Raw genomic sequence first — 115,343 nt, forward strand, 5'->3', positions numbered from 1 at the left:
TGCAAACACACGGGGTGTGTCCCAGCAACCAATCAACCAATTCAAAAAATTGGCATCAACAAACTTGGCACACTATTGAGTTCTCAAACAACAGGCACATGATGACTACTTACAAGGAATCCGGTAAGACCGGCGAAATCTTTGCTTTTCTCATCTGCGGCTTTTCAAGCTTAGTTCCTTGTTTCCTCCCCGTCAAATCGGCGTTTCCGGCGATTTTCTGGAGTGGAACCGAAGTCCCTCTGTGTTGTTTCCGGTTCTCAGTACCGCCGCTCTGCGACTGGCCGTTGCTCCGGAGCAACTTTTCTAGCTTAGACCCGTTCTCGTCTCGGTGTCAAATCCACCGAACCGGGCTTTTCCTCTGGACCGAAGTCCTTCCGAGTTGCCTGGATCATCACCAGCGGTTCCGCCTTGCGACATCCCCGGTGCCATGTGTGGTTTCCAACCCCGGATTTCCCGTGGATCTTCACCGTTTCGGTCTGGAAGAACTTGTCTTCCGCGCCTTGGCACAAGAGAAGACAATACACAGGTTCTGGGGCTTTGCATAATCGGCCGCCCCAGCCCGTCCGAGGCCGCATCCGAGCACCCCTCCGAGCCCGGACGAGAGGGATCAGCTGATCGGGCGAAGGTAGAGCGTCGCGAGTGGCGGAGCGGTGATCACTGCGGACGCCGGCTGTCCCTGCCACGCCTCCCCCGCTGCCTCAATCCGCCCGCCGTTGCCCAGATCGGATCCGCCGTAACTCGCCGCATCGGTGTTGAGGACTTCGCGCCACTGTCCCGCGAACGGCAGTCCCAAGCGGACCTCGTGGTGGGGGTTCCCGGACAGGTTCGTCACGCAGACCAGGGGACGTGCCTCACCGGCACCGGCCTCCGGAGTGGACCAGCGGATGAACGAGAAGAGGTTCCGGTCGCCGTCGTTCTGGTCGATCCACTGGAACCCGGCCGGATCATTGTCCTGGCTCCACAGCTCGGGGGCGTCGCGGTACAACAGGTTCATATCCCGCACGGCCTTCATGAGTCCCTTGTGGAGGGGGGTGTCCGTGAGCCACCAGTCCAGCCCGTGGGACTCCCTCCACTCGGACTCCTGGCCGAACTCGGAACCCATGAACAGCAGCTGCTTGCCCGGGTGTGCCCACATGTAGGCGTAGTACGCCCGCAAGGAGGCCAGTTGCTGCCACCGGTCGCCCGGCATCTTGCGCAGCAGCGACCCCTTGCCGTGGACCACCTCGTCATGCGAAAGCGGCAGCACGTAGTTCTCGCTCCAGGCATAGACCAGCGAGAACGTCATCTCGTGGTGATGCCACTTGCGGTTGACCGGGTCCTCGGACAGGTAGGAGAGCGAATCGTGCATCCAGCCCATGTTCCACTTCAGACCGAAGCCGAGCCCGTCGTGGCTGGTCGGCGCGGTGACCCCGGAGAATGCCGTGGACTCCTCGGCGATCATCACGATCCCCGGGTTGCGCCGGTAGGCCGTGGCCGTAGTCTCCTGCAGGAAGCTGATGGCCTCGAGGTTGTGGTTGCCACCGTGCACGTTCGGCACCCACTCCCCGTCCTCGCGGGAGTAGTCCAGGTACAGCATCGAGGCGACGGCGTCCACGCGCAGCCCGTCGATGTGGAACTCCTCCAGCCAGTACAGGGCGTTGGCCACCAGGAAGTTGCGGACCTCGGTGCGGCCGTAGTCGAACACGAGGGTGCCCCAGTCCGGGTGCTCGCCCTTGCGCGGGTCCGCGTACTCGTACAGGGGCTGCCCGTCGAACTTCGCCAGGGCCCAGTCGTCCTTGGGGAAGTGCGCGGGCACCCAGTCCAGGAGCACGCCGATGCCGGCCTGATGCAGGCGGTCCACCAGGTACTTGAAGTCATCCGGGGAGCCGAAGCGGGACGTGGGTGCGTAGTACCCGGTGACCTGATAGCCCCAGGACCCCCCGAAGGGGTGCTCCGCCACCGGCATGAACTCCACGTGGGTGAAGCCCTGCCACGAGACGTACTCGACCAGCTGGTCCGCCAGCTCGCGGTAGCTCAGGCCCGGCCGCCAGGAGCCGGCATGCACCTCATAGACACTCATGGCCGCATCGTGCGGGTTCGTCGCCGCCCGCTTCTCCATCCACGCCGCGTCCCCGAACGCGTACCGGGAGTCCTCCACCCGGGAACCGGAGGCCGGCGGCACCTCGGTCCAGCGGGCCATGGGATCGGCCTTGTCCCGCCAGTGCCCGTCCCGGCCGAGGATGGCGTACTTGTAGACGGTGCCCACCCCGATCGCCGGGACGAAGATCTCCCAGATCCCCGAGTCGCCCAGTGAGCGCAGGGCGTGCTGGCGGCCGTCCCAGCCGTTGAAGTCGCCCTTGACCCGCACGGCCGCCGCGTTGGGGGCCCAGACGGCGAAAGACGTGCCGGTGATGTCGCCCTGGGGCGAGGAATAGTGGCGCACCCGGGCGCCGAGGACCGTCCACAGCGTCTCGTGGCGGCCCTCGCGGAACAGGTGCTGGTCCAGCTCCCCCACCGTGGGCAGGTACCGGTACGGATCGTCCTGCTCGGCCTCGGCCACGCCGGGGTAGGTCACGCGGAGGCGGTAGCCCGGGACGTGGCCCGGCTCCGTGGCAGGGGCCGTCCCGACCCACACGCCCTCGTGTTCATGGCGCAGCGGGACGCGCGTGCCGTCGTCGAGCAGGACCGCCAGGTCCTCGGCCAAGGGCCGCAGCACCCGGAACGTCACGGTGCCGTTGTCCCCGAGGTGGGCGCCGAGCACCTCGTGCGGCTGGTGGTATCGGCCCTGCGCGACGGCGGTCAGCACCTCCGCGTGCACCTCCAGCGGCACGGTGGGGTCCTGCGCGGCCTGATCCGATTCCACGGCGTCCTCCTGGATGGTGCTCTGGCGTTCTGGGCCCACGGTAGCCGCCACGGCGGCCCGGCGCAGGAGTCCGCGGACGGCCGCCGCGGGGACCTCGACCCAGTCCGGGCGGTGACGTAGCTCGTAGGCGGTCTCGTAGAGCGCCTTGTCCAGCATCAGGGCGGTGAAGACGGTGGACCCGGTGTCCACCGCCGCCCCGACGGCCGACCCGTAGCCCTCGAGGAACGCCTGCTGGACCGGTTCCGTCCAGGCCGGGGCCCCGGACAGGGCACCGGCATAGTCGAAGGAGCGCAGCATCCCGACGACATCGCGCAGCGGGAGGTCCCACCCGGATCGCTCCGTCGCCTCCCGCAGTGGCTCGCCCTCGAAGTCGAGGACCGTCCAACGCCAGCCGTCCTGTCCCGCGGTAATCGCGGCCGCCGGTGAGGCCAGGACCTGTCCGAGGTGGTAGTCGGCGTGGATCCGCTGCAGCGGCGGTAGCCCGGCTCTGACCTCCGGGGACCGAAGTGAGTCGATCACCGCGCGCAGCCCGTTCCCGTGCTCCTCGCCCACGGCCGAGGCGGCCTCACGCCACCCCCACTCAAGGCGGTCCGCGAGCGCCGTGAGCACGGCCGGTGTTCCCCCGCCGCCGCCGGAGGCGGGCCTGGTGCCGAAGGCCTCGGCGAGGGCCAGGTGCAGTCGACCCGTGGCCGCACCGATCCCGGCAGCCTCGGTGGTGAAGTCATGACCGGCGGCGGCCGCATCCGTGGCCTCGCGCCAGGCGTCTCGGGAGTCCTCGATGAACTCACGCAGCACGCAGAGCTCACCCGTCTCCGCGCCAGCCGCCCCGGGTCGGGTCCACGCCGCCGTGGCCGAGCCATACGTCACGGGGACCTCGCTGGAACCGCCGGCGGAGAGCGCCAATCCGATCTCGACGTCGGGATGTGTGCCCGGGGCCAGGACCCGGAAGAACTTGAGGATGAGCCGCCCTCGATCCGATCCCACCACCACGGACGTGTTGGACTGCTCGCCCTGGAGCACGCGCAGCTGCAGGGTGTCGGGGTCGAAGGCGGGCCAATCGCGGAAGCCGGCGTAGGCATGGCCCGACCCTCCGCCAGCCCCGCCGCTCCCCGTCGGCGCCTCACGGCGCATCAGCTCCAGCCACGCGGCCACGAACGCCGGATCCTGGGTGCCGTCGTAGACCCACACGGTGCCCGACGGCGTGTCACCCCGGCCGATCAGCGCGGCTGAGGCGCCGGGGACTTCCTCCCGGCGCATCGTCAGGGGGACGGACACGACGACGGCACCCTCGTCTCCGTCGCTTCCCGCGGGGGCGGCCGTGAGGATCACGGACCGGAGCTGGACGTCACCGGCGTCGACGGCCCCCGGGGCCCATCGGAGTTCTCCGGACCGGCGCAGCGAGATGTCTCCCCGGAACGGGAACCACCGCTGGGCCGGGAGCCACCGGACCAGCAGGTCGTGGAGGTCCGGGTGGTCCGGGAAAGACTCGCTCATCGGTTCCTCCCCGCCGAGAGGTCCGGGGTGATGACCGGCATCGCCGTGGTGTAGGGGTTCGGCCGCCCGGCCAGGGCCGCCGCGTCGGCTCCGGGCATGGGCTCGGGGCCGGTGCGCAGCCGCAGCCAGTAGAAGCCGTGGCCGGGCAGGGTGACGGGCAGGCGGCCGTCCTCGTCGATGTCGAGGAAGGGCCGGCCGCCGAAGACGTCGCGCAGGCCCCGGCCCCCATAGCCCGGCACGCTCAGCCAGGTGGCCACCGGTTCCGGGGCGAGGTTGAAGATGCAGAGCACCGTCTCGGGGTACAGGTCCTCGTCCTCGGAGGCCGGCAGGTCCCGGACGAAGGCGAGGACCTGTTCGGCCTCGGCCTCCACCACCGAGAAGTCGCCCAGCCCGAACACGGGGTGCCGCTTGCGGACGGCGAGGGTCTCGCGGACCCAGTGCAGCAGGGAGCCGTTGGAGGCCAGCTGGGCCTCCACGTTGACGTGGTTGTAGTGGTAGACGAGCGACTGGATGACCGGGAGGTACAGCTTGCCGGGATCGGCCTCGGAGAATCCGGCGTTGCGGTCCGGGTTCCACTGCATGGGGGTGCGCGAGGCATCCCGGTCCGGCAGCCAGATGTTGTCCCCCATGCCGAGCTCGTCCCCGTAGTACAGGAACGGTGAGCCGGGCAAGGCCAGCAGCAGCGCGTGGATCAGCTCGAGCTCGGAGCGACTGTTGTCCAGCAGGGACGCGAGCCGGCGGCGGATGCCCACGTTGGCCCTCATGCGCGAGTCCGGGGCGTACCACCCGAGCATCGCCTGGCGTTCCTCGGGGGTGACCATCTCGAGGGTGAGCTCGTCATGGTTGCGCAGGAATGTGCCCCACTGGGTGCCGGCGGGGATCTGCGGGGTCTCGGCCAACGCCTCGAGGATCGCGGTGGCCTTGTGGTCGCGCAGGGCGTAGAAGATCTTCGGCATGATCGGGAAGTGGAAGCACATGTGGCATTCCGGCTCCTCCTCCGAGCCGAAGTAGTCCACCACGTCCGCCGGCGGCTGGTTGGCCTCCGCGATGATCACCCGGCCCGGGTACTCCGCGTCGACCATGGTCCGCAGTTGCTGCAGGAAGACGTGGGTGCGCGGGTCGTTCTCGCAGTCGGTGCCCTCCTCCTCGTAGAGATAGGGGATGGCGTCAGCACGGAAACCGTCCACGCCCATGTCCATCCAATAGCGGACCACGTCGAACAGCGCCTCGATCACGGCGGGGTTCTCGAAGTTCAGGTCCGGCTGGTGGGAGAAGAAGCGGTGCCAGAAGAACTGGCGGCGGACCGGGTCGAACGCCCAATTGGACTCCTCCGTGTCCACGAAGATGATGCGGGCGTCCTGATACTTCTCGTCCGTGTCGCTCCACACGTAGAAGTCCCCGTACGGGCCGTCCGGGTCGGACCGGGACTCCTGGAACCAGGCGTGCTGGTCCGAGGTGTGGTTCAGTGGCAGGTCGATGATGACCCGCAGCCCGCGCGCATGGGCCTCGGCCACGAGCCTCTTGAAGTCCGAGGCGGTGCCGAACTCGTCCAGCACCTCGTAGTAGTCCGCAATGTCATAGCCGCCGTCCCGCAGCGGTGAGCGGTAGAACGGGGGCACCCACAGGCAGTCGATGCCCAGCCACTGCAGGTAGTCCAGCTTGTTGATCAGACCCTCGAAGTCCCCGGACCCGTCCCCGTTGTCATCGTGGAAGGCCCGCACGAGCACCTCGTAGAACACGGCGGTCCGGAACCAGTCCGGATCGTGGGAGATCCCGTGGGTGTGCATCTGGAATGAATGGGCCATCAGCTGCTGCGCACCACCTTCAGGACGTGGGCCGGTTCCACGGCCGGGTCCAGCCGCACGTAGTTGGCCGCACCCCACCGCCAGCGGGCCCCGGTGACCAGGTCCTCGACCTCGAACCGGCCTTCGGAATCCAGGTCCCGCGGGTCCAGGTCGAGAGCCGCCACGTCGAGCGAGACGGTGGCCTCACGCGCCGCGTGCGGATCGCAGTTGAGCACCACGATGACTGTGTCCGCCGCACCCGGCAGGGACGCCGTCAGCGCGGCGGCGTCCGGAACACCGGGGAACACCGAACCCGCGACGCCGGCCGGCCCCCGGTACTGACCGTCCGGCAGGTGACGGCGAGACTTGGAGAAGACCAGGATCCCCTCGTTGTCCGCCGCGTGCAGGACGAGGTTCTGCAGGTCCTGGAACGCCGGGTGGGCCCGGCGGATCCGGTTCAGCCGGGTGATGTAGGGAGCGAGCGAGGCACCCCGGGCCTCGGCAGCGGCGAAGTCGCGGGGCCGGAACTCGTACTTCTCGTTGTCGAGGTACTCCTCCGCGCCCGGGCGGGCCACGTGCTCGAACAACTCGAAACCGGCGTACATGCCCCACATCGGGTTGGACAGGGCCGCCAGCACGGCCCGGATCTTGAAGGCCGCTGGCCCGCCGAACTGCAGGAATTCCGTCAGGATGTCCGGGGTGTTGACGAAGAAGTTCGGACGGTAGAACGCCGCAGTCTCGGCCGTGACCTCGTGCAGGTACTCGGCGATCTCATCCCGCGTGTTCCGCCAGGTGAAGTAGGAGTAGGACTGCTGGAACCCGGCCCGGCCCAGGGCGTGCATCATGGCCGGACGGGTGAAGGCCTCCGCCAGGAACACGACCTCCGGATGGCTGCGGTGCACCTTGGCGATCAGCCACTCCCAGAACCACAGGGGCTTGGTGTGCGGGTTGTCCACCCGGAAGATCTTCACCCCGCGGGCGATCCACAGCTCCACGACCCTCAGGACGGCCCGCCGCAATCCCCGGGGGTCGTTGTCGAAGTTCAGCGGGTAGATGTCCTGGTACTTCTTCGGCGGATTCTCCGCGTAGGCGATGGTCCCGTCCACGCGGGTGGTGAACCACTCGGGATGCTCGGTCACCCAGGGATGATCGGGGGAGCACTGCAGCGCCAGGTCGAGGGCGACCTCCAGCCCGAGCTCCGCGGCCCGGTCGACGAACCCGGCGAAGTCCTCGGCCGTGCCGAGATCCGGGTGGATCGCGTCATGACCGCCCTCCGGGGACCCGATGGCCCACGGTGATCCCGGGTCGTGAGGTCCGGCCTCCAGCGCGTTGTTCGGTCCCTTGCGGTGGGCCCGGCCGATCGGGTGGATCGGCGGGAGGTAGATGATATCGAAGCCCATCTCCGCGACCGCTGGGAGCCGGCCGGCCGCCGTCGTGAAGGTTCCGGAGGCCCAGGTTCCCGATCCCGGGTGGTAGACCGCCCCCTCGGAGCGGGGGAAGAACTCGTACCAGGCACCGCGGCCGGCCAGCGCGCGCTGCACGTCCAGCGGGTAGGCTGGCGAGGGGGAGACGAACTCGCGGATCGGACGCGCGGTGAGCACGTCGGCCAGGTCCGGGTCCTCGGCCGCCAGCAGGCGTTCCTGCGGGTCCCGCGTGGTGTCCTCGAGGCCCCGCACGGCGCGGGCCAGGACCGTCCGGTCCGCCTCGGAACGGCCAGGGTCCGCAGCGGCCCGCCGGAACAGGGCCCCGCCCTCGGCCAGCATCAGCTCGACATCCGCCCCCACCTCGATCTTGACGGTGGCGGCGTGGTGCCAGGTCGCGTAGGGATCGGACCAGCCCTCGACGGTGAAGGTGTGGGGGCCGACGACGGCCGGGCGCACCGTGGCCAGGAACTCGTCCAGCCCGGGGGCGCCCTCGGTCATCCGCGTCCGTTGGACTTCGGCACCGTCCGGGCCGTAGAGGACGGCGGTGGCCCCGAGCCGGTCATGCCCTTCGCGGAACACGGTGGCGCGGACCGCGACGTCCTCCCCGATCAGCGCCTTGGCCGGGATGGCGCCGCAATGGACCACCGGCTGGACACCGGTGACCGGAATGCGGCCCACCTTGACCTCGGTGCGGACCATCGGCATTCGGACAGAATCACTGGAATTCTTGGCAGCTCCCACGGTCCCGACGTTACCGGGGCGATCCGCCCGTGGCCACTGATCGGGTCGAAATCGCCGCCCGTGACGTGTGGTCCCCGGCTGGACGGGTCCTGTGCGCCGAGGATTCAGCCGGCGTCCAACCGCGCGTCGGCCGCGGTTCACCCGGTCGCTCCGCGGCGGGGCTGGGCCCGTGGATAATGGGCCGGGTGAAGGCTATCCGTCGGTTTACCGTCCGTACCCACTTGCCCGAGTCGATCGCGGGGCTGAGCCAGCTGGCGACCAACCTGCGCTGGTCCTGGCACCCCCAGACCAAGGAGCTGTTCCGGGACCTGGACCCCCAAGCCTGGTCGGAGTCGAACCAGGACCCGGTGGCCCTGCTGGGGTCCTTCGACCGGCACCGGCTGACCGAGCTCGCCGCCGATGCGTCGATCGTGGCCCGCGTCCAGGAGGCAACCGCCGACCTGGACCGCTACCTCACCGAGGACCGGTGGTTCCAGCAGGACTTCGTCGGGGCGTCGGGTGGCCCGGGCGCGAACCTCCCGTCACCGCGGCCCATCGCCTACTTCTCCCCCGAGTTCGGCATCACCGCCGTGCTCCCCCAGTACTCCGGCGGCCTGGGCATCCTGGCCGGCGACCACCTGAAGTCCGCCTCAGACCTCGGGGTGCCGATCATCGGCGTGGGCCTGCTCTACCAGTCCGGCTACTTCAAGCAGTCCCTGTCCCGGGACGCCTGGCAGATGGAGACCTACCCGGTCCTGGACCCGGACAACCTGCCGCTGACGCTCCTCAAGGAGGAGGACGGGTCCGCCGCGCTAGTCCGCCTGCCGCTGCCCTCGGGCCGGTCACTGCACGCCCAGGTCTGGCGCGCCGACGTCGGGCGGGTGCCCTTGCTGCTGCTGGACTCCAATGTCCCGGCGAACGACGACACCGCGCGCGCCATCACCGACCGCCTCTATGGCGGCGGTGGGGACCAGCGACTGCAGCAGGAGCTGCTGCTCGGCATGGGTGGGGTCAAGGCGCTGCGCCTGCACGCGCAGCTCACAGGTACGGATGTGCCGTCCGTCTACCACACGAACGAGGGCCATGCCGGCTTCCAGGGCATCGAGCGGATCGAGGAGCTCATGTCCGCCGGGCTGGACTGGGAGACCGCCCTGACCTCGGTGCGGGCCTCCACCGTGTTCACCACGCATACACCGGTGCCGGCCGGGATCGACCGTTTCGACCGCGCCCTGGTGGAGCAGTTCTTCCGGGCCGGGCTGGCCCCGAGCGTGCCGCTCGAGCACGTGCTGGCGCTGGGGGCCGAGGACTACGAGGGCGGCACCTCGGGCGTGCACAACATGGCCGTGATGGGTCTGCGCCTCGGCCAGCGCGCCAACGGCGTGGCCCGGCTGCACGGGGAGGTGTCCCGGGAGATGTTCCGGGGCCTGTGGCCGGGCTTCGACGCCGATGAGGTGCCGATCGGGTCCATCACGAACGGCGTGCACGCCCCCACCTGGGTCTCGGACACGGTGTCCGCGCGGGCGATCGAGCTGTTCGGGACGTCCGCCGTGGCCGGTCACGACTGGCAGCGCGTCTTCGACGTCCCCGACGCGGAGTTGTGGGAGCTGCGCCGGACCCTGCGGCGCGCCCTGATCGCGGACGTGCGGTCCCGGCTGCGGTCCTCCTGGCGCAAGCGGGGGGCCTCCGAGGCCGAGCTCGCCTGGACGGATTCCGTGCTGGACGAGAACGTCATGACCATCGGGTTCGCCCGGCGCGTGCCCACCTACAAGCGGCTGACGTTGATGCTGCGCGATCCCGAGCGGCTCAAGCGGCTCCTGACGGATCCGGAGCACCCCATCCAGCTGGTGGTGGCTGGCAAGTCCCACCCCGCCGATGAGCAGGGCAAGCTGATGATCCAGCAGATGGTGCGGTTCACGGACGACCCGGAGGTGCGCCACCGGATCGTGTTCCTGCCCAACTACGACATCCAGATGGCCTCCACCCTGATGCCCGGGTGCGATGTCTGGCTGAACAACCCCCTGCGCCCGCTGGAGGCGTGCGGCACCTCCGGCATGAAGGTCGCCATGAACGGCGGGCTGAACCTGTCCGTGCTGGACGGCTGGTGGGATGAGATGTACGACGGCGAGAACGGCTGGGCCATCCCGAGCGCCTCGTCCGCGGCCTCCACCGAGGAACGGGACGATGTTGAGGCGGCCGCGCTCTACGGCCTGCTGGAGAACGAGCTGGTGCCGCGCTTCTATGGAGTCGAGCCCTCGGACCAGGCCGGGGCCGCCGGCCCGTCGGACGCCTCCACGGACGGCATCCCGCACCAGTGGGTGGCCATGATCAAGCACACCATGGCCACCCTCGGACCGGCGACCTCGGCCGACCGCATGGTGCAGGACTACGTCCAGGAGCTCTACCTCCCGGCCGGGCGGGCGGGGCGGATCATGGACGCCGATGACTATGCCCGCGCCCGCGAACTGGCCGCCTGGAAGACCAGGGTCCGGGGTGGCTTCGGCGCGGTGACCGTGGAACACGTGGATTCGCTCGGCGTCTCCGAGAATCCTCAGGTCGGCGACGAGATGCAGGTCTCCGCCTATATCAGCCTGGGGCAGCTGTCCCCCGAGGACGTGCGGGTGGAGGCCGTGTACGGCCGGGTCACCACCAAGCCGTCCGGGGTGCTCGAAGAGGACACCCTTGCCGACACCGGCACCCTGGAGCTGACCCCGGCCCAGGACCTGGGAGACGGCCGCTGGCAGTTCACCGGCTCCCTGGTGATCGACCGCTCCGGGGCCTTCGGCTACTCGGTCCGGGTGCTGCCGCAGCACGAGCTGCTGGCCTCGACAGCCGAGATGGCGCTGGTGGTCAACGCCGGCTGAACAGAGGGAGCGGGGTCAGACGGAGTAGAGAGTGATCGAGGTGGCCTCGATCCTGTCCCGGTCCCCCGGGGCGAAGAGGGCACCACGACGGGGGTCGCCGTGGTGGGCGGTGGAGAGCTGCAGGGTGAAGGCCTGCAGGTCCTCCCCGTGCTCACCGGTGATGCCGCGCAGTTCCTCCGGCACCGGCAGCCGGAAGGGCACCGTCCCCAGTCCGCCGTTGAACACGATCAGTCCGGTGCTGCGGCCGCCGGGGACGCCGATCAGCAACTGCAGCAGCCGTTGCCCGGAATCCTTCCAGGCCTCCTCGGTCATCGGCTGTCCCTGCTCGTTGAACCACTTGAGGTAGCCGAGGTCCCGGGCCGGATAGGAATACGGCTGGCCCGCCAGGAACTCCTTGCGGACCGCGATCAGCCGGCGGGTGGTGGCGAGCATGCGCTCCTGCCGCTCATCGAGCTCCCAGTCCGTCCACGAGATGCCGTTGTTCTGACAGTAGGCGTTGTTGTTGCCGCCCTGGCTGCGCCCGATCTCGTCACCGGCGGTGATCAGGGGCACGCCCAGGGACAGCAGCAGGGTGGCCATCAGGTTGCGGGCCGTCGTGGCGCGGGCGTCGAGGACGTCCTCCTCCTCCGTCGGCCCCTCGGCCCCGTGGTTGTAGGACCGGTTGTGGGAGGTCCCGTCCCTGTTGTCCTCGCGATTGGCCTCATTGTGCTTCTCGTCGTAGGACACGAGGTCCTGCAGGGTGAAGCCGTCGTGGGCGGTCACGAGGTTGACGGAGGCCAGGGCGGAGCGGCCTGAGGACGCGAAGAGGTGGGCCGAGCCGGACAGGCAGTCGGCCAGCCGCGCGGTGGACCCTCCGTGGCCGCCGCGCTCCAGGGCACCGCGGTCCGCCACCCAGAAGTCCCGGACCACGTCCCGGAAGCGGTCGTTCCAGTCCGACCAGCCCAACGGGAAGTGACCGGTCTGCCAGCCGTCGGCACCGACATCCCACGGCTCGGAGATGAGCTTGGTTCCCGCCAGCACGGGATCGGCCTGGGCAGCCACGAGAAAGGGGTGGCGGGGGGTGAAGTGGTGGCTTCCGTCCCGGCACAGGGTGACGGCCAGGTCGAAGCGGAAGCCGTCGATCTGGAAGTCGGTCACCCAGCGGCGCAGCGAGTCCAGGGTCATCCGCACCACTTGCGGATCGTTGAAGTTCAGCGTGTTGCCGCAGCCCGTGGTGTCCAGGTACCGGCCGGCGGCATCATGCCGGTAGTAGTGCTCATCCCCCAGTCCACGCCAGCAGAAGGTCGGTCCGCCCGGACCCTCCTCCGCGGTGTGGTTGTAGACCACATCCAGCAGGACCTCGATCCCGGCCTCGTGCAGCAGCTTGACCATGCCCTTGAACTCGTTCTGGATGGCGAGGGGCCCGCCGGCCTGGGCGGCGGCGGTGGCGTAGCCGGGATGCGGCGCGAAGAAGCTGACGGTGTTGTATCCCCAGTAGTTCTCCAGCCCGGCCTGCCGCAGGTGGTCCTCGTCCCGGTGGTGGTGCACCGGCAACAGCTCGACAGCGGTGATGCCCAGGTGGCGCAGGTAGTCGACCATCACGGGGTGGGCCAGCCCAGCATAGGTTCCGCGCAGCTCGGCGGGGATCCCGGGATGCAGCCGGGTCTGGCCGATGACGTGGGCCTCGTAGACGATGGTGTCCCGCAGCGGGGTGTGGGGCCGGCCGGCCCCGTTCCAGTCGAACTCCCGGGGCACCCGGGTGGACCAGTACAGCCCGTGGCGCTCCACCACGGCATCGCCATAGGGATCGATCAGCAACTGGGGCAGGGGCTTCGGTGTGCCGGAGGCCCGGCGTCCGCTCCGGGACACCCCGGCCACCCGCCGGTCATGGGCCACCAGCGCGTAGAGGCTGCCGTAGCCCAAACCGGGGACAGTGCCGTGATGCACGTGGTCCGTGACGTCATCCAGTGCAACCCGGTGCAGGTCCGCGGCGGTCGGCACGGCGTCCACCGGGAACGCGGGGTCCGTGTAGACCACGTCCAGGGCGGTGATCCCGGGGGCGTAGACCGCCAGGTTCACCCTCCCCTCCGTCTCCGCGAGGCCCAGGGGGAAGGGCTGCGAACGGTGCCCGGGCACCGGCGAGGACGCCACCATCATCAGGACTGGCCTCCCGGCCCGCCTTCCACGCTCTCCCCGGGCCGGCTGCCGGCGCGCTGGATGGCGATCTCATACAGGGAGATGCCCACCGCCATCGAGGCGTTCAGCGACTCCATGTCCGAGGCGATCGGGATGGAGATGATCTGGTCGCAGTTCTCCCGGACCAGCCGGGACAGGCCCTTGCCCTCCGAGCCGACCACCAGGCACACCGGATCCGTGGCCAACGGCAACCCGGGCAGGGACCGGTCGCCGCCGCCGTCGAGTCCCAGCACGAAGATCCCGAGCTTCTTGAAGTCCTGCAGGAGGGTGTTCAGGTTGCCGGCCTGGGCCACGGGGACCCGCACGGCAGCACCGGCGGAGGTCTTCCAGGCGGTGGCGGTCACGCCGGCGGAGCGGCGCGCGGGCACCACCACGCCGTGCGCGGAGAAGGCGGAGGCCGAGCGGATGATGGCCCCGAGGTTGCGGGGGTCGGTGATGCTGTCCAGGGCGATGAACAGCGGCGGGGCCGTGAGGTAGCCCTTCTCCCACTTCTCCATGGTCTGACGGGCCAGGCTCAAGGCGTCGGCGTACTCGTAGGGCGGGACCTGCAGCACCAGGCCCTGGTGGACCGCGTCGTCCGTCATGCGGTCCAGCTCGGGCTTGGAGTTCTCCATCACCGGCACGCCGCGCTCGGCGGCCAGTTTCAGGGCCTCGCGGACCCGCTCGTCCATCTCGATCCGCGTGGCCACGTGCAGGGCCTTGGCGGGGATGGCGGCGCGCAGGGCCTCGACCACCGAGTTACGGCCGGCCACGGACTCGTCCGCGTGCCGTGAGCGGGTGTTGCGGCCACCCCCGCGGCCTGCGCCCTTGGCGCTGGAGCGCTCGGAGAGCTGCTTGGAGCGGTGGGCCTTGTGGTAGACGCGGTCCTCAGCCTTGGGCGTGGGACCCTTGCCCTCGAGCGCCTTCCGGCCGAGTCCACCGGTGCCCTTGAGGGGCCCCTTCTTTCCGCTGTTCCCGCGGGACGATCCGGAGCGTGGTGCTGCGGCCATGTGGATGGTGCCTTTCTGGCGACGGTCGAGACTGACCCCAGTCTACGGCCCGGCCCCCACCGTGACCGCCGCCTCCTACTGCAGGGACCAGCGGGCACCGTCGGCGGAATCCTCCACCACGACGCCGGCCGCGGCCAGGGTGTCCCGGATTCCGTCCGCGGTGGCCCAGTCCTTCGCCGCGCGGGCGGCGGCCCGCGCCTGAAGCTGGGCCCGGATCAGGGTGTCGAGGGCATGGTGGGCCGCCGGGTCCTGCGCGGACTCGGGCTCGGGGACGTCGTCCAGGCCGAGCACCTCCACCATCGACTGCACGTCGGAGTAGTGCTGCTCCACGGCGTCCTCATCCCCGGTGGCCAGGGCGCTGTTGCCGGCCCGGACCGCGTCGTGCAGCACCGCCAGGGCCTGCGGGACGTTGAGGTCGTCCTCCATCGCGGCACGGAAGGCCAGGGGGACACTGCTGAACTGGGCCACGTAGACGGCCTCGGGGGCCTCCTCGCCGGTGAGCGTGCCGGCGACGGCGGCCGCCTCCTCGCGCTTCAGCTGCAGGTCGGCGACCACGTCCGCCCCCCGGTCCAGGAAGGCCTCGATCCGCTCGACCGCGGCCTCGGCCTCCTGCAGCGAGGTGGGCCGGTAGTCCAGCTGGGAACGGTAGTGCGCCTGTCCGAGGAAGTAGCGGACCGCCTTCGGCCGGGCCTGCTCCAGCATCTGTTCCGGGGAGATGGTGTTGCCCACGGACTTGGACATCTTCTCGCCCGCGTAGGTCACCATCCCGTTGTGCAGCCAGAAGTTCGCGAAGCCGTCCCCGGCCGCAGCGGACTGCGCCAGTTCGTTCTCGTGGTGCGGGAAGCGCAGGTCGAGGCCGCCGCCATGGATGTCGAAGTGGCTGCCGAGGTACTTGGTGGACATCGCGGAGCACTCGAGGTGCCAGCCGGGCCGGCCACTCCCCCAGGGCGACTCCCAGGCGGCGGTGGCCGGATCGGTCGCCTTGGTCCCCTTCCACAGCGCGAAGTCGCGGGGATCGCGTTTGCCGCGCGGGTCGGCGTCGGGCGCGTCCTGCAGGTCCTCGACCCGCTGGCGGGTGAGCTCGCCGTAGGCGGGCCAGGAGTTCACCTCGAAGTAGACGTCCCCGGAACCGTCCGTGGCCGGGTAGGCGTGGCCGGCGTCGATGAGCCGCTGGATGAGCGCCACCATCTCCGGGATGTGGCCGGTGGCACGGGGCTCGTAGGTGGGCCGGCGTACCCCGAGGGCGGCGTAGGCGCGGGCGAACTCATGCTCGAACCGGTAGGCGAGGGCGAACCACGGCTCATCGGCCGGGTAGTTGTCGTCCTCCTCGAAGTCCTCGCGATAGGACGCGGCGGACTTCTCCAGGATCTTGTCATCGATGTCCGTGACGTTGCGGACGGAAGTGACCTGCAGGCCCGTGTACTCGAGCCAGCGGACCAGGAGGTCGAACGCGATGGCCGAGCGCACATGTCCCACGTGCGGCATGCCCTGCACCGTGGCACCGCAGTAGTAGAGCGAGACCTCGCCCTCGGTCAGGGGGACGAAGTCCCGCACCGTTGCGGTCTTGGTGTCATAAAAGCGCTGTGCCACGGAAATGAATACTAGTCCAGCGGGTAGACGAGGGCGGTGGCGACGGCGGCCAGCCCCTCGCCGCGGCCGGTGAACCCCAACGCGTCGGCGGTGGTCCCGGACACCGAGACGGGGGCGCCGGCCGCCGCGGAGAGCACACTCTCCGCCTCGGCGCGGCGCCGGCCGACCTGGGGGCGGTTGCCGATCAGCTGCACGGCGATGTTGCCGATCCCGAAGCCGGCCTGGCGGACCAGGCGGGCGGCCTCGGCCAGCAGGGCGGTGCCGGCGGCCCCGGACCACTCGGGGCGGGAGGTGCCGAAGTGCTGGCCCAGGTCACCGATCCCGGCGGCGGAGAACAGCGCATCGCAGGCGGCGTGGGCCACCACGTCCCCGTCCGAGTGTCCGGACAGCCCGGTCTCGTCCGGCCATTCCAGTCCGGCCACCCAGCACGCCCGCTCCTCGCCGGCGGCGGCGAAGGCGTGGACGTCCGTGCCAATGCCGGTGCGCGGCAGCCTTGGTGGGACGGAGGGGACCGGTGCTGTCATCAGTGGTGCTCCAGAGTCGTCGAGGCCAGCAGGGCGTTGGCCAACATCAGGTCCAGCTGGGTGGTGATCTTGAAGCCCAGCGGATCACCGGCCACCACGCCGACGCGGTGTCCCGCCGCCTCCATCGCCATCGCGTCGTCCGTCAGGGCCGCAGCGCCGCCACTCAGGCCGGCGTCCTGCTCCGCCCGGCGGTGGGCGGCCTCCAGGGACGTGAGGTCGAAACCCTGGGGCGTCTGGACGGCCCTCAACTGCGTCCGCTGGAGGGTCCCGGTCACCTCTTCCGGCGCCGCGCCGGCCTCAGCACTGAGCTCGGCACCGGCACGGGCCACGGACTTGATCGTGTCCACCACCTCGACGGCGGGGACGACGGCGACCGTCCCGGATCCGAGGGCCGTCACCACGGCGTCGAAGACCGCCGGCGGAACGAAGGGCCGCGCCGCATCGTGGATCAGGAGCGCGTGCCGCCCGAAGGGACCGCCGGCCGTCCCCGCCAGCGTCCGCACGGCGGCCAGTCCGGCTCGCACCGAGTCCGCCCGTTCCGCGCCTCCTGGGACGGTCTGCACCGTGACCGCGGTCCGGGCCGCGACGGCCTGGCAGACCGCTTCCAGGGAGGCGGCGGCGTCCGGGTCTGCCGGGACGACGACGGCGATGGCGTTGAGCTCGACGGCGCCCGCATCCCGGGCGGCCACCACGGAGTCGAGGCAGTGCTCGAGCATGGTGCGCCCGTCACCGAGCGTGACCAGGGCCTTGGGGACGCCGGCCTGGAGCCGGGATCCCGAGCCTGCGGCCACGATGAGGACCGTGGTGCGCATCAGGCGGCGAGAGTCTCGTCCAGCAGCAGGGCGGCGTCATCCTCCGAGGTCTTCTTGGCCAGGGCCAGCTCGGACACGAGCACCTGCCGGGCCTTGGCGAGCATGCGCTTCTCCCCGGCGGACAGGCCACGGTCCTGGTCCCGACGCCACAGGTCACGCACCACCTCGGCCACCTTGATGACGTCACCGGAGGCGAGCTTCTCCAGGTTCGCCTTGTAGCGACGTGACCAGTTGGTGGGCTCTTCCGTGAACTCGGCCTGCAGGACCCCGAAGACCCGTTCCAGGCCCTCCTGGTCCACGACGTCCCGCACGCCGACCAGGTCGACGTTCTCCGCCGGCACTTCGATCGTCAAGTCGCCCTGGGCCACTTTGAGCTTGAGGTACATCTTCTCTTCACCCTTGACCGTGCGCATCTTGATCTCTTCGATCTTCGCCGCACCGTGGTGGGGGTAGACGACTGTTTCTCCGACCTCAAAAACCATGTGAATGGTCCCCTTTCCCTCCGCAAGAGTTTACCACGTCACATTTTCGTGACCTGTGTCGTTACTTGAACCTGCGGCCGGAAACGACATAATGCACCTCCCCGCCCATCCTGCTCTCCCACTGCTCTCCCACTGCTCTCCCGCACGGCGTCGCAGGGGGCCTTCACGTAGGCGCATACGGTAGTCTCGAGTCAGCACCGCGCCGTGTGATCACCCGTGTCCGCACACCCGTTGATGCACAGCGCCTGACGTTCGCACCGAGGAGAACCCACCGTGAAGTTCGCCGCTTCCAAGGCCACCACCCGCAACGCCGCCGTGGCCGGCCTGGCCACCGTCGCCCTGCTGGGCGCCACCGGCTGCAGTGCCGTCAACATGCAGGCCACCACGCTGCAGTACGCGCCGTCCGACGGGATCGTGGCCAACGTGGGCGATGCCCAGCTGCGCAACATCGCACTGATCACCACAGACCCCGAAGCGGAGGCCCGCTACATCGGCACCCTGGCCTCGGCGTCCGGCGAGCCGCTCGAGGTCAGCATCACCGTGGACGGCACCCAGACCCGCTTCTCCGTACCGGGGGAAGACTCCCTGAAGCTGGAGGATCCCGCCAACGAGCAGATCATCCCCAGCGCCGGCCGTCCCGGCACCCTGGTGGACGCCACCGTCGAGGTCGACGGGGTCTCCGAGACCGTGGGCATCACGATTCTGGACGGCACCCTGGAGGAGTACCGGCCCTTCGTCCCGGGCGGTGCCGAGCCCTCCGTGGACGATCACCTGTACGTGACGCCGGCCGCCGAAGAGGGCGGCCACTGAGGCACCCCCACCACACCATCACGGCGAAGGGCCGGCACCCATGTCGGTGCCGGCCCTTCGTGCGTTCCGCCGGGTGACGGGCTGGCGGCCTACGGCTCGAACTTGTAGCCCAGGCCGCGGACGGTCACCAGGTAGCGCGGGTTGGAAGGGTCCGGTTCGATCTTGCCGCGCAGGCGCTTGACGTGGACGTCGAGTGTCTTGGTGTCCCCCACATAGTCCGAGCCCCACACACGGTCGATGAGCTGGCCACGGGTCAGCACCCGGCCGGAGTTGCGCAACAGCATCTCCAGCAGCTCGAACTCCTTGAGCGGCAGGGACACCTGCTCGCCGCCCACCGAGACCACATGGCGCTCGATGTCCATCCGCACCGGGCCGGCCTGGACGGTGGAGCTGATCAGCTCCTCCGGCTCTCCCTGACGCCGGAGCACGGCGCGGATGCGGGCCACGAGTTCCCGGGAGGAGTAGGGCTTGGTGACGTAGTCGTCCGCCCCGAGCTCCAGGCCCACCACCTTGTCGATCTCCGAGTCCTTGGCCGTGAGCATGATGACGGGAACGCTGGAACGCTGCCTCAGCTGCCGGCAGACCTCCGTGCCGGACTGGCCTGGCAGCTGCAGGTCGAGCAGCACCAGGTCGGCACCCGCCCGGTCGAACTCCACAATGGCGTCATTGCCGTCGGCCACGACCTCGACCTCGAACCCCTCCTTGCCCAGCAGGTAGGACAACGGGTCGCTGAACGACTCCTCGTCCTCCACGATCAGAATGCGGCTCATGATTGGGCTCCTTCCCCTGGTGATGCGTGCTGCCCGGCATCGGGCTCCATCTCCGGCAACCGGACCGTGAAGGTCGATCCGCGTCCCAGCTGGGACCAGACCGTCACTTCCCCGCCGTGGTTGGAGATGACGTGTTTGACGATGGAGAGACCCAGCCCGGTGCCGCCGGTCTGGCGGGAGCGGGCGGCGTCGATCCGGTAGAACCGCTCGAAGATCCGGTCCTGCTCCTCCTCGGGGATGCCCACCCCCTGGTCCGTGACGGACACCTGGGCCAGGCCGCGCACCGATCTCAGGCCCACGCCCACGGTGGTGCCGTCCGGCGAATAGCGCACCGCGTTGTCGATCAGGTTGCGCAGCGCCGTCATCAGCTGGTCGTGGTCACCGAACACGGTCGCGGAGACCTCCCCGGCTACCCGGATGTCGATGTCCCGGGCCTCGGCCTGCATGCGCGAACGGTCCACGGCCTCGTTGACGATCTTGTTCAGGTCCACCGGCTGACCGGCCCGGACCGTGTCCTTGCCCTGGAGCCGGGAGAGCTCGATGATGTCCTGCACCAGCGCGGCGAGCCGGGCGGACTCGATACTCATGCGCCCCGCGAATCGGCGGACGGCGTCCTCGTCGTCAGCGGCGTCGTCCAGCGCCTCGGCCAGCAGCGAGATCGCTCCGACCGGGGTCTTCAGCTCGTGGGAGACGTTCGCCACGAAGTCGTGCCGCATGGCCTCCGTCCGAGTGATCTCCGTGCGATCGTCCGCCAGCAGCAGGATGTACTCATCGGCCAGCGGGGCCACCCTCAACTGGACCACCAGGGTGCTCTGACCCAGGGGGCCGCGGGGCAGCTCGTACTTGCGGTCCACGATGATCCCGTCCGAGCGCACGCGGTCCGTCAGGTTCAGCAGGTCCTCATGGACGAGGTGGTGGCCGCGGACCAGGCCGAAGGCATAGGCGGAGGGGTTGGCCCGGACCACGCCGTTGACGGCGTCCACCAAGACATAGGCGCGTCCGATCACGGAGAGCACTTCGGCGGCGCCGTCCGGAACGGACGGCTCGCCCACGGTGAGGTGGACGGCACGGCTGCGCTCGGAGGCCCGGAACGCCAGCATGGCGAGCACCCCGAGGACCAAGCCGATGAGGCCGCACACCACGCCTACGACTACGGGATCCGTCACGCAGACCAGACTACCCATCGCGGTGCACGGCGTCGTCAGGTGTCGGAGGCCCGCGGAGTGAGACCACCGCCACCTCCGGCGCGGGATCCCCGGCGTGGTGCGGGCTTCCGGCCCACCGGGCGGACCTCGGGGCATAATGTGCACGGGAACGTTCCCGCGGTTCAGACCGTGTTCACCTTGGTCCGCCAGGATGATCGCGGATCCGTGCCTGAAGTGCAGGAACGACCCGTGGCCGCCCGCACCCGGCGGCCCCAACACCGACCTTCCGGATTGAGGACTCATCCATGCGAGAACTGTTCCATGCCGATCTGAAGTCGTTGGGCGAACAGCTCACCGAGATCGCCGGACTGGTGCGTGAGGCCATGGACAAGGCCCGCGTCTCCTTCGAGGAGGCCGACGTGGAGCTGGCCGAGACGGTCATCACCAACGACGCCCGCATCGACTACCTGCAGACCGCCCTCGACGAGAAGGCCATCGAGCTGCTCGCCCTGCAGGGGCCCGTGGCCGCTGACCTGCGCACCGTCGTCGCCGCCCTGCGGATGAGCTCCTCGCTGGAGCGCATGGGGGACCTGGCCCGCCACATCGCCCAGCTGGCGCGCCGCCGGTTCCCGGACCTCGTGGTCCCCGCCTCGTCCCGGGAGGACTTCCGCCAGATGGCGGAGTACGCCGTGGCAGTCGCCACCGAGGTGGAGCAGCTGCTGGCCACCCACGACCTCACGCATGCCTCCGCGATCGTGAAGCTCAACGCCACCATCAACGAGCTGCACGCCAAGAACTTCACCTCAGTCGCGGACCCGTCCTGGGATGCCTCCGCCGCCACCACCGCGGACGTCACCCTGGCCTCGCGCTTCCTCGAGCGGTTCGCCGACCACGGCGTCTCCGTGGCCCGCAAGGTCACCTACCTCGCCACCGGCGAGTGGGAGCCGATCATCGCGATCGACTGACCACCCCTGCTGAACGACGTCTGAACGACGCCGGGCCGTCACCTTCGCAGCGGAAGGTGACGGCCCGGCGTCGTGGTGGGTGCTGCGGGTCTACTTCTGGGTGGTGCCCTGGGCGGCCACCGCGGCGGCACCGGCGGCCGCGGCCTCCGGGTCCAGGTACCGGCCGTTCGCGGTGACCGGCTTCAAGTGCTCGTCCAGTTCGTAGTACAGCGGGATGCCGGTGGGGATGTTCACGCCGGCGATCGCCTCATCCGAGATGCCGTCCAGGTGCTTGACCAGGGCGCGCAGGGAGTTGCCGTGGGCGGCCACCAGCACGGTCTTGCCGGCCTTCAGGTCGGGGACGATCTCCGTCTCCCAGTACGGCAGCAGTCGCGTGACGACGTCCTGGAGGCATTCGGTGCGCGGCAGGCCCTCACCCAGACCGGCGTAACGGGGATCATCGGCCTGCGAGAACTCCGAGGAGTCGTCCAGCGCGGGCGGCGGTGTGTCATAGGAGCGGCGCCAGACCATGAATTGGTCCTCGCCGAACTCGTCCCGGATCTGAGCCTTGTCCTTGCCCTGCAGGGCGCCGTAGTGGCGCTCGTTCAGGCGCCAGTCCCGCTTGACCGGGATCCACTGCCGGTCAGCGGACTCGAGGGCCAGGTTGGCGGTGGTGATGGCCCGCTTCAGCACCGAGGTGTGCAGGACGTCCGGCAGCAGGCCCTCGGCGGCGAGCAGTTCACCGCCCCGGGCGGCCTCCTCGCGGCCCTTGGCGGTCAGCGGCACATCCACCCAACCGGTGAACAGGTTCTTCTCATTCCAGTCGCTCTGGCCGTGCCGCAGCAGGACGAGCTTGTAGGGTGTCTCAGCCATGGCCACATCCTAACGGGACGCTGCTGCCCGGCCCGCCGTGCGACGAGACCCGGTCAGTACCCGTAGGGGCGCGAGCCGCCGCTGCCGAAGAGCTTGAGCTCCCCGCGCGGCCCGGCCAGGTACACGGCGGCCACGCACAGGGCGGCGATCTGGAACAGGCTGAATCCGGCGCCCAGGCTGCCGATGGCCCCGGCCATGGACACCAGCCCCACGAACGCCGCCACCCCGGTGAGGAGCAGCCAGAAGGTCTTGGTCTTCTGCCCAGCCCGTTCGAACTGGTCCTTGCCACGGGTCAGGCAGTCGCCGAAGGCCCAGACGGCCAGCACGACCGCCACCAGGGACAGCGCGATGTAGAGCCAGTTCTCAACGGTCGTGACCAGAATCCACGGAAACATGGGCTCAGCCTACCGCCGCGGCCCGCATCCCGGCCCGCAGGTCCTCCCACAAATCGTCCACGTGTTCGATGCCCACACTCAGCCGCAGCAGCCCGGCCGGCACGGTGGCCGGTTCACCGTCGAAACGCCGGCGGCGTTCGACCAGCGACTCCACGCCGCCCAGGGACGTGGCGGGGACCCAGTGGCGCAGGTGCCGGACCACGGCATCGGCGGCCGCCGCCCCACCCTCCACCACGAGGGTCAGCACGGCCCCGAAGCCGCCCTGCATCTGGGCCGCGGCCAGGGCGTGCTGCGGGTGCTCCGGCAGGCCCGGGTACGTCACGGCGGCCAGCGGCAGGCTGCCCTCGCGCCGCGCCGCGTCGAGGCGCCGCGCCAGTTCGGCCGCATTGGCCTGCGAGCGCTCGAGGCGCAGGGCCAGGGTCCGCATGCCGCGCAGCGCCAGGAACGCCTCCATGGGACCGGCGATCGCCCCGTGCAGTGTGCGGTGGGCGTGCAGCTGGCGGTGCAGGCCGGCGTCGTCCGTCACGGCGGCACCCAGCACCACGTCCGAGTGCCCGGCCAGGTATTTGGTCACCGAATGGACCACGACGTCGGCGCCCAGCTCGAGCGGCCGCTGCACCAAGGGCGTGGCGAAGGTGTTGTCCACCACCACGAGGGTGCCGGCCGCGTGGGCGGCCTCGGTGAGTGCGGCGAGATCCGCCACCTCCAGCATGGGGTTGGTGGGGGATTCGAGCCAGAGGATGCTGGCGGGATCGCCCGTGGCACCCGGGGCGCCCGTGCCGCGCACGGCCCGGATCACGGCCTCGGCGTCCGTGATGTCCACCCGCTCCACGGCCAGCCGGCCGGTCTGGCGCAGCGAGTCCAGCAGGGTCAGGCCGCCCTGGTAGGCGTGCTGCGGGGCGACGACGCGGCCACCGTTCGGGGCCAGGTGCAGGGCGGCCGAGATGGCGGCCATGCCGGAGGAGAACAGCAGGGCGGGCCGATCGGCCGGGTCCACCACGCCCTCCAGGGCCGCCAACAGCGCCTCCGGACCGTCCCAGGTGGGATTGGACATGCGCCCGTAGAGCCGGCGAGGCCCCGCCGCGTCCGGCTCCCAGCCGACGAACGTGGAGGTGAAGTGCACCGGTTCGTTGACGGGGGCATCCACCTCCCGGGCGGGACGGGAGGCACTGACCAACAGGGTTTCGGGATGCATCCTGAAATCGTACGTCCGGAGCGGGCCCGGAACTGTGGATCGTTGCCCGTTGTGACGGCCCGGGCCGTTAGGCTGGACCGGTGATCGAGCAGCCCTCCCCCTCCCCCGGACCCGTCCCCTCCCGGACCGGTCCGCTGGGTCTCTTCATCGCCTTCGAGGGCGGGGACGGCTCCGGCAAGTCCACCCAGGCGAGGATGCTCGCCGAACGGCTGACGGCCCACGGTCACGACGTGCTGCTGACGCGCGAGCCGGGCGGGACCGACGTCGGCGAACGGCTGCGCTCCCTCGTGCTGGATCCGGTCCACTCCCCCATCGACCCGGTGACCGAGGCCCTGATCTTCGCCGCCGCCCGGTCCGCCCACGTCCGCCAGCTGATCCGCCCGGCCCTGGCCGCCGGACGCACCGTGGTGACCGACCGCTACGTGGACTCCTCCGTGGCCTACCAGGGGGCCGGCCGGGATCTCGGCACGGACACGGTGGCCGGGGTCAACGAGTGGGCCACCGGCGGCCTGCACCCGGACCTGACCGTCCTGCTGGACGTGGACACCGGCACCGCCGCCACCCGCCGTGCCGGCCGCGAGCAGGCCACCGGCAGCACCGGTCCAGACCGCCTGGAATCCGAGCCCGAGCCCTTCCACCAGCGCATCCGCACCGCCTTCACGGACCGTGCCGCTCAGGCCCCGGAGCGCTACCTGGTGCTCGACGCCGGCCGGTCCGCCCCGGAGATCGCCGCCGAGGTGTGGCGCCAGGTCGCCGGGTTGCTCGGCCACGGGGCCGGCCGATGAGCGCCGCACCCGACGTCCCGCCCGCCGTGGCACCCGCGTGGGGCGAGCTCGCGGGCCAGGAGGCCGCCGTCGGGCAATTGTCCCGGGCCGCGACCATGGACGCTCCCACGCATGCCTGGCTGTTCACCGGCCCGCCCGGCTCCGGACGGTCCAATGCCGCGCGGGCGTTCGCCCAGGCGCTCCAGTGCGAGGTGGCAGACCCGGCCCGGCGCGGCTGCGGGCACTGCCACGCCTGCCTGACGGTGCACGCGGGAACGCACGCGGACGTCAAGGTCATGGCCACCGAGAACGTCACGTACAAGATCGACGAGATCCGCGAGCTGATCTCCCTCGCCCAGGACCGTCCCTCCTCCGGGCGGTGGCGGATTTTCATCATCGAGGACGCGGACCGCATGACGGAGCGCGCCACCAACGTCCTGCTCAAGGCGATCGAGGAGCCGCCGGCCCGGACCATCTGGATGCTGTGTGCCCCCTCCCCCGCGGACGTGCTGGTGACCATCCGCTCCCGGTGCCGCCCGGTGGGGCTGCGCATTCCCTCGGTGCAGTCGGTCGCGGACCTGCTGGCGGACCGCGACGGCCTGGATCCGGCACTGGCGCTGTTCGCGGCCCGCGCCTCCCAGTCCCACGTGGGCATGGCCCGGCGGCTGGCCCGGGACGAGGGCGCCCGGCAGCGCCGTGAAGCCGTGGTCCACCTGCCGCTGCGGATCCAGGCGACCTCGGATGCGGTGGCCCTGGCCAAGGAGCTGGTGGAGGTCACCCAGGAGGAGGCGAAATCCTCGGCCGAGGTCCGCAACGCCGAGGAGAGGGCCGGCCTGCTGCGCGCGCTGGGCCTGGGTGAGGACGAGAAGGTCCCGCCCAAGCTGCGCCACCACGTCAAGCGCCTCGAGGACAGCCAGACGGCCCGCAACAAGCGCTCCGTGCATGACACCCTCGACCGCGCCATGATCGACCTGACCGGCCTGTTCCGGGACGTGCTGGCCCTGCAGCTGGGCACCGGCGCGGAGCTGGTCAACGAGCACTTGCGGGACGAGCTCGGTTCCTACGCCCACGGGGTCACCGCCGAGCGGACCGTGGCCCGGATCGACGCCGTGGCCACCGCCCGCCGGCGCCTGGCAGGCAACGTGCCCCCGCTGCTGGCGCTCGAGGCGATGACGATGAGCTTCTTGCCGGACCGCATCCTGGACCGCCGTCCGGGCGAGCTGGTCTGACCCCCTGATTCTGCCCACTGACGCTGTCCCGAAAGGACCCCGCGTGCGCTTGCACCCCTTCTCCTCCACCTCCGGCGCCCTGGTCGCCGTCGTCGCGACCGTCCTGGTCCTCACGGGGTGCACCTCGGGCGGAGGGCCGGACGGCGGGCAGGCCGAGGGGCAGGCCGGCGGGCCGGCCTCCGGAGCCGTAGAGCCGACGTCGGGCACCGCAGCCGTTCCGGAGGGACTGGAGGACCTCTACGCCCAGGACCCCGCCTGGCAGTCCTGCGAGCAGGATGCCGGCGATTTCGAGTGCGCCACCGTGGAGGCCCCGCTGGACTACGCGGATCCGCAGGGTGAGCGGATCGAGTTGGCCCTGGTCCGCACAGGAGGGGCCGAGGAGGGCGCCCCGCACCTGCTGCTGAACCCCGGCGGGCCGGGAGCGTCCGGGGTGGACATGGTGGTGGACTCCCTGGACTACGTGGTCTCCGGAGCGGTCCAGGACCACTACGCCGTGGTCGGCTTCGATCCCCGCGGCGTGTCCCGCTCGGCGCCGGTGGAGTGCCTGTCCGACGAGGAGATGGACGCGGCCCGCGAGGAGCACATCGACCCCTCCACCGACGAGGGCCTGGAACAGGTCCGGGAGTCCGCCCGGGAGTACGCGCAGGCCTGCGATGAGAACACCGGTGAGGTCCTCGGCCACGTGGACACCGACTCCGCGGCCCGGGACATGGACCTGATGCGGGCCGTGCTGGGCGATCAGCGGCTGAACTACCTCGGCTTCTCCTACGGCACCGCCCTGGGGGCCTCCTACGCCGAGCAGTTCCCGGCCAACGTGGGCCGGATGGTGCTGGACGGGGCCATGGATCCGTCGCTCGACGAGTTCGAGGTGAGCCTGGGCCAGGCCGAGGCCTTCGAGGAGGCCATCGCGGCCTGGGCTGAGTCCTGCCTCGCCGGCCCGGATTGCCCCCTGTCCGGCACGGCGGAGGACGGCGTGGCGCAGCTCCGCGAGCTGCTGGCGCAGGTGGAGCAGTCCCCGCTGACCTCCTCCGACGGGCGGCAGGTCCCGGCCGCCACCTTCGTCGCGGGGCTGATCACCCCGCTGTACGCGGACGAGAACTGGCCGATGCTCACCCAGGCCGTCGCCGACGCCATGAACGGCAACCCGGACGTGATGCTGTACCTCGCGGACCTGAACGCCGGCCGCGACGAGGACGGCGAGTACAGCTCCAACATCAACGACGCCTTCACGGCCATCAACTGCCTCGACTCCTCTTCGGCGTCCGACACCGAGACGCTCCGGAGCCAGGCGGAACAGCTGGACGAGGCCTCCCCGACCATTGGCCGGTTCCTGGCCTACGGTGGGGCGAACTGTGCCGAGTGGCCCGAGAAGCCGGTGGACGAGCCCGCTCCCGCCCGCGCTCCCGGGGCAGCGCCGATCGTGGTCATCGGCACCCAGGGTGATCCCGCCACCCCGTACGAGTGGGCCCCGGCGCTGGCCGAGCAGCTCGAGTCCGGGGTGCTCGTCTCCTGGAACGGCCAGGGGCATACCGCCTACGGCCGGGCCGGGGAGTGCATCGGGGCCGCCGTGGACGGGTACCTGATCGAGGGCACCGTGCCCGAGGACGGGTTGACCTGCGACTGATTAGTCTGCCCGGGAGTCTGCCAGCGGGGTCAGGGTCTCAGCAGCCTGCGCCGGTCACCAGGGCCGGGACGTCCCGGATGGAGGGCACGACGACGGCCGCCCCGGCACCGCTGAGCGCGGCTTCGTCGTGATAGCCGGTCAGCACCCCCACGGTCAGCCCGGCACCGGCCCGCTGGCCGGCCCGGATGTCCCCGGCCGTGTCCCCCACCGTCATGACGGAGCGGACGTCCTCGAGGTCCAGGGCCAGCAGCGCCGTGAGGATCATGTCCGGGTACGGCGCGCCACGGCCGGCGTCCGAGGGGCAGAGGCTGAGATCGGAGACGCCCATCCAGCCCAGTGACTCCAGGATCATGTTTTGGGTGTGCCGGGCGAAGCCGGTGGTCAGCACGATCTTCATCCCCGCCTCGCGGAGGGCGGCCACGGCCTCCGCGGCACCGTCCACGGGCCGGACGCCACGTTCGGCCAGCAGCCGGTCATAGGTGGACTCGAAGCAATCGTTGGCGCGACGGGCGGCCACGGGGTCCTCCGCGAAGATGGAGCGGAAGATCTCATGGCGCGAGGTGCCGCGGGCCTCACGGAAGTACCCCACCATCGCATCCGAGCGGGAGCCTCCCGGCTCGATGCCCTCCTGCAGGATCGCGGTGGTGAAGGCCTCGTCCTGGAGACCTCCCTCCTCCACGGTGGTGCCGGACATGTCCAGCACGGCCAGCTTCAGCGGACGCCGCGAACGGACGTCCCGGTGCGGTGGGGCGATGGCAGGCATCATCACAACTGTCCTCCCGTAGACAGACGGCCCGGCTGGTGCCGGGCCTGTCATCATGTTCGGACCACTCCACCGCGGCGACCTGTCCTGAGGTTGGACGTCAAGTGAACGTCGTCTGTGGGTTGTGAACACGGTGCGCCCTGTCTGCTTTTGCCGGGCGGGGCACCGGCCCGCTATCATCGATAGCCGTGGCACCCCCCGGGTGTCAGCGTCCGCCTCCTTAGCTCAGCTGGCCAGAGCAGCTCCCTCGTAAAGAGCAGGTCACCGGTTCGAATCCGGTAGGGGGCTCAGACAGACAACGCGCCGTTGAGGGAACTTCTCCCGCAGCGGCGCGTTCTCGTTTCCGGACTCTAGGTTCCAGGGCGGAGGCCGGCGGCCTCCTCTGCCTCTTGCACGGCAGCCACGACCTTCTCGGCCCGGCGTCCCACCGAATGCAGCGATGCCTGGCCCAGCCGGAACAACGCCGCGGCCTGGGCCGTGGTGGCCAGGTCGTTCGCGGCCCGAGACAGGATGCGGTGCACATCGCTGCCGGACGCGGGGACCTGCAGTCCGGTCTCGGGGTGGTGGCGGTGGGCCTCCACGCACAGGTGGCGTACCCGGGGCGCCAGTTCGGCCAGCACGTTGCCGGCGTTGACCAGCCCGTTCAACTCGTCCTCGGGGATCGTGCCCTCCGCGCGGGCCTCCTGGACCACCTGCCAGTACCGGTCCAGCGAGCGGATGAACCAGTCATGGCTCCGGCGCCAGAGATCGGTCCCGAGCTCCGTCTCGTCCCTCTTGGCCTGCCGGCGCCGCGCGAACGGTCCTGCCATCAGGGCCTCTCCCCCGTCCTCAGGAGGATCTTGCCTGTCCGGTCCGCCTCTTCGAAGCGGTCCTGGGCGGCCGCCACGTCTTCCAGGGCGAACACCGCATCCGTGGTGGTGCGGATGGCTCCGGAGGTCACCAGTGGCCAGACCTGTTCGGCCACCTCCCGCATGATCCCGGCCTTCTCCTCCGCCGGCCGTGGGCGCAGCATCGTCCCGGTGACCACGGCGTTTTTACCCATGACCGCGCCGATCGGCAGGGTTCCGGAGGCTCCGCCCTGCAGGCCGATCACCACCAGCCGACCGCCGCGCGCCAACGCCGCTACGTTCTTCTCCAGGTACTTCGCCCCCATCACGTCCAGGATCACGTCCGCGCCATGGCCACCGGTGATCTCCTTCATCCGGGCCACGAAGTCCTCCTCACGGTGGTTGATGGCCGCCTCAGCACCCAGCTCGAGACTCCGCTGCACCTTGTCCGCGCTCCCGGCGGTCGCCACGGGACGCGCGCCCAGCGCTTTCAGCAGTTGCAGGGCGAACGACCCGATGCCGCCGGTGCCACCGTGCACGAGCACCCAGTCGCCCCGGCCCACGCCGGCCTGCTGGACCAGATTGGACCAGCACGTGGCCGCGACCTCCGGGAGCCCGGCCGCATCGGTGAGGGAGACGCCGTCGGGCACGGAGACGACCTGTCCGGCGGGGACCACCACGTACTCGGCATAGCCGCCGCCCGCCAGCAGGGCGCAGACCGGCGTGCCGAAATCCCAATTCCCGACGCCCGCCCCGGTCTCCTCGATCGTTCCGGAGACCTCCAGCCCGGGCACCTCAGAGGCCCCCTCCGGGACGGGATAATTTCCCGCCCGCTGCAACAGGTCCGCGCGGTTGATGCCGGCAGCAGTGACCTTGATGAGGACTTCACCGGGCCCCGCCACCGGGAGGGTCTGGTCCTCCACGGAGAGAACCTCGCGACCACCGGCACCGGCATACGTCACGGCCCGCATGGTGTGGTGATGGAGCTGCTGGGACATGGCCCTCCCCTTCTCTGGTGGCTCGTCAACAACGTTCTCAGCGTTACTTCTAGGCTACTCGGGTGGCTTGGCTGCATGGTCGCGTGAGCTGTCTCCCAACGCAACGTTGACCTCGGCGCCATTCGCCGACTCCGTGGCGATGGTCTTGAGGGACGCATCGAGCCGGTTGGCGAACCGACTGGCACCTCGTTGGAGATGTTGTCCGGCAGGGTGGCGGTCACCGTGGTGTTCGGCAGGGTGGTGGAGCAGGCGATCACCCGTGACGGTCCACGCGCTCTCAGCGGTGGTTCCTTCAGTGCTGGTCCTGTCGATGCGGGTTCCGGTGGCGGGGTGAGGGGTCGGGGGCGATTGGTGTAGTCGTGGCCGGTGGGAGTGGTGACGCGCAGTTCCTCCGCGGTGGCATGGTGGGTCCAGCCGGGGTTCTCTTTGGTGTGGTTGCAGCGGACGCAGAGCCCGGAGGCGTTGTCCCAGGAGGTGGGTCCGCCCTCGCGGTGGGGAGTGGCGTGGTCGATGTGCCGGATCGGGGCATCGCAGTACGGGGTGCGGCAGATGCCGTCACGGAGGAGCACCATGTGGCGCAAGAGTCCGGAGAAGGCCCGGCGGTGGGAGTCCATCGCGACGAGCTGGCCGGTCGTGGGTGCGGTGTAGAGCCGGCGCAGGAAGACCTCGGCCTCGGTATCGGCGATCATCCGGCGTGCCACGGGCGCCGGGATCGGACCTTGACCGGGCAGCCACGCGGGGAGGCCGGCGGGGAGGTCGGCGTGATGTGCGCCGGCGCTCGTTTCGGTGCCTGCATCTGGGTCCTCCCCGACTGCTCCGCTGGCAATGCCGGCAGCGGTGAGGAGGCTCGTGTCGGTCATGATCAGTTGGATCTCGACGGGGACGGCGTCGGCGGTGGCCTGGCCGGTGAGTCGTTGGACGAAGAGGTCGGTGAGGACTTGCTGTGGGGTCCTCTCCGCAGCGTCGCCTTCGGCGATGGTGCTGGCTGCGGCCGTGGTCAGATTCTGAAAGCAGGCGGCACCCTGAGCGATGGGGAGCAGTGCGGTGAGGTAGGCCATGCCGGGATTGGTCTGGGCTGGTTTCAGACTCACGTGACGGTCTCGGCAGGCCTGTTCCTGGCGCTGGAGTGCGGAGGCCGGGTCTTGTCCGTGGGCCGCGGCTTGGGCTTCCTGGAGGAGGTCCCGGTGCCCGAGGAGTTCGAGCCGCTCGGCCAGGACGGCATCGACGGCCCGACGTTGGGGCGGGGTGAGCCAGTGGGTTTGCCGGTCGATGGTGGCAGCCTGGTCTTCGCTGATGCGTCCAGTGGTCAGAGAGTCCAGAGTGTGGGGCAGGTCCGCCACCAGGTTCAGGGCCAGGCGGAGGTGTTTGGAGCCCCGGGCCCCGGTACGCCGAGCCAGGCCGACCTCGGCGGGCAGACCGCGACCGCGACGATCCTCGGGGATGCCCTGGGCTGCTTCAGACTGCGTGCGGTGAACATGCAGGGCGGCGGTCTCGCGGGCCTGGGCGGCAGCGCAGGCTGACTTCAGTGCTTCCAGAGCCTGGATCCGGTCAATGGCCTCGGCTTCGGGCCCGTCCGGAGATGCAATGGCCTGCCGCGCGTCCAGTTCATCGGGGTTGAGGGCCGCGGCGGGGACCATCAGCGCCAAGGCCTGGCGCAGGCCGATGAGGTGGAGTGCGTTGACCGGCACCGCAGTCACCGGCACCCGCGCACCGTCAGATCCAGCGATGGTGGCATCCGGGGTATCCGTGCCGGGGATCGCAACCGGGACGCTGCTGGGGGCGGCGGCGGCAGCGCTGCCGTTGACGCCGCCGTCGGGCTGGGGCACGTCACCTTCGCTCCACTGACTCCGTTGCGCTTCGAACATGTGTACTACTCTACGGAGGTGGCTGGACACGATAAGCAACGACCACCCGAGATGTGGACGACGTCCGGAAAAGCAACACCTGTGCAGGACGGGGCGGCACAGGGGCACGCGCGGGACAGGCCCCGCCATGGAATGCCGCAACACCGGTAGGCTGATCGGGGCCTTTAGAATGGTCCCCCTGGATGGTTGTCCGAGCGGCCGAAGGAGCTGGTCTTGAAAACCAGTGTGCGGTAACCCCGTACCAAGAGTTCGAATCTCTTACCATCCGCGTGAATAAAGGGAAGCGGCCCCGCTGAGCGGGGCCGCTTCCGCGTTTCTGGGGGCCGTCTAGGTCCGATTTGTGGCCGGACTGTGGCCATTGGTCCCGGACGCCGCCCGGGGGATCATGCCTGCGCGCTGCTCCGCGACTGCCTCGCCCAACGCCCGGCGGGAGGACCTCGACTACCTGACCACCCGGGCGCAGAAGGGCAGTCCCAAACTCACTCTCAAGGACATGGTCCCCATGCCCTAGATCTGGCCTCGGTCGGGCGCCCGGTGTTCAATGAGCCATGGGATCGTCCGTGGCGCACGAGCGCTCCGGTAGCCGTCGCCTGCCGGAGCACCGTTCGCGGCGCAGGAGTCGGGTGCGCTTCTCTCTCGCCGCGCTGGCCCTCATGCTGGTCCTGGTCGTGGGTGGCCCGCAGCTCGCGCTGTGGTCGGGGGACCCGGTCGCTGCGAAGGACTGCGTCGTCAGCCCGGCGCCATTCCCGCCCACCCAGGAAGCGTCGCGCGCAACCGCCCAGTCGGATGCTGCTGCATACCCCGGTGGTCTCGCCCAGCACGGCGGCACGGTGTCCGACGCCAGCTGCCTGACCCGGACCCCGGTCTTCGGCGTCGTCCGGCCGGTCGACGAGGATGGGGTGCGTACCGCGCTCACGTTCGCCGAGGAGTATGACCTGGTCGTCGCCGTCGGGGGCACGCAGCACGCGATGGGCGGGCAGGCGACATACCCCGGTGGGTTGGTGGTGGACATGCGCGGACTCGACGCGATCACCGTGGACGAGCACGCGAGGACGGCCACGGTGCAGGCTGGCGCGACGTGGCACCAGGTGCTGGAGGCGGTGCACCCGGTCGGGCTGTCGGTCTCTACCATGCCCAGCGTCGACGTGCTCAGCGTCGGGGGCACGGTCTCGGTTAACGCGCACGGACTGGACTTCCGCGCAGGGAGCCTGTCGTCCACGATCCGCTCGCTGCGGGTGATGCTCGCCGACGGCACCGTGCACCGGGTCGGCCCGGACCAGGAGCCCGAGCTGTTCCAGGCCGTCGTGGGCGGCTACGGGCTCTTCGGCGTGGTGCTCGACGTGGAACTCGATCTGGTCACCAGCGAGATGTACCGGCTGCGCAGTACCGTCATCCCGCACCGCGATTTCCCGCAGGTCTTCGCCTCACAGGTGGCTGCCGTCGACGCGGTGCGGATGACCTACACACACCTGTCGACATCCCCGGGCAGCCTGCTGCAGGAGGCAATTGTCTACACCTACGAGCGGGTCGACACCGCCGAACCAGTCCCGCCGCTCAAGGAACGGGCCTCGGACCGGGCGAGCCGGCTGGTCTTCAACCTGGCCCGCACCGGTGATCTCGGGCAGCGCCTGAAGTGGACGGCACAACGCGAGCTGCTGCCGCGGGTGCGCGGTTGTCTGCAGTCTCGCAACGAGGCCCTGCGCGAGGCGGAGGCGTGCATGGTCGGGCGCAACCAGACGATGTACGAGAGCCTGGGCTTCCTGCAGAACCGGCTTCCGCAGTACACGGACGTCCTGCACGAGTACTTCCTGCCCCCCGACCAGATCGTCCCCTTCCTCGACGAGCTGCGAGCCCAGCTCGGCAATCACGACGCCCAGCTGCTCAGCGCCTCGATCCGTTCGGTACACGGCGAGGACATCGTCTTGGACTACGCGCAGGGTGAGAGGTTCTCGCTGGTGCTCTACCTCAGCCAGAAGGTCAGCGACGAGGGCAGCGAGGATATGGCTTCCCTGACGCGTGCTCTGGTCGAGTCCTCCCTGGACCTCGGCGGGACGTTCTACCTGCCATACCAGCAGCACTACACGAGAGAGCAGGTGGCGCAGGCGTACCCGCGGCTCGAGGCGTTCTTCGCGACCAAGCACCGCTACGACCCGGGGATGCGATTCCAGAACAGCTTCTCCGCGCGGTTCGGGTGAACGGTGCCACATGGCGTGTCGCCCACGACGCCGTAGCAACCTGACCGGTTGCCACGGCATCGTGGTCTTTTGGATCTGGTCTTCACCGGTCCTGCCCTGTACCGTTCCCTCCACCGTTACCGGAATTTCACCCGGCGGTGATCAGATGACGGAGCTGCCACGTCAGTGGAAGTCGACCAGCGCCGGTACATCCCCATCACCGGCGGGTTCGCACCGTCCAGGGGAATCAAAGAGGGAATCACATGTCGCTGCAGTCAAGGAAGTCCTTGCTGGCAGGTGTTCTGACCGCGGGGCTCGTTGCCGCTCCCGCCGTCGCACTGCCCGCGTCCGCCACCACCGAACCACCCGCGCCGGCCTCCACAGGGGCCGGCGCTACTGTGTCCACCGATGAGGCCGTGAAGACCGCCGCCGAGCCGGCGGCCGAGGGCACCGAGAAGATCTCGATCCTGAGCTTCAACGACTTCCACGGAGCGCTGTCCGAGGAGTACGGCGGCACCCTCTTCTCCCATACGGTGGAGGGCTACCGCACCGCGTTCGAGGCAGCCAACGGTGAGGGCTCCACCCTGCTGACCACCGCCGGCGACCTGATCGGCGCCTCGGCCTCCGTGTCGAACGTCCAGCAGGACGAGCCGACCCTCGAGATCATGAACCAGCTGGGCCTCGCCGTCGCCGCCGCCGGCAATCACGAATTCGACAAAGGCCTGGACGACCTCACCGGCCGTGTCATGGACATCGCCGACTTCGACTTCCTGGCCGCGAACTTCGTCGATCCGGAAACCCAGGAGCCGATCCTCACCGACCACGAAATCTTCGAGGTCGACGGTGTCGACGTCGCCGTGATCGGCGCCGTCCCGAACAACCTCTACGCCACCACCACCGGGTCCGGCCTGCAGGGCAACGAGGTCATCGACCTGGTCGACGCCGTCAACGGCGTGGCCCAGGAGATCGAGGCCGCCGGCACCGCGGACGTCATCGTGGCCTCCTATCATGACGGCGCCTCCGGCAACGGTGATCTGGCCAATGAGGTGGAGAACTCGGCAGTCTTCGACTCCATCGTCAACGGCACCGATGAGTCCGTGGATGTGATCTTCAACGGTCACACGCACCAGACCTACAACTACGAGACGACGGCCGGAGAGACCGAGCGTCCGGTGGTGCAGACTGGACAGTCCGGCAACCTGTTAGGTGCCGTGGAGCTGACCATCGACACCGAGACAAAAGAGGTCGTGGACTACGACTCCGAACTCATCGAGCGCACCCCCACCCCGATGACCGGTGAAGAGCCGAATGACGCATTCGACCCGGCAGCGATGGACGCCCTCGTGGCGGATTCCACCGAGACGGTCCAGGCCATCTACGAGACCGAGAAGGCCGCCGTCGCCGAGTTCGACGAATTGAAGGACACCGTGATCGGCGAGATGGATTCTTCCATCACCACCGACTACCAGACCCGCATCGAGGAGTCCGGCAGCTGGCGCGCCGGTGGCACCCGCCGCCAGGAGACCACCCTGGGCAACTGGGCTGCCAACGCCCTCAAGGACCGCATCTCCCTGAGCAACTCCGAGGTGGACCTCGGAGTCACCAACTCCGGTGGCCTGCGCGCCGAGTTGCTGTTCGACAAGCTCACCGGCGGCGGCGAATTCCCGAACAAGGCCGCCGACATGGTCGGCAAGGTGAGCCTCGGCGAGATCCTGGACTTCGCCCCGTTCGGCAACACGCTGACCTACTTCGACATTCCGGGCTCCTCCCTCAAGCAGGTACTTGAGGAGAACTGGCAGGACGGAAAGAAGGCCCTGCACCTGGGCTGGTCCGAGGAGTTGACCTGGACCTACGACGAGTCGCGGCCGCAGGACGACAAGGTCACCGGCATCTGGATCGCCGGCGAGCCCGTGGTCATGGACGAGATGTACACCATCGGCACCCTGTCCTTCCTCGCCGACGACTCCTGGGTGGGGACTGAGAACTCCGCCCCGGACGGCTACGAGGGTTTCGCCATCGGCCAGGAGAACAAGGTCGACCTGGGCATCATGGACAACCAGGCCTTCCAGGAGTACGTGCAGGCGCAGACCGCTGCCGCAGGTGACATCCGCCCGGACTTCGCCAAGAAGGCGGTGGAGGTCAAGGACGCCACCAGCACCGCCACCCCCGGGGCGAATCTCTCCCTGACGCTGGAGAACCTGGAGATGGATTCCGACGGTGCCGGCGATGCCACCTCGGTCTCCGTGGCCTTCCAACCGGCCGAGGGAGAGGCCGTGGAGGTTGGCACCGTGGAGGTGGCAGCAGACGGCGAGTCCGCGGACCTGTCCACCCTGCAGGCACCCGAGACCACCGGCGTGGGCGAACTGGTCATGACCGTGACCTACGACGACGCCTATGAGTCCACCACCGAGGTCCGCTCGGCCCTCACGATCGGCACGGACGTCGTGGAGGATTTCTCGGACAATCAGCCCGGTTCGGTGTACTACGCACCGGTGCGGTGGATGCAGGCCGCGGGGGTGACCACCGGCTACACCGATGGCACCTACCGCAAGGCCGCTGAGATCACCCGTGGTGAGTCCGTGGCCTTCCTGCAGCGCTACCTGGCCCCGGACTACACCGTGGACCCGGACGACGAGGACGCCCCGGTGTTCCCGGACGTGCCGGCCGGGGCCCCGCACTTCACCCCGATCGCCTGGGCCGCCGACAACTCCGACGGCGCCACCGCCGTGTCCGAGGGCTACGCCGACGGCACCTTCCGCCCCGGCCAGGACGTCACCCGCGCGGAGTTCGTCACCTTCCTCTACCGGGCCGCCGGTCCTGAGGGCTTCACCGCCCCCGAGATCTCCACATTCCCGGACGTGCCGTCCACCGGCTCGCACTACGAGGCCATCTCCTGGGCCGCCGCCGAAGGCCTCGTCAACGGCTACCACGACGGCGAATACCGCCCCTACGATCCGATCAGCCGCGGCGAGGTCGCCAAGGTCATGTACCAGCACGACCTCGTCAGCACCGACTGACCGACCCCGCCTCGCCTCTCAACACCCCAGCAGCACCACTCACCGTGACCCCGCCCCGTCCGCCGCAGCGACGGGGTGGGGTCACAGTGTGCCCCGCATCGTCACATCGCCACTCCCACCGAAAGACATCACCATGACGTTCTCTTCACGCCTGACAGCAGTCGGCGCCTCGATGGCGCTGCTGTCCGCCACCCTTGTGGTCCCGGCGCAGGCCGCCACGGCGGCTCCCTCCGGTGACGCGGTCATCATCAACGAGGCCTACACCAACGGCGGATCCGCCAACGCCGCCTTCACCCACAAGTTCGTGGAGCTCTACAATCCGAGCGATGCCGACGTCTCCCTGGACGGATGGTCCATCCAATACCGTTCTGCCACCGGTGAGGCTGCCCCGACCGGGGTCATCGAGCTCTCCGGCACCATCAAGGCCGGCGGCTACTACCTGGTCCAGGGCAACGCCAACGGCAACGAGCCGAACGGCGAGGCGCTGCCGGCCGCGGACGCCGGAATCGACACCACAGTGTCCTTCTCCGGAACCAACGGGACCCTCGTCCTCGCGAACCAGACCGAAAAGGTCTCCCTCCCGGTCGGTTCCGTGACCGCGGAGACCGAAGCGGCCGGCGTCGTGGATTTGCTGGGGTACGGCACCTCCAACACCTTCGAGACCACGGCCGCCACCGGCCCCTCGGCGAACAACGACCCGAAGTCCATGACCCGCACGGACTTCGTGGACACGGATGACAACTCCGCCGACTTCACGGCCACCGGCACGGTCACCCCCACCAACGCCGCGGGCGAGACCGCAGGCGGCGGCACCGGTGAGCCGGAGCCGGAGCCCGAGGTCCCCACGGAGATGACGCCGATCGCCGAGATCCAGGGGATCGGGACCGCCTCCGAGATGGTCGGCGAGAACGTCTTGACCCAGGGCGTGGTCACCGCGGTCTACTCCACCGGTGGCTTCAACGGGTACTACCTCCAGACCGCCGGTACCGGCGGCGATGACTCCACCCCCGGTGCCTCCGACGCCATTTTTGTCTACTCCGCGGACACCGTGGGTGCGGTCGCCCTGGGCGATCACGTGCAGGTCATCGGCGAGGTGTCCGAGTACTACGGCAGCACCCAGCTGACCGTCCGCGCCGGGGGCGTGGAACAGCTCGACGAGGCCGCCGAGGCCGTTAAGCCGACCGTCCTCGAGTTCCCTGCCGACGAGGCGACCAAGGAGGCCCACGAGGGCATGCTGCTCGACCCCTCCGGGATGGAGTGGACGATCACGGACAACTACGACGTGAACTCCTACGGTTCGCTCGGTCTCGCCCCCGGTACGGACCCACTGCCGAACCCGACGTCGGTCGCCAACCCGGGCGCCGAGGCCCAGGCCGTGATGGCCGAGAACGCCGAGAAGCTGATCGTCCTTGATGACGGCGCCACGACGAACTTCATGCGCTCCCCGGGCAACCAGAACAAGTTGCCCTACCTGGACCTCGACGATCCGGCCCGCATCGGTTCAGCCGTGGCCTTCACCGACCCGGTGATCCTCGACTACCGCTTCGATGCGTGGAACTTCCAGCCGACCCAGCACCTCACCCATGAGAACGCCGAGGAGGTCCAGCCCGCGACCTTCGAGAACACCCGCGAGGCGGAGGTTACCCCGGAGGACGTGGGCGGCAATGTGCAGCTGGCCTCCTACAACGTGCTGAACTACTTCACCACCCTGGGTGACGAGTTCGAGGACTGCGACGCCTACCTGGACCACGAGGGCAACCCGATCGCCACCGACTTCTGTGACCCGCGCGGCGCGTACAACGAGGAGAACTTCCTGCGCCAACAGGAGAAGATCGTCGCCGCCCTCAACGGGCTCGATGCCTCCGTGGTGGCCCTCGAGGAGATCGAGAACAGCGCCGCGTTCGGCAACGACCGCGATGAGTCCCTCGCCTCCCTGGTCGCAGTCCTGAACGAGGAGGCCGGCACCGAGAAGTGGGCCTTCGCCGAGTCTCCCGCGGAGCTCCCCGCCGACGAGGACGTCATCCGCAACGCCTTCATCTACCAGCCGGCCCTGGTGGAGGCCGTGGGCGAATCCACCATCCTGATCGGTGATCCCGCCTTCGGCAACGCCCGCGAGCCGCTGGCCCAGACCTTCCGCGCCGTTGGCGAGGACGGCGGGGTCGAGGGCACCGAGTTCGTGGCCATCACCAACCACTTCAAGTCCAAGGGCTCCGGGTCCGGTGCCGGCAACGAGGACAGCGGTGACGGGCAGGGCAACTCCAACGCGGACCGCGTGGCCCAGGCCGAGTCCCTGGTGGACTTCGCCGAGGACCAGAAGGACTCCGAAGACACGGATCGGGTGTTCCTCATGGGTGACTTCAATGCCTATGAGAAGGAGGACCCGATCACGGTCCTCGAAGCCGCGGGCTACGTCAGCCAGGGGGCCAAGGCCGAGGGTGAGTACTCCTACGCCTTCGACGCCGGCGTCGGCTCGCTGGACGGGATCTTCGCGTCCCCCGCAGCTGACAAGACCGTCACGGGCACTGACATCTGGATGATCAACGCCAATGAGTCCATCGCCCTGGAGTACTCCCGCTACAACTACACCCCGGAGCAGCTCTACGCCCCGGATCAGTGGCGCTCCTCCGACCACAACCCGGTCCTGGTCGGCGTCCAGCTGGGTGGCACGGACGTCCCGGAGGATTTCTCGGACAATCAGCCCGGTTCGGTGTACTACGCACCGGTGCGGTGGATGCAGGCCGCCGGGGTGACCACCGGCTACACCGATGGCACCTACCGCAAGGCCGCCGAGATCACCCGCGCCGAATCCGTGGCCTTCCTGCAGCGCTACCTGGACCCGGACTACACCGTGGACCCGGCCGACCCGACGGACCCTGACGCCCCGGTGTTCCCGGACGTGCCAGCCGGGGCCCCGCACTTCACCCCGATCGCCTGGGCCGCCGAGGATCCCGATGGCTCCGACGGCGCCACCGCCGTGTCCGAGGGCTACGCCGACGGCACCTTCCGCCCCGGCCAGGACGTCACCCGCGCGGAGTTCGTCACCTTCCTCTACCGGGCCGCCGGTCCTGAGGGCTTCACCGCCCCCGAGGTCTCCACGTTCCCGGACGTGCCGTCCACCGGCTCGCACTACGAGGCCATCTCCTGGGCCGCCGCCGAGGGCCTCGTCAACGGCTACCACGACGGCGAGTACCGGCCCTACGACCCGATCAGCCGCGGCGAGGTGGCCAAGGTCATGTACCAGCACGACCTCACCAGCACCGACTGACCCCGTCGGCCCGAACGCACCGATGGCCCCACCTCGTCACCTCGACGGGGTGGGGCCATCCGTGTATCCCGGGTCGGATCAGCGCGGAGTCAGCCGGTCGCGAGCGCCCACACCGCCCGGGCCGCGGCCTCCGCGTCCCCCAGGGTGCGGGCCCGGCCGTCCGGATCGCGGCCGGCCTCCGCGGCGATCGCCGTGCCCCACTGGACCGAGGCCAGCTGGAGCCCCAGGACGAAGACCCCTTCCTGGACGGCTCCCCCGGCCCCCTTCAACCGGTGGGGGCGCCCGGTCACGTCGAAGCCCCGGCCCGGCACCGGGTCACCCTCCTCATCCTCCACGGTGTAGGGCACCGCGGTGCCCTCGGCCAGCAGCGAGGACACCAGGTCCGAGGCGGCGAGCAGCACCCGGTTCGGCGGCATCATCGCCTCCATCATCCACGTCCCGCGGTGCACGTCCTGAGCTTCGTCCGCGCCGCCCACCTGCGGGGAGGACACCGTGAACCGGGACCGGCCGGCGTCGGGCTCGAACTGCGGATCCGGGCCCACGAACCGGACGAGTCCGGCTCGGGCCACGGCGAGCAGTTGTTCCACCCGCGCCAGTGGCGGACCGGACGCCAGGCCCTCCACGAGCGTCTCGAACCAGCCGGAGACGTCCCGCCGCCGGGAGGCATCGGTGAGCCGCTGCTCCGCCACCAGCTGCTTCACGAGCAACCGCGCGGCATGCAGGGTTCCGATGGCCACCATGAGCGGGGAGTCCTCCCCGGCCGCGGCCTCGGCGCTGATGCCCTCCAGGAAGCCGGTGACCTCCCGCTGATAGGCCTCGCCCGAGTCGAACACCCGGCCCTCGAAGGGGCGGGCCAGGGCCCGGATGTCGAGGAACGGCATCCCCGGCGCGTAGGCGTGGAGCAGCTCCTGCGCCTGGTGCGCCGTGACCGGCTCGCCGCGGCCGGCGGACTCCAGCAGTCCCACGAGCGCGGCCAGGAATTCGATGGCCGGACCCGAGCCGCCGAGGACCTCCGGCTGGTTGTGCACCAGGGCGTTGTAGTACGCGCGCACCACGTCACGGTGGATCAGCGGCCACAAGTGCCTCATGAAGTCGAGCGGGCCGTGCTCGGCCTGGAGCGCCTCCACGACCTCGGGCACCAGGTACTTCAGGGCCACCGCATGGGGGACGAATGCATCCAGCTCGGCCTTGGGCAGGTAGCAGACGCCCCGCCGTGAGGCCGGGTGCAGCACCGGCTCGGCCCCGGAGGGCTCGTAGCGCAGCGTCCGGCCCGGGCCCTGGCCGGTGCCCACGAACCGGCCGCCGCGGCCCAGGGTCAGTTGGGCGAGCGCGTCGAAGAAGTTCAGTCCCATGCCGCGCACCAGCACGTCGGCTCCGGCGGGCACGGCGTCCCAGTTGAGGTCAGCGGGAATGGACGGCCCGCGGTACTCCAGCCCCAGCTCCACCGCCGCAGTGGCCAAGCGGTGCTGCTCGCTCGTCAGGCGCGCCGGGACATGCCCCACGGCCAGCACGACGGCGTCCGCCGCCAGCGTGCTCCCGTCACCACAGGTGAGGATCGCTTTCCGGTGCGCCGCGCCGTGAGCCCCGTGCACGGGGGTCACCGTCCGCGCCGGCTCCAGATGCACCACCTCGGCCTGACGCCAGTCCAGGTTCCCGACGGCGGCCGAGGCGGCCAGCGCGTCCGTCACCTCGCGGTACATCTCGGCGAGGTAGCGGCCGTAGACCGCCCGCGGCGGGTAATCCGTGCGGTCCAGGACCTGGGCCCGGTCCGGGTTCGCCATCCGCCACTGATCGAAGGTCAAGGCCGCCGACGAGGGCCGCAGGCCAGGGGTGCCGGCGGCCGCCACGGTCGGGAAGAAGGACGGGGTGTTCATCAGGAACAGTTCTGACTGCCCGGTCCGCCACACGTGGCCCGGACCGGGCTCCTCCGGATCCAGCACCACGATGTCCACCACCGGTGCCTCGGGTTCGGATTCCTCCACCACCGCCAGCAACCGCTCCAGGAACGAGGTCCCCCGCGGTCCGGCTCCCACCACGGCGATCGTGAACCGGTCTCCTGGGACGGCTGGGGTCATGGCGGGGGTCCTCTCGCGGTACGGCGTGTTCGTGATCATCAGCCTACGGCCGGTGCGTGAACGTGTGCTTCGATGGGGGCATGCAGCAGAACCCGCGCACCGTTCCCACCGTCACGCCCACCGACCCCGCCGCGGCCATCGACACCGCCACCGAGCCCGAGGACGAGTTCCTCTGGCTCGAGGACATCCACGGCGAGCGCCCCCTGGACTGGGTCCGGGAGCAGGATGCCCGCACGGAGGCACTGCTGGCCTCCGACGGTTTCGAGGAGCTGCAGCGGGATCTCACCGCCATCCTCGACTCCCCAGACCGGATTCCCCACGTCACCAAGCGCGGCGACTGGTACTACAACTTCTGGCGTGACGGCGAGCACCCGCGCGGGCTGTGGCGCCGGACCCGCTGGGAGCCGTACCTGGCCGGGGACCCCCAGTGGGAGGTCCTCGTGGACGTGGACGCCCTGGCCGCCCGGGAGGGCACCGATTGGGTGTTCGCCGGCGCCCGGCTGCTGCGCCCGGACTGGGACCGCGCCCTGCTGCGGCTCTCCCCCGATGGCGGTGACGCCGTGGCCGTGCGCGAGTTCGACCTCGCCACCCGGGCCTTCGTGCCGGCGCCCGAGGGCTTCGACCTTCCGGTGGCCAAGACCCAGGCCTTCTGGATCGACCGCGACCGGCTGCTGGTCGGCACGGTGACGGACCCGGATCCCGACGCCGGCGACGCCACCCGGTCCTCCTACGCCCGGACCCTGCGGGTCCTGCGGCGCGGCGGGCCGGAGGGTGCCATCGCCGCGGCACCGACCGTGTTCGAGGTGGATCCCGGGCACGTGGCCGCGTTCGGCGGGCACGATTCCACGCCGGGCTGGGAGCGGACGGTCGCCATCGACGCCGTGGACTTCTACCGCTCCACCACGTGGCTGCGGGAGCCCGCGTCGCCGGAGGCGACGGACGGCCCCGGCGATCGTTCCGGTTGGCGACAGCTGGAGGTGCCCCTGGATGCCGAGGTGGACGTGCACCGGCAGTGGCTGACGGTGTTCCTGAAGTCCGAGTGGGAGCTGCCGACCGCCGTGCATCCGGCGGGCTCCCTGCTCGTCTGCACGGTGGACGGATTCCTGGACGGCTCCGAGGAGCCACGGGCGGCGTTCCTGCCCGCCCCGGACCGCACCCTGTCCGCGTGGACGTGGACCGCCGCGCACCTGGTGCTGACCGTGCTGCGGGACGTCGCCTCCACCGTGTACGCCCTGCCCCAGTCCGCGCTGGCGGCCCCGGATTCCCGGGGGACGCCTCAGACCTCGGCCGGACGGCCACCGGCACTCGGGGCCACCCGCCGGATCCGGCTGGAGCACCCGAATCCCGCGGATCCCTTCCTGACACTGGGCGTCAGCGCCGTGGATGACGAGGATCCGGACTGCGGCAACGACCTGTGGATCACCGCGACCGGCGCGCTCACCCCGCCCACCCTGTTGCGGGCCACGCTGCCGGCGGACTGGGCGGACCTGGAGGAGAACACCCGGCCGGACGACGTCGTTCCCGCTCTGGTGACCGTGCGCACCGGTCCGGAACACTTCGATGCCACCGGACTGGCGGTGCGCCAGCACTTCGCCGTGTCCGACGACGGCACCCGGGTCCCGTACTTCCAGATCGGTCCCGAGGACCTCGAGACCGACGGGGCCAACCCCGTGGTGATGGACGGCTACGGCGGGTTCCTCGCCTCCAAGCTGCCCGGCTACTCCGGCGTGTACGGCCGCGGCTGGCTGAGCCGCCGCAACGCCGCGGGCCGGCAGGGCATCCACGTGATCGCCAACATCCGCGGTGGCGGCGAGTACGGGCCCGACTGGCACCGGGCGGCCCTGCAGGAGAACCGGCACCGCGCCTACGAGGACTTCGCCGCCGTGGCGCGCGACCTCATCCGGCGCGGCGTGACCGACCGGTCCCACCTGGCCGCCACCGGCCGCTCCAACGGCGGCCTGCTGATGGGCAATATGGCCACCTCCTACCCCGAACTGTTCGGCGCCCTGAGCTGCGGGGTGCCGCTGCTGGACATGCGCCGGTACACGGTCCTGTCCGCCGGCCACAGCTGGATCGCCGAGTACGGTGACCCGGAGGATCCCGAGCAGTGGGAGTACCTCCGCACCTTCTCCCCCTACCACCTGCTGCTGGAGCGGCCGGTGCCCGGCGCCGAGGCCGGACGCGACGCCGAGGGCCCGGGCACGGGCCATCCGGACCTGCTGGTGTGGACGGCCACCTCGGACGACCGGGTCGGCCCCGTCCAGGCCCGCAAGATGGCGGCCCGGATGATGCGGCTGGGCGTGCCGAACGTCTGGTTCCACGAGGATCTCGAGGGCGGCCACGCCGGTGCCTCGGACAATCGTCAGGCCGCAGCCATGCACGCGCGGTCCCTGGAGTTCCTGTGGAGGAGCGTCGCAGAAGACTCGCTTTGAACTCCGGGGCCCCCGGCGGCTACCATGTCAGGGTTACCATCTCACCGATGGCAACAGTGGAGACGTGCCAGAGCGGCCGAATGGACTTCACTGCTAATGAAGGGTCCGGCGAAAGTCGGACCGGGGGTTCAAATCCCCCCGTCTCCGCAGTGGAAAAGCCCGGAATCATCACGATTCCGGGCTTTTCTGTTGCCGTGGGTGCTGTGAAACGGCTGCGTCAGTCGTCTTGTCCTTGCTCACGCTGGAGGATGTGCAGGAACTGCAGGGCCTCCTCGGCGGTGAGCACCGTGTGGGCGGAGAGCTCCAGGGCCGCGTCCTCCACTCGGCCGTCACGGACCAGCGCGGTCAGCTGGTCCCGCAGGTAGGGCGGCAGATCGTCCGAGGACACCCGGACGGTGGTCTCGTCCCGCACCACCTCGAGTTCGAACGGCCGGTCGGAGGGCAGGCTCTCCTCCAGCCAGTCCTCCGGGACCACGAGGTCGGTGGCATCGGCGATATCCTCCGGCGGCACCCGGGTGCCCGAGCTCACAGCGGCCGGCGAGGTGGCCGGCGTCGTGCCCTCGGCCGGCGGCTTGGTCCACATCTGCGGGTAGGTGGCCAGGGCCTGGATGTCCATCATGGCCTCGAAGGTGCCGAGGCCGGTGGAGCGGCGGTAGGCGGTGACGGCCTCGGCGGTGCGGCCGGCGGCGATCAGCCGATAGACCTCGCGGTGCGCGGCCTGGTCCATCCGGTTCGAGGCGACCTTGGCGTTCTCAGAGCTGATACGGCCGGCCAGGGATCCCCGGCGCGGGCGGCGACCCGGCGTTCCGGATGAGGTGGACCCGGCGGCGGAACGGCGCGACAGCACCCAGGCGCCGCCACCGACGAGGACGGCCACGACCACCAGGATCAACACCGGAACGAGGTACTCCATGGTCCCAGTCTAGGGCGAGACCCTCAGGGTGCGTCGACGGTCCAGACCCGGTGTCCCGGGGCTATCCTTCCGGGGTTCTGCGAGGTGAACAGGACCACACCGGGATAGGCCTCCAGCTCGGCGCGCAACAGGCGCAGGCCCTCCCCGTCCAGATCCGCATCAATGCCGTCCAGCACCAGCAGTGGAGGGTTGTCCAGCAAGGCGCGGCCCAGCTTGAGCCGGGCCACCTGAGAGCCCGTCAGCGGTTGTCCGCCGTTCTTGAGCCGCGTGTCCTCGCCACGGGGAAACTCCTCCAGGACGCGGTCCAAGCCCACCCGGGCGAGGGCCGCCCGGGTCTGCTCGTCCGTGGCCTTGGGGTTGCGGTAGGTGATGGCCCGGGACACGGTGCCCCGTTCGAGGGGCACGCGCACGGAGGCGTGGCCGAGCAGCTTACGCCGCTGGCGGCCCGGGGCCCGGGTGTAGTCATAGCCGTCCACGGCCATCTCAAGATCGGGGAGCGCACCGTCCGGCTCCGCGGCCGTGTTCTGACCGGCCAGGAGGTTCACCAGGAAGGGCTGGATCCGCCCCGGGTCATGGGACCTGATCTGGATGACGTCGCCGGCGCCGGCGTGGAGCAGGGGCACGCGTTGGCCCTGGACCACCATGCGGCGGATCCGCAGTCCGTTGCGGCCGGTATCCGAGCGCTCCCTCTCCACGTCCTTCCAGTTCTCCTCACGGTCCTTCTCGGCCTTCCGGAGCACTTCCGCCTGGGCCAGCAACGGCGCCTGGATGCGGCGGGCGGCCTTGTAATTCTGCCGGTACTCGACCACGCGGCCCAGGTCTCCCAGCGGGGTGGACATCACGCCCACCAGTGTCATGGCGGAGGCCACCCCGGCGGTGTCGATCAGGCCGAGGGTCCCGAGCACCACCACGGCGGCGGTGGCCAGGGAGGCCGCCGTGATGGCGGAGGCGCGGACCAGTCCGGTGATCCGGGCCCGGGACACCGCGGCGCTGACCACCTTGCCCGAGTCCCGGTCCAGGGCATTGAGTTCGCGGTTGATGCCGCCGGCCGCCTGGATGGACTCCCCGGCACGGACGGTGTCCGCGATCCGGGCTGACATCCGGCCACGACGCCGGCGCAGGTATCTCGCGCGGGTGAAGGTCGCCTTGGCCAGCGGTGGCACGGCCAGACCGAGCAGCACGATGGGAAGGCCGACGGCCAGGCCGACCTGCCAGTCAGAGATCGCCAGGACGCCGAGCACCACCACGATCAGCGGCAGCGAGGTCAACAGCGGCACCAGGCCTTGGGAGACCCAGTTGCGCACGGAGGTCAGGTCATTGGAGGCACGGGTGATGGTCACGCCCAGGGACGGATTGCCGGCGCCGCCCAGCGTCGTGCCGATCAGCTTGCGGCGCAGTTCATACACGTAGTCCTGGCCGAGGTCCTCCCCCACCACCCGCTCCCCCCAGCGGGCGCCGAAGATGGACAGCACGGTGAGGGCCAGGACGGACAGCTGCAGCCACGGCACGTAGGTGCCCGCCTCCGCCACCGCGGCCGGGTCCAGCGCGGTTCCGTCCGGGGCCGTCCCGGCCTGGAGCGCCGCATTGGCCTGGGCTGGAATCCCCAGCAGGGAGTCCACCGTGAAGGACATGACCAAGGCCATGATCGCCTGGAAGATGCCGAGCAGGAACAGGATCACCAGGAGGTAGCGGCGTCGTCCCGCCCAGACGGTCGGCATCCGCTCCGCCCGGCCGGTGGCCTCCGTCGTGCCCTCATCCTCCTGGTCCGTGGCGGCCCCGACGGCACCCTCGACGGGGTCCTCGCTGGGCCCGTCGGCCAGGGCCTCGGCGGTGGCGTCGGCCGACAGCCGGAACCGGCGCTGGGTGCCGGTCCGGCCGTCGTCGTGCTGCTGGTTCTGGGGGCGATCCGGGTTCAGGAGGTCCTCCAGTCCTGGGGCAGCAGGGCGGTCGAGACGGCTGCGCTCGTGAGTTCGTACGTGTCGATGACGGGGACCCCGAGGCAGGCCAGAACCTCGTTGGCCTCGGCGGTGGCCAGCGGCGAGGAGGTCAGGACCCCCGAGACCGCGGCCACGTCCAGGCCCGCCTCCTGCAGTTCCCGGACGCCGCCCACGGCGCCGAGGGCATCGCCGGCCGCGAAGACCACGCGGTCCACCACGGACTGGAAGAGCGGGTCGCGCAGCAGCCGGGCGGTCTCGCCCTGGTAGACGCCATCGGCGATCTCAACGATCACCACGTCGGTATCGGTCTCCGCCATGGCATCCACCAGGTTCACCGTCAGCGAGCGGACCTGCTCGAAGTCGAGCTTGAAGGTGGTGGGATACCCGAAGTCGGTGAAGTCCAGGACCTTGGCGGCACCTCCGTCCACGTAGATCATCGGGTCGTTGCCGGCACCGGTGCCGGTGGACTTCCCGGCGGAGACCCTCAGGCCGGCGTTGGTCAGGCCGTTGACGAGGGTGGCCATGGCGGTGGACTTGCCGGAGTTCATCGAGGTGCCGAGCACCGCGATCACGGTCGGGCGGCCCGGCAGCGCGGCCTCCAGCTCTGCGGCGGGGGCTCCGAGGGCCGGAACCGGGTTCAGCGAGTACGGGGCGAAGCGGGAGAGGTTGACGACCCCGGCCGCGTCCGCCAGCAGGCCCAGCGGCTCGATCCTCGTCGGATCGTCCATGTCGGCGTGCTGCACGGTGACCGTGCCGGCCACGCCGCCGGCGGCGACCAGGTGACAGGGTTCCAGGGAGTCCGGCACGTGGGCCAGGAACTGGTCCGCGGCGTAGCGGTGGCCGTAGGCCAGCATGATGATGGCCCCCGGGAACAGGATGGCCTTGCGGGACTCCGGGGTCTCCACGCGCTGGTGATTGAGGATCTCGGTCACGCGGGCCACCACCACGTCGCCGGCCTGCGGGGTGACGGTGGGACCACTGGCCAGGTGGAAGGCGGACCGGTCTGCCTCCAGGGCCTCACTCACGAAGCGGGTGGTGTAGGCGGCCTGGATGCGGGCCGGAAGCTCCGTCCGCTGGTAGGTGGCGCCGGCGGTCTCAACGATGGTCGGGGCGTTGGTCGGGTGGCTCATCTCGATGGTCATGGCGTAGGCCTCTCACTGTGTTCCGGTGACCGTTCGGGGTGTTCCGCCGGCCTTGAGAACCATGGAACCAACACCCCATGAGGGGTGCATGAGTCCGGAATGAGAGCGTTCTCATCTGCTGCGCACGAACCAGCCCAGGATCGCCGCCACCACCGCGAGGGCCGCCGTCATGAGCACGGTCCCGGTCCAGCCGGCCCCCGCCAGGAAGACCCCGCCGAGCCAGCCGAACAGGCTGGAGCCCGCGTAGTAGCCGAAGTTGTAGAGCGAGGCCGACTGCGCCCGGCCGGCCACCGCGGCCGCCCCCGCCCAGCCGGATGCCACCGCGTGGGCCGCGAAGAACCCGCCGGTGAAGACGACCGTGGCCGGCAGCACCACCCACAGGGAGGGGACCAGGGTGAGCAGCACCCCGGCGATCATGGCCGCCGTGGACACCAGCAGCACGGGCCGGCGCCCGTGGCGTCCGGCCAGTCGCCCGGCCAGTGGCGACGTCCAGGTCCCGGCCAGGTAGGCCACGAAGACCAGGGACACCACCGCGATGGGCAGGTTGAACGGGTCCCCGGCCAGGTGGAATCCGAGGTAGTTGTACATCGCCACGAATCCGCCCATCAGCAGGAACCCCTGTGCGTAGATGATCAGCAGGGCGGGGGACCGCAGGTTGCCGGCCAGCGCCCGGACCGCCTGCTGGAAGGTGGTGCGGTGCGGGATGAAGCCCCGGGCTGCCGGGGCCAGGAGCAGGAAGGCGATGGCGCAGGCCACGGACAGCACGGTGACGGCGAGCATGCCGAGCCGCCAGTCCGTCAGCTCTCCGATGGGCGCGGCCAGGAGGCGTCCTGCCAGCCCGCCGAGGGTCGTCCCGGAGATGTACGTCCCGGCCGCCAGCGCCGAGGAGGCGGCGCTGACCTCCTCGTTGAGATAGGCCAGGGCCAGCGCCGGGACGCCGCCCAAGGCGAAACCCTCGAGGAGGCGGAAGGCGAGGATGGCCTCGAGGTCCGGCACCGCGACCGCCGTCAGCGAGAAGGCACAGGCCGCCATGATGGCCCACCCCATGACCCGCTTGCGGCCGAAACGGTCACCGGCGTAAGACCACGGGATCACGCCGAGGGCCAGCCCCAGGGTGGCCAGGGAGACCAAGAGGGCGGCCTCGGAGGCGCTGATACCGAGGTCCCCGCTGATCAGCGGGAGCAGGCCCTGCGGGGAGTACAGCTGGGCGAAGGTCGCGACGCCGGCCAGGAACAGTCCCAGCAGCAGGCGGCGGTAACCGGGGGTCCCGGGGATATGTCCGGACCACGGTTCTGAGGTGCCTGTCTCCACGGGCCCGACTCTAGCGCCGTGACCGGGGCGGAGCTGCCGCGCTGGCCTAGGATTGACTGCCATGACGACTTCTGTGGATCTGAGCCAGTCCTTCAAGGCCTATGACGTGCGTGGCATCGTCGGGGATACGATCACTGAGGGATCGGTCCGGGCCGTGGGTGCGGCCTTCGTGGACGTGCTGGGCCTGGCTGGTTCGCGGGTGCTGGTCGGTGGGGATATGCGTCCGTCCTCTCCCGGGTTCGCCCGGGCCTTCGCGGAGGGGGCCACTTCCCGCGGGGCGGATGTGGTGATGCTGGGCCTGATCTCCACGGACATGCTGTACTACGCCTGTGGCGTGGAGCAGGCCGCCGGGGTCGTCTTCACCGCTTCCCACAATCCTGCCGCCTACAACGGCATGAAGATGGCCCAGGCCGGCGCCGTGCCGGTGTCCTCGGATACCGGACTCTACGAGATCCGTGATGTGGCCCAGCGCTACCTGGAGGCCGGTGAGATCCCCGCGGTGGAGACCACCGGTGTGGTGAGCGAGCAGGACCTGCTCGCCGCGTACGCCGCCTACCTACGCTCCCTGGTGGATTTGTCCGGGATCCGGGAGTTGAAGGTCGTGGTGGACGCCGGCAATGGGATGGCCGGGATGACCACCCCGGCCGTCCTGGGGGACACCGTGCTGGAGGGTCTGCCCCTGCAGATCGAGCCGCTGTACTTCGAGCTGGACGGCACCTTCCCGAACCATCCGGCGAACCCGCTGGAACCGGAGAACCTGCGGGATCTGCAGGCCGCCGTGGTGGCCCACGGCGCGGACCTGGGCCTGGCCTTCGACGGCGACGCCGACCGCTGCTTCGTGATCGACGAGACCGGTGAGCCGGTCTCTCCCTCGGCCGTGACCGGTCTGGTGGCCCGCCGCGAGATCGCCCGGGCCCGGGCCGGGGACACCGTCAACGGGGCCGTGCAGGCCCCCGAGGCCGAGCCGGTCATCATCCACAACCTCATCACCTCCCACGCCGTGCCCGAGCTGGTCGCGGCCGAGGGTGGCCGGGCCGTGAAGACCCGGGTGGGGCATTCCTTCATCAAGGCCGTCATGGCCGCCGAGGGCGCCGTGTTCGGCGGGGAGCACTCCGCGCACTACTACTTCCGCGACTTCTACAACGCGGACACCGGCATGCTCGCGGCCATGCACGTGCTGGCCGCCCTCGGCACCCAGCAGACGCCGCTGTCCGAGCTGGCCGCGGAGTACGACCCGTACACCGCCTCCGGCGAGATCAACTCCGAGGTCGAGGACAAGGCCGGTGCCGTGGCGCGCGTGCTCCAGGCCTTCGCCCCGTCACTGGCCGCCGACGCCACCACAGCCGGCGAGGACACGGTGTCCGCGGCCGTCGACGCCGAGGATCTCGCCGGGACCGGGGTGCTCGTGGACCGCATGGACGGCACCACCGTGACCGCGGTGGACGGCACCTGGTGGTTCAACCTGCGCCCCTCCAACACCGAACCCTTCCTGCGCTACAACGGCGAGGCCCACGACGCCGGCACCATGGCCCGCATCCGCGACACCGTCCTGGACCTCGTCCGCCAGGACGCCTGAGTCACTCTCCCGGCCTGTCCGGGGTGCGGGTGATCCGGACGCGTCCGACCCGGTGGCCGTCCATGTCCAGGACCTCCAGGCCTGCCTCCTCGGCCTCCACCCGGTCCCCTGCCTCGGGGACGCGTCCCAGGCTGGCCATGACGAAGCCACCGACGGTCTCGTAGGAGCCGTCATCCGGTAGTTCGACGCCGGTCTGCTGGGCCAGCTCCTGCAGGATCAGCCCGCCGTCCACCTCGGCGTCCTCTCCCCACTCCAGGGCGTTGTCCTCCGCGGCCAGGCTGTCATCGAACTCGTCGTAGATGTCCCCGACGAGTTCCTCCAGCAGGTCCTCCAGCGTGACGATCCCGTCGGTGCCACCGTATTCGTCGATGACCAGGGCGATCTGGTTGCCGCTGGAGCGCATGCGGCTCAGAGCCTGCAGCACGTCTACCGTGCCGGGCAGCACGGTGATCTCGCGGGCGATCCCGGCCAACGGCGTCGACGGGTCCGGCACCCGCAGCAGGTCGCGGATGTGGATGAAGCCCAGGACGTCGTCCGAGTCGTCCCCGGTGATGGGATAGCGCGAGTTGGGCAGGTCCGCCAGCTGCCGCATGGCCTCGGCCACACTGAGCTCCCCGGACAGGAAGTTCACCTCGGGCCGCGGCCGCATGACTTCCACCACCGTGCGGTCGGCGGCGTCGAACACGGACTGCAGCACGTGCCGGTCCGTGTCCTCGAGGGCCTCCGACGTGCTGACCATGGAGCGGATCTCCTCGGCGGAGACCGCCTCCTGGTGGGCCTTAGGATCGCCGCCGAGCAGGCGGACCACCAGGTTGGTGGACACCGAGAGCAGCCAGATAGCCGGTCGCATCAGGACGGCGAAGGCTCCCAGCGGCGGAGCCAGGACCGACGTGAAGCCCACCGCGTTCTGCATCGCCAGACGCTTCGGCACGAGTTCACCGAACACCAGGGACAGGTAGGCGATGACCAGGGTCATGCCTACCAGGGCCACGGTGCTCGCGGCCTGCTCCCCCAGCCCCCAACCGACCAGGACGGGCGTCAGGTCCGGTGCGATCGTGGAGGCCCCATAGGCCGAGGAGAAGAAGCCGGCGACGGTGACGCCGATCTGCACGGCGGACAGGAACAGGTTGGGGTCCCGGACCAGCGCCGCGGTCTTGGCACCCCGCGGTCCGCTGTCCTCGATCGCCTGGATCTGGGACTGCCGCAGGTTGACGATGGCCATCTCCGTGCCGGCGAACACGCCGCCGATGAGCACGAAGAGCAGCACGAGGGCCACATTCAGCAGGGTGTTGAGGTCCATGGGACCACGGTATCTTCCCGCGGGCTGGTCAGCCGTTCAACGCCAGGACGTAGGGCAGGACCCCACTGGCGCCGGCCGCACGGAGCACGCGGCCGGCCTCGGTCAGCGTCCAACGACTGTCCGTGCGATCGTCGATGAGGAGCACCGGGCCGTGCTGCCCGGCCGCCCTGGCGGAGGCCAGCTGGGAGGCCAGCTCCTCCGGCACGGAGAACATCCGCCAGACCGAGGCCAGCCGAAAGGCGCTGTTGCCCCCGGACTCACCGCGGGGCCCACCGTCCACGAGGTCGAGGGAGCCCAGGTACGGCAGGCGGCCGATCCGGGCGAGGCCCTCGGCGAAGGAACCCACCAGTTGAGGACGGGCGCGGGAGGGCACCGAGACCACCGCGATGGGCCGTTCCGCCCAGTCCCAGGACGCCAGGACCTGGACGGCCCCCTGCAACAGGTCCTGCTCCACGGGGGCGTCCTGGACGCCGGTCTCCGTGGCGGCGAACAGGCTGCGCAGACGTCCACCCCAGCCCAGGTCCGTCAGCCGGGCCACGGCCCGCCCCTCGCCCACCTGGGACTCCTCCGGGATGCGGCCCTTCAGCGGCACCCCCAGCCGGTCCATGCCGCTGGGCCAGCTCCGGCGCGGCTCGATGGGCACCCCCACCCGGCCCAACGCCTTCGAGGCACTGCCCTTGGCCGTCTCGTCGATGCCCGTGGGGAACCACGGCCCGACGCAGTTGTCACACCGGCCGCAGGGCGCTGCCTCCGGATCATCCAGGACGTGTGAGAGGAACTCCATGCGGCATCCGGACGTGTTCTCGTAGTCCAGCATGAGCTTCTCTTCGGCCAGACGGGCCTGGGCTACCCGGCCATAGCGTTCGCCGTCATACGTCCACGGTTGCGCGGTCCGCTGCCAACCGCCTTGGGTGCGTTCCACGGCGCCGTCCACGGCCAGGACCTTGAGCAGCAGCTCCAACGGGGTGCGCTTCAGATCCACCCGGGTCTCCAGCGCGGGGACGGACAGCGGTTTCCCGGCGGCCTCCAGCTCTCCCAGTACGGCCCGGGCCCGGTGCTCCTCCGGCATGGACGTGGTGGCGAAGTAGCGCCAGATCTCGCGGTCCTCGGTTCCGGGCAGCAACAGCACATCGGCGTGGTCCGTGGCACGGCCGGCGCGGCCGACCTGCTGGTAATAGGCCACCGGGGAGCTGGGTGCGCCCAGGTGGACCACGAAGCCCAGGTCCGGCTTGTCGAATCCCATCCCCAGGGCGGAGGTGGCGACCAGGGCTTTGACCCGGTTGTCCTTCAACGCCTGCTCAAGTTCAGCCCGCTGTTCCGGATCCGTCCGACCGGTGTAGGACACCACTTCATGGCCGGCGTCCCGCAGGGCACGCGCGGTGTCCTCGGCGGCCGAGACGGTGAGCGAGTAGACGATGCCGGACCCGGGCAGCGAGCCCAGGTGGGTCAGCAACCAGGCGAGCCGGCTGGCCGGACTGGGCATGCGCAGCACCCCGAGCCGCAGCGAGGAACGGGCCAGCGGGCCGCGCAGGACGAAGACCTCCCCCGAACCGTCTGCGCCGGCCACGCCGAGCTGTTCGGAGACGTCCTGGACCACCCGCTCATTGGCCGTGGCCGTGGTGGCCAGCACCGGCACACGGCGGTCACCGGCACCGGGCAGTTGGGCGATGAGGTCCCGGATCCGCCGGTAGTCCGGACGGAAATCGTGGCCCCAGTCCGAGATGCAGTGCGCCTCGTCCACCACCAGCATTCCGGTCCGGCGGATGAGGTCCGGTAGCTGCACGTCCCGGAACTGCGGGTTGTTGAGCCGCTCGGGGGACACCAGCAGCACGTCCACCGTGTCTGCGGCGAGCCGCTCCCGGATCTGGTCCCATTCGGTGGCGTTCGCGGAGTTGATGGCCTCCGCGCGCACCCCGGCCCGGGCCGCGGCGGAGACCTGGTCCCGCATCAGCGCTAGCAGCGGGGAGACGATCAGCGTGGGGCCCGCGCCCCGTGCCCGCAGCAGCAGGGAGGCCACGAAGTACACCGCGGACTTGCCCCAGCCGGTCCGCTGGACCACCAGGGCGCGGCGCCGATCGGCCACCAGGGCCTCGATCGCCTCGAACTGCCCCGGGTGGAAGTCCGCGTCCTCCCGGCCCACCAGCCGGCACAGGACCTCACGGGCCTCGGCCCGCAGGGCCTCCCGGGCCGTCAAGGTCTCGCCAGCGTAGTCACCGTCATCGTCGTTGTGCGCCATGCGGCCAGTATTCCAGCCGGGACGGACACCCCAGCACCCGGTGGGCCGAACGGTGGAGGAGACGGCCGGCGTCGTGCCCTGTGGAGGAGGCGGCCGGCGCGTGGTCCGGCCCGGTTAAACGCCCCCGCCCGGTACCGAACCGGTACCGGGCGGGGCGCTGCCAACGGCAGTCGGCGGAATCAGCCGTTGACGCGCTCGCGCAACCCGTCCAGCTGACCGGCGATGGACGCCGGCAGGGAGGCGCCGAAGCGGGCGAACCACTCCTCGATGGAGGCCACCTCGTCCTTCCACTCCTCGGTGTCCACGCGGAGGGCGTCCTCGAGGTCGGCGTCAGAGAGGTCCAGGCCGGTGAGGTCCAGCGCGTCCGGGGTGGGGACGTAGCCGACCGGGGTCTCGGTGGCGTCCGCCGTGCCCTCGAGGCGCTCCACGACCCACTTCAGCACGCGGGAGTTCTCCCCGAAGCCGGGCCAGGCGAAGCCGCCGTCCCGGTTGCGGCGGAACCAGTTGACCAGGTAGATCTTCGGCAGCTTGGCCTGGTCCACCTCGCCGGAGACCTTGACCCAGTGCTCCAGGTAGTCGCCCGCGTCGTAGCCGATGAACGGCAGCATGGCCATCGGATCGCGGCGGACCACGCCCACGGCGCCGACGGCGGCAGCCGTGGTCTCCGAGGAGAGGGTGGCGCCCTTGAAGATGCCGTCCTCCCAGTCGAAGGACTCGGTCACGAGCGGGATGGTGGTCTTGCGGCGGCCGCCGAAGAGGATCGCATCCAGCTTGACCCCGTTGGGCTCGTGGTACTCGTCCGCCAGCATCTCGGTCTGGTCGATCGGGGTGCAGAACCGGGAGTTCGGGTGGGCCGCCGGGGTCTCGGACTCCGGGGTCCAGTCGTTGCCCTTCCAGTCGGTCAGGTGAGCCGGGACCTCGTCCGTCATGCCCTCCCACCACACGCCGCCGTCATCCGTCAGGGCGACGTTGGTGAAGATCGAGTTGCCCTGTGAGATGGCCTTCATGGCGTTCGGGTTGGTGCCCCAGCCCGTGCCGGGGGCCACGCCGAAGTAGCCAGCCTCCGGGTTGACCACCCGGAACTCGCCGTCCTTGCCGGGGCGGATCCAGGTGATGTCATCACCCAGGGTCTCCGCCTTCCAGCCCTCGATGGTCGGATCGATCAACGCGAGGTTGGTCTTGCCGCAGGCCGAGGGGAACGCGCCGGAGATCGTGTAGGACTTGCCCTCCGGGTTGGTCAGCTTGAGGATCAGCATGTGCTCCGCCAGCCAGCCCTCGTCCCGGGCCATGACCGAGGCGATGCGCAGCGCGTAGCACTTCTTGCCCAGCAGGGCGTTGCCGCCGTAGCCGGAGCCGTAGGACCAGATGGAGCGCTCCTCGGGGAAGTGCACGATCCACTTGGTCTCGTTGCAGGGCCATGCCACATCGGCATCCCCCTCTTCGAGCGGGGCGCCGACGGAGTGCAGGGCCGGGACGAAGAACGCCTCGGTCTCCTCCATCTTCTTCAGCACGTCCGTCCCGATGCGGGCCATGATGCGCATGGAGTTCACCACGTAGGCGGAGTCCGTGATCTCGACGCCGAACTTCGGGTCATCGGCCTCGAGGTGGCCCATGACGAAGGGGATGACGTACATCGTGCGGCCGTGCATGGATCCGGCGAAGGTGTCCTTGAGGATGCCCTTCATCTCGGACGGGTCCATCCAGTTGTTGGTGAAGCCGGCGTCCTCCTCCTTCTCGGAGCAGATGAACGTCCGGTCCTCGACGCGCGCCACATCGGCAGGGTCGGAGAAGGCGGCGTAGGAGTTCGGGAACTTGTCCTCGGAGAGCTTGACGAACGTGCCCGCCTCGACCAGTTCGCCGGCCAGGCGATCGTATTCCTCCTGGGAACCATCCACCCAATACACGGAGTCGGGCTCCGTGAGCTCGGCAACCTCCTTCACCCAGTCGAGAAGCTTGCCGTAACTGGTCGGCGCTTCCGCCACAGCGCGATCTGCGAACGCGAGTGAGGAGTTTTTGGCCATGGGGGTCCTCCATTGGGTTGCGGGTGCATTCCGGTTGGGCACAAGGGAATGCGGCCGTCAGCGGCCGGCACTCCATTGTGCGTACACCGTCTCCACGACTCATTCTACCCACGGAGATTTCGCAGACGTCTCGGTGACGCCACCTGACATGTACGCACCCCGGCCCGGCGGACGACGGCGGCGCACCCGGCCCGCACCCGCGGCCCGACAGCGCGGTCCACCCGCGCGGCGCAACCCCGAATCCGAATTTGGCGAACGACCACCGGGCCGGTATAGTCTTTCAAGGCCGATCGCGGTCGATGCGCCCTTAGCTCAGCTGGATAGAGCGTCTGTCTACGGAACAGAAGGTCAGGGGTTCGAATCCCTTAGGGCGCACCCAGAGGTCTGATTCATCAGACCAGCTCAGACCCGGATCCACGGCGGATCCGGGCTTTTGCTGTCGAGCGCGGCCGGCGGGGGTGAGACCCGGCCCCGACGTCAGGGGCGGGGCACCACGAAGTGGGTCATCCGCGCGTCGCGCCCGTCCAGTGACGCCCACTCCCCCGGCACCGCGAAGACTTGCAGGCCCAGGGTGGGATAGCGCTCCGCCATGGACACGACCGCCTCCTCGTCGGAGTCCACGGAGGCGATCCGCATGCCCAGGTCCTGCACCCACGGCATGTGCCCGACGACCATCAGCGACCGCACCCGTTCCTCGGTCTCATTGATCACGGCCAGGGCACGGGCGGCATCAGCCTCGTAGAGACGCGAATCCAGATAGGGGGTCGGAGCCTTCTCCCCCAGCTCGCTGCAGACCCAGGTGCAGGTCTGGCGGGTGCGCACGGCATCGGAGCACAGGATCATGTCCGGATACACGCCCTGGTTCACCAGCCACTCGCCGGCGGCGGGTGCCTCGCGATGGCCGCGGCCGCCCAGGGGGCGGTCGTGGTCATTCACGCCGTCCGGCCAGTCCGACTTGGCATGGCGCAGGAGGATCAGCGTCTTGTCACCGGAGGTGTCGATACGGTCGGGCGTCACGGTGTCGGCAGGCATGCGGCCAGCCTACGTGCCCGCCCTGGCTCAGATGCTGTATTCGGGGGCGGCCCAGACAACCACTTCGGGGTGCTCGTAGAAGCGGTACCCCTGACCGCGCACGGTCCGGACCGTGCCGGAGAGCCGGCCCAGCTTGGACCGCAGCCGGCGGATGTGGACGTCGATGGTGCGCTCGTTCGGCACCTCATCCGAGTTCCTCCACAGGGACTCGAGCAGTTCGTCACGGCCCACGGTCCGGCCGCCGTTCTCGACGAGGTAGTTCAGCAGCTCGAACTCCTTGTAGGTGAGGTTCAGGCCCTCACCGTCCAGCTGGACCTCGCGGCGGGCGAGATCGATCAGGACGCCCGGTTGACGGGTGGAGACGGGGGCAGGGGCCTGGAGCAGGTCCGGTCGGGTGCCCTGCTGGATGGTCGGATCCCCGAGGACCTGGCGGACGACCTCAAGGTCGGAACCGGGGGCGCCGGCCGGGGCGATCGCGACGGCCGCCGCAGACTGTGAACCCGGTACCAGTGATTCGACATAGTGGCGCAGCTCGTTGGCCAGCCGGGTCAGCGAGGTCCCGGCGGCCGAGGCGGCCGACTCGTCCATGCCCACATAGATGACGAAGCCGCGGGCCTCGGTTTCCGTCGCCACCGCCTGAGGACCCGGGATCCCGTTGGGGGCCAGGACCGGCAGCGGTGCCGTCTGGGGCGCCGGCGACTCGGCCTCCCCGGCGGGCTCCACGACAGCCTGGACCGAGTGGAGCTGCCGGCTGGCCGGCGTCCCATAGGTGCCGCCATGCTCACGGTAACTGCGGACCCGTGCCGCACGACGCTGGGCGTTGCGGACCGAGATGTGGACGTATCCCTGGGGACTGGTTGTCATGTCGATGAATCCTTGCGTCAGTGTCCTGTTCGGCGTGAGGGCTGCGAGTCAGGCCGGATCACGGCCGTTCCCCGCTGCAGACACCCCGGACAGGAGCCGGCCCAGCCCGACTGCCGGCACCATCGCCGAACAGTCGTCGCCCCCGAGGGGACCGCCGAGTCGCGGAAGTTCATGTGACAACACTCGGCCGTCACATTCGTTCCTGGCAAGTAACAATGGGACGGGAGTCTCACTATGTGAGACGAATGCGGCTATTCGTGAGCAAGGTCACAGCCGTTCGGGGTGGTGGGACGTCCTTTGCGGCACTTCTGGGGCAACTTACTGCCAACCTCCGGCGTTCGCACTTTTGTTACTGCGCCGCTGACCGCCTCGAACTACTCCGCCAGGCCGTAGAGGCGGTCGCCGGCGTCGCCGAGTCCGGGGACGATGTAGGACTGCTCGTCCAGGCGCTCGTCGATCGCGGCCAGGTAGATGTCCACTTCCACGTCCGCCAGCTCGCGCTCCAACCGGGAGATCCCCTCCGGAGCGCCCAACAGGCAGATGCAGGTCACCCGCTGCGCGTTGCGGGCGTACATGAACCGCACCGCCTCCACCAGGGTCCCCCCGGTGGCCAGCATGGGGTCCAGCAGGAAGACATGGCGGTTCGTGAGATCCGCCGGCAGCCGTTCCGCGTAGGTGACGATGTCCAGGGTCTCCTCGTTCCGGGCCATGCCCAGGAATCCCACCTCGGCAGAGGGCGCCATCCGCACCATGCCCTCGAGCATGCCCAGGCCCGCCCGCAGGATGGGCACCACCAGCGGGGTCGGTTTGGCCAGCGCGACGCCGGTCATCCTCGCCACCGGGGTCTCGATCTCCACGGGCTGGACCTTCACGTCCCGGGTGGCCTCGTAGGCCAGCAGCATGACGAGCTCCTCGGTGAGCTGCCGGAAGATCATCGACGGTGTCTCCTTCTTGCGGAGAACGGTCAATTTGTGGCTGACGAGCGGATGTTCCACGAGCTGTACGCGCATGGGCACAACCCTACCGGGCGCCCGGGCCCGGCCATCGGCCGCCGGGCCGCCGATCCGGCACGGGACGGCTAGGGTCGGCCCATGAAGACCTCGCACCACGAGTGGATGGGTGCGGCCCTGGACCAGGCCCGTGCCGCGCTGGAGACCTCCGACGTGCCGATCGGCGCCGTCGTCGTGGGCCCGGATGGGACCGTCCTGGGCACCGGACGCAACGAGCGCGAGGCGACCGGGGATCCCACCGCACATGCCGAGGTGCTCGCACTGCGCGAGGCCGCGTCCGCGCGTCGTGAGGCGGGCGATGGGGACGGTTGGCGGCTGTCCGACTGCACGCTGGTGGTCACCCTGGAACCGTGCGCCATGTGCGCCGGGGCCCTGGTGCTGGCGCGCATCCCCCGGCTGGTCTTCGGGGCCTGGGACCCCAAGGCGGGTGCGTGCGGATCCGTGTTCGATGTGGTGCGGGAGCCCCGGCTGAACCACTGGGTGGAGGTCCATGCCGGCCTCCGCGAGGAGGAGTGCGCCGGGCTCCTGACCGACTTCTTCCGGGAGCACCGCTCCTGAGCCGTGCGCGCCAACGGAGTGGTTTGGGCGGGGCTGGCCCCCTCCGGTACAGTGGTGCGGTCTGGTGACGTGTCCGAGCGGCCGAAGGTGCAACACTCGAAATGTTGTGTAGGTTCACCCCTACCGTGGGTTCAAATCCCACCGTCACCGCCAGTTGAGAAGGCCTCCACGGCCCGGGATCCCCGGGAGGTGGAGGCCTTCTCGCATGTCCGGCCCGGGGCGGAACCAGCGGAACAAATCGGGGCCCCCCGGTGCTATGCCAGTGGTGCACACGGCAGACGACCCCGTCGAAAGGCAGCGCAGATGACCGGAACCTCCCAGACGACCCCTCCCCCGACGGCGGCCGAGATCGACCGGTGGCGTGAGGACTTCCCTTTGCTGGCCACCGAGGTGAACGGCCATCCGCTGGCCTACCTGGACTCGGGCGCCACGTCGCAGAAGCCGCGGGCCGTGCTGGAGGCCGAGCGCGACTACTACGAGAACCTCAATGCCGCGGTCCACCGCGGCGCCCACACCCTGGCTGCCGAGGCCACCGTGCTCTTCGAGGATGCCCGGGCCACGGTCGCCGAGTTCGTGGGTGCCGAGGAAGACGAGATCGTCTGGACCTCCAACGCCACCGAGGCGCTGAATCTGGTGGCCTATGCGTTCTCCAATGCCAGCGCGGGCCGCGGTGGCCCAGCCGCCGAACGCTTCCGGCTGGGCGCCGGGGACGAGATCGTGGTGACGGAGATGGAGCACCACGCCAACCTCATCCCCTGGCAGGAGCTGGCCTTCCGCACCGGCGCCACCCTGCGCTACCTTCCCGTCGGCGACGACGGCGCCCTGCGGACGGAGGCGGCGGACGAGGTCATCACCCCCCGCACCCGGCTGCTGGCCTTCACCCACGTCTCCAACGTCCTGGGGCTCATCAACCCGGTCGAGGACCTCGTGGCCCGGGCCCGCGCCGTCGGAGCGCTCGTGGTGCTGGACGCCTGCCAGTCCGTCCCGCACCTGCCCGTGGATCTGAAGGCACTCGATGTGGACTTCGCCGCGTTCTCCGGTCATAAGATGCTGGCCCCCACGGGCATCGGCGCCCTCTACGGCCGCCGAGAGCTGTTGGCGGCCATGCCCCCGTTTCTCACCGGCGGCTCCATGATCACCACGGTCACCATGGAGGCCGCGGAGTATCTGCCGCCCCCGCAGCGTTTCGAGGCCGGCACCCAGAAGGTCTCGCAGGCCATCGCCCTGGCCGCCGCCGTGGAGTACCTGAAGGGCATCGGCATGGACCGCATCGCCGCCCATGAGGACGAGCTCGGTGCCCGCCTGCTGGCCGGGCTCGCCGAGATTCCCGGCGTGACGGTACTGGGCGGATCCGCGCCGGGACCGCGCGTGGGCGCGGCCAGCTTCGACCTCGCCGGGGTGCATGCCCACGACGTCGGCCAGTTCCTGGACGATCAGGGCATCGCCATCCGCGTGGGCCACCATTGCGCCCAGCCCCTGCACCGGCGGCTCGGGTTCACGGCCTCCACCCGGGCCAGCACCTACCTCTACAACACCACCGAGGAGGTGGACCGCTTCCTGGAGGGGGTGGCCGCCACCGCGAACTTCTTTGGAGTGAAGGCGTGAGCTCGTCCGAACTGCAGAACCTGTACCAGCAGGTCATCCTCGACTACTCGAAGAATCCCTACGGCGTGGGCCTGCTGGGCGGCGCGGCCGGACAGTCGCACCAGCTCAACCCGACCTGCGGCGATGAGATCACCCTCGAGGTGCACCTGAGCGGCGAGGGGGCCGGCCGGGTGGTCGAACGGATCCGCTGGGAGGGCCACGGCTGTGCGATCTCACAGGCCTCGGCCTCCCTGCTGACCGAGCTCGCCGAGGGGCTGACGGTGGAGGACCTGCGCACGCGCATCGACGCCTTCCGCACCGCCATGCAGTCCCGCGGCAAGATCGCCCCGGACGAGGACCTGCTCGGCGACGCCGTGGCCCTCGGCGGGGTCTCGCGCTACGTGGCCCGGGTGAAGTGCGCGATGCTCGGCTGGGTCGCCGCCGAGCACGCTCTCGTGGAGGCCGACGTCCGCTAGTTCTTGCGGTAGTTCTCCCGGGCGAAGGCGGAGTACGGGGCCGGCTCCACGGTGGCGCGGATCCGCACCTGGCGGTGGTTCTCCACCGAGGGCTTGGCGGAGGGCGTCGTCTCGCCCCACACCACGGTGACCTCGGTTCCCGGGGCGGCAAAGTCATCCTCGATGCTGGCCAGCGAGACGAACGCGTGCTCGTTGGTGAGGTAGCCGGCGTCGTGCGAGATCCCGACGTCCCGGCCGTCCACCAGGACCCGGTCCACCTGATACTGGCCGTAACGCGCCTTGGGCACGTCGATGTACTTCGCCGGAACCCCCGGCTCGAACTGGGTCTGGATCGCGGCGGCGACGTCCTCCGGCCGCCACACCAGGGTGACCTTCTGCCGCTGCTGCTCGGCCGCGTGGCGCTCCAGGGCAGCCTTGCCGATGAACTCGTGGTCGAAGGACACGCTCCGTCCATAACCGAGGTCGTACGGAGTCAGGTAGTAGTCCTCCACCGCCGTCGAGTCGACGCTGCCGGCGAGGGATCCGGCCCGGCTGGCCGGCAACCACTCGCGGTAGGCCTCGGTGCCCTCGCCGCTGAAGATCGCCGGGAACGGAGACGGCACCCACGCGGACTCCAGGTTGGAGGAGGAGTAGGCCTTCGAGCCGACCTGGACCAGGTCCAACCCCTCCCCGGCGGTGAGCAGGGCCGCCCGGACCCGCTCACCGTCGGCCCAGGGGCCGAACAGCTCGAAGCCCGGCTGTCCCGCCATGCCATGACGCAGCGAGCGGACCTGGACGCCGTCGATCTCGAAGGTGGCCATGCCGAAGAACCGCGTCTCCGGGACCGCGGCACCCGTGACCTTCTCCATGAGCTCGAGCGCGCGGGGCCCCTGGACCTCGAAGCGGTACTGCTTCGGATCCCCCTGGCGGACGGCGGAGCTGGCATCACGCTCGAAGGTGACGTCATAGTTGCCCTTCTCCCCGTGGTACTGCACCCAGTCCAGGACCATGTGCCAGCCGACCAGGTCGAAGGAGTCCTCCTCCAGGTAGAACAGGATGGCGTCGCCGATCAGGTAGCCCTCGTGGTTGACGGCGATGAACTGCTTGGCCTTGTTGGGGGCGAACGTCGCGAAGCTGTTGACGCCCACGTCGGAGAGCAGCCTCAGCGCGTCCGGGCCGGTGATGAACAGGTCGGTCATGTGGTGCGACTGGTCCAGCAGCGCCACCGACGTCCGCCAGGACTGCTGCTCCGAGCGCCAGTTGCTGAACTCCGGCTGCACCGGGAAGACGGTGGCCTTGGACGGGGCGTTGCGCAGGTACTCGACGGGCGAGCCGGCACGGGCGACGGCCGCAGCCAGGGACTCGGGTTGCTGGTGGGACATGAAGGACTCCTCGGAGGACGGCGGTACGCGGATGGCGATGTCACCGTCAGCCTACGTATAGTCCTGGGAGTTGAGCATAAGAATTGCTTATCCCCCGTTCTCGCAGATTGAGTGGCCGAACCATGGACCTGAACCTCTTGCGGACCTTCGTGGCCGTGTACGAGTCGCGGAGCCTCACCTCGGCCGCCGCCCGGCTCTATGTCACCCAGCCCGCTGTGAGCCAGGCCCTGACACGCATGCGACGCCAGTGGGATGACCCGCTGTTCCACCGGGTGGGTCGGACCATGGAACCCACGGCGGCGGCCCAGTCGATCTACCCGTCGTTCCGCGACGCCTTGATGACCATCGACCGGGCCCTGGACGCGGTCCACTCCTTCGATCCCGCCACCTCGGACCGCCGCTTCACCGTCGCCATGTCCGAGCTGGGCGAGATCGGCTATGTCCCGGCGCTGTTCGCCGCCGTCCGGGCCGCCGCCCCGGGCATCGGGATCGAGGTGGTCTCGCTGGATTTGGAGCTCCTTCCCGACTGGCTGGCCCGGGGGACGGTGGACCTGGCCGTGACCTCCCTGCCGATCTCCGGGGCCTTCGAACACCAGGTGCTGAAATCGGAGCGCTATGCCGTGCTCATGGGCGAGGACCATCCGCTGACAGCACCGCCTCTGACACTGAAGGACTACCTGAAAGCCGACCATGCCGTGGTGGCCGGGGATTCCGGGCGGCCGGCCCTGGACGCGGCGCTCGGCAGGCTCGGCGCGCCGATCCGGCCGGCGGTGTCCGTGCGTCATTTCGCCTCACTGCCGCCGCTGCTGTCCGCGCCGAACCGCCTGATCGCCACCGTCCCGGCGTCGATCGCCCGGGGCTGGGCGGAGACCTGGCCCGTGGTCCTGCGGGACCTGCCCTTCGAGCTGCCCGGAGTCGAGATCTCCCTGCTGAAGCGGACCACCAGTCAGCACACCGCGGCGCTCGACTGGTTCCACGGCACCGTGTTGCGCGCCCTGCGCGGCGATCCGGGCGAGTTCTCCTCCATCGGGGCGCGGAAGCCCCTCGACTCGAGATCCTGACAGGATGGTCTGATGAGCGTGAAGGTCCTGGCCATCGGCAAGAAGCACGAATCCTGGGTGGCCGACGGCATCGACCGCTACGTCAAGCGGCTCAAGAAGCCCTTCGACGTCACCTGGCAGCTGCTCCCCCACTCCTCCCGCGAGGGCGACGCAGCGCGCGAGGAGGAATCGGCCCGCATCCTGACCAAGGTCGGCGAGCGCGACCACCTGATGCTGCTCGACGAACGCGGCACCCACCTCGACTCTCCCGGCCTGTCCCGCCTCCTGCAGGGCCGGTTCGACGCCGGCCAGAGCGTCACCCTCGTCATCGGCGGCGCCTACGGCGTGGACGGCTCCGTGCACTCCCGCGCCAACACGGTCTGGTCACTGTCCCCGCTCGTCTTTCCCCACCAGCTCGTGCGCCTGATCGTGTCCGAACAGCTCTACCGCGCGCAGGAGATCGCCGGCGGCCGGCCGTACCACCACGTGTAGGGCGGGGGACCTGAGTTCTTACGCGGCCGGGCCGGAGTCCTGCACCAGGAGGTTCGGGTGGACCTGGGTCCAGCCCTGATCCGCCAGCACCGATGTATCGTCGCCGTCGCGGAACACAGCAGCCGCGCCCGTGCCGTAGTCGAGCATCAGAACCGCCGCATCAGCCGGGGCGCCCTGAGAGGGCCCTCCACAGGCCAGCGCCCCCGGCTCCACCACTGCGAGGCAGAGACCACCATCGAGCTCCGGATCCCGGGGTTCGGCCAGGTAGTAGGTCACGCCATCGTGCTCGGCCACGAAGCGCACGCTCTGCGGATCGATGCCCTCCCACGCGTCGGGCTCCAGCGGCCCGGCCCCGACATCGATCGAATCGGCATCCGTCGCAGGCTCGTCGAGGAGGGCGATCCCGGTCTCGCTCTCGCTGCATCCGGTCACCATCAGCAGGGCTCCGAGACCCAGCATCCACCCGATCCTGCGCTTCATCGTCGCTCCCGGCTGCTCAGCGGTTCATGGTCCACCCACCCTAGAGGACCGGTCGAAGAGTGTCCGGGGCCCGGCGTAGCATGGCCGCGATGGCCCGAGATTCCCGACCCGACGCCGCTGATCCCGCGGCGGACGCGGTGCTTGACCGTTTCACCCCTGCCACCCGCGAGTGGTTCGAGGGGGCCTTCGCCGCGCCGACGACCGCCCAGCTCGGCGCCTGGGATGCCATCTCCTCCGGTCAGCATGCCCTCGTGGTCGCGCCCACCGGCTCGGGCAAGACCCTCTCGGCCTTCCTCTGGGCCCTCGACGGGTTCCTGCGTTCCCCCTCAGCCACGAGCGTCCAGCACGCCGAGAAGGCCGAGAAGAAGCCCAAGAGCCAGACCCGCGTCCTCTACATCTCCCCGCTCAAGGCCCTCGGCGTGGATGTCGAGCGCAACCTGCGGGCACCCCTCATCGGCATCACGCAGACGGCCAAGCGCCTCGGCGAGTCCGCGCCGGAGGTGCGCGTGGGCGTGCGGTCCGGGGACACCCCGGCCCGCGAGCGCCGCCAGCTGGCCAGCCACCCCCCGGACATCCTGATCACCACGCCGGAGTCGCTTTACCTCATGCTGACCTCCCAGGCGCGGTCCACCCTGGCGGGGGTTCAGACGGTGATCGTGGATGAGGTCCATGCCGTGGCCGGGACCAAGCGGGGTGCCCACCTCGCGGTCTCCCTCGAACGGCTCGATGCCCTGCTGGCGAAGCCCGCACAGCGGATCGGGCTCTCGGCCACGGTGGAGCCGAAGGAGGAGGTCGCCCGCTTCCTCGGCGGCCTCCAGCCGGTGCGCGTCGTGGCCCCGGCCTCCACCAAGTCCTGGGACGTGCACGTCACCGTCCCGGTACCGGACATGACCGAGCTGCCCTCGGCGCCCTCCGCGCACGATCTGGGACCGGGGTCCGGGCTGCAGACGAACGCCTCGATCTGGCCGCACGTGGAGGAGCGGATCGTCGACCTGGTCGAGGCGAACCGCTCCACCATCGTCTTCGCCAACTCCCGCCGGCTCGCCGAGCGGCTCACCGGCCGCCTCAACGAGATCTGGGAGGAACGTCAGGCCACGGAGCCGGCCCCGGAGACGCCCGACGCCGGCCGGTCCGGTTCCCCGGCCCAGCTGATGGGCGGCGCGGGTCAGTCCGCCGGCCATGCCTCCCAGGGAACCGGCACCGAGTTCGCCCGCGCCCACCACGGTTCGGTCTCGAAGGAGCAGCGCGCCCTCATCGAGGACGCGCTCAAGTCCGGCCAGCTGCGCTGCGTGGTCGCCACCAGCTCGCTGGAGCTCGGCATCGACATGGGCGCGGTGGACCTGGTCATCCAGGTCGAGTCGCCGCCGTCCGTGGCCTCCGGGCTGCAGCGCGTGGGCCGCGCCGGCCACCAGGTCGGCGAGACGTCCTCCGGCTGGTTCTTCCCCAAGCACCGCGGGGACCTGGTGGACACCACCGTGGTGGTCGAGCGCATGCTCGCCGGCCGGATCGAGTCGATGTCCATCCCGGCCAACCCGTTGGACATCCTCGCCCAGCAGACCGTGGCCGCCTGCGCCCTGGACGAGCTTGACGTCGAGGCCTGGTTCGACCTGCTCCGCCGCTCCGCCCCCTTCGCGACCCTGCCGCACTCCGCGTTCGAGTCGGTGCTCGACCTGCTCTCCGGCCGCTACCCCTCCGACGAGTTCGCCGAGCTGCGCCCGCGTGTGGTCTGGGACCGGGAGGCCGGCACCCTGTCCGGCCGCAACGGCTCGCAGTGGCTGGCGGTCACCTCGGGCGGGACCATCCCGGACCGCGGCCTCTTCGGCGTCTTCCTCGCCGGCACCGAGGACGAGAAGGCCGGCGACACCACCGCGGGCGGTGCCGCCAAAGCCTCCGCCGGCACCGCCCGCACGGGCGGACGCCGGGTGGGCGAGCTCGACGAGGAGATGGTCTACGAGTCCCGCGTGGGAGACGTGATCGTCCTCGGCGCCACGAGCTGGCAGATCCAGGACATCACCCATGACCGGGTCCTCGTGATCCCCGCCTTCGGGCAGCCGGGTCGACTCCCGTTCTGGCGGGGTGATGCCGAGGGCCGTCCCGTCGAGCTCGGTGAGGCGGTCGGGGCCTTCCGCCGCGAGGTCGGCGCCGGGAAGCCGACGTCCGAGCGGCTCGCAGCGGCCGGACTGGACGAGTGGGCCCAGGACAACCTGACCGCCTATCTGACCGAACAGCGTGAGGCCACCGGACAGCTGCCCACGGAGAAGACCCTCGTGGTGGAGCGGTTCCACGACGAGCTCGGGGACTGGCGCGTGGTGCTGCACTCCCCCTTCGGGATGCCGGTGCACGCGCCGTGGGCGCTGGCCGTCGGCGCCCGGCTGCAGGCCCGGTACGGGATGGACGGCTCCGCGATGGCCGCCGACGACGGCATCGTGCTGCGGGTGCCGATGATGGAGGACGAGCCCCCCGGAGCGGACCTGTTCCTCTTCACGGCGGAGGAACTCGAGGAACTCGTCACCGCGGAGGTGGGCGGTTCGGCGCTGTTCGCCGCCCGGTTCCGGGAGAACGCCGCCCGGGCGCTGCTCCTCCCTCGCCGGGATCCCGGCAAACGCACCCCCCTGTGGCAGCAGCGCCAGCGCTCGGCCCAGCTCCTGGAGGTCGCGCGGAAGTACCCGCAGTTCCCGATCATTCTCGAGACCGTCCGCGAATGCCTGCAGGACGTCTACGACCTCCCGGCCCTCAAGGACCTCGCCACCCGGATCGAGGCGAAGTCGCTGCGGCTGGTGGAGACCACCACCCAGACCCCCTCGCCCTTCGCCCAGTCGCTGCTGTTCGGCTACGTGGCCCAATTCATCTACGAGGGTGACTCCCCCCTGGCCGAGCGCCGGGCCGCCGCCCTCTCCCTGGACCCCGGCCTGCTCAACGAGCTGCTGGGACGGGCCGAACTCCGGGACCTGCTGGACCCGGCCGTCATGGCCACGGTGGAGGCGGACCTGCAACGGCTCTCTCCGGACCGCCGGGTCAAGGGCGCCGAGGGACTCGCGGATCTCCTCCGCCTGCTCGGCCCCCTGACCGCCGAGGGCGCCGCCGCCCGCTTGCGCCCCGCAGAGTCCAGCGATCCCGCAGGGACCAGCGATGAGGGGGCCGACGCGGCGATCGGCTTGCTGGACCAGCTCGTCAGCGCGAACCGGGCCCTGAAGGTCAGGATCAACGGCGAGACCCGGTATGCCGCCGTGGAGGACGCGGCCCGGTTGCGCGATGCCCTCGGCGTGGCCCTGCCCCTGGGCCTTCCCCTGGCCTTCATCGAGCCCGTCGAGGATCCGCTCGGCGACCTCGTTTCCCGCTACGCGCGCACCCACGGGCCCTTCACCGCCGCCGAGGCCGGGGTGACGCTGGGGCTGGGCGCCGCCGTCGTGCTTCAGGTCCTGCAGCGGCTCGCCGCCGAACACCGCGTGACCGAGGGGCAATTCCGCCCCGCGGCCGGCCACGGCGCTGACGGGGACGGCTCCCGGCCCACCGGCCCGCACGAGACCGAGTGGTGCGAGGTCGAGGTGCTGCGGCGCATCCGGCGGCGGTCCCTGGCGGCGCTGCGGGCGGAGGTGGAACCGGTCGAGCAGGCCGCCTATGCCCGGTTCCTCGCCGACTGGCAGCACCTGTCCCCGGCCCGTGGCGGCGGGTCACCGGCCACGCTGTCCGGGATCGACGGGGTGGCCGCCGTGCTCGACCAGCTCTCCGGCGTCCCCGTGCCCGCCAGCGGGTGGGAGAGTCACGTCCTGCCCTCCCGCGTCCGCGACTACGCGCCGGCCCTCCTGGACGAGCTGCTGGCCAGTGGCGAGTTCCTCTGGTCCGGCACAGCCGCCGCCAGTGGCAATGATGGCTGGGTCGCCTTCCACAGCGCCGAGTCCGCGGACCTGTCCCTGACGCGGAGTCAGGACGTCGAGCTCGGTCCCGTGCACCGGGCCCTGCTGGAGGTGCTCGACGGCGGCGGTGCCTGGTTCTTCGGTCAGCTCGCCGAGCGGGCGCGCACCGTCCTCGCTGCCGCGGAGGTCACGGAGGTCACCCGCGACGCACCGGCGCCGCGGGTCTCCTCCGGGGACCTCCTCCACTCCCTCTGGGACCTGGTCTGGGCCGGGCTCGTGGGCAACGACACCTTCGCCCCGATCCGCGGGCTGTTGGGTCAGGGCCGCACCGCGCACAAGTCCAGGTCACGGTCGCCACGGGCGCGGCCGGCGCGGCCCGGCCGCGGCGCGAGACTGTCCCGGTTGAAGCGACTCCAGGAGGCCTCCGGCAGCCTCGGCGCTGACGCGGGAGGGACCGACTCACTGGCGCGTCCGGCCGGTGGCCTGCCCGCGGACCTGGGGCCGATGGACGTGGCCCGGGCCGCCGGCCGCTGGTCCCTGCTGCCCGAGCCCTCGTCCGATCCGACCGTCCGGGCGCACGCCACCGCCGAGTACCTGCTGGACCGCTATGGCGTCATCACCCGCGGCTCCGTGGTGGCGGAGGAGGTCCCCGGTGGCTTCGCCACCCAGTACCGGCTGCTGACCCGCATGGAGGAGGCCGGGCAGGTCCGCCGCGGCTACTACGTGGAGCACCTCGGCGCCGCGCAGTTCTCCACGGGGGCCACCGTGGACCGGCTGCGCGGATTCGCCCAGCAGGACGTGCCGGCCGCCCAGCCCCAGCACGCCGGGGCACCGTCGCCCTGGCAGGATGACCGCGCCGCGCCCGCCCCGCAGGCCGTCGCGCTGGCGGCCACTGACCCCGCCAACCCCTACGGCGCGGCCCTGCCCTGGCCGGAGCTGCCCGCCAACCCGGACGGTGTGCGGCCGACCGGGCAACGCCCCGGGCGGAAGGCGGGCGCCGTCGTCGTCCTCGTGGCCGGCGAACTGGCCCTCTACGTCGAACGGGGTGGGCGCACCCTGCTGCTGTTCTCGGACGAACCCTCGGCGCTCGGCGCGATGGCCACGGCGTTGGCATGGGCCCTACGCACCGCGCGGGTGGAGAAGATGTCCCTGGAGAAGGTCAACGGTCTGCCGATCACGGGCACTCCCCTGGCCACGGCACTGGCCGAGGCAGGGTTCTACTCGTCCCCGTCCGGGCTTAGGTTTAGGTCATGAGCGAGACACCGCAGACCGGCACCCCCGCAGTACCCACCGCCCCGAGGGCGACCCCGTTCCTCATGTTCGAGGGTCAGGGCGGGCAGGCCATGACCTTCTACGTGGAGACCCTGGCCCCCTACATCTCCGGGACCGAGGTGACCCGGCTGGAGCGCCGGACGGCCGAGTCTCCCGAGGCCGCCGACAACCCGGACCTGGTCGGCACCGTATACGCCGGGGAGTTCACCGTGGCCGGCACCCCGTTCCGGGTCTTCGACTCGCCACCGGGGCATCAGTTCAGCTTCACCCCGTCGATCAGCATCTTCGTGGAGCTCCCCGGCGGCGGGCCAGACCCGCAGGCCGAACTCGATGCGGTCGATGCCCTGGCCGGCGAGCTGTCCTCGGACGGCGGCCACGCCCTGATGCCGGCCGACGGCTACGGCTTCTCCCGCCGCTTCGCCTGGGTCGCCGACCGCTGGGGCGTCACGTGGCAGCTGAACTGCGCCTGAGGCATGCCCGAAGGTGACTCCCTCGTCCGGCTGGCCGACCGGCTGCGTCCGGTGCTGGAAGGCCAGGAGCTGCTCCGCTCCGATTTTCGCGTCCCCCGCCTGGCCACCGTGGACCTGAGCGGCAGCGCCGTGCGATCGGTGCGGCCCCGGGCCAAGTACCTCCTGCTCGAGGTCGATGCTGCCGAGGGACTGACCGCGCTCTCCCACCTCAAGATGGAGGGCCGCTGGGAGACGTACACCCGGGTGGACGGCGCCGGGTCCCCGGTCACGCCGCGCTGGCGCCATCCCGGGTGGCAGGCCCGGTGCGTGCTGGAGACGGCCCGTCACCAAGTGGTCGGGTTCCAGCTGGGACTGCTCGAGGTCCTGCCCACCGCGGAGGTCCCGGACCGGCTGGGCTTCCTCGGTCCCGACCTGCTGGACCCGGAGTGGGAACACCCGCACCGCGCCGGCGAGCTGAGGGCGGAAGCGGTCCGGCGGCTGCTCGCGAACCCGGAGCGGCCCCTTGGACTGGCCCTGCTGGACCAACGGCTGCTCTCCGGCATCGGCAACATCTACCGCTGCGAGGCCCTCCTGCTGGCCAGGCTGGACCCGCACCGGCCGGTCTCCTCCGTCCCCGACCTGCCGGGCCTGGTGGACCTGGCCCGGGACCTGATGCGTGCCAACACGGCGCCGGCCCCGCCCGGCCGGCCGGCACCCCGGCGCACCACCACGAGCGTGGTGCCCGACGACGGCGCCCCCTACGGCGTGCGCGTCATGCTCCCCACGGCCCGGCCGGAACGGCGGAACACACCGCCATACTGGGTCTACGGCCGCCAGCGCGAGGGGTGCCTGCGCTGCGGCGGTCCGGTGACGGTCGGGGCTCTCGGAGACGGGACCGTGGAACGTACCCTGTACTGGTGCAGGCAGTGCCAGCGGTGACCGTTCCGGCACCGCGGCACGTCCGATCCGCAAGGAGGCTGAGATGGCCGATCCCTTTCCGCAGGACCGCGCCCATTCCACCGTGGCCCTCGTCCTGGCCGGAGGCCAGGGCAGCCGGCTGTCCCCACTGACCGATGCCCGGTCCAAACCGGCCGTCCCGGTGGCCGGCCAGTACCGGCTCATCGATGTGGTCCTGTCCAACCTGGCCAACTCGGGCCTGAGGGACGTGTGGATCGTGGAGCAGTACCGGCCCTTCACCCTGAACCAGCACCTGGCCGGTGGCCGGCCCTGGGACCTGGACGGCACCCGTCACGGCCTGCGTCTGCTGCCCCCGGCCGAGGGGCGCACCGAGGAGGGCTTCGCCGCCGGCAACGGGCACGCCCTGCACCAGCAGGTGCCCCTGCTGGAGGCCTTCGGCGCGGACACCGTGGTGGTGCTCAGCGCCGACCACCTGTACCAGTTCGACCTGCGGCCCGCCCTGGAGCAGCACCGCGCCCGGGGATCAGAGCTGACCGTGGTGACCACGCAGACGGACGAGGACCCGTCCCGTTTCGGGGTGGTGCAGGTGGACGCGGACCACGCGGTCACCCGCTATGACCACAAGCCCGAGGATCCGGACGGCTGCCTGGTGGCCACGGAGATCTTCATCTACGACGTCGCCGCCCTCGGGCAGGTGACCCGCCGGCTCACGGCAGAGCGGGGGGATGAGGACGGGGACTCCCTGGGCGACTACGGGGAGTCGATCGTGCCGCACTTCGTGGAGCACCGGAGCACCCACGCCTACCGGCTGGAGGGGTACTGGCGGGACGTCGGCACCGTGGACGCCTACTTCAAAGCGCACATGGAACTGCTGGACGGCACCGGCCTGGACCTGGACCGGCCCGGCTGGCCGCTGATCACCAATCCGAAGCATGCCCCTCCGGCCTGGATCGACACCCGGGCCACGGTGTCCGCCTCCCTCGTGTCGGCCGGCTGCCGGATCGGGGGTGAGGTCGAGCACAGCGTCGTCGGCCCCGGCGTGGTGGTGGAGGCCGGCGCCCGGGTGTCCCGGTCGGTCCTGCTCGGAGACTGCGTGGTCCCCGCGGGAGCCGAGTTGGAGTCGGTCATCGCGGACGTCGGAGCGGAGATCCCCAGCGGACGCTCCGGCCGGACGAGACCCGGCCCCGGCAACATCACGGTCCTCGTGCCGGCCGACCGCGGGCCCGCGAGCGCGGACGAGACCACCGGGACCTGACATCCCGTCCGAGCCGCCGCCCGAGCCGCCGTCCGTCCATGGCTCTGCGGTCTGGAAGACTGGGGCCGTGTCCCAGTCGCCGCCTCTGCCCGTCCGTGACGGCGTGAACGCCACCCGCCTCACCGTCCCGGACCGCGGTTGGGACACCATCCTGGCCTACGTGCTGCACCGGTGGGGCCATGTGGATCCGGTGGGGATCGTCGAACGTTTCCGCACCGGCGAGGTCCGCGCCGCCGACGGCACCACGGTTACCGAGCACACCCCCCTGAGTGCCCACGACTTCGTCTGGTACTACCGCAGTGTTCCGCAGGAGGCGCCCATCCCCTTCCCCATCACGGTGCTCCACCAGGACGAGCATCTGGTGGTGGCGGACAAGCCGCATTTCCTCCCCACCACGCCGGGCGGCCGCTTCGTGCAGGAATCGGCGCTGGTGCGGTTGCGCAACCAGCTCGGGCTGGACCACCTCGTGCCCATGCACCGTCTAGACCGGGCGACCGCCGGCGTCGTGATGTTCTCCACCCACCCGGACACCCGGGGCGCGTACCAGGTGCTCTTCGAACGGCGCCAGATCTGGAAGGTCTACGAGGCCGTCTCGGCACTTCCCGAGGGCGGCGCGGCAGGCCGGTTCCCGCTGACCTACCGCAACCGGATGGACAAGGTGAAGGGGGTGCTCACCGCTCGCACGCTGGACTACGGTCCCCGGGAGTCGGGCCGCACCCTGAGCCAGGCCACCCGGCCGGGACGGAAGACGAACCGGCCGACCGTGGGGGCCAATGCGGAGACCCGGATCGAGCTGATCGGAACGGGCGTCTCCACGGGCACCTGGGCGGGAGCCGGCGTCGCGCATGTCCGCCTGCACCCGCGCACCGGACGCACCCACCAGTTGCGCGTGCACCTGGCCGCCCTCGGGCTGGGAATCCTCAACGACCCGTTCTATCCGGTCCTGTTGGACGCCGCCCCGGACGATTACGACCGGCCGCTGCAGCTGCTGGCCCAGACGATCGGGTTCACGGACCCGCTGACCGGTTCCCCTCGGCAGTTCAGCTCCCGGCTGGCGCTGGCCGAACGCCCGGGGCTGGGGGCGTGACGGGCATGCCGTCGGGCCTGGACACCTCCTGGGTCGAATCGCTGGGCGGGTGGTTCCACGTGTTGACCGCGGTCCTGGTGGCCGTTGACGCACCCGTGCCGCCCGTGCCGAGCGAGCTGTTCGTCATCGGCTCGGGGGCCATGTCCCAGCTGGGCAGCGTGGCGCTGGTCCCCTCGGTGCTGGCGGCGTGGCTGGGGTGCTGGGCCGGGGACGTCGGGCTGTATGCCCTCTTCCGGTTCCAGTTGACCGGGCTGCTCGACCGGGCCTCGTGGGGTCAGCGTATCCACCGTGGGATCCTGCGGCTGCTGGACAAGGCCGGCCCGGCGCCGGGGTACGCGTCCCTGTTCGTATTGCGCTTCGTGTCGGGTGGCCGGACGGCCTCCATGGCCGCCGCCGGGATCGCCGGCATCCCCTGGGGCCCGTTCCTGGCCCTGTCAGGCATCGGTTCTGCCGTGTGGTCCGTGTACATGGTGGGACTCGGCTGGTTCACTGGCAGCGCGACAGGCCTACCGTTCTGGGCGAGCGCCGTGGTGGGCATGGGATTGGGTACCCTTGCAGGGTTGATCATTGCGGGGATCGTCGCCGTCCGGCGGCGCTTCGGGGAGAGGTGATGGGTGGACGCTGAGTCGTCGTCGTCCTCTGCTGCGCTGGAACGGATGAAGGCCGCGGCGGAGAAGCCGTCCGGTCCGGCAGCCACCGGAGCGGGTGACGGGTCACGCCCGGATCGCGTCCCCGGCAGTGCCGCCGAAGCCACCGAAGCCGCAGCTGAAGCCGCCCCGGATTCTTCGCCGAAGCCCGCCAACGACCAGCCACGCCTGCGGCACGCCAACACCCACGAGACCCAGGGCCCTCTCGAGTCCTTCAACGACTGGCTCGATTCCCTCGGCGAGCCCGACTGGGACAAGGTCTCCCAGTCCATCTACGAGTCGCCGAGCACCATGAAGGCCGCCTACGATCGGCAGAAGGCCCACCGCGAGGCGGAACGGGAGCGCCGCGCCGAGGAGAAGTCCGCTGCCGAGCGGAAGGCCGCCGCCGACCGCGCCGAGGCCGAACGGCAGGCGGAGCTTGAGCGCCAGCGCGCCGCCGAGCAGGCCGAGGCAGACCGGCTCGAGGCCGAACGGCTCGCCGCCGAGGAGGCGGCACTCGAGGCCCGGCGCCAGGCCGAGGAGGAGGCCCGCCTCGAGCGGGAACGGCTGCTGGAACTTCAGCGCGCCGAGGAAGAGGCCCTGCGCCGGGAGATGGAACGCCAGGAGCACGAGGAGTGGCTGGCCCGCCAACGGGAACGCGAGACGTGGGCCCTGCAGGTCGCGGCCCGCGAGTCCGATGGGACCGACTGGGTGCCCCCGGCGGAACGGCGCGCCATGCTCGAGGAGCGCGGCGAGAACCTGACCGACGCCCAGCTGCTGGAACGGGCCCGGGCCTCCTTGCCGGAATGGCGTCACCGCGACCGGATCGTGGAGAAGGCCCAGGCCATCGAGGCCTCCACGGTCCGGCGCACCCGGCCGGTGGCCGCCACGGAGCCAGAGCTGGCGCCGGCGCCCCACGGCTACATCCCGCCCTACAACCTGCCCTCCCGAGAAGCGGACCCGGCGCCGACCTCGCTGGACCTGCTCCGCCGGGTCACCGTGACCGCGGCCTACCTGGCGTTCGTGCTCGGCGGCGTCTACGGCCTCGGTTTCCTGGGCGAGGACGCCACCGGGCCCTGGCTGCACGACCTGCATCAGGGACGGTTCGCCGGCGGCTTCTCCATGCTGTCCATGGCCTTCTGGCATCAGCTCATCTGGCCGGTGCTGTGGGTGGCCCTCGGCATCTACACGGTGCACCAGTGGTTGCCGAGCCAGGCCTCCGCGGACCGTCAACGCGCCACCGGCTGGCGCGTGGCAGCGGCCCTGGTGGCCACGGTGGCCTGGTTCGTCCTCGCCCGGACCGGGGTCATGCTCGGCGTCGAACTGTTCGTCTGGCTCGCCCTGGGTTATCTCCTGGTGGACAGCGTCCATCAGCTGAACCTCTACACCGCGCGGAGCCGCATGGAGCGCGCCATCACGGACGGCATGATCGGGCTGTTCACGGGATGGGCCCTGATCTTCGCCGCCACGAACGCGTCCGTCTGGCTGCAGTCCCTCGGCGTCAACCTGCTCTGGATCCCCGGCCCGGTCTGGGCCGTGCTCACCCTGGTGGTGGTGGTCTGGGGTACGGCCATGATGTCCATGACCGAGCGCGGCCGCATCAGCATCGCCCTCGGCCTCTCGTGGGGCCTGGCCGCGATCCTGGTGCCCCGGCTCGTGGGGTCCATGACCTCCGTCTGGGTCGCAATCGTGGCCGCCATGGGCCTCTTCATGGTGCTGCTGGCCACCGAGAACCGCCGCTACCGGATCAACCACGCCGAGCACCGGGCCGCCCTGGGCCACGAGGTCGACGAGTTCTAGCCCACCGGCATCCACCGGCCGCGGTCCCGGCGGAGCACGTCCAGCCGGCCGGTCGTGGCCACGTCCCGGACGCCCCCGCGCATCCGGCCGGCCGCAGCCAGGGCGGCGCGGTTCTCCGAGTCCCAGGTGGAGTCGGGAACCGTGAACCGCAGAACGATGCGCGGCACCCGGGCCACCACCTCCAGGTCCTTGGCTTCCACGTTGTGGGTGGCGGCGAGGGCCGTCTCGGCACGGTCCATCACCTCTTCGGGGCCATGGCCGGGCAGCAGGTCACCGATCTGGAGGCGGGCGCGGAAGGACGGCATGGGGTCAGTCTAGGAATACTGCCGGGCCGCCCCGTGGTTGTGCCTGACATGAGTCTTCTCTTCGATCCCGTGACCGTGTCCGGCCTCACCCTGCGCAATCGGCTGATCCTGCCGCCCATGTGCCAGTACAGCGTCACCGCCAAGGACGGCGTGCCCGGACCCTGGCACCTGGCGCACCTGGGTGCCCGCGCCTCCGGCGGCTTCGGCATGGTGGTGGCCGAGGCCTCCTCGGTCCTCCCCGAGGGGCGCATCTCGGATCAGGACACCGGCCTGTGGAACGATGCGCAGCGCGATGCCTGGGCCCCGATCGTCGACTTCATCCGCTCGCAGGGGGCCGTCCCGGCCATCCAGCTGGCCCACGCCGGCTCCAAGGCCTCCACGTGGCCCGCCCACCCCGGCTACCCGGGGGACGAGATCCCGTTGGACGAGGGCGGCTGGGAGACCGTCTCCCCCTCCGGTGTCCCGGCCGTCTCCGCCGTCGGCCCCACCCGGGAGCTGAGAGGTGCCGAGATCGAGCAGGTCATCGAGGCCTTCGCCGCGTCCGCCCGCCGCGCTGACGAGGCCGGCTTCGACGCGGTGCAGATCCACGGAGCCCACGGCTACCTCATCCACCAGTTCCTGTCCCCCGTCACCAACCGCCGGAGCGACGAGTGGGGCGGCTCCTTCGAGAACCGCACCCGTCTGGTCCGCCGGATCGTGCAGGCGGTCCGTGAGGTGTGGCCGGGGGAGAAGATCCTCGGCCTCCGGCTCTCCGGCTCCGACTGGCTCGAGGACAGCTGGGGCGAACAGGACACCGTCCGCCTCGTCCGCGAACTCACCGGCCTCGGCCTGGACTGGGTGGATGTCTCCTCCGGTGGCATCGGGGACACCTTCCAGGGGCCGACCGGGCCCGCCTACCAGGTCCCCCTGGCCGACGCCGTCCGCGCCGGCACGGCCGACCTCACCCTGGCCGCGGGGCAGGGCATGCCGGTGTCCGACGACGGCGCCTCCCGCCGCCTGTTCGTCTCGGCCGTCGGGGCGATCACCGATCCCGAGCTCGCCGAGTCCGTGCTCGCCGAAGGCCGGGCGGATGCCGTCGACATCGGCCGGGCGGCCCTCGTCCACCCCAACTGGCCTGTGGAGGCCGCCCAGTCGCTCGGCGACGAGCGGTGGCGGCAGCTCCTGGCTCCGGCCTACCACCGGGGTTCCTGGGGCCGACTGTCCACGCCGGTGCGCCAGCGGGAAACCGCTGCCGCAGGCGTGGCCGGCTGACCCGAACGGGTGCTGCCCTTCCTGCTGATCCAGACCCGCGCGGACGATGCCGTCGCGGCGGATGAGGTCCGCTCCACCACCGCACTCGGAGGCTTCGCCGACGGCGAGCTGACCCCGCTGCGGCTGGACCGTCTCGTCGCGGCCGCCCGGCCGTCGTCGGGCGGCACCGCGGACGTCGACTGGGAGGCTCTCCTGGGCCGCCATTCCGGGGTGGTGGTCGGCGGCGGCCCATTCAACTCCTCCGACCCGGAGGAGTTGAAATCCGACCTGCAGGTCGCCGTCGAGGCCGAGCTGCGGCGGATGCTGGATGTGGTGCTGGACCGGGACATCCCGTTCCTCGGAGCCTGCTACGGCGTCGGCACCCTCGGCCTTCACCAGGGGGCCACGGTGGACGGGACCTATGGGGAACCGGCCGGGACCGCCGTCGTGCGGGTGACCGAGGCCGGGCGGCAGGATCCTTTGCTGGCCGGCGTGGCTGTGGAGTTCACCGCCTTTGTGGGGCACAAGGAGGCCGTCCGCCTCCTCCCGCCTCACGCCGAGGTGCTGGTCTCCGGCGAGGCCTGCCCGGTGCAGATGTTCCGGATCGGACGGCACCAGTACGCCACCCAATTCCACCCCGAACTGGATCTGCCCGGACTGCTGTTCCGCCTGGAGACCTACGCGGGCCACGGCTACTACGAGCCGGCCGAGACGGAAGAACTCTTCGAGCGCGTGCGGGCGGCCACGGTGACCGAGCCGCAGAAGGTCCTGGCGAACTTCCGTTGTCGGTACGCGCGCTGACTGGCTAGCGAGAGGTCCGGCTGGACTTCCGCTCCTGCAGCCAGGCAGTGATCTCTTGCTCGGTGATGCCCCGATCTTCCCAGTCTCGGTACCACGCTGGCTTCAGGGCGCGGAGCAGTCGATGGCTGGTCCACACGGCGGCCACCAGGCTGGCGACCAGGCCCACCGTCAGTGCGAGCGACCATCCACCAGGGGCCGAGCCGGTGCCACCGGCCGCGAGGATGAGGCCACCGAAAACAGCCACGAACAGCCCGCCGATCCCGGCCAGAGCCATGGACAGCAGGCCCCAGTACCGCCCCGTCAGGGTCAGCGGTGGCCGCACCAGCACCCAGCTCCGGAACCGTCCGCTGTAGGACAGCCACGCCGTCAGCAGGAAGCCCGCACCGACCAGGGCCACCACGGCACCCACCACCACACCCGTCGTCAGATCAGACACGACTGCTCCCCCGCTCCTCGACGATCACGCCTGGACGGCGGACCGGTCCATTCCCTCGGGGACCAGACGGATCACGAGGTCACGGTAGACGTTCCGGGTGGCGGTGGCCTCCAGGATGATGCCCTCCCCGGTGGCGACCATGCGGTACTGGCCGTGGATCCCCGCTCGCAGGTAGGTGACCGGCGGCCGGTCATCGGCAGGCTGCACGGTCCAGACCAGCCAGGGCTCCTCCCAGACGCGGACGAGTTCCGGGCTGGCAGTCTCCGGAGGCGCTGTCCGCGCGTCGATGCGGGCCAGCACGGCGCCCCGGTCCAGCGGAGCCGTCCCGACGTCCAGGCCCCACGCCGGGGACAGACCCAGCCAGGCCGCCACGTCATGGGCCGCCTCGGCCTGGTCCAGCAGTTCAGGACGCAGTGCGCCGGCGGGAGCGTCGTCGTCGGCCTGAGTGGTCACGGCGGGCCCTGCCAGCACGAGGGCTTCGCCCCGGGACCCGAACCACATCTGGTACATCGAGTTCCGTGCTTCGGTCTGAGCGGTGATCCGGAACGAGGCCGTAGTCTGACGCCAGGCGGCGGTGAACACAGCGCCCTGCTCGGTCAGCCGGCCCTCGGACTCAGCCAGCCCCTGCGTGACCAGCCGGTCCAACTCCGGTCCCGCAGCCCCGATCTCCAGCCGACCCAGGCCGCCGGTGATCCGGACACGGCCGGCATCCTGAGACACGGACGTGGTGGCGGACAGCCGCTCAAGCAATCTGACCTCCTCAGCCCCCAGCCATGGAGCGGCGCTGCGGTAGGGCTGGAGTTCGGCCAACTGGCCCAGCCGCTCCAGGGGGCGCTGCCCGCGCACCGAGGCGAACTCCTCCAGTGCGGGTTCCCGGTCCGGCGTGAAGGCGAACTCCGGGCCGGCCCACTCGCTCAGGCCCGCAGGATCGACGGCGACACTTTCGGCGATGCGCCGGAAGGCGGCGTCCCACTCGGCGATCTCAGCCTCGGCACAGGACAGGGTCAGCACCACGGCCGCCCCGGAAAGCAGGAAGGCGTACTGCACGACGTGCACCAGGTGACGGTCCGCTGCATAGGTGTACTCCAGCCTGCGGCCGGTGAGTCCGCCATGGCGGAGGGGATCCAACTCGTCCACAGCCAGGAACTGCGGCATCGCCTGCGTGACCGTGACCGCGGCCATCAGTACGGTGGACAGCTGGGTCACCGTCCCGGTGAAGTGGTTCGAGGTCAAGACGGCGTTGGCCGTGAATCCGCCGTCTCGGCGGCCGGTGGCGCCACCAGGCTGATCGGTCCATACGCCGTGGCTGCCAGGAGTCGTACTGAAGCCCTCCGGAACGGTCCACCGTTCCGGCAGCCTCAGCGACAGGCCGCCGGACAGGTGATCCGTCCAAGGTTCCCCGGCGGGGCCGCGTGGAACGTCGTTCTGGTCCATGTCAGGCTCCTCCGCCACGGCGATGTCCTTTCCGGTTCTTCCGTGCCGCGATGATCTCGCGGATCTCAGCCTCGGGCCTCCCCCGATCCTCCCACTCGCGGTACCAGGCCGGCTTCAGGGCACCCGGCAACCAATGGCTGAGGACGAAGGTGGCCACGAAGGCCACGGCAACCACGGTCAACCACACTGTGTCTGCGAGCGGTGGCCGTGATTCCGGATTGGGCAGGGACATCGTGTACCAGACATGCACCCCGCTGTAAATCACGGCCGCGCCGAGCAGCACCATGGGAAACAGGGCCCACAACGGCCCGAAGGGTGCCCCGACGGGACGGAACAACACCCACTTCAGATACTTGCCCCGGTAGGAGACCACTGAAATGGCGATCAAGCTGGCCCCGGAGATGATCAGGAACATGCCCACCGCTGCCGCCTCGAGGTCCATGCCCACCGTCCTTACAGAGTCCGTGTCCTCCAGTGCGGGCCACCCGATTCGAGAGCGGCTCAGCCCCACAGACTATTCCATGCGTTGCCGATGGATTCTCCGAAGCCCTCGCCGTCGCGCATGTTGTCGATGGTGTTCCCGGCCAGTTCGCCAACGAACCCCCCGACCACACCTCCGACCACGGTCCCGACGACGGGAATGGGAATGAAACTGCCGAGGAATGCCCCGGCTGCCGCACCGGCGGTTGCACCACCGGCTCCCCACGCCGCGGACTCGACAGCGCTGTTCCTGCGCTCGGCCTCGGTCATGTCCGGATTCTCGAGTAGGTCCTGATTATATTCCTCGGTGTAATTGCCGTAGAGGGACAAGCCGATGTCCAGGGCGCCGAGGACATTGCCGCCGATCTTGGCCCACCGAGGCACCTCGCCCAGGGCGCTCGGGGCGTCCGGGTCGGGGTTCCTGCTGGTGTCGAGGCCGACCTCGGCGACGTCATATCGGGTCGACCTGGTGGTCACGCTCTGCTCAACGGACAGCTCCGAGTAGGAGAACCTCGACCCGTCGGCCATCTGGATCTCCAGATGGAAGGCCGAGACCCTGGTCTCGATGGTGACGCTCTCGAGGATCTCGAAGGAGTACTGGTCCACCCTCAGCCGGTCCAGCAGCTCCTGTGTGGCACTGCTGACGGCGCCTGTCGAGGGGTGCCCTGCACCCCCTGGCCCGGGTGCCGCGGGATTGGCCGACGTGATGGAATCGGCGCAGGTCTGCTCCAGCTCCAGCAGCAAGTCCGCCACGGCGTTGACCTCGGTCTGTGCGGCCTGTTCCTTGTTCTCCCGGTGGTTGGGGTCCTCCGGGGTGGATTCCGCCCAGCACATCTGGGCCTGGCCAACCGCCGCCTCATAACGCGACTTGAGTGCGTCGATCTCGTCGCAGTAGTCCGAGAGCGCCTGCTCGATGGCCTGCGTGGAGAGACTGACACCGTCGCCATAGTCCAGCATCACGTCCAGGGCATTGACCATCTGCTCCTGGCCGGTGGGGCTGATGATGGCAGCGTCGATGGGGGTCCAGGCATTGCGGGTGTCGATGCAGTTCTGGTCGACATCGTCACCCACCGTCTTGATCTGGGTGGCATCCGAACGCAGCGCGGAGGTGTCCGGGAGTTCCGGCAGCCCGGAGAGGTCAACCGCCATCAGTTGGCCTCCTCGTCACTGGTCACGACGTCATCCATCGCGTGGCGGGCGTCCACGGCCATGGTCTCCGAGGCGTTCACCCAGGCATTGATGATCTTCTGGCCCTCGTTGCCCACATTCAGGCCGCGCCACTTGGCCAGCGTGAGGAGCTTGCCGATGTACTCGTCATGAGTGGACTGCAGGGCTCCGGTGATCAAGGCCGACTTGCAGGTGCCGATCGCCGCCTCGAAGGCGTTGCCCGCGGTGGTCTCCAGGCTGTCGAACTCATTGGCCTGCTCCAGCGTGTTGTCCACCACGGTCTGCGCTGTCCCCTCGTACACCGTCCAATCCGGTAAAGCCACATTGTCCTCACTGTTCCGATGTCCGGGGCGCAGCCCCCGTTCCAGGCCCCGTTCCAGGCCCCGGGCAACGGTCTTACTCGGGTCAGTACGAACTTTATGGGCTCCCCTCCCTCGTGGCCACCGGCGGGCATGGGGAGAACTCCCCATGCCCGCCGGGATGATTGCCCCGGACCGAGCCCTCCACGGTCCGTCGGCGTGACCGGTGCACCGGACTCGGGTAGAACTGAGGCATGAACGTTCGCACCCCCGACCCGAATCCCGGGTGGCTGTCGGAAGAGGAACTGTACGAGGCCCGCCGCCGCCTGCCCATGGTCTACGTGGAGGCCCTGCCGGTCCGCCTGGACCCCCTCGGATACGTGTCGGAGATCGGGCTGCTCTACCTGGCCGACGGTGACGGACACCTGCGCCGCACCCTGGTCTCCGGCCGAGTGCAGTACCGGGAGACTGTGCGCGCCGCCCTCATGCGCCACCTGGAGAAGGACCTGGGCCCGCTCGCCCTGCCGCAGCTGCCGCCGTCCATCACCCCGTTCACGGTGGCCGAGTACTTCCCGAGCCCGTCGGAGACCGGGCTGACGGACGACCGCCAGCACGCCGTGGCTCTGGCCTACCTGGTCCCCGTGACCGGTGAGTGCCAACCCCGCGGCGACGCCCTCGAGCTGTCCTGGCTGACCCCGGAGGAGGCCGTCAGCGAGACGATCCAGTCCGAGTTCATCGGGGGCCGCGGAAACCTGGTGCGCCAGGCCCTCGCCCACGTGGGCTGGGGGCGCTGAGCCATGACCGCCCCGAACCCCCAGAGCACCGGAACGCACGACGCCGCAGGAGACTACCTGCGCTCCGTCAAGGCCCAGCAGGTCGGGCCGGGCGACAGGTTCCTGACCCGTCAGGGTGAGCCGTCGACCCCCGTGGCCCAGATCCGCACCACCCGCGATGATTTCGGCACCCCGGCCCTCGTGGTCGCCACCCTGTCCGATGGCCGCGAGGTGCGGATCGCCTACGGCTCCACGATCCGCGTGCGCACTCACCGGCCGGCACCGAACCTGGACGTCAGCACGGACCTCTCCCCCGTGGAGGAGGGCAGCCCCGAGGCCACTGTCGTGGAGGTCGCCCAGCTGCACCCGGACAACCAGCACGTGCTGGCCGTGGCCTCGAAGCTGTCCCGCGGCATCAACCTGCGCTCGGGCGCCCAACTCGAGGACATCGACACGCTGGCCCGGCACCTGTTCATCGACCTGGATGACTCCGACGGCGCCCTGCGGTTGACGACCCTGTTGACCCAGCTGCCCTATGACGGCGCGATGGGGCGCTGGAAGTCCATCGAGTCCTCGCTGGCCCTGGCCGCCAACATCCACTTCCACCGCGGCGAGGAGTCGGAGGGCCGGGCGGCCGGTGCCCGCCTGGCAGAGCCGGACCAGTACGAAGAGGATCCGATCCGCGCCCAGCGGGCCGCCGAGATCCGCCAGCGGCAGATGAACGAGCCGAACCTCTACGACCGCGAGGTGCTGCGCGCCGAGGCCAACGGTGATCCGATCAGCGAACGCGGATGGCGCGAATCCCGGCTGGCCACGCTGATGTACCTGCGGGCCCGTGGTGGCTCGGAGACCTTCACGCAAGAGGAACTGGACCGGCGCGTGCGCCGCGAGGTCACGGCGTTGCGCGCTCTGGCGGAGACGCTGGCCTCCGAGGACTGAGCCGGAGGGACTACCGGAGCTGGTCCTTGATGGTCTCGCGCTCCCTCTGCAGCTTGCGCACCCGGTGGCCAAGCTTGATGAGCCGCACGGAGCCGAAGAGCCCCATCACGAGCACTCCGGCGATCGCCGCGAACAGCATCGCGACGCCCAGGGGCAGGCTGAAGCTCCAGCCGAAGTAGGCGAAGTCCGCGTCCACGTTGTTCTGCAGGATGAAGATCAGCAACAGCACGAGCACCACGGCCCCGAGGATCAGGGCGATCCAGGTGCCTCCGCTGACGCCCGTGCGGCTGGGGTGGTCCAGGGAGGGGTCGGTGATCGCGCGGGGCGCTGACGCACCCGTGGAGCCCCGCTCCCGGCCGCCGGTGGCCTCCACAGGATCGGACTCGGTCTCATAGTCCAACGCCATCTCGCCCCGTGGCACCGGTTCCACGGCACCCGAGGTGGCGCCCAGCGGCTCGCCCGCGGTGGGGTTCGCCCCGGGATCGACGGGACTCTTGCCGGAGGCTGCCTCGGGACGCTGCTCGCCTCGAGAGGAATCGGGTCTACGGTCCATGTCAGATCTCACTCTCGTCACCGGTTGGTACTGGCCAAGCTACTGCCGATCTCCCACCCACTCAACTCCCACGGCGCACTCACCGTGGGAGGCCGCCGGGGCGGGCGCCGGGCCGGTCGGTCAGCTCGGGTTCGCCGACGGAGAGATGCGCGACGGACTCGTCGAGTGCAGCACCCACTTGCGCCAGGCCCAGGGCGTCAGGACGCAGACCATGCCCACGAAGGCACCGATCACGGTCTCGACGAACCGGTCGTAGAGCAGGCCTTCGGTGTCGATCACATCGGTGGAGGCGCTCATCGCCAGAACCGTGGAGAGCAGTGCCAGCGGGGTGACGGCCGTTTGCGCCAGGACGTACTGGCGGGCGATGTAGAGCTCGGCGGTGCACTGCAGGAGGGCGATGATCAGCACGATTCCCCACAGCGGCGGGTGGATCCACAGGATCACGGCCAGCACCAGCAGGCCCAGGAATGTGCCGACGATACGCTGCAGGCCCCGGTTGACCCGGTACCGGGTGGAGTGCCCCACGAGGGGCACGACGGCGGCCACCATGGCCCAGTAGACATGCTCGGTTCCGAGGACGGGGCCCAGGAGTGTGGCCAGGGACCCGGACACGCCGGCGGCCACCACGTACCAGATGCCCTCGGACCAGATGATGCGGTGCCGCTCGACGGTGATCGCCTCCCCGCGGGGCCAGACGAAGGCATGGCGGTGCTCGGGGTGCAGGCGACCTGCGATTCCCACCAACAGCGCGAAGGCGATGGTCCCGGCGGCGGTCAGCAGGGCCTCCCCCACGGGCGGCTGGTGCGGCACGGAGGCCACGGCCGCGAAGGCGAAGATCTGGAACAGAGAGCCAGCCGGGCGCAGACCCCAGTACGCGGTGACCACAGCGCAGGCGCCGGCCACCACCGTGGTCAGCCCCACCAGCGCCCAGGGGTTCTCCCCCTCGGACATGCCGTTGCGACCGGCGAGCGTGGCCAGCAGCAGCACCACCAACATCAGTCCCCCGGCACGCACCTGCATCTGCATGCGGGCCCCGTGCTTGAGGTTGCGCCCGTAGATCGCCGTGAAGGCGCCGAAGGAGGCGAAGATGGCCAGGTCGATGCGGTCCACGAGCAGCAGGGTCAGCAGCGGCACCAGCACGGTGATGCCGCACCGGATGCCCACCTCGTGGTCCCGGTCGGCCGGAGCCATGGTGAAGAACGAGGGGATCGGGTTGATATCCGCGAGCCGAGTCCGCTTCTGCTGTGCAGCCTCGTCCATGCTCAAGCCCATCATCCCCCTGGTTTGCCTCTGACTTAACCTGTCCTTCTTGTTACATACCATTGAAAGTGTGGTGGTCACCGGCCAATCCCGGCTAGTCGTGACCAAACAGACCACCAATTGTGATGAACACGAAGGAGTGGAATGGCGCAGCAGCGGCTGGAGCTGACGTGGGTCAACAAGGACAAGGCGCTCATCCCCACCGAGCACGGCCGCTACGGCTACTCCTGGGTGGACCCCCGCGACCCCCGCTACTGCGAGATCCGCCCGCTGGTGCTCGACGAGGCGGTCCGCGGTGAACAGGCACCGAAGGACCCGGCCCGGAGCTACACGGACCGGGCCGAGCTGGCGCCGCAGTCTGAGAACCTGCTGATCCACGGCGAGTCCGGCGACGTGCTGGAGGCCCTCACCCGCGTCCCCGAACTGGCCGAGCAGTACGTGGGCCAGGTCAAGTGCATCTACATCGACCCGCCGTTCAACACCTCTCAGACCTTTACCCACTACGAGGACAACCTCGAACACTCCGTGTGGCTGACCATGATGCGGGACCGGCTCCTGCACCTGCGCAAGCTGCTGAGCCCCGAGGGCTCCATCTGGGTGCACCTCGACGACGTGGAGGTCCACCGCATGCGGCTCCTCATGGACGAGGTCTTCGGCGCCGGCAACTTCGTTGCTGAGATGGTGTGGGAGAAGACCTACTCTCCCAGAAACGATTCGACATCCATCCCCGCCGTCACAGACTTCATTGTGGTGTATCGACGATCCGATCAGTTCACGGCCAACCGCCTTCCTCGTACGGCAGAGATGGACTCCCGGTACACGAATCCAGACAACGATCCCCGCGGCCCGTGGACAACCGACAACCCCAATGCTCCGGGGGCCTCAACGCACTTGGGCATGATCTTCGGAATCCAGCATCCGATCACGGGAGAGATGGTCTACCCGAGTGTCGGAAGCTGCTGGCGTTTCTCACAAGCAAAGATGCTGGAGATCATGCGTGGATGGGGCAGGTACGAGTACGGGCCCGTCACATCAACTGAGATCGAGAGGCAGCAAAGAATCGCTGGCCCGAGCGTGACCGCTCGAACCAATGTGCCGCCGCTGGTGATACCCAACCGGAATAAGCATGACGTAGACCGGGCCTGGAACGTCTACAACCACAACGTATGGCCGCTCTTCATGCTGACCCAAGGCGGATTCGGCGGGTTCCGCCGAAAGTCATACCTGAAGGAAATGCCCGGCCGAACGCCGGCGAACCTTCTCAACTTTGAAGACGTCGGGCACACGGACGCGGCCAAGAAGGAGATCGGAGCGCTCTTCCCAGCGGAATCGCACTTCTCCACCCCCAAACCCGAGCGCCTGCTCGAACGCGTCATCCACATCGCCACTAACCCCGGGGACATCGTGCTGGACGTCTTCGCCGGCTCGGGCACCACGGCCGCGGTCGCGCAGAAGATGGGCCGTCGCTGGGTGACCTGCGAGTTGCTGGAGGACACCATCCACCGCTTCACCCGGCCCCGGCTGGAGAAGGTGGTGCGCGGCGAGGACCCGGGCGGGATCACCCAGGTGGCCGGTCAGCGCGAGGCCGCGGCCGACGTCGTACTCCCAGAGGGCATGACGGCGGAGGACGCCCAACGGTTCACGAGCCTGCTCAACAAGGTCGTCAAGGACGACCCCGAGGGGCTCAAGACGGACCCCGCCGTTAAGCAGCTCAAGGCCCTGACCAAGACCGTCAAGACCCAGGACGCCCTGACCTGGCGCGGCGGCGGCGGATTCACCACCGCACACCTCGCCCCGCCGGCCTTCGACTACGACCCAGAGCTCGGCATGGTGCTGCTCACCGAGCACGCCACCGGAGAAACCCTCATCCGCTCCGTGGCCGCCAACCTCGGTTTCCGGCTCACCCCAGAGAACCCACAATTCGACGGCGTCCGCGGCAGCATGCGGCTGGCCGTGGTGGAGGGCACCGTCACCACCGAGGCCGCCCTGGACCTGGCCAGCCACCTCGGCGAGGACGAGGGCCTGACCATCGCAGCGCTCGGCCGGGAGGACGGCGTCGCGGCGGCCCTGCGCCGGCAGGCCCGCGGCGTGCGGGTCCTGCATGTGCCCGACGACCTGTTCCGCCACCACGCGCCGGACCGTGATACCGGAGTTCTGACCCCGGACCCCGAACCCAAACCCCAAACCCAGCCGATGGAGGTGGCCCCGTGATCGCGCCGCGGACCGCAGCACCGCTCACCCTCACCCTGGACCAGGCCGTCATCGACCAGATCGGCCGCGAGTTCGGCCTGCGCCAGCACAACCGCGAAGGGCTACGAGAACTGATCGTCGCTCTCACCGGCGACTACGAGCCGTCCACCCCGCTGGTGATGGACATGTGCACCGGTTCCGGCAAGACCTACCTGATGGCCGGACTCATCGAGTACCTGCGGCGGCAGGGCATCCGGCACGTCATGGTGGTCACCCCGTCCAAGGTGGTCCAGTCCAAGACGGTCCAGAACTTCACCCCCGGCACCCGCCGGTACATCGCCGGATCCGCCGTGGAGCCCCAGGTCACCACGCCCCAGGACTACTCCGCTTGGCGCACGGCGCAAGCCTCTCCCACCGGCCAGCTGTTCGGCGCGGAGGAGGCGGTGCAGCTGTTCGTGTTCAACATTCAGCAGCTCATCGCCCCGAAGGAGCTCGAGGGTGAGACCTCCGGCGGCGGTGTCCAAGCCACCCAGCGGCGCATCCGCCGCGTCGACGAGTCCGCCGGCAACCTCTACGACTACCTGCAGCAGCAGGAGGACCTGGTGGTCATCGCGGACGAGTCCCACCTCTACGGCTCCCAGGCCAAGGCCTTCCACCAGGCAGTGCGAGACCTGCACCCCGCCGCCTCCGTGGGACTGACCGCCTCTGCCGGCCCGAGGGATCATGTGGTCTACCGGTACCCGCTCTACCGGGCGATCGCCGAGATGATGGTGAAGACCCCGGTCATCGCCTACCGGGAGTCCGGATACCCGGAGGAGGGCGGCGAGGAACTGCAGCTGCGCGATGCCCTAACCCTGCTGGCCACCAAACAGGCCGCCTATGAAGCTCACGCCGCAGTTAATCCGGGTGGGAAGCGGGTCAACGCCGTGCTGTTCGTGGTCTGCGCGGACGTCCAGCACGCCACCCAAATCGCCTCGCTGCTCCGCTCCCCTGCATACCTGGGGTCCGACGACGCCGTGCTCCAGGTGGACAATGAACACGAGGATGCTGTCACCCTCCAACGGCTGGAGGACATCGACCAGGCTCGCTCGACTGTGCGCGCCGTGGTCAGCGTGAACAAGCTCAAGGAGGGATGGGATGTCCGATCCATCGCCGTCATGGTCACCCTGCGCGCCATGGTCTCCGAGGTACTCACCCAGCAGACCATCGGCCGGGGGCTGCGTCTGCCCTTCGGCGAGTACACGGGCCACCGCACCATCGACACCCTGGACGTGCTCAGTCACGCCTCCTTCAAGAAGATGCTCAGCTCGGAACAGATCCTCAAGGAGTTCGGTCTGGAGAAGGCGGTCCCGCCCGCGGCCCGGCGTGTGGACCTGACGACGCCGGCCACCGGCACGCAGTGGACCGGCACCTCCCATGATGGAACGGGTGATAGCGGCACCGCGGACGACATCGGCCGGCCGGGCGGCACCTGGGGCGAGCTGACTGATCGAGGCGAGGCCGTCGTCGTGCCCCTGACCGACCAGCCCGACACCCAAAGCGACGGCAACCCAGAGCGCGACGGCTTCTTGGACCACAGCACCGCCGCGTGGAGCGTCGCCACACCTGCTGTCACGGCGGTCCTGCTAGACGACGACGCCGATCTGGGCGGCATGCATATTCCGGTACCGGACGTGGTCCAGCTGCAGGATAAGTTCGCCCGCGTATCCGGGTTCTCCGTGGCCTTCCCCTCGGTGACGATGGAGCGGTCCGTCGAGCCCTTCACCGTCAGCATGGTGGACCGTGACGACATCCGGCGGGCGGCGGAGCGCATCACCGACGCCGGCGACGTCATCGCCCGCGACGAAATCGTCATCAACCGGCTCAAGCGACGGATCACCACCCGCGCCACGCAGCAGGCGAACGTCGAGTCCGTACCGATGGATGCAGACGAGGTCGAGGCGGCACTAGTGGCCGCCGGCGGGGCCGTCCAGGCTGTGCCCCGCACCGCCGCCAATGTGACCACGATCCGGCGCTATCTGGTCCCCGAGTTGATGAACCAGGCCCGGATTGACAACTGGACGGTGAAATCGGCCGCCTCCGCGGTGGGTCGCCTGGAGGACCTGCTCCGAGAGTCTGTTCGCAACCACCAAGCCCGCGCTCGAACCGTGTCCACCGTGATTCCTGTGCGGGTTCCCTCCACGCCGTCGTTCTCTCTGCCGCTGGGCGAAACCGTCCACGAGCCAGTGGACGCCCGGGCCGACTTCGTCCGGCGGCGGTGGTATGGCGGCTGGGACCGGAGTCTGTTGACCGCCGCACGATTCGACTCCTTCTCCGGTGAATACGCGTTGGCTCAGAAACTGGATATTTCCCCGGACATCGTCTGGTGGTTGCGGCTTGAGCCCCGAGACCGGGCGAGCATCGCCTACACCCCTCGGAACGCCTACCATCCGGATTTCCTGGCCCTGGACACCGATGGCGTGCACTGGATCGTTGAGGGCAAGAATGATGCCGGCGCTCAGGACGAAACTGTCCAGCTCAAGCGAGCCGCAGCCGAGCGGCATGTGGTCGATCTCCTCGGCGTCGAGAGCTTCGACGAGCAGACCTGGGGCTACCTCATCGCCTACGAGTCCGAGGTGGAGCGGGCCGGATCCTGGAAGGATCTCGTGGCCAGTTCGAACCCCGTGGTGACGCCGTGAATACCTGTTCAGTTGGCCGAATCGTCGGCCTCGCCGTCCCCACCGACAGAAATTTTGCGCTAGAATGGACGCATCATGACCGGTTCCGCTCCACCTCGGTGGGGTCCAGGGCCGGTCTTCATTTTAACCAGCCCTGTGGGATCACCCATGGCTGAACAGGAGAAGAATCCCAAGGAATTCAAGTCATACGACGAACAAGTTGATCGGCTCGTCAAACGCGGAATGTACATCAGAGACCGCGATTGGGCTGCCCATAAGTTGCAGCAGATCAACTACTACCGCCTCTCCGGATACTGGTATCCATTTCGGAAAATGGCAGTCGATGAGAGTCGTCGCACCGATTCCTTTCTGCCCGGCACAACGATCACTGACGTGATCGCACTCTATGAGTTCGACATCAGGTTGAGAACGGCGATCTTCGCAGCCTTATCACCCATCGAGCTGACCGTCCGAGCATTGCTGGGGCACGAGTTGGGCCGAATTGCTCAACATATACATCTGGATCCCTCTCGTCTTGGGCCGGTCGCGCGACGAGCGAAATCGAGCGCCCCCTCCGAACGCTATGTGAGATGGCGTGAGAAATACGATCGCGAACTCGCGCTGTCCCATGAGGACTTCGTCAGACACCATCACCTCCGATACAGCGGCAAACTCCCTGTATGGGCTGCCGTCGAGATACTCGATTGGGGCCAGCTGACTCACCTGTTCGCCATGTCCCCACATGGCACGCGCACAGCTGTTGCCGACGCTATCGGTATCAGCGCACCCCAGATGGAGTCCTGGCTCAAGTCCCTCAACATCGTTCGCAATGTCGCAGCCCACCACGGGCGCATGTTCAACCGTGTGTATGACCTCAAGCCCAAACTCCCATCACGGAGCACGCACCCCGAACTTGTTCAACACGCCTCCGTCATGAATCGAGCCTTCGGACAGCTCACTGTGATTCAGTACATTCTTCGACGGCTCAGCATCGGAAATCCTCGGCTGATTCCTGCGGTTCTCGCCACGTACCCCGAGGTGAACGCAGTTCCCCTACGACACACTGGAGCACCGAATGACTGGAACAAATTTCCACTGTGGGACGAATGACGTGGTAAACCAAAGCTGACCCGCATCTCCCCGAGCCTGCCCACCATACGATGGAATCTATGCCCACCGACCAGGCCCCGACCCCTGCCGACCATGTACCAACCACCGCCTCGCCGCGGGACTTCGCCTTCGCCGTCGGCTCCCGCCTGACCGGACCGGACGGGCAGCCGCGCCAGGGCCGCACCGGGACCATCACCACCCCGCACGGGACCATCCAGACGCCGGCGTTCATCCCGGTGGCCACGCAGGCCACCGTGAAGGCCGTGCTGCCGGAGGCCATGGCGGAGCTCGGCGCGCAGGCCCTGCTGGCTAACGCCTACCACCTGTACCTGCAGCCCGGGGCGGACCTGCTGGACGAGGCCGGCGGTCTGGGCCCGTTCATGAACTGGCACGGGCCGACGTTCACGGACTCGGGTGGCTTCCAGGTGATGAGCCTGGGATCGGGGTTCAAGAAGGTCATCGACATGGCCGGACCGAAGGCCCCTTCCGGTCAGGGTGCGGACGATGCCGTGGCGCCCGGCAAGGAGCGACTGGCCAACGTGGATGAGGACGGGGTCTGGTTCAAGTCCCACCTCAACGGGGACCAGCACCGGTTCACCCCCGAGGTCTCCGTCGGCATCCAGCACCAGCTCGGCGCGGACATCATGTTCGCCTTCGACGAGCTCACCACCCTGCACAACTCCCGCGGCTACCAGGAGGAGGCGCTGGAACGCACCCGCCGCTGGGCCCAACGCTGCCTCGACGAGCACGCCCGTCTGACCTGCGAGCGCGCGGCCAAGCCCTACCAGGCCCTGTTCGGCGTCATCCAGGGGGCCCAGTACGAGGACCTGCGGCGCCAGGCCTGCGGCGACCTGGCCGGCATGCGCACGGGCTTCCCCGACGGCGGCAGTGAGGCCCTCCAGCACGGTTTCGACGGCTACGGGATCGGCGGGGCCCTGGAGAAGGCGAACCTGGGCACGATTGTCAGTTGGTGCGCCGAGGAACTGCCGGAGGACAAGCCACGGCACCTGTTGGGCATCTCCGAACCGGACGACCTGTTCACCGCCGTGGAGAACGGGGCGGACACCTTCGACTGTGTCTCCCCCACCCGCGTGGCCCGCACCGGTGCCTTCTACACCACCGACGGCCGCTTCAACCTGCCCGGGGCCAAGTACAAGCGCGACTTCTCCCCGCTGGAGGAGGGCTGCGACTGCTACACCTGCGCCCACTACACGCGGGCCTACATCCATCACCTCATCAAGGCCAAGGAGATGGTGGCGCACACGCTGATCTCCGTCCACAACGAGCGCTTCACCGTGCGCCTGGTGGACCGGATCCGCGTCTCCATCCAGGACGGCACGTTCTGGGACCTGAAGGACGAGGTGCTGGGCCGCTACTACGCGCCGAAGGCCTGACCGGCCGTCACGCCAGGAGTGCGTCGAGGACGGCGGCCCAGTCGTGCTCTACGGCCCGGGCGGCCTGGGCCGCCTCGGCGACCCCCGGGTCCGCATCGGCCGGGACGTGCAGGTAGCCACGCACCACGGACATCCGGGTCTCGCCGTACTGCATGGTGCCGAACTCGTAGACGCCCGGTGCAGCACCGTCGGCCACGCGCAGCACCACGGAGTCCTGCTGCGTCGGCCCCTCACCGGTCGGGCCGCCGCTCGCCTCGATCACCATGCCGGTCACCGCGAGGTGCCGCCCACCAGCCTCGGCGCGGGCGGTGGCCTGCTGCCCGACGACGGCCCCGTCCAGTCCCAGCAGCACCGTCAACCGGTGCCCCGCCGGGACCTCGCGCATCACCAGGGCCTGGGCGGTCTGCCGCCCGGCGAAGTGGGTGTGGAACTCGGCGAGCAGCCGTAGCGCGGACCGCCAGCCGGGCAGCGTGCCCTCGGAGTCGCCGAAGTCGCCATGGTGGGTGACCAGGGTGCCGCCGACGCGGGGCTCCAGCTCGGCCTCGACGAACCAGCGCCGGTAGCCGGGGCCGGTGGCGACCGATTCCCAGACCTCCTCGGCGGTTGCGGGGACGGCCACCTCCACAATGGTGCGGCAGCCCGGACCATCCCGCTCGAACCGGGCGGTGGGTTCGCCGGTGGCGGCTGGATGGCCCTGTGTTTCGCTTATGTCCTCAGCCTGCCATCCGGAGCGTACAGTGCTCCACGGTAGAGGACCGACGAACGTCTTGGAGGAACTGCATGAGCACCGGTGAGATCCGCCCCGTACCCACGCCCGAACACCACGCCCCCTACGTGGCGGCTGCGGACCGCTATGAGTCCACCGGCTACCGCCGGGTCGGCGCGACGGGCCTCGCGCTGCCGCCGATCAGCCTGGGACTGTGGTGGAACTTCGGGGACAACCGTCCCTTCTCCACGCAGCGGGAGATCCTGACCCATGCCTTCGACCGCGGCATCACCCACTTCGACCTGGCCAACAACTACGGGCCGCCCGCCGGATCCGCCGAGGAGAACTTCGGCCGCGTCCTGGCCAAGGACCTGGGCCGCTACCGTGACGAGCTGATCATCTCCTCGAAGGCGGGCTGGAACATGTGGCCGGGGCCGTACGGCAACCTGGGCTCCCGCAAGTACATCCTGGCCTCCGCGGACGCCTCCCTGCAGCGGATGGGCCTGGACTACGTGGACCTGTTCTACTCGCACCGCGCGGATGCGGACACGCCCCTGGAGGAGACCATCGGTGCCCTGCACACCCTGGTCACGCAGGGCAAGGCGCTCTACGTGGGACTGTCCTCCTACTCGCCCGAGCGCACGGTCGAGGCCCAGCGCATCGCCCGGGAGCTGGGCACTCCGCTGGTGATCCACCAGCCGGCCTACTCCCTGCTCAACCGCTGGGTGGAGGACGGCCTCCTGCAGACCCTGCAGGAGCAGGGCATGGGGTCCATCGCCTTCACACCGCTGGCCCAGGGCCTGCTGACGGACAAGTACCTGCACGACGACGGCGCCGTCCCCTCCGGCGGCCGCACCTCCCTGTCCGGTCACCTCACCGAGGAGAACCTCGCGACGGCCCGGGCGCTGAATGAGGTGGCCGGTGAGCGCGGCCAGACCCTGGCCCAGCTGGCCATCGCCTGGCTGCTGCGCGAGGGCGGGGTGACCTCGGTGCTGCTGGGCGCCTCCTCCACGGGACAGCTGGACGAGAACCTCGGCGCCCTGGCCAACACGGCGTTCACGGATGAGGAGCTGGCGCGTATCGATGCGATCACCGGCCGCGAGTCCACCATCGACATCTGGAACGTCTCCGCCCGGATCGACTGAGCGCCTCAGAGGACCCTGGTCGAAAGGGCCTGCAGGGAGCCCAGCAGGGCCTGGGTGTAGTCGTGTTCCGGCTGTTCGAACACCTGGTCCGCGTCCCCGTACTCCACGGCCATCCCGTCCTTCATGACCAGGATCTCGTCGCTCATGTGATGGATCACCCCGAGGTCGTGGGAGATGAACAGGTAGGTGGTCCCGAGGGTCTCCTGCAGTTCGGAGAGCAGGTCCAGCACCTGGGCCTGCACCGAGACGTCCAGGGCGGAGACGGCCTCGTCCAACACCACGACCTTCGGCTCCGGGGCCAGGGCCCGGGCGATCGAGAGCCGCTGCCGCTGACCGCCGGAGAGCCGCAGCGGGTGCTTGGCCAGGTGTTCCGGGGCGAGGCCGACCACGCGCGCCAGCTGCGCCGCCCGCTCGGACTGCTCCTGCCGGTGGGCCCGCCGCGCCCGGGCCGAGGTGAACGCCCCGGGGGCCGCGCCGGCGTCGAGCGCGTCGGTGAGGATCCGCTCGCCGCTCCACCGAGGGTCGAAGGAGCTCAGCGGGTCCTGGTAGACCACGGTCACCTCGCGGCGGCGGGGCCGCCTCCCGGCCAGGGACAGCTCGCTCCAGGGCGCACCGTCCAGCAGGACGGTGCCCGCATCCGGGACGATGAAGCCCAGGGCCATGGAGGCCGTGGTGGATTTGCCGGAGCCGGACTCCCCCACGATTCCCAAGGTCTTGCCGGCGTGCACGTCGAAGGACACGTCCCGCACCACGGTGCGGTCCCGGCCGTCCGGCCCCCGGTAGGACTTGGTCAGTCCGCGCGCGGACAGCACCGCGGGCGCCTGGCTCGCCTCGTCCTTCGGCTCTGCCGGCGTCGCGCGCGGGATGGTGGCCTCGGAGGCCGCGACGCGCTCGAGCGCCCGGAGCCGACCGTCCTCGGTGAGGTACTCCCCCTTGGTGTGACCCGAGGGCACGGCGTCCAGCAGCTGGCGGGTGTAGGGGTGCTGCGGGTTCTTGAGGACCTCGGCCGCGGTCCCGGACTCCACGATCCAGCCGCCCTGCATCACCAGCACGCGGTCCGCCAGCCGGCCCACCACCGAGAAGTCGTGGCTGATCAGCAGGATCGCGGTGCCGTCCGCCTTGCGCTGGGCCAGCAGGTCCAGGACCTGGGCCTGGACGGTGACGTCGAGGGCGGTGGTCGGTTCGTCGGCCACCACCAGGGACGGGTGGTTGGCGATGGCCGAGGCGATCAGGGCGCGCTGGCGCAGGCCGCCGGAGAGCTGGTCCGGCCGCTGGCCTGCCACCAGGTGCGGCTCCGGGACGCCGACCTCCGCGAGGAGCTGTTCCACCCGGCCGGTCCGCTCCGCACGGTCCCGCACGCCGTGCAGGCGCAGCGATTCGCCGATCTCCGCTCCCACGGTGCGCAGCGGGTCGAGGGAGACGAGGGCGTCCTGCAGGATGAAGCCGATGTCCTTGCCGCGGATGGACCGCCAGTCCGCGTCCCGCAGCGTCTGGATGTCCCGGCCCAGCGCGGTGGCCGTGTCCGCCTGCACGTGGGAGCCGGGCCCGGTCAGGCCGATGAGGGTCCGGGCGGTGACGGACTTGCCCGAGCCTGATTCGCCGATGATCGCCACGCACTCGCCGGGCTGGATCTGCACGGAGACGTCATGCACCACGTGGCTGCGGCGGCCGTGGGCGTCCGAGAACCAGACGTTGAGGTTCTCCAACTCGGCCAGGGGGCGGGGGGCGGGTCCGGCGGCGCCGGTCTCAGGTGCCGGGTCCGTCAGGAGGGGCGTGGCGGTGTCAGCGTCGGTCACAGTGGTCATCAGCGTTCTCCTTCTAGGGTGGACTCCACGAATTTGCCGAGGACGGTGGCGGTCAGGGCGGTGGCCAGCACGGCCAGGCCCGGGATGATCTCCAGCCACCAGGCCTCGATGATGTAGGGGCGGCCGGCCTCCAGCAGGGCGCCCCACTCGGGTGAGGGCGGAGCCACCCCGAAGCCGAGGAACGCCAGGCCGGAGGCCCAGACGATGGACTGGCCGATGCCGAGGGTCAGGACCGCCAGCAGGGGCCGCAGGGCATTCGGCAGGATGTGCTGCGTCAGGACCCGGCCGGGGTGGTGACCCAGGGCCTGCGCCGCCTGGACGTAGCCGGACCGCCGGACGCTCATCACCTGGGCGCGGACCATCCGGGCATAGCCGGGGGCGATCCCGAGCCCGACCGCGAGGATCAGGGTCTGCACCGAGGGACCGTAGACCGCGATGAACACCATGGCCAGCAGCAGGATGGGGAAGGCGAAGAGGACTTCGATCCCCCGGCCGATGACGGCGTCCGCCCAGCGTCCGCCCAGTGCGGCCCAGGACCCGAAGACCACGGCGAGTCCCACGCCCACGGCCGCGGCACCGAGTCCGATCAGCAGCGACTGGGCGGTGCCGTGCACGATCCTCGAGTACAGGTCCCGGCCGGACTGGTCGGTGCCGAACCAGTGCTCCCAGCCAGGCGGGGCCAGCGGGGCCTGAAGGGTGATGGCACGCGGATCATGGGTGGCCAGGACCCCGGGGGCGAACGCGGCGAGGACCAGCAGTCCCGCGAACACCCCGGCAATCCAGACGGTGACCGGGACCCGTCGCCAGGCCACGGACGACGCCGGCTCGGTCCGGTGGCGTCCGGCGGGCACCGCACCGGTGGTGCCGGCGTCGGCTGTTGTGTCGGCTGTTGGGTGGGGCTGGGCGGTCATGCTGCCTCCTTCAGTCGGGGGTCCACGAGGATGTAGGCGGTGTCCACGATCAGGTTGGTGATCACGTAAACCAGGGCCACGAGCATCACCACGCCGCAGACCACCGGCAGGTCACGGCCGTTGACGGCGGTGACCAGGACCCGGCCGAGGCCGGGGCGGGCGAACACGTTCTCGGCGATCACGGCGGCGGAGAACTGGGCTCCCACCGCCCAGCCGGTCAGGCTGAGACCGGGCAACAACGAGTGGCGCAGCACGTGGCGCAGCCGCACGCCGCCGTCGGACATGCCGCGGGCTCGGGCGGTGAGGACGAACGGTTCGTCCAGGGTCCGCTCGAACTCGGCGCGCATCACCTGGGCGAGGAAGCCGGCCAGCGGGATGCCGAGGGTCAGCGCCGGCAGCACCAGGCCGGCCGTGCCGCTTCCCGAGACCACCGGGAAGAGTCCCAGCCACAGGGAGAACACGACGAGCAGGATGATGCCCAGCCAGTACTGCGGCAGGGCGGCCGCCGCGGACTCAAGACCGGAGAAGAGCCGGGACACCCAGGGCGTGCGGCGGGCCGTGAGCAGCAGCAGCACGATCGCCAGAGCCCAGGCCACGGCCAGGGCGGTGAACGTCAGGACCAGAGTGGGGACGATCTGGTCTCCGATCACGGTGGTGACCGGCTGGTACAGGGTGTAGGAAATGCCCAGGTCCCCGCGCAGTAGGCCACCCAGGAAGGTGACGTACTGGGTGATCAGCGGTTCGTCGAAGCCGAACTGCTCGTTGATCGGCGCCAGTTCCTCGGCGGAGCGCTCCTGCACCTGGCCGGTCTGCTGGTTCAACAACAGCGTGGCGCGGTCCCCGGGCAGTAGGGACTGGATGAGGAAGGTGATCGAGGCCGCGGCCCAGATGACGAACAGCGCGCCAAGGACCTTCGTCCCGATGAGCGCGGCGGTCGAGGTGACCGGGCGCCCGCGCCGGACGGGCTCCGGGCTTGAGGGCTGGGCGGGTGCCGTGGTGAGGGTTTCGGTGATGACGGACATGGCTCAGCCTTCGTTCTCTGCGTGCTCTGCGGAGAAGCCCTGAGAGGAGTCCCGGGCCTCGTCCGAGGTGAAGTGGGCGTCGTGGAAGATCGGCCCACCCTGGGCGGGCTCGAGCCACAGGCCGCTGACCCGGTCTGAGACCGCCAGGGTGTTGGTCTGCGTATACAGGCCGATCGCGGGGGCCAGCTCGCTGAGCTGATACTGGGCCTCGGAGAACTTCGCGAAGACCTTCTCGGCCGTGGGCGCCTGGAGGGCCTCCTGGATGGTGGTGAACACCTGCTCGTTGTCCAGGAACGTGGTGTTGGCCCCGTTGGGCGCCTCCTCGGTGGAGGGCCGGTAGTTGATGTTGAGGATCCCGGCGTGCGGGCTGGTCCAGTACCCGACGCTGCCGTCATAGCTGTCCGGGGTGGAGTAGGCGCCGGAGAAGTTCTCGGAGGGGGTGAGTGGTCGCAGTTCGATGTCGAATCCGGCGGCCCGGGCCTGCTCCTGGAAGTTCTGGATGGCGGTGTTGCCGTCCGGCGTGACGATGGTGTTCAGGCCGTAGACGATTGTCACTTGCAGCCGCTGCCCGTCCTTGATCCGGGTCCCGTCCTCAGCGCGACCGGTCCACCCGGCGCCGTCCAACAGCTCGTTCGCCTGCTCCAGGTCGAAGGGGTACTGCTGGGCCGCGTCCGCGTCATAGCCGGGCGTGGATTGGGAGAGGTAGCCGCTGGGCTCGAACGGGACGGTGCCCAGGAAGGCCGACTCGATGTTCGCCTCGCGGTCCGTGGCGTGGCTCAGGGCCTGGCGGACCGCCTGGTCGGTGAAGATGCCGCGTTCGGTGTTCAGGTTGATGACCACGGGCCGGCCGGGGGTGATGTACTGCGTGAAGTCATACCGCTGGCGCGCCTCGGCGATGTTGACGGCGGGGACCTCGCCGATCGCGTCCATCTCTCCGGCCAGCAGGGAGCCGTAGCGCGAGGTGCCGTCCGGGACGATGTTCCAGCGGATGCCCTCCAGGTGGGCTGGTCCCTGGTGCCGCGCGTTCTCCGGCGCCCAGTCGTAGTCCTCGTTGCGCTCGAACTCGATGTACTCGCCGCGCTTCCAGTCCTTGACCGTGAAGGGGCCGGAGCCGATCGGTTCGGTGCAGTTCTCCTCCACCGTCCGGGTCTGCAGCGCCATCGGCGACTGCAGGCCGAAGTACGACTGCGAGAGAGTGGACAGGAACGGGGCGAACGGCGCGGAGAGGTGGATCTCCACCGTGTCAGCATCCACCACCTCGGAGTGGTCGTAGAACCCGCCCAGATGAGCCGCCGCCGTGCCGTTGCCGCCATCCATCCAGTAGTCGAAGTTGTAGGCCACGGCCTCCGCGTCCAACCGTGTGCCGTCCGTGAAGTGGACGTCATCCCGCAGGTTCAAGGTCCACACCGTCCGGTCCTCGGAGACCTCCCAGTCCGTGGCGATCCACGGCACCACGGAGCCGTCCTCCGTGGCCGAGACCAGGTTGTCCAGCACCTGGCGGGCCGTGAAGTTCTCCTGGATCCAGCCGCCGAAGATGCAGTTGGGCTCCTGGAGGTGCCCGTACTCGAGGACGCCGCCCTGGACCGGCCCCGTGGCGGAGCCGGTCAGTGCCGCCTGCTCCTGCGGGCCCGCGGCCCCGGATGAGCAGGCGGACAGGGCCAAGGCCGACCCCACGGCCAGGGCGAGGCCGGCGGTGAGGGCGCCCGGCCGGCGTCGTGGCCTGGTTCTGGTTTTGGTCCCGGCCGTGGTGGTGGCCGTCTGGCCGTCCGGACCGCGCCGGTTTTCGGGCGCGTTCGGGGAGGGTGGGGTGTTCATGGGGTTCCTTTCGGGCCGCTGGGCGGCTCTCGTGGCCGGGAGGCGCGGGGGTCAGGCGCCGGCGGGCACGGTCTCTTCCACGCGGGCGAAGGCTCCGCGGTACTGGGCGGCCGGGTGGGTCTCGGGGAGCCGGTCGCGGCCGAAGAGCTTCTGGCGCAGGGTGCCCGGAGCGTACTCGGACTGGGCCAGGCCACGTTCACGCAGCACCGGCAGGACCTTCTCCGCGAACTCCTCGAAGGAGCCGGGGATGACCCAGTTGATGACGTTGATGCCGTCCACGCCGGCCGCCTGCCACTGCTCCAGCTGGTCGGCGATCTGCTCCGGGGTGCCCACCACGCGGCTGTTGCGGTGGCTACGCCAGGCGATGTCCGCCACCACGGGCTCACGGTCCGTGATCGCCTTGGAGACCCACTCGGCGAAGCCCTTCTGGGTGTTGGTCTCCAGGTCCTTCAGCGGGGTCTCCGGCGGATAGACCCGGCCGTCCGGGTCCACGAGGGCGGCATGGGCCAGGTACCCGTCCAGGGAGGCATACTGCTCGTACTCCTCCAGCTTGCGCTGAGCTTCCTCCTCGGTGTCCCCGATGACGAAGCTGAGCCCCTGGTAGAACGTGATGTCCTCCGGTGCCCGGCCTGCCTCAACGGCGCGGCGCCTGGTGTCCTCGATCTGCTGGCGGGCCACATCCGGGGTGGTCGCGATGATGAACACGGCCTCGGCGTTGCGGGCGGCGAAGTCACGGCCGGAGGCGGAGGAACCGGCCTGGAACAGCACCGGCGTGCGCTGCGGGGACGGGGAGGGCAGGTGCGGGCCCTCCACCGAGTAGCGCTCGCCCACGTGGTGGATCTTGTGCACCTTCTCCGGGTCCGAGTAGCGGGAACCCGCGCGGTCCTTGACCACCGCGTCCTCGTCCCACGATCCCTCCCACAGCTTGTAGGTGACGTCGATGTACTCCGCGGCCCAGCGGTAGCGCTCGGCGTGGTCGGTCAGCCGGGGCAGGCCGAAGTTGCGCGAACCGTTGTCCTGCGTGCCCGTCACGATGTTCCAGGCGATGCGGCCGCCGGAGAGGTGGTCCAGCGTGGAGAGCTGGCGGGCGAACTGGAACGGGTGGGACTGGAAGACATTCGAGGTGGTGGCCAGGCCGATGTGCTCGGTGACCACGGCGAGCGCCCCGAGCAGCACGGTCGGATCGTTGGACGGGATCTGCAGGCCCTCGTTGACGTACACGGAGTAGTCCGCGTCCGCATCGCCGTAGTGGCCCACCACGTCCGCGAAGAACATCGCGTCGAACTTGGCCGCCTCCAGGGTCTTCGCGAGGTTGATCCACGTGTTGACGTCCGTGAACTCGGTCTGGCCGGCATCCTCGCGGCGCCACTGGCCGTGGTGGATGTGGCTGGTGGTGTTCATCACGAACGCGTTGAAGCGCAGCGGGCGCGGGGCGGTGTGGGAGGGGGTGATGTGGGCGGGGGTGGTGTTCTCGGTGCTCATGGGTACTCCTGGATGCTGATCGGGGTTCGGGTTCACTGGGCGTTCGGCACGGAGCCGATGCGGTAGGAACGGGCCGGCGGGGTGGCGTTGACCTCCCAGTCCCCGAGGAGGCGGGACCGGTAGATCAGGGGGTTGTGGTTGGCCAGCACGCGGGCATTGCGCCAGTGCCGGTCCAGTCGCCTCGACTGGCTCAGGGCCGAGGCGCCGCCCACCTCGAACAGGTGGGTGGCCGCGGCCAGGACGTTCTTCGCGATGACCTGCTGGGCCTGGTAGACGCGGACATAGAGGGCGTTGGTGTCCTCCTCCGGCAGGTCCTCACCGGCGGCCTCCCGTTCGAGGACGCCGCCCAGCGCGGAGACCACCGATTCGAAGGCGGCCCGCGCGGCGAACGCGGCGGAGGAGAGCTCGCCGACCACCTGGAGCACCTGGGCATCATCCCGCGGCAGCTCCGCGGTCCCGTGGCTGAAAGAACGACGCCGGCCGCGGACGTACGCGCTGACGTCCCGCACGATGGCCTCGGCGATGCCGGTCAACGCCGCGAGGTGCAGGAACTGCCAGCTGGCCTGGCCGGTGGCGACGCGGGTGCCGTCATCCAGGCCGCCGGTGTAGACCTCCTCGGCCTCGACCGGCGTGTTCTCGAACACCGTGGTGCCGGAGGCGGTGAGTTGCTGGCCGAAGCCGTCCCAGTCGTCCAGCCTCGTGATCCCGGGGGCGTTCACAGACACCGTAGCGGCGATCTCCTCACCCTGGGCGTCCACGGCCGCCACGATGATCCAGTCGGCGTAGAGCGTCCCGGTGGAGTAGTACTTCGTGCCGTTGAGCCTCCAGGTGCCCTCTGCGTCCTGGACCAGCGTGGTGGTCCCCTCCCCCACAGCGTTGTTGATCTCCGTGACGGCGTTGCCGACCACGGCCCCGTCCCCGAGGCGGCGCAGCCACCGGTTCCGGAACACCGGGTCCGGGTGCCCCAGCACGTTCTCCTGATTGATCAGGTGCGCACGCAGGGCCTGGACCAGATTCGAGTCCGCCGCCGCCAGCTCCACGATCAGCTGGGCCTGCTCCGCGAAGGAGAGTCCGGCACCCCCGTACTCCACCGGCACCCGCAGGGAGGTGAACCCCGCCGCGGCCAACCGCCGGACGGCGTCGCGGTCGATGATGTGCTCGGCCTCCCGTTCGGCGGCGCTGTCCGCGATGGCGGCGAACACCGGGGCCAGCCGTTCCCGGACGGTCCGGTAGGCCTGGCCGGACGGTTCGCTTCCGGTGGAGGCGGCGGAGGAGGGCGCGGTGGTGCGCTCGGCGGTGGTGGTCATCATGCTCCTTCGGTGGTGGATGGGGTGGCGGCCTCCGCGGCGGCGGAGTTGCGGGCCGTGGAGTGGAACGGCGGGATGGCACCGTTGATCCGGTAGTCGCCTACGGCCTGGGTGCGGTAGATCAGCGGGGTGTGGCTGGCGATCGTCCGGGCGTTGAGCCAGTGCTGGTGCAGTTGCCGGCTGGCATCCGTGGCCGAGGCCCCGCCGGACTCGAAGATCTGGTTGGTGGCCTCCAGGATCAGATCGGACACCACGAGCGTCGCCTCGGACAGCGCGATGTTGGCCCGGGCGTGGGCCTGGAGCACTACCGGGTCCTCCAGGTCGGTGTGGCCCCGGACCTGGAGGAAGGACTCCTCCACCACGGCCGCGGCGCCCCGCACGATGTGCCGGGCCGAGCCCACCTTGGCGGACACGGCACCGATGACCTGGTGCACCAGCGGGTCCTCCGCCGGCGTCTCCGCCGTCGCGTGGTCATAGGTACGACGCCGACCTCGGACGAACGCGGTGATCTCGGCCAGCGCGGTGGCGCCGATCCCGGCCTGGGTGGCCGCCAGCACGATCCACAGGACGGTGTAGGCCAGCACGCCCGTGGGGACGTTGAACTCCTGGGTCCGCTGGGCCCGCACGGGGACGTGGTCCAGGGTGGTGGTACCGGAGGCGGTGAGCCGCTGGCCAAAGCCGTTCCAGTCGTCGATGCGCTGCACCCCAGGATCACGGGCGTCGATGATCGCGAAGATCGGACCGTCCTCCTCGAGCCCGGGACGGACTGCGGAGACCAACAGATAGTCGGCGAAGATGGCCCCGGTGGAGTAGAACTTGTCACCCGTCAGGCGGGCCACCTCCGTGGTGCCCGTGGCGGCAGCCGCCTGCACGGTGTCCGGGTCGGCGTCGATCCAGTGCACGGGACGCCGGCCTGCTGACGGCGGCAGCTCCACCAGGGCGTTGCCGAAGATCTTCCCGGCCGCCACTTCGGCCAGCCACCACTCGGAGACCGCGCCCTGGGGCTCGTTCTCGTGCTGCTCCGTGAACATGAAGTGCCCATGCAGCGCCTGAGGCAGGTTGGAGTCCGCGGCGGCGAGTTCCACCAGCAGATCGGCCAGTTGCGGCAGGCTCGCCCCGATGCCCCCGTGGTCGCGGCCGAGCCGCACCCGCGTGAATCCCGCGCCGCGGAGATGTTCTAGAGCGGCGAACGCCAGCTCGTGATCCTGCTCGCGCTGTGCCGATCCCGCCGCAACGGCCGCGAAGACCGGGGCGAAGTGCGCGGTGAGCTGGGCGTCCGTCGGCCCGGCGGGGCCGATGGCTGCCCGCAGCTCATCGAAGGTGGGCAGGCTGGAAGGCGCGGTGCGGTGTTCGAGGTGAGTGGTGTCCGTCATGGGTGTCCCCGTCAGCCATGGCACACCGGAATGGCGTTGGCCCGGAACACGGCGTCGTCATAGCCTGACGGCCGGGACACGCATTCACGGTGGTGCCGTACTTGCCCCGCGGTGGTTTCCGGAGGCCGAATCATCACCTGGAGCACCCCACTACGGTGAGAGGGTTGCCGTCCGGCCAGCCAGGGCTTAGCACCGGATCTCGTGATTCTGTTCTCGACCCTAGGCAGTCAGCTCGCGGCCGCCAAGCCTCGGGTCATGTTCAGGGGCCTGGCGTCATCTGCGCCCGGTTCCGTGCCGAAATGCCGGCCCGACCGTCCCCGGCCGCCTCAGATGACGGTCTGTGACGGCCTGGACAGGTCAGTGCTGGTCGGTCACCAGCGGTAGTCCAGGAACTTGCCGTCCAAGGTGATGACCACGCGGTCGCCGTCCGGATCGGCACGGCGGGTAACGTCTGCCTTGAAGTTGATGGCGCTCATGATGCCGTCCCCGAACTCCTCGTGGATCAGGGCCTTCAGCGCCGGCCCGTAGACCGACATGGCCTCCATCAACCGGTAGATCGTGGGATCGCGCATCACGGCCGGGTCGCTGCCCCGGTCCGGCTGTTGCTGCAGGCTCTCGGCCACGTCGTCGCCCAGACCGAGCATCTCGACCACGACGCCGGCCTGGGCCGCGGTCATCGGGTGCTGTCCCAGCAGCGCGGCCGTGGTCCACACCGGTGCGGCTCCGATGGCGGCGGCGAGTCCCGCCCAGGTGAGACCGGCACGGATGCGTGCGGCATTGACGAGGTCGGCAGCGTGCGCCTTATGCATGATGGGGTCCATGGTCAGCGGCTCACGGCGTGGTCGGACAGGCTCGGCAGTTTCGGCTGACGCTTGGCCGCCGTGCGGTAGTGGGTGGCGTAGAGCGTCAGGCCCACGAAGGAGAGGCCGCCCACGAGGTTACCGAGCACGGTCGGGATTTCGTTCCAGACGAGGTAGTCCATGATGGAGAACTCACCGCCCAGCATGAGGCCCGCCGGGAAGAGGAACATGTTGACGATGGAATGCTCGAATCCCATGTAGAAGAAGAGCATGACCGGCATCCACATGATCAGGGCCTTGCCCACGACGTCCTTGGCCAGGAAGGCCGCGACCACACCGGTCGAGACCATCCAGTTGCAGAGCACGCCGCGGATGAAGAGGGTCAGCATGCCACCCGCACCGTATTCGGCGTAGCCGACGGTTCTCCCCTCGCCGATGGAGCCGATCTGTTGGGCCACCTCGTTCGGCGGGGTCTGGAAGCCGTAGGTCATGGTCACCACCATCATGACGGCCACGAGGAAGGCTCCGGCGAAGTTGCCGACGAAGACCAGGCCCCAGTTGCGCAGCAGACCGCCGATGGTCACGCCGGGCCTCTTGTCGATCCAGGCCAGCGGGACCAGGGTGAAGACACCGGTCAGCAGGTCGAAACCGAGCAGGTAGATGAGGATGAATCCGACCGGGAACAGCAACGCACCGACGAGGGCATCGCCCGTCTGCACGGTCACCGTGATGGCGAACGCCGCGGCGAGAGCCAGGATGGCACCGGCCATGAACGAGCGGATCAGGGTGTCCCGGGTGGACATGAAGACCTTGGACTCACCGGCGTCGACCATGTGCTTCACGAAGTCTGGCGGGCTGACATAGGACATGGAACATCACTCCAGGGGTGAGGGGCGGGCATACCCCCCAACCTAGGAAGCGTGCGTTTCTGCGGTGTTTCCGTCCCCGCACCGGCCCACGAAATCTCCCTCACTGCCCCTGCGGGATGCGGTGAGACGCACGTCCACTCACTCCCGCAGTGGAAGATCCCTGACCATCCGGAGCGGAGCGGTGAGCCGATAGCTCGTCTCGAGCCACTCTGCGATCTCATCCCATCCTTCGTCCTGGGCCGGATCGAGCCCGTCCACGTCGATGCCGAACCAGCCTGAGCGTCCCAGATAGGCCGGTCGGAACGTCCGCGGGTCCTGCTCCAGGAACGAGATGTCGGCTTCCTCGGGTTTGATCACCACCGCCTGCGGGTGCTGGACGTAACCGTCCCCGGCGGCTGCCGGACGGGACCTATCCCGGGTGTTATCCGAGTCTTTGACCGAGGCCCCGTAGTAGGCGAAGACCTTCTGGGTGAAGAACGCCGGCCGCCCGTGGGAGACCTTCATGTCCGCCGCGGGAAGGGCCAAGGCCAAGGCGCGGACGCGCTGGAAGTGCGGGTCGCCGTCGTCGTACATCTTCGGGTGGGCCATCGGCCCAGTTTCCCCGGTGACCGAGGCTGCGTGAAGTCTCGGTTCCCTACGCCTCGGGAACCGTGGCGTAGGCCGGCTCGGCCTTCTTGACCCGGCCGATGACCCACATGGTAACCGGGGACAGGACGATCTCGACGACGGACTTGAACACGAAGCCCACCAGGACATAGTTGAGGAACGTCGGCAGGTCCGTGATGCCGATGACGCCGGCGGCGATGGAGCAGAACACGAGGGTGTCCAGGAACTCACCCACCAGGGTGGAGGCTGCCAGCCGACCGAAGAGTAGGCGTTCGCCGGAGCGGCGCTTGAGGCGGACCATGAGCCAGGAGTTGGCCAGTTGGCCGACGAGGAACCCGAGCAGGGAGGCGAGCACGATCAGGGGCACGGGCGCCAGGGTACGGACGAGGGCATCCTGGCCGTCGTACCACTCGGCACCGGGCAGGGCGATGATGACCCAGAAGCACAGCGCGGCGAAGACCGAGAGGGCGAACGTGGTGACGATGGCACGCCGGGAGGCCTTGAATCCGTAGACCTCGGAGACCACATCTCCGATGATGTACGCCAACGGGAAGAGGAAGAACCCGCCGTCCGTGACGATGGGCCCGAAGGTCACGCCCTTGGAGGCCCCGAGGTTGGACAGGATCAGCACGACGGCCATGACCGCCGTGAAGATGGCATAGAGGCCGGTGCCGGTGGGGGCGAAGCGGGCGGGGACGTGCTGAGGGGCAGGTGCGGAAGAGTTCACGTGGGGTCCTTGGGCGGTGGTTTGCCGAGGCCTCCAGCGCCCCAGGGCGCGGTGGCGGTCGGCTGTATTAACACTCACTGTGATCCGGACGCGGCGGCTGACGGTCTCAACGACCCCGCGCTCACCCGCTGCCCCGGGTGGCGTTCGAACGACCCCTTATTCTTCCATACCCATGCTCGCCGAGAGTGCTCGGACCTACTTGACGATCATGGAGTCCAGGTCGGGTTCTTGGTCGATGAACCCGTACTTCACGGCCAGTTCGCCGATGGCCTGGATCTGGTCCTCGCGGACCTCTCCTCCGAGCTCGTCGAGCTTGAGGGCCGTTGCCGCGTCCTCGGGGAGGTTCATGAACTCCGGCAGGAGCTTCTTGGCCGCATCGTTGTTCTCGTCCGTGGCTGCGAGCGCCTCGGTGATGGCCGCCTGGAACTGTTCCACGGTCTCCGGGTTCTCCTCGGCGAAGGTCCCCGAGGTGAACGTGACCATGGTCGGCATGCCCTCGATCGAGTCACGGAACGAGTAGCCGAGAAGCTTGTTGTCGGGGCTCTCCAGTGCGGTGGTCAGGAACGGCTCCGGGATCCAGATGGCGTCCGTGTTCCCCTGCTCGAGCTGAGCCGGCATGTCCTGGAACGGCATCTCCGCGAACTTCACGTCCGCCGGATCGGAACCGCCCTGTTCGGCCAGGTCCATCAGCGTCAGGTCCCCGAGGGTCCGCAGTGCGTTGATGGAGGTGGTCTTGCCCGCCAGGTCGCCGTAGTCCTCGATTCCGGAGTCCACCCGGGTCACGACTCCCGAGGTGTCCTCTCCCTCGTCCGCAGAGTTGCAGTATCCGGCCACGATCTTCATGTCCAGGCCCTGGTCCACGGCCGTGAGGAAGGACAACGGGTTGCCGACCCCGAAGTCCATCTGACCGTTGGACACGGCGGGCAGCATGGCGGCGCCGGCATTGGCGAGGGCGATCTCGACGTCGAGGCCGTGCTTTTCGAAGATGCCCTCCTGGATGCCGTACTCGACGGCGATAGAGGCGGCCAGCGGAACGAGGCCGACCGTGACCTGGGTGAGTTCACCGGCCGCCGCGTCGGATCCGCCGGAGTTGGGAGCGCCACCCGTCCCGGACGGGGAACCGGACGAACAGGCGGTCAGGGCAAGTCCTGCGACGGCGACGGCGGACAGCAAACTCAGGCGGGATGACGTCATGGCTACTCCTGAATCAGATGTGGGATGGGTCACAATGGAGTCGAATCCCTATGACCGTAGCCATAGCCTCGCAAACTGTCTATGATTTTGTTGACAATCTTGTTCAATATCCGTGACACGCTCTCCGAGCAGCACCACGTCCCCACAGGAGCCCGTCCATGACCGAACGCATCCGCGACATCGCCCACCTGTCCACCGTCGAGCTGTACACCCCGAAGTTCGAGGAGTCGCTCTGGTTCTTCCGGGATCTGCTGGCCATGCGAGAGGTCGGCCGCACCACGGAGAACGGCGGCGAGGTCGCCTACCTGCACTGCTGGGACGACTACGAGCCCTACTCCATCAAGCTCACCGAGAAGGAACACGCCGGCGTCGGCCGGGTGGGCTGGCGCGCCCACAGCCCGGAGGCCCTGGAACGCACGGTCGCCCGCATCGAGGCGACGGGACTCGGCGAGGGCTGGGTGGACGGCGAGCAGGGCCGCGGACGCACCTACCGCTTTCAGAACCCGGACCGGCACCTCATGGAGGTCTACTTCGACACCGAGTGGTACGAGGCCACGGATGAGGACCGGCCGGCGCTGAAGAACCAGGCGTCCAAATTCCCCGGCTTCGGCGCCAACGCCCGCCGCCTGGACCACATCAACTACCTCACCGCGGACATGGCCGGTGTGTGCGAGTTCTCCGAGAACGTGATGGGCGGCTACACCACCGAGTTCATCCAGCTCAACGACGGCGATGTGGGTGCCCACTGGTACACCTTCGGGCAGAAGTCCTATGACATGGTCTACTCGGATGACTGGACCGGCACCCCCGGCCGCCTCCACCACGTCGCCTTCGCCGCCGATACCCGCGAGGACATCCTCAAAGCCGCGGATATCTTCCTGGAGAACGGCATCTTCATCGAGTACGGCCCCTACAAGCACGCCATCCAGCAGGGCTTCTTCCTCTACGTGTGGGAACCGGGCGGCAACCGCATCGAACTGGCCAACCAGGGCTCACGCCTGATCCTGGCCCCGGACTGGAAGCCGGTCGGCTGGACCCAGGAGGAGCGCGCCAAGGGCCAGGCCTGGGGCATGAAGACCATCCCGACCTTCCACACCCATGGCACCCCCGTGGTGGAGGATGCGAACGCAACGGCGAACCCCCACGAGGCACCGAAGCGGGACGAGGGCCTGGAGTCCTGACCTCGGCCAACTGAGTCGCACGAATTGGCCCCGTATCGCCTCTGCGGGGCCAATTCGTGGGACTCAGTTCTCTGCCGCGTAGGCTCGGCGCATGACCGAGTCCTTTGGATGGTTCGCCGACGCACCTCTGTCTGGCCAGACCTTCGCCCCGCCTCCGCCCCTCGCCGCCAGGCCGCTGTTCGCCGTGGCGTCGGCCGCGGCGTTCGGCGGGCTGAGCCTCGTCGAGCCCCGGCCCCTGGGCTCCGGGGCCCGGGCCGCGTACCGGATCACGACGGCGGCGCTCACCGGTGTGTACACCGCCGCCATCCTGCCCGCCGGGACCACGGCGGGGATGCCCGCGCACTACATGGGCGGGCCACGCGGACAGTTCGTCCCCCTCTGCTCCATCGGGCGCGGCTCGGCGGCGCTGGCTGCCGGCGGCCTGATGCTGGGCCTGGCCGACCCGCTCGAGGCCTTGGACGCCCGCATCACGGGCTGGCTCACCGAGCACGGGGTGCGCAACCCGCGCTGGTGGATGGCCGGCGTCGGGGTCGCGGTGGTGGCGGCGGGCTGGGCCGCCGACCGGGCCGAGCTGCGCAGCCTGCAGAGCTCCCACGAAGAAGCCCGGCAGGCCTTGGAGAACACGGATGAGAACCTCGGCCTCGCCGACCCGGCCATGACGGCCGTCCTGGACGCCCTGTTGCAACCCGGGGTCACCGGCGTCGAGGCGTTGCGGGTCCAACTGGACTCGGTCCAGCAGCGGGATGCGGAAGCCGGGTTCATGACGGACGCCTACCTGGCCGTGGGCGAGGACACCCCGCGCATCGCGCCCCGCACGCAGGTCTGGCCGGTGAAGGCACGCTTCCAGCGCGGTGAAGCCGCGTTCGAGATCGAGCTGCAGATTCACGAAGGTCGACTGGAGTCGCTGGCGATCATGCTGGCGGAGGAGATGTACAGCCCGGGGAGCGAGGTCGATCAGGACGAGGCCATCAACTCCCTGACGGCCTGGCCCGCAGTGGAGGAGCTCGACCTCGTCACGGAGACTGCCGACCCGCTCACCTGACGGCCACCCGGTTGAGTCGGGAATGATTCACGTTTTCGGCGGCCAAAAGCGTGAATCGCTCCAGACTCAACGTGAGGGCGGCGCGCTCAGAACCCGATCTCGGCGCGCTGCTGCGTCTCCGCGGCGTGCTTGGCCTCCGCCTTGACCAGGATCTCGGCCGCGCGGCCGCGCGGAACGATCGCGACGCCGTCGTCATCCCCCAGCACCAGGTCGCCCGGATGCACCACCACGGTCCCGACGGCGGCCGCCACCCCGCCGACGAACGGCCCGTTGCGGTAGGGGCCGGCCGGCGTCGTACCCCGGGCGAAGACCGGGAACCGCATCTGCTCGAGATCCACCGCGTCCCGGACGCTGGCGTCCAGGACGAAGCCGACGCAGCCCTGGGCCATGGCCCGGCCGGCGATGAGTTCGCCGATGAGCGCCCGATGGGTGGCCGCCTGGCCGTTGACTACGAGCACGTCTCCGGGCTGGAGGGAATCGATGGTTTCGTGGATGCCGAGGTTGTCCCCGCCGGCCACCGTCACCGGCACGGCGCGGCCGGCCATCCGGATCCCGGCGGACGGCCAGACTGACTGGATGCCGGAGTCCACCACGTTGAGCCGGTCCATGGCGTCCCCCACGTTGGCCACGGGCAGGGCTGCGAATCGCTCGACCAGCTCGGCCTCGGTCAGCTGGACCGCTTCCTCGGCGGTGATGGTCTCGGAAGCCCCGCTCACAAGGTGCCCACTACATTCGGAACCAGGCGCATGAAGGCCTCGGCCTGGCGGATCTCCTTGTTCCCGGTGACCTTGCGGGCGTGGTTGCCGCGGTGCTCGGCGCGCTCGGCGTAGTAGGACTGCAGGTAGACCTGCGCCTTCATCTCGGCCATGGCGGCCTTCTTCTGCTCGAAGACCGCGGTGATGTCCACGAAGACGGACGGCACGAAGCCGCACAGCTCGGGCTGGTGGGGCTCGAAGACGAGGAACTCGCTCGGCGGGGCGGTCTTGAACCCGGACTCGACCCCGGCCCCGGAGGTCATCAGGCGGGCCTTCTGGACCATCTCGTAGGCGACCGGATGGTCCGGGTTGAAGGGGTCCTTGTCCGGATGGGTCAGCACCACGGTCGGGGCGAACTCGCGCATCAGGTCGGCCAGCCGCTCGATGTCCGAGTGGTCGTTGACCAGAGGGTAGTCGCCCAGGTCGAAAGCTTCGAAGGAGGCGCCCAGGTGCTGGGAGGCCTTCTCGGCCTCCTGGTGGCGGATCCGCTTCACGTTCTCCTCGGTCTGCCCCTCCTCTTGCCACAGGACCCCGGACTCGCCGCGCTCACCGTAGGTCAGGGCGACGACCTTGGCCTCGCCGCCAGCCTGGACGAACGTGGCGACGGCACCGGCCGCACGCCAGACGAAGTCAGCGGAATGGGCCCCGACCACCAGGAGGCGGCCGGCGGAACGGTCGGAGGGGGAACTGCTGGTCATGGTGGGTTCCTTTCGGGGTGTCAGCGCCGGTGCGCCGGTGCTGGATGCTCACTCGTGCCCCCAGCGTAGACACGAACTCGGAAAACTGCCAACAAAATTGTTGACAATCCAACTCCCTACGGGGATAGTGACATGTGTTTCAGATCACCGCACGACGACCTCGACCGATGCACCCCGTGACCAGATCCGAGAAAGGTTTCGATCCTTGTCTTCGAACCACCCCGTCGCTCCCGCCGCAGAGACACCCCACTCCCCGACGCCGCCAGCCGGCGCGGTAGCCCCCACCCCCGCCGAACAGCGCAAGGTCCTCGGCGCCAGCTTCGTGGGCACCGCCATCGAGTGGTACGACTTCTTCATCTACGGCTCGGCGGCAGCCCTGATCTTCGGACCGCAGTTCTTCCCGAGCGAGGACCCCATCACCGGGACCCTCTCGGCCTTCGCCACCTTTGCGGTCGGGTTCATCGCCCGGCCGATCGGCGGCCTGCTCGCCGGCCACTTCGGCGACCAGATCGGCCGCAAGAAGATGCTGCTGATCACCATGCTGGTAATGGGCGGCGCCACCGTGGGCATCGGCCTGCTGCCGAACTTCGCGACCATCGGCGTCTGGGCGCCGATCCTGCTGGTGGTGCTGCGCTTCGTCCAGGGCCTGGGCGTGGGTGGCGAGTGGGGTGGTGCCGTCCTCATGGCGGTCGAGTACGCCCCGCGGAACCGGCGCGCCCTGTTCGGCGCTTTCCCGCAGATGGGCCTGCCGGTCGGCATCATCGTGTCCAACCTGGTCTTCATCATCGTCACGGCCACCCTCGCCCCGGAGGCCTTCGAGGCCTGGGGCTGGCGCGTCCCGTTCCTGGTCTCCGCCCTGCTGATCATCGTGGCCCTCTACCTGCGGTTCAAGGTCGAGGACTCCCCGGTCTTCCAGCAGACGCAGGAGAACGACGAGGTGCACCGCTTCCCGCTCGGCGAGCTGCTGCGCCACCATGGCGGGACCACCCTGCTGGCCGGCCTGGCCTCCGCAGCCTCCCCGGCCATCGGCTACCTCTACTCCGTGTACATGCTCTCCTACGGCACCGAGGCACTGGGCCTCCCCCAGCCCACCATGCTCTGGTTGATCGTCGGCGGTGCGGTGGTCCACCTCGTCACCGTGCTGCTGGGGGCGATGCTGGCGGACCGGTTCCGGCAGAAGTCCGTCTTCGTGGCCGGCGCGGCGCTCGTGGTCCTGGGTGCCTTCCCGTTCTTCTGGCTCGTGGACACGGCGCAGCCGGTGCTCATCCTGCTCGGCTTCGCCGTCCTCCTCGTCGCCCAGTCGCTCATGGCCGGCCCGCAGGCGGCCCTGGTGGCCGAGCTGTTCCCCGCCAACATCCGGTACTCGGGCGCCTCCACGGCCTACCAGATCGGCTCGATCGTCGGCGGCGGGTTCGCCCCGC

At 69.7% G+C, this 115,343-nt stretch carries 90 protein-coding genes, 5 tRNA genes and 1 riboswitch (1 of these 96 running past the window's edge); of the genes, 41 read left to right on the forward strand and 54 right to left on the reverse strand.

All coding sequences use genetic code 11. From position 1 onward, the window contains the following. Positions 1 to 607 precede the first annotated feature (607 nt). From glgB to AB0333_RS11740, 3 genes are read right to left on the reverse strand one after another with little or no spacing between them, the layout of a single operon-like run. Positions 608 to 4,336 (reverse strand): 1,4-alpha-glucan branching protein GlgB, encoded by a 3,729-nt coding sequence (gene glgB / locus AB0333_RS11730; RefSeq protein WP_366218856.1) that lies wholly within the window; start codon positions 4,334 to 4,336, stop codon positions 608 to 610. Beyond that, positions 4,333 to 6,141, reverse strand: coding sequence for a maltose alpha-D-glucosyltransferase (gene treS / locus AB0333_RS11735; RefSeq protein WP_366218857.1), 1,809 nt, complete (start codon positions 6,139 to 6,141; stop codon positions 4,333 to 4,335). Before treS ends, glgB begins: the two co-directional genes overlap by 4 nt. After that, positions 6,141 to 8,243, reverse strand: a complete 2,103-nt coding sequence (locus AB0333_RS11740; RefSeq protein ID WP_366218967.1) for an alpha-1,4-glucan--maltose-1-phosphate maltosyltransferase — start codon at positions 8,241 to 8,243, stop codon at positions 6,141 to 6,143. The genes treS and AB0333_RS11740 overlap by 1 nt, the downstream gene beginning before the upstream one ends. 227 nt (positions 8,244 to 8,470) lie before the next feature. On the opposite strand from AB0333_RS11740, the gene glgP reads away from it, so the two are divergent. Then, entirely contained in the window at positions 8,471 to 11,125 is a 2,655-nt protein-coding gene (gene glgP, locus AB0333_RS11745) for an alpha-glucan family phosphorylase (protein ID WP_366218858.1), read from the forward strand. A gap of 15 nt (positions 11,126 to 11,140) precedes the next feature. Here the strand turns inward: glgP and glgX are convergent, their stop codons facing one another. The 6 genes from glgX to AB0333_RS11775 all read right to left on the reverse strand — a co-directional run bounded on the left by glgX (position 11,141) and on the right by AB0333_RS11775 (position 17,697). Beyond that, on the reverse strand, positions 11,141 to 13,261 hold the full coding sequence (glgX, locus tag AB0333_RS11750; RefSeq protein WP_366218859.1) for a glycogen debranching protein GlgX: 2,121 nt from the start codon (positions 13,259 to 13,261) through the stop codon (positions 11,141 to 11,143). Further along, positions 13,261 to 14,289: a 23S rRNA (guanosine(2251)-2'-O)-methyltransferase RlmB gene (gene rlmB, locus AB0333_RS11755; protein ID WP_366218860.1), complete on the reverse strand. Its 1,029-nt coding sequence runs from the start codon at positions 14,287 to 14,289 to the stop codon at positions 13,261 to 13,263. The genes glgX and rlmB overlap by 1 nt, the downstream gene beginning before the upstream one ends. A gap of 75 nt (positions 14,290 to 14,364) precedes the next feature. Beyond that, entirely contained in the window at positions 14,365 to 15,879 is a 1,515-nt protein-coding gene (cysS, locus tag AB0333_RS11760; protein WP_366218861.1) for a cysteine--tRNA ligase, read from the reverse strand. Positions 15,880 to 15,890: 11 nt separating this feature from the next. Next, positions 15,891 to 16,403, reverse strand: coding sequence for a 2-C-methyl-D-erythritol 2,4-cyclodiphosphate synthase (ispF, locus tag AB0333_RS11765; protein ID WP_366218862.1), 513 nt, complete (start codon positions 16,401 to 16,403; stop codon positions 15,891 to 15,893). Next, positions 16,403 to 17,215, reverse strand: coding sequence for a 2-C-methyl-D-erythritol 4-phosphate cytidylyltransferase (locus AB0333_RS11770; RefSeq protein ID WP_366218863.1), 813 nt, complete (start codon positions 17,213 to 17,215; stop codon positions 16,403 to 16,405). The genes ispF and AB0333_RS11770 overlap by 1 nt, the downstream gene beginning before the upstream one ends. Then, on the reverse strand, positions 17,215 to 17,697 hold the full coding sequence (locus AB0333_RS11775) for a CarD family transcriptional regulator (protein ID WP_159548974.1): 483 nt from the start codon (positions 17,695 to 17,697) through the stop codon (positions 17,215 to 17,217). The genes AB0333_RS11770 and AB0333_RS11775 overlap by 1 nt, the downstream gene beginning before the upstream one ends. 273 nt (positions 17,698 to 17,970) lie before the next feature. Between AB0333_RS11775 and AB0333_RS11780 the strand changes: the two genes are divergently transcribed. After that, positions 17,971 to 18,507: a hypothetical protein gene (locus AB0333_RS11780; protein WP_366218864.1), complete on the forward strand. Its 537-nt coding sequence runs from the start codon at positions 17,971 to 17,973 to the stop codon at positions 18,505 to 18,507. Positions 18,508 to 18,596: 89 nt separating this feature from the next. Here the strand turns inward: AB0333_RS11780 and AB0333_RS11785 are convergent, their stop codons facing one another. Together AB0333_RS11785 and AB0333_RS11790 are read right to left on the reverse strand one after the other, a co-directional pair. Next, positions 18,597 to 19,277 carry a response regulator transcription factor gene (locus AB0333_RS11785; protein WP_366218865.1) on the reverse strand — a complete coding sequence of 227 codons (681 nt, stop codon included), beginning with the start codon at positions 19,275 to 19,277 and terminating at the stop codon, positions 18,597 to 18,599. Continuing rightward, the gene (locus tag AB0333_RS11790; RefSeq protein WP_366218968.1) at positions 19,274 to 20,377 is read right to left on the reverse strand and encodes an ATP-binding protein; all 1,104 of its coding nucleotides are present in this window, start codon (positions 20,375 to 20,377) and stop codon (positions 19,274 to 19,276) included. Before AB0333_RS11790 ends, AB0333_RS11785 begins: the two co-directional genes overlap by 4 nt. Positions 20,378 to 20,727: 350 nt before the next feature. On the opposite strand from AB0333_RS11790, the gene phoU reads away from it, so the two are divergent. Further along, positions 20,728 to 21,387, forward strand: a complete 660-nt coding sequence (phoU, locus tag AB0333_RS11795) for a phosphate signaling complex protein PhoU (protein ID WP_366218866.1) — start codon at positions 20,728 to 20,730, stop codon at positions 21,385 to 21,387. Positions 21,388 to 21,477: 90 nt separating this feature from the next. Here the strand turns inward: phoU and AB0333_RS11800 are convergent, their stop codons facing one another. The 3 genes from AB0333_RS11800 to AB0333_RS11810 are packed head-to-tail and all read right to left on the reverse strand — an operon-like array spanning position 21,478 to position 23,829. Continuing rightward, positions 21,478 to 22,239: a phosphoglyceromutase gene (locus AB0333_RS11800; RefSeq protein WP_366218867.1), complete on the reverse strand. Its 762-nt coding sequence runs from the start codon at positions 22,237 to 22,239 to the stop codon at positions 21,478 to 21,480. Positions 22,240 to 22,292: 53 nt separating this feature from the next. Beyond that, positions 22,293 to 22,634 (reverse strand): DUF2516 family protein, encoded by a 342-nt coding sequence (locus AB0333_RS11805; protein ID WP_366218868.1) that lies wholly within the window; start codon positions 22,632 to 22,634, stop codon positions 22,293 to 22,295. Positions 22,635 to 22,638: 4 nt separating this feature from the next. Next, a complete protein-coding gene (locus AB0333_RS11810; protein WP_366218869.1) occupies positions 22,639 to 23,829 on the reverse strand; it encodes a PLP-dependent transferase in 1,191 nt (396 codons plus the stop codon). Between the two features lie 80 nt (positions 23,830 to 23,909). On the opposite strand from AB0333_RS11810, the gene tmk reads away from it, so the two are divergent. Genes tmk through AB0333_RS11825 form a run of 3 tightly spaced genes read left to right on the forward strand, consistent with a single transcriptional unit; the run spans position 23,910 to position 27,446 of the window. Further along, on the forward strand, positions 23,910 to 24,614 hold the full coding sequence (gene tmk, locus AB0333_RS11815; protein ID WP_366218870.1) for a dTMP kinase: 705 nt from the start codon (positions 23,910 to 23,912) through the stop codon (positions 24,612 to 24,614). Beyond that, positions 24,611 to 25,822 (forward strand): DNA polymerase III subunit delta', encoded by a 1,212-nt coding sequence (locus AB0333_RS11820; protein ID WP_366218871.1) that lies wholly within the window; start codon positions 24,611 to 24,613, stop codon positions 25,820 to 25,822. The genes tmk and AB0333_RS11820 overlap by 4 nt, the downstream gene beginning before the upstream one ends. A gap of 43 nt (positions 25,823 to 25,865) precedes the next feature. Continuing rightward, entirely contained in the window at positions 25,866 to 27,446 is a 1,581-nt protein-coding gene (locus AB0333_RS11825) for an alpha/beta hydrolase (protein ID WP_366218872.1), read from the forward strand. 37 nt (positions 27,447 to 27,483) lie between these two features. Here AB0333_RS11825 and AB0333_RS11830 read toward each other — a convergent pair whose 3' ends face one another. After that, a complete protein-coding gene (locus AB0333_RS11830) occupies positions 27,484 to 28,212 on the reverse strand; it encodes an HAD family hydrolase (RefSeq protein ID WP_366218873.1) in 729 nt (242 codons plus the stop codon). Between the two features lie 211 nt (positions 28,213 to 28,423). On the opposite strand from AB0333_RS11830, the gene AB0333_RS11835 reads away from it, so the two are divergent. Continuing rightward, a tRNA-Thr gene (locus AB0333_RS11835) sits at positions 28,424 to 28,497 on the forward strand. 62 nt (positions 28,498 to 28,559) lie between these two features. Here AB0333_RS11835 and AB0333_RS11840 read toward each other — a convergent pair. Genes AB0333_RS11840 through AB0333_RS11850 form a run of 3 tightly spaced genes read right to left on the reverse strand, consistent with a single transcriptional unit; the run spans position 28,560 to position 31,860 of the window. After that, positions 28,560 to 29,018, reverse strand: a complete 459-nt coding sequence (locus AB0333_RS11840; protein WP_366218874.1) for a hypothetical protein — start codon at positions 29,016 to 29,018, stop codon at positions 28,560 to 28,562. Beyond that, entirely contained in the window at positions 29,018 to 30,034 is a 1,017-nt protein-coding gene (locus AB0333_RS11845) for an NAD(P)H-quinone oxidoreductase (RefSeq protein ID WP_366218875.1), read from the reverse strand. The genes AB0333_RS11840 and AB0333_RS11845 overlap by 1 nt, the downstream gene beginning before the upstream one ends. Further along, a complete protein-coding gene (locus AB0333_RS11850) occupies positions 29,995 to 31,860 on the reverse strand; it encodes an HNH endonuclease (protein ID WP_366218876.1) in 1,866 nt (621 codons plus the stop codon). Before AB0333_RS11850 ends, AB0333_RS11845 begins: the two co-directional genes overlap by 40 nt. A 219-nt stretch (positions 31,861 to 32,079) precedes the next feature. On the opposite strand from AB0333_RS11850, the gene AB0333_RS11855 reads away from it, so the two are divergent. The 5 genes from AB0333_RS11855 to AB0333_RS11875 all read left to right on the forward strand — a co-directional run bounded on the left by AB0333_RS11855 (position 32,080) and on the right by AB0333_RS11875 (position 40,355). Continuing rightward, a tRNA-Ser gene (locus AB0333_RS11855) sits at positions 32,080 to 32,167 on the forward strand. 117 nt (positions 32,168 to 32,284) lie between these two features. Then, positions 32,285 to 32,410, forward strand: a complete 126-nt coding sequence (locus AB0333_RS11860; RefSeq protein ID WP_366218877.1) for a hypothetical protein — start codon at positions 32,285 to 32,287, stop codon at positions 32,408 to 32,410. A gap of 37 nt (positions 32,411 to 32,447) precedes the next feature. Continuing rightward, the gene (locus tag AB0333_RS11865) at positions 32,448 to 34,094 is read left to right on the forward strand and encodes an FAD-binding oxidoreductase (protein ID WP_366218878.1); all 1,647 of its coding nucleotides are present in this window, start codon (positions 32,448 to 32,450) and stop codon (positions 34,092 to 34,094) included. 266 nt (positions 34,095 to 34,360) lie between these two features. Next, entirely contained in the window at positions 34,361 to 37,090 is a 2,730-nt protein-coding gene (locus tag AB0333_RS11870) for a 5'-nucleotidase C-terminal domain-containing protein (protein ID WP_366218879.1), read from the forward strand. A gap of 133 nt (positions 37,091 to 37,223) precedes the next feature. After that, positions 37,224 to 40,355 carry an ExeM/NucH family extracellular endonuclease gene (locus tag AB0333_RS11875; RefSeq protein WP_366218880.1) on the forward strand — a complete coding sequence of 1,044 codons (3,132 nt, stop codon included), beginning with the start codon at positions 37,224 to 37,226 and terminating at the stop codon, positions 40,353 to 40,355. 89 nt (positions 40,356 to 40,444) lie between these two features. On the opposite strand, the gene AB0333_RS11880 is transcribed toward AB0333_RS11875, so the two are convergent. After that, positions 40,445 to 42,430, reverse strand: coding sequence for an FAD/NAD(P)-binding protein (locus tag AB0333_RS11880; RefSeq protein ID WP_366218881.1), 1,986 nt, complete (start codon positions 42,428 to 42,430; stop codon positions 40,445 to 40,447). A gap of 80 nt (positions 42,431 to 42,510) precedes the next feature. On the opposite strand from AB0333_RS11880, the gene AB0333_RS11885 reads away from it, so the two are divergent. Beyond that, a complete protein-coding gene (locus AB0333_RS11885) occupies positions 42,511 to 44,862 on the forward strand; it encodes a prolyl oligopeptidase family serine peptidase (RefSeq protein ID WP_366218882.1) in 2,352 nt (783 codons plus the stop codon). Positions 44,863 to 44,920: 58 nt separating this feature from the next. Next, positions 44,921 to 45,009: transfer RNA gene (locus AB0333_RS11890), tRNA-Ser, on the forward strand. Positions 45,010 to 45,079: 70 nt separating this feature from the next. Here the strand turns inward: AB0333_RS11890 and AB0333_RS11895 are convergent. From AB0333_RS11895 to AB0333_RS11910, 4 genes are all read right to left on the reverse strand, one after another. Beyond that, complete coding sequence (locus tag AB0333_RS11895; protein WP_366218883.1) at positions 45,080 to 45,775, reverse strand: hypothetical protein; 696 nt, start codon at positions 45,773 to 45,775, stop codon at positions 45,080 to 45,082. A gap of 23 nt (positions 45,776 to 45,798) precedes the next feature. Next, on the reverse strand, positions 45,799 to 47,493 hold the full coding sequence (locus AB0333_RS11900) for an ABC transporter ATP-binding protein (protein ID WP_366218884.1): 1,695 nt from the start codon (positions 47,491 to 47,493) through the stop codon (positions 45,799 to 45,801). 194 nt (positions 47,494 to 47,687) lie between these two features. Beyond that, entirely contained in the window at positions 47,688 to 48,854 is a 1,167-nt protein-coding gene (locus AB0333_RS11905) for a DUF1611 domain-containing protein (protein ID WP_366218885.1), read from the reverse strand. 111 nt (positions 48,855 to 48,965) lie between these two features. Beyond that, positions 48,966 to 50,165 carry an MFS transporter gene (locus tag AB0333_RS11910; protein ID WP_366218886.1) on the reverse strand — a complete coding sequence of 400 codons (1,200 nt, stop codon included), beginning with the start codon at positions 50,163 to 50,165 and terminating at the stop codon, positions 48,966 to 48,968. Positions 50,166 to 50,226: 61 nt separating this feature from the next. Here AB0333_RS11910 and manB point away from each other — a divergent pair, with 61 nt between their 5' ends. Beyond that, a complete protein-coding gene (gene manB, locus AB0333_RS11915) occupies positions 50,227 to 51,741 on the forward strand; it encodes a phosphomannomutase/phosphoglucomutase (RefSeq protein ID WP_366218887.1) in 1,515 nt (504 codons plus the stop codon). A 1-nt stretch (position 51,742) separates the two neighbouring features. Here the strand turns inward: manB and AB0333_RS11920 are convergent, their stop codons facing one another. The 3 genes from AB0333_RS11920 to AB0333_RS11930 form a co-directional block, all read right to left on the reverse strand. After that, positions 51,743 to 53,041 carry a hemolysin family protein gene (locus tag AB0333_RS11920; protein WP_366218888.1) on the reverse strand — a complete coding sequence of 433 codons (1,299 nt, stop codon included), beginning with the start codon at positions 53,039 to 53,041 and terminating at the stop codon, positions 51,743 to 51,745. Between the two features lie 28 nt (positions 53,042 to 53,069). After that, a complete protein-coding gene (locus AB0333_RS11925; RefSeq protein WP_366218889.1) occupies positions 53,070 to 55,277 on the reverse strand; it encodes a DEAD/DEAH box helicase in 2,208 nt (735 codons plus the stop codon). A 179-nt stretch (positions 55,278 to 55,456) separates the two neighbouring features. After that, positions 55,457 to 57,298 carry a phosphoenolpyruvate carboxykinase (GTP) gene (locus tag AB0333_RS11930; RefSeq protein ID WP_366218890.1) on the reverse strand — a complete coding sequence of 614 codons (1,842 nt, stop codon included), beginning with the start codon at positions 57,296 to 57,298 and terminating at the stop codon, positions 55,457 to 55,459. Between the two features lie 301 nt (positions 57,299 to 57,599). On the opposite strand from AB0333_RS11930, the gene AB0333_RS11935 reads away from it, so the two are divergent. Then, positions 57,600 to 57,673, forward strand: a tRNA-Arg gene (locus AB0333_RS11935). Between the two features lie 102 nt (positions 57,674 to 57,775). On the opposite strand, the gene AB0333_RS11940 is transcribed toward AB0333_RS11935, so the two are convergent. The 3 genes from AB0333_RS11940 to upp form a co-directional block, all read right to left on the reverse strand. After that, positions 57,776 to 58,330, reverse strand: coding sequence for a histidine phosphatase family protein (locus AB0333_RS11940; RefSeq protein ID WP_366218891.1), 555 nt, complete (start codon positions 58,328 to 58,330; stop codon positions 57,776 to 57,778). A gap of 27 nt (positions 58,331 to 58,357) precedes the next feature. Further along, entirely contained in the window at positions 58,358 to 59,194 is an 837-nt protein-coding gene (locus tag AB0333_RS11945; RefSeq protein WP_366218892.1) for a winged helix-turn-helix domain-containing protein, read from the reverse strand. 374 nt (positions 59,195 to 59,568) lie between these two features. Continuing rightward, positions 59,569 to 60,204 carry a uracil phosphoribosyltransferase gene (gene upp / locus AB0333_RS11950; protein ID WP_159548901.1) on the reverse strand — a complete coding sequence of 212 codons (636 nt, stop codon included), beginning with the start codon at positions 60,202 to 60,204 and terminating at the stop codon, positions 59,569 to 59,571. 81 nt (positions 60,205 to 60,285) lie between these two features. Here upp and tadA point away from each other — a divergent pair, with 81 nt between their 5' ends. The 4 genes from tadA to sufU all read left to right on the forward strand — a co-directional run bounded on the left by tadA (position 60,286) and on the right by sufU (position 62,822). Continuing rightward, a complete protein-coding gene (gene tadA, locus AB0333_RS11955; protein WP_366218893.1) occupies positions 60,286 to 60,762 on the forward strand; it encodes a tRNA adenosine(34) deaminase TadA in 477 nt (158 codons plus the stop codon). Positions 60,763 to 60,825: 63 nt separating this feature from the next. Continuing rightward, positions 60,826 to 60,915, forward strand: a tRNA-Ser gene (locus AB0333_RS11960). A 150-nt stretch (positions 60,916 to 61,065) separates the two neighbouring features. Then, positions 61,066 to 62,367 carry a cysteine desulfurase gene (locus AB0333_RS11965; RefSeq protein WP_366218894.1) on the forward strand — a complete coding sequence of 434 codons (1,302 nt, stop codon included), beginning with the start codon at positions 61,066 to 61,068 and terminating at the stop codon, positions 62,365 to 62,367. After that, a complete protein-coding gene (sufU, locus tag AB0333_RS11970; RefSeq protein WP_366218895.1) occupies positions 62,364 to 62,822 on the forward strand; it encodes a Fe-S cluster assembly sulfur transfer protein SufU in 459 nt (152 codons plus the stop codon). Before AB0333_RS11965 ends, sufU begins: the two co-directional genes overlap by 4 nt. Here the strand turns inward: sufU and AB0333_RS11975 are convergent. After that, positions 62,819 to 64,183 carry an aminomethyl transferase family protein gene (locus tag AB0333_RS11975; RefSeq protein WP_366218896.1) on the reverse strand — a complete coding sequence of 455 codons (1,365 nt, stop codon included), beginning with the start codon at positions 64,181 to 64,183 and terminating at the stop codon, positions 62,819 to 62,821. The genes sufU and AB0333_RS11975 overlap by 4 nt on opposite strands. A gap of 122 nt (positions 64,184 to 64,305) precedes the next feature. Between AB0333_RS11975 and AB0333_RS11980 the strand changes: the two genes are divergently transcribed. Continuing rightward, a complete protein-coding gene (locus AB0333_RS11980; RefSeq protein WP_366218897.1) occupies positions 64,306 to 65,244 on the forward strand; it encodes a LysR family transcriptional regulator in 939 nt (312 codons plus the stop codon). A gap of 12 nt (positions 65,245 to 65,256) precedes the next feature. Beyond that, positions 65,257 to 65,715 carry a 23S rRNA (pseudouridine(1915)-N(3))-methyltransferase RlmH gene (locus AB0333_RS11985; protein WP_366218898.1) on the forward strand — a complete coding sequence of 153 codons (459 nt, stop codon included), beginning with the start codon at positions 65,257 to 65,259 and terminating at the stop codon, positions 65,713 to 65,715. Positions 65,716 to 65,733: 18 nt separating this feature from the next. Here AB0333_RS11985 and AB0333_RS11990 read toward each other — a convergent pair whose 3' ends face one another. Then, positions 65,734 to 66,174 carry a hypothetical protein gene (locus AB0333_RS11990; protein WP_366218899.1) on the reverse strand — a complete coding sequence of 147 codons (441 nt, stop codon included), beginning with the start codon at positions 66,172 to 66,174 and terminating at the stop codon, positions 65,734 to 65,736. 110 nt (positions 66,175 to 66,284) lie between these two features. Between AB0333_RS11990 and AB0333_RS11995 the strand changes: the two genes are divergently transcribed. The 7 genes from AB0333_RS11995 to AB0333_RS12025 all read left to right on the forward strand — a co-directional run bounded on the left by AB0333_RS11995 (position 66,285) and on the right by AB0333_RS12025 (position 77,456). Continuing rightward, positions 66,285 to 71,303 (forward strand): ATP-dependent helicase, encoded by a 5,019-nt coding sequence (locus tag AB0333_RS11995; protein ID WP_366218900.1) that lies wholly within the window; start codon positions 66,285 to 66,287, stop codon positions 71,301 to 71,303. After that, entirely contained in the window at positions 71,300 to 71,791 is a 492-nt protein-coding gene (locus AB0333_RS12000) for a VOC family protein (protein ID WP_366218901.1), read from the forward strand. Before AB0333_RS11995 ends, AB0333_RS12000 begins: the two co-directional genes overlap by 4 nt. Before the next feature lie 3 nt (positions 71,792 to 71,794). Beyond that, positions 71,795 to 72,709: a DNA-formamidopyrimidine glycosylase family protein gene (locus AB0333_RS12005; RefSeq protein ID WP_366218902.1), complete on the forward strand. Its 915-nt coding sequence runs from the start codon at positions 71,795 to 71,797 to the stop codon at positions 72,707 to 72,709. A 43-nt stretch (positions 72,710 to 72,752) separates the two neighbouring features. Further along, a complete protein-coding gene (locus AB0333_RS12010; RefSeq protein WP_366218903.1) occupies positions 72,753 to 73,943 on the forward strand; it encodes a sugar phosphate nucleotidyltransferase in 1,191 nt (396 codons plus the stop codon). A gap of 67 nt (positions 73,944 to 74,010) precedes the next feature. Beyond that, entirely contained in the window at positions 74,011 to 75,030 is a 1,020-nt protein-coding gene (locus AB0333_RS12015; RefSeq protein WP_366218904.1) for a pseudouridine synthase, read from the forward strand. 5 nt (positions 75,031 to 75,035) lie between these two features. After that, positions 75,036 to 75,641, forward strand: a complete 606-nt coding sequence (locus AB0333_RS12020) for a VTT domain-containing protein (RefSeq protein ID WP_366218969.1) — start codon at positions 75,036 to 75,038, stop codon at positions 75,639 to 75,641. A 3-nt stretch (positions 75,642 to 75,644) separates the two neighbouring features. Next, the gene (locus AB0333_RS12025; RefSeq protein WP_366218905.1) at positions 75,645 to 77,456 is read left to right on the forward strand and encodes a hypothetical protein; all 1,812 of its coding nucleotides are present in this window, start codon (positions 75,645 to 75,647) and stop codon (positions 77,454 to 77,456) included. Here AB0333_RS12025 and AB0333_RS12030 read toward each other — a convergent pair. Further along, positions 77,453 to 77,761, reverse strand: coding sequence for a hypothetical protein (locus AB0333_RS12030; protein ID WP_366218906.1), 309 nt, complete (start codon positions 77,759 to 77,761; stop codon positions 77,453 to 77,455). The two genes, AB0333_RS12025 and AB0333_RS12030, sit on opposite strands and share 4 nt — an antisense overlap. Positions 77,762 to 77,809: 48 nt before the next feature. Between AB0333_RS12030 and AB0333_RS12035 the strand changes: the two genes are divergently transcribed. Next, positions 77,810 to 79,012 (forward strand): NADH:flavin oxidoreductase/NADH oxidase, encoded by a 1,203-nt coding sequence (locus AB0333_RS12035; RefSeq protein WP_366218907.1) that lies wholly within the window; start codon positions 77,810 to 77,812, stop codon positions 79,010 to 79,012. A gap of 9 nt (positions 79,013 to 79,021) precedes the next feature. Then, positions 79,022 to 79,792, forward strand: coding sequence for a glutamine amidotransferase (locus AB0333_RS12040; RefSeq protein WP_366218908.1), 771 nt, complete (start codon positions 79,022 to 79,024; stop codon positions 79,790 to 79,792). Between the two features lie 4 nt (positions 79,793 to 79,796). Here the strand turns inward: AB0333_RS12040 and AB0333_RS12045 are convergent, their stop codons facing one another. Genes AB0333_RS12045 through AB0333_RS12065 form a run of 5 tightly spaced genes read right to left on the reverse strand, consistent with a single transcriptional unit; the run spans position 79,797 to position 83,632 of the window. Next, a complete protein-coding gene (locus tag AB0333_RS12045) occupies positions 79,797 to 80,228 on the reverse strand; it encodes a hypothetical protein (protein WP_366218909.1) in 432 nt (143 codons plus the stop codon). Positions 80,229 to 80,252: 24 nt separating this feature from the next. Further along, entirely contained in the window at positions 80,253 to 81,662 is a 1,410-nt protein-coding gene (locus AB0333_RS12050) for a hypothetical protein (protein WP_366218910.1), read from the reverse strand. Position 81,663: 1 nt separating this feature from the next. Further along, the gene (locus AB0333_RS12055; RefSeq protein WP_366218911.1) at positions 81,664 to 82,104 is read right to left on the reverse strand and encodes a hypothetical protein; all 441 of its coding nucleotides are present in this window, start codon (positions 82,102 to 82,104) and stop codon (positions 81,664 to 81,666) included. 59 nt (positions 82,105 to 82,163) lie between these two features. After that, positions 82,164 to 83,291 carry a glycine zipper domain-containing protein gene (locus AB0333_RS12060; protein WP_366218912.1) on the reverse strand — a complete coding sequence of 376 codons (1,128 nt, stop codon included), beginning with the start codon at positions 83,289 to 83,291 and terminating at the stop codon, positions 82,164 to 82,166. After that, positions 83,291 to 83,632, reverse strand: a complete 342-nt coding sequence (locus AB0333_RS12065; protein ID WP_366218913.1) for a hypothetical protein — start codon at positions 83,630 to 83,632, stop codon at positions 83,291 to 83,293. Before AB0333_RS12065 ends, AB0333_RS12060 begins: the two co-directional genes overlap by 1 nt. Positions 83,633 to 83,862: 230 nt before the next feature. On the opposite strand from AB0333_RS12065, the gene AB0333_RS12070 reads away from it, so the two are divergent. Both AB0333_RS12070 and AB0333_RS12075 read left to right on the forward strand, forming a co-directional pair. Then, positions 83,863 to 84,402, forward strand: a complete 540-nt coding sequence (locus tag AB0333_RS12070) for an NUDIX hydrolase family protein (RefSeq protein WP_366218914.1) — start codon at positions 83,863 to 83,865, stop codon at positions 84,400 to 84,402. 3 nt (positions 84,403 to 84,405) lie between these two features. After that, positions 84,406 to 85,320: a DUF6707 family protein gene (locus AB0333_RS12075; protein WP_366218915.1), complete on the forward strand. Its 915-nt coding sequence runs from the start codon at positions 84,406 to 84,408 to the stop codon at positions 85,318 to 85,320. A gap of 10 nt (positions 85,321 to 85,330) precedes the next feature. On the opposite strand, the gene AB0333_RS12080 is transcribed toward AB0333_RS12075, so the two are convergent. Continuing rightward, entirely contained in the window at positions 85,331 to 85,873 is a 543-nt protein-coding gene (locus AB0333_RS12080) for a LapA family protein (protein WP_366218916.1), read from the reverse strand. Between the two features lie 120 nt (positions 85,874 to 85,993). Continuing rightward, entirely contained in the window at positions 85,994 to 87,133 is a 1,140-nt protein-coding gene (locus tag AB0333_RS12085) for an FUSC family protein (protein WP_366218917.1), read from the reverse strand. A gap of 144 nt (positions 87,134 to 87,277) precedes the next feature. On the opposite strand from AB0333_RS12085, the gene AB0333_RS12090 reads away from it, so the two are divergent. From AB0333_RS12090 to tgt, 4 genes are all read left to right on the forward strand, one after another. Next, positions 87,278 to 89,344 carry a site-specific DNA-methyltransferase gene (locus AB0333_RS12090; protein ID WP_366218918.1) on the forward strand — a complete coding sequence of 689 codons (2,067 nt, stop codon included), beginning with the start codon at positions 87,278 to 87,280 and terminating at the stop codon, positions 89,342 to 89,344. Continuing rightward, a complete protein-coding gene (locus tag AB0333_RS12095; protein ID WP_366218919.1) occupies positions 89,341 to 92,001 on the forward strand; it encodes a DEAD/DEAH box helicase family protein in 2,661 nt (886 codons plus the stop codon). The genes AB0333_RS12090 and AB0333_RS12095 overlap by 4 nt, the downstream gene beginning before the upstream one ends. 147 nt (positions 92,002 to 92,148) lie before the next feature. Beyond that, positions 92,149 to 93,090, forward strand: coding sequence for an Abi family protein (locus AB0333_RS12100; RefSeq protein ID WP_366218920.1), 942 nt, complete (start codon positions 92,149 to 92,151; stop codon positions 93,088 to 93,090). 59 nt (positions 93,091 to 93,149) lie between these two features. After that, positions 93,150 to 94,484 (forward strand): tRNA guanosine(34) transglycosylase Tgt, encoded by a 1,335-nt coding sequence (tgt, locus tag AB0333_RS12105; RefSeq protein WP_366218921.1) that lies wholly within the window; start codon positions 93,150 to 93,152, stop codon positions 94,482 to 94,484. A 7-nt stretch (positions 94,485 to 94,491) separates the two neighbouring features. Here the strand turns inward: tgt and AB0333_RS12110 are convergent, their stop codons facing one another. Further along, positions 94,492 to 95,103 carry a hypothetical protein gene (locus AB0333_RS12110; protein ID WP_366218922.1) on the reverse strand — a complete coding sequence of 204 codons (612 nt, stop codon included), beginning with the start codon at positions 95,101 to 95,103 and terminating at the stop codon, positions 94,492 to 94,494. 161 nt (positions 95,104 to 95,264) lie between these two features. Here AB0333_RS12110 and AB0333_RS12115 point away from each other — a divergent pair, with 161 nt between their 5' ends. Beyond that, the gene (locus AB0333_RS12115; RefSeq protein WP_366218923.1) at positions 95,265 to 96,335 is read left to right on the forward strand and encodes an aldo/keto reductase; all 1,071 of its coding nucleotides are present in this window, start codon (positions 95,265 to 95,267) and stop codon (positions 96,333 to 96,335) included. A gap of 5 nt (positions 96,336 to 96,340) precedes the next feature. Here AB0333_RS12115 and AB0333_RS12120 read toward each other — a convergent pair whose 3' ends face one another. The 12 genes from AB0333_RS12120 to AB0333_RS12175 all read right to left on the reverse strand — a co-directional run bounded on the left by AB0333_RS12120 (position 96,341) and on the right by AB0333_RS12175 (position 110,246). Next, complete coding sequence (locus AB0333_RS12120) at positions 96,341 to 98,140, reverse strand: ABC transporter ATP-binding protein (RefSeq protein ID WP_366218924.1); 1,800 nt, start codon at positions 98,138 to 98,140, stop codon at positions 96,341 to 96,343. Then, entirely contained in the window at positions 98,140 to 99,051 is a 912-nt protein-coding gene (locus AB0333_RS12125; RefSeq protein WP_366218925.1) for an ABC transporter permease, read from the reverse strand. Before AB0333_RS12125 ends, AB0333_RS12120 begins: the two co-directional genes overlap by 1 nt. After that, positions 99,048 to 100,073 carry an ABC transporter permease gene (locus AB0333_RS12130; protein WP_366218926.1) on the reverse strand — a complete coding sequence of 342 codons (1,026 nt, stop codon included), beginning with the start codon at positions 100,071 to 100,073 and terminating at the stop codon, positions 99,048 to 99,050. Before AB0333_RS12130 ends, AB0333_RS12125 begins: the two co-directional genes overlap by 4 nt. 3 nt (positions 100,074 to 100,076) lie before the next feature. Then, entirely contained in the window at positions 100,077 to 101,888 is a 1,812-nt protein-coding gene (locus AB0333_RS12135; protein WP_366218927.1) for an ABC transporter substrate-binding protein, read from the reverse strand. A 51-nt stretch (positions 101,889 to 101,939) separates the two neighbouring features. Continuing rightward, positions 101,940 to 103,370, reverse strand: coding sequence for an LLM class flavin-dependent oxidoreductase (locus AB0333_RS12140; RefSeq protein WP_366218928.1), 1,431 nt, complete (start codon positions 103,368 to 103,370; stop codon positions 101,940 to 101,942). Between the two features lie 32 nt (positions 103,371 to 103,402). Further along, complete coding sequence (locus AB0333_RS12145) at positions 103,403 to 104,680, reverse strand: acyl-CoA dehydrogenase family protein (RefSeq protein ID WP_366218929.1); 1,278 nt, start codon at positions 104,678 to 104,680, stop codon at positions 103,403 to 103,405. Continuing rightward, positions 104,677 to 106,050 (reverse strand): acyl-CoA dehydrogenase, encoded by a 1,374-nt coding sequence (locus AB0333_RS12150; protein WP_366218930.1) that lies wholly within the window; start codon positions 106,048 to 106,050, stop codon positions 104,677 to 104,679. The genes AB0333_RS12145 and AB0333_RS12150 overlap by 4 nt, the downstream gene beginning before the upstream one ends. Positions 106,051 to 106,142: 92 nt before the next feature. Next, positions 106,143 to 106,257, reverse strand: a riboswitch (SAM riboswitch). A gap of 164 nt (positions 106,258 to 106,421) precedes the next feature. Continuing rightward, positions 106,422 to 106,859: a cyanase gene (cynS, locus tag AB0333_RS12155; protein WP_366218931.1), complete on the reverse strand. Its 438-nt coding sequence runs from the start codon at positions 106,857 to 106,859 to the stop codon at positions 106,422 to 106,424. A 14-nt stretch (positions 106,860 to 106,873) separates the two neighbouring features. Further along, complete coding sequence (locus AB0333_RS12160; protein WP_366218932.1) at positions 106,874 to 107,719, reverse strand: formate/nitrite transporter family protein; 846 nt, start codon at positions 107,717 to 107,719, stop codon at positions 106,874 to 106,876. Between the two features lie 138 nt (positions 107,720 to 107,857). Beyond that, positions 107,858 to 108,307 carry an MmcQ/YjbR family DNA-binding protein gene (locus AB0333_RS12165; protein WP_366218933.1) on the reverse strand — a complete coding sequence of 150 codons (450 nt, stop codon included), beginning with the start codon at positions 108,305 to 108,307 and terminating at the stop codon, positions 107,858 to 107,860. Positions 108,308 to 108,353: 46 nt separating this feature from the next. Further along, positions 108,354 to 109,052, reverse strand: a complete 699-nt coding sequence (locus AB0333_RS12170; RefSeq protein WP_115932895.1) for a queuosine precursor transporter — start codon at positions 109,050 to 109,052, stop codon at positions 108,354 to 108,356. A 195-nt stretch (positions 109,053 to 109,247) separates the two neighbouring features. Beyond that, positions 109,248 to 110,246, reverse strand: coding sequence for an ABC transporter substrate-binding protein (locus tag AB0333_RS12175; RefSeq protein WP_366218934.1), 999 nt, complete (start codon positions 110,244 to 110,246; stop codon positions 109,248 to 109,250). A gap of 158 nt (positions 110,247 to 110,404) precedes the next feature. On the opposite strand from AB0333_RS12175, the gene AB0333_RS12180 reads away from it, so the two are divergent. After that, the gene (locus AB0333_RS12180) at positions 110,405 to 111,427 is read left to right on the forward strand and encodes a VOC family protein (RefSeq protein WP_366218935.1); all 1,023 of its coding nucleotides are present in this window, start codon (positions 110,405 to 110,407) and stop codon (positions 111,425 to 111,427) included. 91 nt (positions 111,428 to 111,518) lie between these two features. Beyond that, complete coding sequence (locus tag AB0333_RS12185; RefSeq protein WP_366218936.1) at positions 111,519 to 112,469, forward strand: hypothetical protein; 951 nt, start codon at positions 111,519 to 111,521, stop codon at positions 112,467 to 112,469. A gap of 86 nt (positions 112,470 to 112,555) precedes the next feature. On the opposite strand, the gene AB0333_RS12190 is transcribed toward AB0333_RS12185, so the two are convergent. After that, positions 112,556 to 113,185 (reverse strand): methyltransferase, encoded by a 630-nt coding sequence (locus AB0333_RS12190; RefSeq protein WP_366218937.1) that lies wholly within the window; start codon positions 113,183 to 113,185, stop codon positions 112,556 to 112,558. Continuing rightward, the gene (locus tag AB0333_RS12195; RefSeq protein WP_366218938.1) at positions 113,182 to 113,922 is read right to left on the reverse strand and encodes a PIG-L deacetylase family protein; all 741 of its coding nucleotides are present in this window, start codon (positions 113,920 to 113,922) and stop codon (positions 113,182 to 113,184) included. The genes AB0333_RS12190 and AB0333_RS12195 overlap by 4 nt, the downstream gene beginning before the upstream one ends. 205 nt (positions 113,923 to 114,127) lie before the next feature. Between AB0333_RS12195 and AB0333_RS12200 the strand changes: the two genes are divergently transcribed. Continuing rightward, positions 114,128 to 115,343: the 5' portion of an MFS transporter gene (locus tag AB0333_RS12200; RefSeq protein ID WP_366218939.1), read on the forward strand. The gene runs 143 nt beyond the window's last position; 1,216 of the gene's 1,359 nt are visible here — the first part of the coding sequence; the start codon lies at positions 114,128 to 114,130; the stop codon falls past the right edge of the window.

The sequence above is a fragment of the Citricoccus sp. NPDC079358 genome (assembly GCF_040702545.1).
Lineage (GTDB): Bacteria > Actinomycetota > Actinomycetes > Actinomycetales > Micrococcaceae > Citricoccus.

Bases quoted from the DNA above. Each gene is read 5' to 3' on its own strand.
- AB0333_RS12125 (WP_366218925.1), bottom strand. From the start codon at position 99,051: ATGACCGCCCAGCCCCACCCAACAGCCGACACAACAGCCGACGCCGGC.
- AB0333_RS11900 (WP_366218884.1), bottom strand. From the start codon at position 47,493: ATGCCGACCGTCTGGGCGGGACGACGCCGCTACCTCCTGGTGATCCTG.
- AB0333_RS12010 (WP_366218903.1), top strand. From the start codon at position 72,753: ATGGCCGATCCCTTTCCGCAGGACCGCGCCCATTCCACCGTGGCCCTC.
- AB0333_RS12165 (WP_366218933.1), bottom strand. From the start codon at position 108,307: ATGGCCCACCCGAAGATGTACGACGACGGCGACCCGCACTTCCAGCGC.
- AB0333_RS12080 (WP_366218916.1), bottom strand. From the start codon at position 85,873: ATGGACCGTAGACCCGATTCCTCTCGAGGCGAGCAGCGTCCCGAGGCA.
- AB0333_RS11940 (WP_366218891.1), bottom strand. From the start codon at position 58,330: ATGCCTGCCGACACCGTGACGCCCGACCGTATCGACACCTCCGGTGAC.
- AB0333_RS12175 (WP_366218934.1), bottom strand. From the start codon at position 110,246: ATGACGTCATCCCGCCTGAGTTTGCTGTCCGCCGTCGCCGTCGCAGGA.
- AB0333_RS11805 (WP_366218868.1), bottom strand. From the start codon at position 22,634: ATGTTTCCGTGGATTCTGGTCACGACCGTTGAGAACTGGCTCTACATC.
- AB0333_RS12145 (WP_366218929.1), bottom strand. From the start codon at position 104,680: ATGATGACCACCACCGCCGAGCGCACCACCGCGCCCTCCTCCGCCGCC.
- AB0333_RS12130 (WP_366218926.1), bottom strand. From the start codon at position 100,073: ATGTCCGTCATCACCGAAACCCTCACCACGGCACCCGCCCAGCCCTCA.
- AB0333_RS11905 (WP_366218885.1), bottom strand. From the start codon at position 48,854: ATGACCATCGAGATGAGCCACCCGACCAACGCCCCGACCATCGTTGAG.
- AB0333_RS12115 (WP_366218923.1), top strand. From the start codon at position 95,265: ATGAGCACCGGTGAGATCCGCCCCGTACCCACGCCCGAACACCACGCC.
- AB0333_RS12090 (WP_366218918.1), top strand. From the start codon at position 87,278: ATGGCGCAGCAGCGGCTGGAGCTGACGTGGGTCAACAAGGACAAGGCG.
- AB0333_RS11740 (WP_366218967.1), bottom strand. From the start codon at position 8,243: ATGGTCCGCACCGAGGTCAAGGTGGGCCGCATTCCGGTCACCGGTGTC.
- manB (WP_366218887.1), top strand. From the start codon at position 50,227: ATGACGACTTCTGTGGATCTGAGCCAGTCCTTCAAGGCCTATGACGTG.
- AB0333_RS12150 (WP_366218930.1), bottom strand. From the start codon at position 106,050: ATGACGGACACCACTCACCTCGAACACCGCACCGCGCCTTCCAGCCTG.
- AB0333_RS12075 (WP_366218915.1), top strand. From the start codon at position 84,406: ATGACCGCCCCGAACCCCCAGAGCACCGGAACGCACGACGCCGCAGGA.
- AB0333_RS11830 (WP_366218873.1), bottom strand. From the start codon at position 28,212: ATGATGCCTGCCATCGCCCCACCGCACCGGGACGTCCGTTCGCGGCGT.
- AB0333_RS12085 (WP_366218917.1), bottom strand. From the start codon at position 87,133: ATGGACGAGGCTGCACAGCAGAAGCGGACTCGGCTCGCGGATATCAAC.
- AB0333_RS11885 (WP_366218882.1), top strand. From the start codon at position 42,511: ATGCAGCAGAACCCGCGCACCGTTCCCACCGTCACGCCCACCGACCCC.
- AB0333_RS12140 (WP_366218928.1), bottom strand. From the start codon at position 103,370: ATGAGCACCGAGAACACCACCCCCGCCCACATCACCCCCTCCCACACC.
- AB0333_RS11770 (WP_366218863.1), bottom strand. From the start codon at position 17,215: ATGCGCACCACGGTCCTCATCGTGGCCGCAGGCTCGGGATCCCGGCTC.
- treS (WP_366218857.1), bottom strand. From the start codon at position 6,141: ATGGCCCATTCATTCCAGATGCACACCCACGGGATCTCCCACGATCCG.
- AB0333_RS12185 (WP_366218936.1), top strand. From the start codon at position 111,519: ATGACCGAGTCCTTTGGATGGTTCGCCGACGCACCTCTGTCTGGCCAG.
- AB0333_RS11925 (WP_366218889.1), bottom strand. From the start codon at position 55,277: ATGGCGCACAACGACGATGACGGTGACTACGCTGGCGAGACCTTGACG.
- AB0333_RS12000 (WP_366218901.1), top strand. From the start codon at position 71,300: ATGAGCGAGACACCGCAGACCGGCACCCCCGCAGTACCCACCGCCCCG.
- AB0333_RS11980 (WP_366218897.1), top strand. From the start codon at position 64,306: ATGGACCTGAACCTCTTGCGGACCTTCGTGGCCGTGTACGAGTCGCGG.
- upp (WP_159548901.1), bottom strand. From the start codon at position 60,204: ATGCGCGTACAGCTCGTGGAACATCCGCTCGTCAGCCACAAATTGACC.
- AB0333_RS12160 (WP_366218932.1), bottom strand. From the start codon at position 107,719: ATGTCCTATGTCAGCCCGCCAGACTTCGTGAAGCACATGGTCGACGCC.
- AB0333_RS12120 (WP_366218924.1), bottom strand. From the start codon at position 98,140: ATGACCACTGTGACCGACGCTGACACCGCCACGCCCCTCCTGACGGAC.
- AB0333_RS11985 (WP_366218898.1), top strand. From the start codon at position 65,257: ATGAGCGTGAAGGTCCTGGCCATCGGCAAGAAGCACGAATCCTGGGTG.
- AB0333_RS12180 (WP_366218935.1), top strand. From the start codon at position 110,405: ATGACCGAACGCATCCGCGACATCGCCCACCTGTCCACCGTCGAGCTG.
- AB0333_RS11785 (WP_366218865.1), bottom strand. From the start codon at position 19,277: ATGAGCCGCATTCTGATCGTGGAGGACGAGGAGTCGTTCAGCGACCCG.
- ispF (WP_366218862.1), bottom strand. From the start codon at position 16,403: ATGACAGCACCGGTCCCCTCCGTCCCACCAAGGCTGCCGCGCACCGGC.
- AB0333_RS11965 (WP_366218894.1), top strand. From the start codon at position 61,066: ATGACCGGAACCTCCCAGACGACCCCTCCCCCGACGGCGGCCGAGATC.
- AB0333_RS11820 (WP_366218871.1), top strand. From the start codon at position 24,611: ATGAGCGCCGCACCCGACGTCCCGCCCGCCGTGGCACCCGCGTGGGGC.
- AB0333_RS12005 (WP_366218902.1), top strand. From the start codon at position 71,795: ATGCCCGAAGGTGACTCCCTCGTCCGGCTGGCCGACCGGCTGCGTCCG.
- AB0333_RS11845 (WP_366218875.1), bottom strand. From the start codon at position 30,034: ATGTCCCAGCAGCTCCATCACCACACCATGCGGGCCGTGACGTATGCC.
- AB0333_RS11875 (WP_366218880.1), top strand. From the start codon at position 37,224: ATGACGTTCTCTTCACGCCTGACAGCAGTCGGCGCCTCGATGGCGCTG.
- AB0333_RS11800 (WP_366218867.1), bottom strand. From the start codon at position 22,239: ATGGCTGAGACACCCTACAAGCTCGTCCTGCTGCGGCACGGCCAGAGC.
- glgX (WP_366218859.1), bottom strand. From the start codon at position 13,261: ATGATGGTGGCGTCCTCGCCGGTGCCCGGGCACCGTTCGCAGCCCTTC.
- AB0333_RS12070 (WP_366218914.1), top strand. From the start codon at position 83,863: ATGAACGTTCGCACCCCCGACCCGAATCCCGGGTGGCTGTCGGAAGAG.
- AB0333_RS12100 (WP_366218920.1), top strand. From the start codon at position 92,149: ATGGCTGAACAGGAGAAGAATCCCAAGGAATTCAAGTCATACGACGAA.
- AB0333_RS12055 (WP_366218911.1), bottom strand. From the start codon at position 82,104: ATGGACCTCGAGGCGGCAGCGGTGGGCATGTTCCTGATCATCTCCGGG.
- AB0333_RS12135 (WP_366218927.1), bottom strand. From the start codon at position 101,888: ATGAACACCCCACCCTCCCCGAACGCGCCCGAAAACCGGCGCGGTCCG.
- AB0333_RS12050 (WP_366218910.1), bottom strand. From the start codon at position 81,662: ATGGACCAGAACGACGTTCCACGCGGCCCCGCCGGGGAACCTTGGACG.
- AB0333_RS11995 (WP_366218900.1), top strand. From the start codon at position 66,285: ATGGCCCGAGATTCCCGACCCGACGCCGCTGATCCCGCGGCGGACGCG.
- glgB (WP_366218856.1), bottom strand. From the start codon at position 4,336: ATGAGCGAGTCTTTCCCGGACCACCCGGACCTCCACGACCTGCTGGTC.
- AB0333_RS11990 (WP_366218899.1), bottom strand. From the start codon at position 66,174: ATGCTGGGTCTCGGAGCCCTGCTGATGGTGACCGGATGCAGCGAGAGC.
- AB0333_RS11865 (WP_366218878.1), top strand. From the start codon at position 32,448: ATGGGATCGTCCGTGGCGCACGAGCGCTCCGGTAGCCGTCGCCTGCCG.
- AB0333_RS11775 (WP_159548974.1), bottom strand. From the start codon at position 17,697: ATGGTTTTTGAGGTCGGAGAAACAGTCGTCTACCCCCACCACGGTGCG.
- AB0333_RS11810 (WP_366218869.1), bottom strand. From the start codon at position 23,829: ATGCATCCCGAAACCCTGTTGGTCAGTGCCTCCCGTCCCGCCCGGGAG.
- AB0333_RS11790 (WP_366218968.1), bottom strand. From the start codon at position 20,377: ATGCTGGCGTTCCGGGCCTCCGAGCGCAGCCGTGCCGTCCACCTCACC.
- cynS (WP_366218931.1), bottom strand. From the start codon at position 106,859: ATGCATAAGGCGCACGCTGCCGACCTCGTCAATGCCGCACGCATCCGT.
- AB0333_RS11930 (WP_366218890.1), bottom strand. From the start codon at position 57,298: ATGGCCAAAAACTCCTCACTCGCGTTCGCAGATCGCGCTGTGGCGGAA.
- AB0333_RS11860 (WP_366218877.1), top strand. From the start codon at position 32,285: ATGCCTGCGCGCTGCTCCGCGACTGCCTCGCCCAACGCCCGGCGGGAG.
- AB0333_RS11920 (WP_366218888.1), bottom strand. From the start codon at position 53,041: ATGGACCTCAACACCCTGCTGAATGTGGCCCTCGTGCTGCTCTTCGTG.
- AB0333_RS11945 (WP_366218892.1), bottom strand. From the start codon at position 59,194: ATGACAACCAGTCCCCAGGGATACGTCCACATCTCGGTCCGCAACGCC.
- tadA (WP_366218893.1), top strand. From the start codon at position 60,286: ATGAAGACCTCGCACCACGAGTGGATGGGTGCGGCCCTGGACCAGGCC.
- AB0333_RS11895 (WP_366218883.1), bottom strand. From the start codon at position 45,775: ATGGAGTACCTCGTTCCGGTGTTGATCCTGGTGGTCGTGGCCGTCCTC.
- AB0333_RS12195 (WP_366218938.1), bottom strand. From the start codon at position 113,922: ATGACCAGCAGTTCCCCCTCCGACCGTTCCGCCGGCCGCCTCCTGGTG.
- AB0333_RS12035 (WP_366218907.1), top strand. From the start codon at position 77,810: ATGAGTCTTCTCTTCGATCCCGTGACCGTGTCCGGCCTCACCCTGCGC.
- phoU (WP_366218866.1), top strand. From the start codon at position 20,728: ATGCGAGAACTGTTCCATGCCGATCTGAAGTCGTTGGGCGAACAGCTC.
- AB0333_RS12030 (WP_366218906.1), bottom strand. From the start codon at position 77,761: ATGCCGTCCTTCCGCGCCCGCCTCCAGATCGGTGACCTGCTGCCCGGC.
- AB0333_RS11975 (WP_366218896.1), bottom strand. From the start codon at position 64,183: ATGTCCCACCAGCAACCCGAGTCCCTGGCTGCGGCCGTCGCCCGTGCC.
- AB0333_RS12020 (WP_366218969.1), top strand. From the start codon at position 75,036: ATGCCGTCGGGCCTGGACACCTCCTGGGTCGAATCGCTGGGCGGGTGG.
- AB0333_RS12060 (WP_366218912.1), bottom strand. From the start codon at position 83,291: ATGGCGGTTGACCTCTCCGGGCTGCCGGAACTCCCGGACACCTCCGCG.
- tgt (WP_366218921.1), top strand. From the start codon at position 93,150: ATGCCCACCGACCAGGCCCCGACCCCTGCCGACCATGTACCAACCACC.
- AB0333_RS11840 (WP_366218874.1), bottom strand. From the start codon at position 29,018: ATGGCAGGACCGTTCGCGCGGCGCCGGCAGGCCAAGAGGGACGAGACG.
- rlmB (WP_366218860.1), bottom strand. From the start codon at position 14,289: ATGGCCGCAGCACCACGCTCCGGATCGTCCCGCGGGAACAGCGGAAAG.
- AB0333_RS11880 (WP_366218881.1), bottom strand. From the start codon at position 42,430: ATGACCCCAGCCGTCCCAGGAGACCGGTTCACGATCGCCGTGGTGGGA.